This is a genomic window from Streptomyces sp. DSM 116793 (assembly GCF_057320905.1).
The window spans coordinates 5927477-6041448 of sequence record NZ_CM170494.1 but is presented as its reverse complement, the minus strand read 5'-3'; the positions used below and the strand labels follow the sequence as shown (position 1 = coordinate 6041448).

The window sequence follows — 113972 nt, the reverse complement described above, 5'->3', positions numbered from 1 at the left end:
TGTTCACCATGGGTCAGTCAACCCTCACTCGCCCGGCCTGTATCAGTAACCCGTTGCAGTCGCTGCCGACGCAAGTCGGCAGCGACTCTCTCCTCGTATCGCGGAATCTGTGATTCCGAGGGAAATCGGGATTCCGCGGGTCCACGCACCGCTCGTGTGATATGGAGTTCCAAAGACACCGGACCAGAGGTGCACCGCCTGCCGCCACCATGCTTCAGCCGACGGAAGGAGGGGTTCTCTCTGCGGGATACGCCCCGGCCGCATACGGCTGGGGGCGGGCTGGACAGCAGGTGAGCGGCACTGCAAGCTGCTCGATATGATAATCATGAACCCCATGCCGGTGGTGGCGTGCGCCCGTGCCGCCGCCGCGCGGTGGCCGCTTGCGGCCGGTGCCGACGTCGCCTTATCCGGACGCTCCGCACACCGTCTTGTGGCCGCACCACTCGGCGTACGAGCCGAGGCCGCCGATCCGGCGGTCACCTCCTGGGTGGTTGACGTCGACCGCGGCGAGTTCCCCGGCAGGCCCGCATGACCGGTACCACGACGATGGCAGGGCACAGGCCGGCCCTGGCACTGGGGGCGCTGGCCGGGGCGCTCGCACTGGACGTGAGCGGTCTCGGGGTGCTGAACGCCGCCCTGCCGTCCATCAGAGAACGTTTCGGCCTGGACGAGGCCACGCTCCAGTGGACGATGACCGCCTACGCCGTGACGTTCGCCGGCTGCCTGCTGGTGGGTGGACGTCTGGCCGATGTGTGGGGCCGGCGCCGGGTGTTCGCATACGGTGTCGCCCTGTTCACGGCGTCCGCGGCGGTCGGGGCGCTGGCACCGGACACCGCGGTGCTGCTCGGTGCGCGCGCGGCCCAGGGCATCGGCGCGGCGCTGTCGGGTCCGGCCGCACTGGCCCTGCTGACCGAGGTGTTCTCGGCAGGTCCGGCGCGTGACCGGGCCCTCAGTGTGTACGCGGCGATCGGCGGCGTCAGCTTCAGCGGCGGGGTGCTGCTGGGCGGCGTACTGACCCAGTTCCTCGGCTGGCGGTCGGTGCTGTGGTTCTCGGTGGTGCTGGGCGCGGCCGTGCTGGCCGCGACGCGCGCCGGGCTGCCCCGTGGTACCGGGCGCGGCGGCCGACTGGATCTGCCCGGTGCGGTGTCGGGCACGCTCGGCCTCACCCTGCTGGTCGTCGGCGTGAGCAGCAGCGGCGCGTGGGCCTGGGGCGCGCTCTGCACCGCCGCGGCCTGCCTGGTCCTCTTCGTCGTGCGCGAACACCGCACCGAGGATCCGATGCTTCCTCTCGGCCTCTTCCGGATCGCATCGGTACGGGTGGCGAGCCTGGCGGCCTTCCTCCAGTTCACGGGCTCGGTCGGGCTGCTGTTCTTCGCGCCGCTGTATCTGCAGGGGATGCTGGGCTACTCCCCGGCCGAGTCCGGTATCGCGCTGGTACCGATGTCGTTGGCCGTGTTCCTCACCGCCAACTTCGCCACCGGACGCCTGCTGACCAAGTACGCCCCGAGAACGCTGATGACCGTCGGGCTCATCCTGATCGGCGGGGGAACGGCGCTGTGGCTGGCGACACCGCACCACGGCAGCTATGTGCAGCATGTGCTGCCAGGACTGGTCCTCAGCGGCATCGGCCAAGGGCTGAACTTCCCCTCGATGACGTCCGCCGGGCTCACCGACGTGTCACCGGACCAACACGCGGTCGCCGGCGCGGTGAACGTCGTGGCCCAGCAGATCGGCGCCAGCGCCGGAGTGGCGGTCATGGTCCTGGTCTCGACGACCGTCGACGACCAGCTCGCCGGCTACCACCTCGCCTACCTGGCAGCCGCCATCGCCTGTGTGCTCGGCGCGGCGGCCATCGCCATGAGGACGAGAGGCCGGCAGGCGACGCCGTAGCCGGCGAGGCGGGGCGTCGTGACGTCCGCGGCCTGAAGACCCTCCCCATGGAGCAGGGCATCCGGCAGTCGGACATGCCTCCCCAGGCGACCTGGGGAGGCGGTCGGCGGCCTCCGCCGGCGGCATGTCCCCGGCCGGCCGGCAGGAAGCGTGGCCGACGGCCTTCCCCCTCCTGCCGGCGAAGGCCGTCAGAGTGGGTCGAGGCGGGGCTTGAGCAGGCAGAACTCGTTGCCTTCTGGATCGGCGAGGACGTGCCAGGACGCCTCCGCGGGCTGACCGATGTCGAGGAGTTCGGCCCCGGCGGCCAGAAGGCGTTCGAGCTCGGCGTCCTGATCGCGGTCGGTGGGGTTGACGTCGATGTGCAGCCGGAGATTCCCGTTCCTCGGCTCGTCGTCGCGGATGAGGAAGATCGTCGGCTGCGGGCCGCCGAACCCTTCGCGCGGACCTATCTCGATGCAGCCCTCCTCTTCGCGATCGAGCACCACGAAGTCCAGCACCTCGCACCAGAACCGCGCCAGCGCCTCGGGGTCACGGCACTTGAGCACGAGTTCACTGACACGGCATGCCATTGGCGAAACCTACTCTCAGCCTGGGAACTTCCGGGGTGGCCGCGCGGGTCCCACGGGCTCCCGCGCTGAGCACGCTGTCGCGACCGTACCGGGCGAGGCGAGTGGGGGCGAGGTGTTATTCCAGGCCCTCTCCTGGCCGGGCTTCGGCGGGGCACCGGGCGTCGGCGGCCCCCCTTCGGCGGGGCACGGGCGTCGGCATGACCTCGGGGGGCATTTCCTTCGTTAGGGCGGTTTTCCGCCCGCTTACTACCGCCGCCGGTCGTCCTCCGGACACTCATACGGGGTGGCGACGGCCGCCGAGGAGGGGGCGGTATGAGCGGCGGTACGGTTTTGTTCGCGGTACAGGAGCGTCCCAGGGACGAAGAGACGGGGGCCGAGCAACTGCTCAGGCTCCGTACGGCGATCGAGGCGGAGGGTTTCGCGGTCCGCTGGGCGGTCACCGGCGCCGACGCGCAGGCGGTGCTCCGCACCGAGGCGGGCCTGGCCGCAGCGCTGGTGGGATGGGACCTTCGGTCCGGGGGCGGAACGGACGGCGGACCGGGCGGCGGGCCGTCCTGCTGGCACCTGGAGCCCGATGCCGACTGGCACGGCTTCCCTGGGCTGAGCCCGGGCTACTGCATGCTCGACCCGATCAAGGTCACCCTGACCTGCCGGGGATCAGTGCCACCGGCGCCATGGCCGACCGGGGCATCCCGGCCCGGGTGCTGACGTCCTACCTGGGCACCAGGAACATCGTCGCGGAGAAGACGGACAGCTACACCGCGCTCCTGCTGTTCTCCATGGGCATCACCAAGGGCAAGTGGGGCACGTTGCTGGACGCCCTGATGGACTTCAAGGCCCGCTACGACGAGGATGCGCCGCTCGACCGCGTCCTGCCCGGTCTGGTCGCCGAGTACCCGAAGCGCTACACCGGCCGGAAGCTGCGCGGACTGCGCCAGGAGATGCACGACCACCTGCGTGCCGCCGGCCTGGTCGACCTGCTGGACACGCCTTCCGGAAGCTGCCGGAACCGATCACTCCACCCCAGCTCTGCTACCAGCGGCTGATCCGTGGCGGCACCGAGCGAGTCCGGATCGCCGAGGCGGCGGGACGGGTGGCGGCCGCGATGGTCACCGTCACCCCGCCCGGCATCCCGGTGTTGATGCCCGGCGAGAGCGTCGGCACCGCGGACGGCCCACTGCTGCGCTATCTCACCGCGCTGGAATCCTTCGACCGACGCTTCCCCGGCTTCCGCAGCGAAACCCACGGGGTGACCGTCGACCCCGAGACCGGCGGCTACCTGATCGAGTGCCTGCGTCCGGGACGGGAGGCGGCTTGAGCGGCCGACGGACCGGCCACGGTCCGGGGCGTCCGGCACCACCGGGCACGAAAGGCGCCCTTTTTGTACGCGAGTTGACCGCTGTACCGTCCGCCTATGGTGAAACGAACGCGCTTCACGACCTGGAGACCGCTCGCGAAGGCGGCGGCGACCACATCGCTCGCCGCCGCCCTGATCCTCACCCCCACCCTTGTCGCACCCGCACTCGCCGCACCCGGGGACGCCCCGCCGCGCACCGGCTTCGAGCGCACCGACGGCGCCGAATGGACCGGTCAGAGCGACGAACAGAAGTTCCTCGCCGAGGTGGACGCGGGGAGCGACAAGGTGTCCGTCACCCGCATCGGCACCACCAAGCAGGGCCGGCCACTGCACCTGGTGCGTGTGGGCGCCCGCAACGCCACGACCACGGTGCTGCTGATCTGCAGTCAGCACGGCGACGAGCCCGCCGGGCGCGAGGCCTGCCTCACCACCCTCCGTGACCTCGCCTACGGTCAGAACCCGGCCACCGAGAGCCTGCTGCGCCACACCACCGTCCTCTTCGTACCCACCGCCAACCCCGACGGCCGGGCCGCCGACACCCGGGGCAACGGCGACGGCATCGACATCAACCGCGACCACCTGGCCCTGCGGACCGCCGAGGCCCGTGCCATGGCGGCGGTGATCCGCGACCGCAGGCCGGACGTCGTCTACGACCTCCACGAGTACGGCGCCACCCCGCCGTACTACGACAAGGACCTGTTCGACCTGTGGCCGCGCAACCTCAACACCGACCCCACGGTGCACGACATGGCCCGGTCGCTCTCCGAGGCCTACGTCCGGCCCACCGTCCGCCAGGACTCCTACTCCATCGGCACCTATGGCATCTGGACCGATCCGGAGACCGGGGAGCCGATCCGGCAGACCGCCGGTGACGGGCAGGAACGCATCCTGCGCAATATGACCGGCGTCAAGAACGCGGCCGGACTGCTCATAGAGAGCCGCGTCGACGCCCTGTCCCAGGCGGAGCAGGACGACCCCTCGCTCAACCACCGGCGCCGGGTCGGCTCCCACCTCTCGGCGCTGCGCGGCCTGTTCGCCTTCACCGGGGCACAGGGGGCCGCTCTGAGCAGGGCGGTCACCGCCGCCCGGGTGGCCGGATACCGCGACAGCGGCCCCGTCTACCTGTCCGGCGCGGACAACGACCCCGCCGAGGAGGACCAGGTCCTTCAGGAGCCGCCCTGCGGTTACCGTCTGACCGGGGAGCAGTACGCCGATCTCAGGGACGAGTTGGCGCTGCACGGGCTGCGCACGGTGCGTGACGGGGACGGCGGGGTCCTCGTACCGCTGCGTCAGCCGCTGCGGGCCCTGGTGCCGCTCCTGCTCGACGCGCGGGCGCCGTACCACGTCGCCGAGGCGGAGCCCGACACCGACTGCTGAACAGGCGAAAGGTGCCACGTGCACGGCGACGGCGGAGGGGAGCGGCCGGACGTCCGAGCCGTCCGGCCACTCCCCCTCCGCGCCCGCCGCGCGCGCATCCCGCCGGCGGCCCGTCGTGCGGCCGCCTCAGTGCGGCCGCCTCAGTGCGGCCGCCTCAGTGCGGCCGCGTCAGCGCCCCGCCTCAGCTCCCCCGCCTCCAGCAAGAGCTGAGGGAGCGGGGCTGCGCCCTCCGCGGCGGTACGGCCGCGGCGGCGCGTCGCGTCATACCGGCTGTGCACCGGCTTGCAGTTGCTGGACGGCATGGACCAGGGGCGCGAGCACGGGCTCGGTGGCAGCCTCTTCGAGGGCCTTGCGCAGGGCGGTGTTGTGGGTGGGGCGGGCCTCCTCCAGCAGGCGAAGACCGTCGTCGGTGACGTCGGTGTAGATGCCGCGGCGGTCGGTGGGGCACAGGTAGCGCGAGAGCAGCCCGCGGTCCTCCAGCCGGGTCACCAGCCGTGTGGTGGCGCTCTGGCTGAGGACGACGGAGTCGGCGACCTGCCGCATCTGCAGATGCCCGCCCTCTCCGTCGTGCTGACGGCTCAGCACGTCCAGCAGCGAGTACTCACGTGCGCTCAACCGGTGTGCGGCCTGAAGCGCACGTCCGACTCTGTTCTCGATGCGGCCGTGCAGCAGCGACAGCGCCGACCAACTGTGCGCCAGTGCGGTCATCGCCGGGTCGGTGGCGGTCATGTTCAGCTCCCCAAGTCTGGCCGTACGAGCGGAGGCGCCGGCAGGAGACCTGCCACCCCATCACGGGTCCCACCATACCCGCGTTTGCAATTAGCCAGCATGTGCAATTATTGTCGGCGCACGTAAAGCGCTCACGCAATTTGATCTTGCAGGCAAAGGACTCTTGTCATGCCGCTCGCGCTGCTGGCCCTGGCCATCGGGGCCTTCGGAATCGGCACAACGGAATTCGTGATCATGGGGCTGCTGCCCCAGGTCGGTGCGGACCTCGACGTGTCCGTGCCGACGGCCGGCTACCTGGTCACCGGCTACGCCCTCGGTGTCATGATCGGTGCACCGATCATGACCGTCCTCGGCACCAGGATCTCCCGCAAGAACATGCTCATGCTGCTCATGGGCCTGTTCATCCTCGGCAACCTCATCTCCGCCGTCGCCCCGGTCTTCGGCGTCATGCTGATCGGCCGGGTGGTGGCCTCGCTGGCGCACGGCTCCTTCTTCGGCATCGGCTCCGTCGTCGCCGCCGAACTGGTGGCGCCGGAGAAGGCGGCCGGCGCCATCTCCATGATGTTCACCGGCCTGACCGTGGCCAACGTCGTGGGCGTGCCCCTGGGCACGTTCGTGGGCCAGAGCGCCGGCTGGCGCGTGACCTTCCTGATCGTCGCCGCCCTCGGCGTACTCGGCCTGGCCGGCGTCGCCAAGCTCGTACCCGACATCCCCAAGCCGGCGGGAGTACGACTGCGGCACGAGGTCACCGCCTTCAAGAACGGGCAGGTCATTCTGGCCATGGCCATGACCGTCCTCGGCTTCGGCGGCGTGTTCGCCGCCATCACCTACATCGCGCCGATGATGACCGAGGTCAGTGGCTTCGCGGACTCCTCCGTCACCTGGCTGATGGTGGTTTTCGGGCTGGGCATGGTGGCAGGCAACCTCATCGGCGGCCGTTTCGCGGACCGCAAGCTCATGCCCATGCTCTACACGGCCCTGGGCGGCCTGGCGCTGGTCCTTCTGCTGTTCACCTTCCTGGCCGCCGGCAAGGCCGCGTCCGTCGCGGCCGTCTTCCTCATCGGGGCTCTCGGCTTCGCCACCGTCCCACCTCTTCAGAAGCGCGTCCTGGACCACGCCCACGGCGCGCCCACACTGGCCTCGGCTGCCAACATCGGCGCCTTCAACCTGGGCAACGCCCTGGCCGCCTGGCTCGGTGGTCTGGTGATCTCCGCCGGCCTCGGCTACACCGCGCCCAACGCGGTCGGAGCCGTCCTGGCCGGCGCCGCTCTGGTGCTGGCCGTCATCTCACACCGGCTCGAACTGCGGCCCTCCCGCACGACCCCGGCTTCCGCACCGACGAACCTCGGCTCCTCAGCGGCAGGACCCGTCCGTCCCTGAGCCCCGTACCTGCGCCGCACCGACCGCTGCCCACCGTTACCCCGACTGACAAGGGAGTTTTCCCATGAGCACCCCGACCGTGGCCCCGCTGACCGCAACCGACGCGGAGACCCTCGTCCTCGCCGCCCGCCGCGCGGCCGACGCGGCGGACGTCCCCGTCAGCATCACCGTCCTCGACGCCGGCGGAAACCTCCTGGCCTTCCGCCGCGACGAGCGCGCCGTGCTCATCTCCGGTGAAACCAGCACGGCCAAGGCCTACACCGCCCTGCAGTTGAACGCGCCGACGGCCGACCTGGTCGACCTGGTCAAGCCGGACGGCCCCTTCCACTCCCTGCCCACCGCGCTGAACAAGCCCCTGCTGTTCATCGCCGGCGGCGTGCCGATCCACCGCGACGGACAGCTCATCGGCGCCCTCGGCCTCGGCGGCGGCGCCCCCGAGCAGGACCACGCCTTCGCCCAGACCGCCCTCCAGGCTCTCTGACCCATCTCGTCAACCGACCCGGGGGTGGGTCGTCACCGGCGGGCCACCTCCTGCCCCTTCTCGTATCAGGGCAACACCAAGGAAAGGATCCTTGATGACTTCCGTGCCGAACGTGACACTCAACAACGGCGTGACCATGCCGCAGTTGGGCTTCGGCGTCTTCCAGGTCTCCGACGAGGAGACCACCGCCGCGGTCACCAGCGCCCTGGAAGCCGGCTACCGCAGCATCGACACCGCCGCGATCTACGGCAACGAGCGCGGTGTCGGCAGGGCCGTCGCCGCCTCAGGCCTCCCCCGCGAAGAGCTGTTCGTCACGACCAAGCTGTGGAACGAGGAGCAGGGCCACGACCGGACCGTGGCCGCGTTCGACGCCTCGCTGGACAAGCTCGGCCTCGACCACGTCGACCTCTACCTCATCCACTGGCCCACCCCGGCCCGCGACCTGTACGTGGAGACCTACAAGGCGCTGGAGAAGATCCTCGCCGACGGGCGGGCCCGCGCCATCGGCGTCTCCAACTTCCAGATCCCCCACCTGCAGCGGCTCCTGAAGAACACCGGCATCACGCCCGCGGTCAACCAGGTGGAACTGCACCCCGGCCTCCAGCAGACCGCGCTGCGCGCCTTCCACGCCGAGCACGGTATCGCCACCGAAGCCTGGAGCCCCCTGGCCCAGGGGGCGGTCCTCGGGGACGAGGCGATCGTGAGGATCGCCGAGGCGTACGGCAAGACCCCGGCGCAGGTCGTACTGCGCTGGCACCTTCAGAGCGGCACCATCGTGATCCCCAAGTCCGTCACCCCCGAGCGCATCCGGCAGAACCTCGACGTCTTCGGCTTCGACCTCACCGACGCCGACATGGCCGCCCTCGCGGGCCTCGACCGGAACCTGCGCACCGGCCCGGACCCCGACACCCTCAACTGACCCGAAGGCTCCTGGAGTGCCCATCCGTTCCCCGGCGGACGGCGCTCCCGGCGCCGGCACCGCCGCAGCAGCTCCACAGCCTCGATGAGGGGAACGCATCATGCAGATCGATCTCTCCGGCCGCACCGCTCTGGTCACCGGCTCCACCCAGGGCATCGGCCTTGCCATCGCCACCGGCCTCGCCAGCGCCGGAGCCCGCGTCGTCGTCAACGGCCGCGGCGAGGAGCGCGTCGCGGACGCCGTCCGCACCGTGCGCACCGACTCCGGCAGCGACGACGTTTCCGGCGCCGTGGGCGACCTTTCGACTCAGCAGGGCACCGACGCCGTACTGGAGGCCGCGCCCACGGTCGACATCCTCGTCAACAACCTCGGCATCTTCGGGTCGGCCCCTGCGCTGGAGATAACCGACGCCGAGTGGCGCCGCTACTTCGAGGTCAACGTCCTCTCCGCCGTCCGGCTCATCCGCGCCTACCTGCCTGGCATGAAGGAACGGGGCTGGGGGCGCGTCCTCAACCTCGCCAGCGACTCGGCCGTGGTCATCCCCGCCGAAATGATCCACTACGGCATGACGAAGACCTCGCTGCTCGCCGTCAGCCGAGGGTTCGCCAAGGACGCCGCCGGTACCGGCGTCACCGTCAACTCCGTCATCGCCGGACCGACCCACACCGGCGGTGTCGAAGGATTCGTCCGCGAACTCGTCGGCGACGAGCTGCCCTGGGACGAGGCGCAGCACGAGTTCATGGTCAAGTACCGCCCCCAGTCCCTGCTGCAGCGCCTCATCGAGCCCGAGGAGATCGCCAACCTGGTCGTCTACCTCGCCTCGCCCCACGCCTCCGCCACCACCGGCGGCGCCGTGCGCGTGGACGGCGGCTACGTCGACTCCATCCTGCCCTGATCACGCCGCGGACCACGGCGCCCCCGCCCTGGAGGTGGCGATCACACCCCTCCAGGCCACCGTCGGGCCAACACCGCACGGGTGCCGGACGAAGCTCGGCTCGGCGCGGCTGTGGGTCGGTGTCCGTGTCGGTGTCGGCACCGGCACCGGCACCGGCACCGCGTACAGGGGGCCATAGCCCGCGAGCTGCGCGGGACTTCCCGGGAGGGCGCGCTCGACGGGGCCGGGCCAGGCGGCACCCGCCCGCTTCCGCCCGGCGCCCCACCGCAGCGCGCGGGGCGCGCGCAACCGGCGAGGTCGAGCAGCTCCATGATCAGGTAGTGGTGGACTGCGCCCCGGTGCACGGCGCGGCCCAAGGCCGATCCTGGCTGGTCGGCGGCGCGTCGCGAGCGACTGCGGCCACCGCGTCGAGCCGGCCTGCGCTGCCGTCGAGCGGTGGGGGGAGTCCGCCGACGGCGGCGAAGCCCAGGGGACCTTGTTCGGCGGACGAAGGCGGGGGTGCGCGGGCGTTCCACGGCATGCACACCCCAGCTCGGCTACGTGTTGGTCCTGGGCAGGCCGGGCGGGTTGGTCTCGGACTTGGTCACGGCCTCGTCGGACAAGCCCCAGCGTTTCAGCACCCTCGCGTAGGTGCCGTTCTCGATGATGTGGTTGAGGGCGTCGGCGAGCGGTTTGACCAGGCCGCTGTCCCTCTTGGTGGCGGCCGCGATGAGGCCCTGGAGGGTGGCGCCGGCGCCGGAGTAGGTGCCGACGACCTCGGTCTTGCCGGTGGTGGCCGCGTGGTAGGCGGCGGTCGGGTTGGGGGCTAGGTAGAGGTCGATGCGGCCGGACTGGAGAGCGAGGTAGGTGTCGCTGTCGTTCTGGTAGTACTTGATGTCCACCGGCTTGCGGCCGTCCTTCTCGTTCTCCTTGCTCCACTCGACCAGCAGCTTCTCCTGGTTGGTGCCGCTGCCCACGGCGACCGTCCTGCCCGCCACGTCCTCGGGCCCGTCCACCTTCAGGCCGCTGCCCTTCTTGGCCTCGAAGCCCAGGTTGTCCTCGCGGTAGGTGGCGAAGTCGTACTTCTCCTTGCGCTCCTCGGTGACGGTGATGTTGCTGAATCCGACGTCGTACTTGGCGCTGTCGAGGCCGACGAAGATGTTCTCCCAGGAGACGGTGTTGATGTGCGGCTTGAGGCCGAGGACGTCGGCGACCAGGGAAGCGATGTCGGGCTCGACGCCGATGACGGTCTTGTTGTCGGTGGCGTAGAAGGTCAGGGGGCCGCGGAACCGGACGAGTCGACGATCTCCAGGGCGCCTCTCTTGCGGATCTTCTCAGGGACCTCGGCGGCTAGGGAGTCGACCTTGCCGGTGGTGATGCGTTCCTGGTCCGGGCTGATATTGATCTTCGTCTTGCTGCCCGACGCGGCCGCGACCTCGGTCGTGCCGCCGTCGTCGGGGCTGCTGCACGCGGCGAGGACGAGGGCGGCGGTGAGTCCCAGCGCGGCGGCGGTCGTACGGCGGGCAATCGAGGTGGACACAGTCGGGCTCCCTGCTTTGGGAAAGGGGATGGGGGTGGTCAGAGGACCTTGGACAGGAAGGCGCGGGTGCGCTCGTGCCGCGGGGCGTCGAGTAGGGCCGCGGGCGGCCCCTGCTCCACGACGACACCGCCGTCCATGAACACCACGGTGTCGGCGACCTCGCGGGCGAAGCCGATCTCATGGGTCACGACGATCATGGTGGTTCCGGTGCCTGCCAAGTCCTTGATGACATCGAGGACTTCGCCGACCAGCTCCGGGTCCAGTGCCGAGGTGGGTTCGTCGAAGAGCAGCACCTTCGGTTCGAGGGCGAGTCCGCGGGCGATGGCCACGCGCTGCTGCTGGCCGCCGGAGAGCTGCCGTGGGTAGGCGTCGGCCTTGTCGGCGAGACCGACCCGCTCGAGGAGCCGGCGGGCGGTGTGCTCCGCTTCCCTGCGCGGGCGGCGCAGCGCGGAGACCGGTGCCTCGACGAGGTTCTCCAGAACGGTCAGATGCGGGAAGAGATTGAAGTTCTGGAAGACGAACCCGATGTGGGTGCGCTGCTTCAGGACGTCCTTCTCCTTCAGTTCATGCAGCTTGCCGCCGGAGCGGCGGTAGCCGATGAGTTCGCCGTCGATGCTGATCCAGCCGCGGTTGACCTTCTCCAGGTGGTTGATGGTGCGCAGCAGCGTGGACTTGCCGGAGCCGGACGGGCCGAGGATCACGGTGACCTCGCCGGCGCGGACCTGGAGGTCGACGCCGCGCAGTACCTCCAGCGGGCCGAAGCTCTTGTGGACGCCGCGGACGTCCACCATCACGCCGTCGACCGTCGGCTTCGCGTCCCTGACGGCCACCGTCACGTCACTCATCGGCTGCCTCCCAAGGGCTTCAGGGGCGCGACGGGCTGGTCGCGCCGGGCCGCCGCCGCGCGCAGGTCGCGTACGTAGCGGCGGGCACGCTGGAGCGGGGTGGACGGCGGGGTGCGGTTGGCGCCGCGGGCGTAGCGGCGCTCCACGTAGTACTGGGCGATCGACAGCAGGGAGGTGAGGACCACGTACCAGGCGGTGGCGACCAGCAGGAGCGGGATCACCCGGCCGTTGCGGCCGTAGACCACCTGCACCTGGTAGAACAGCTCGCCGATGGACATCACGTAGACGACCGAGGTGCCCTTCAGCAGGCCGATGACCTCGTTGCCGGCCGTGGGCAGGATGGCGCGCATGGCCTGCGGCAGCACGATCCGGCGGATCTGCCGCAGCCGGGGGATGCCCAGCGCCGCGGCGGCCTCCAGCTGCCCGTGGTCGACGGCGATGACACCACCGCGGACGATCTCGGCGGCGTAGGCGGCCTGGTGCAGCGTCAGCCCGATGATGGCCGCGCCGATGGTGCCGATCAGACTGTTGCTGTCGACGGACCAGAACACCGGCCCGAAGGGGATGCCGACGCCCACCTCCTCGTACAACGCACTCAGGTTGAACCAGAACACCAGCTGGACGATCATCGGGATGGACCGGAAGATCCAGATGTAGGTCCAGGCGACGGACTGCAGCACCGGGCTGTGCGACAGCCGCATGAAGGCCAGAACGGTCCCCAGGAGGAAGCCCAGCACCGTGGCGCAGGCGGTGAGTTGGAGGGTCACCGACACCGCCTGGACGATCGTCTCGGAGAAGACGTAGTCCCGGAAGACGTGCCACTCCCAGACGGGGTTGGTGGCCAGCCCGTGCACGAACTGGGCGACCAGCACGATCACGGCGGCGGCCGCCGCCCAGCGGGCGTAGTGGCGGGCGGGTACGACCTTGAGCGAGGCCGGGTCGTCCGGGGCGGGCGGGGCTTTAGGGCCGGTGGCCGGGGTGGCCGCGCCGGGCGGCGCGGTGTCGGTGGTGGATGCCATCGTGATGTTCCTGCTCAACTCTTAGGCGTGCGCGGGCGGGTTGATCCGCGAGGTCTCGATCGCGGAGGCGGAGGTGCCCCACTTCTTGAGGATCCGGGCGTAGGTGCCGTCTTCGATCAGCTCGTTGACGGCGGCTTGGAAGGCCTTGGTGAGCGGGGAGCCCTTCTTGAAGGCGAAGCCGACGTCGAGGCGGTGGAACTCGCCCAGGAAGGTGGTCCGGGAGGCAGGCTGGGCCGCCTGGGAGCGCAGGCCGTTGATGGTCGACATGATCACGTCGATGCGGCCCTGCTGGAGCGCGGTGAGGGTCGCGGCGTTCTCCGAGTAGACGTTCACGTCGTACGGCTTCCTGCCCGCCCTGGCGCACACGCCCCGCTGCGCGGTGAGGGTCGCCTCGAAGGTGGTGCCGGCGCCGGTGCCGATGGTCAGCCCGCACAGCTGGGTGAGGTCGGTGACCTTCGACCTGAGAGCTGCGTTGCCCTTCTTCACCGCGAAGCCCTGGCCGTCGTTGACATAGGTGACGAAGTCGATGGTCTTCAGGCGCTCGCTGGTGACGCCGAAGTTGCCGGTGCCGAAGTCGTACTTGCCGCTGCCCAGGGCGGGCAGGATCGCCTCGAAGGAGGCGTCCTGGCGCTCCAGCTTCACGCCCAGCACCCTGGCCACCGCGTCGGCGAGGTCGATGTCCTGGCCTGCGGGCGCCTTGTCCGCGCCGTTGGGGTAGTACGCCCCTGGCGGGGACCCGATCGCGCTGCCGACCCGCAGCGTGCCCGCCTTGCGGACGTCGGCAGGCAGCAGGGCGGCGACCGGGTCCACCTTGCGTAAGGCGCCGACCGGGTCGTCGGTCGGCGCGGGAGAGGCCTGATCACCCGCCGGTGCTGTGCCGTCGGTGTCGCCGGAGCCGCAGGCGGTCAGTGCCAGGAGCGGCAGCAGCGCGAGGGCGGCGGCGAGACGCAGGCGGGCTCTGGTGCCGGGAACGTTCACGGGTCGGAGGCCTTTCGGGTGCGCGACGCGACGTTGAGGTGTTTCTCGAACGGCAGCGGGCCGATGGTTTCCGGGTCGGCCTCCGTGTCGAACAGCGCTGTGTAGCCGGTGGCCAGGTACAGGCCGCGGGCTTCGGGCTGGCGTGGCCCGGTGGTCAGGTAGATGCGCCGGTAGCCGCGTGCGGCCGCCTCGCGCTCCAGCTCGGCGACGACACGGCGGGCGAGGCCGCGTCGGCGGTGGGCGGAGTGCGTCCAGATCCGCTTCAGCTCGGCGGTGTCCGCGTCGTACCGGCGGAAGGCGCCGCCCGCGACCGGCTCGCCTTTCTCCAGGAGCAGCAGCAGGACGCCGCCGTGCGGCGCGGTGAACTCCTCGTCGGGGTAGCGGGCCATCTCGGCGTGGGCGTCACGGCCGTAGCGTGCGGAGTACTCGTCGCCGAGTTCCCGCAGGAGCGGCTCCACCCGAGGATCGGAGACCGGAACTTCAATGACGGTCGACTCAGCAGCTGAGGACGGTGGGTGGGCGACAGCGGTCATCCGCTCACCGCCGCGAGGTTCTGTGTGCCGCGGCCCGCGCGCTCGGCGTCGCGCTTGGCGACCTCCTCGCGGACGATCGGGATCATGTACCGGCCGAAGTCGATGGCGTCACCCAGCAGGTCGTATCCGCGTGCGGAGAGGATGTCGACACCGAGGTCGTAGTAGTCGAGCAGCGCCTGGGCGACCGTCTCCGGGGTGCCGACCAGGGCGTTCGAGTTGCCCGCGCCACCGGTCGCGGCGGCGGTCGGGGTCCACAGGGCGCGGTCGTAGCGCTCCTTCTCCTCGGCGATGGCGACCAGCCGCTGCGAACCGGTGTTCTCTGGCTGCGCGTGGCCGTTATGGCGCCTGGTGATCGCCTCACCCCGCTCCTTGCGGGCCCTGATCGCGCCGACCGTGCGGTGGGCCTTCTCCCAGGCCAGCTCCTCGGTCGGGGCGATGATCGGGCGGAAGGCGACCTGGATGCGGGGCATGTCGGTGCGGCCCGCGGCCTTCGCGGCGGCCTTGACGTTCTCGATCTGCTCGGCGGTCTTCGCCAGGGGCTCGCCCCACAGGCAGTAGATGTCGGCCTCGGCGCCCCCCGCGGCGTACGCGGCAGGGGACGAGCCGCCGAACGAGACGTTCGGGCGGGGCTGTTGGACGGGGAAGACGTCGCTGACGAAGTCGTGGAAGCGGTAGTGCTCGCCGTCGTGGTCGAAGGGCTCGTGGGTGGTCCAGATCTTCTTGACGATCCGGATGTACTCACGGGTGCGGGCGTAGCGCTCGTCCTTGGTGAGGGTGTCGCCCTCGCGGCCCTGCTCGTGGTCGTTGCCGCCGGTGATGAAGTGCACGGTCAGCCGGCCCTCGCTGATCCGGTCGAGGGTGGCGAAGGTCTTCGCGGCGAACGTCGGGTACGACACGTTGGGCCGGTGGGCGAGCAGGATCTGCAGGCGGTCCAGCCTGCTCGCGATGTACGCGGCGGCTGGAGCGGGGTCCGGGGATCCGGAGCCGTAGGCGAACAGCACCCTGTCCCAGCCGTGGTCCTCGTGCGCCCGGGCGAGCCGGAGCGTGTACTCCTTGTCGAACGCGGCGCCGGAGCGCGGGGTGGTTTCGGAGCCGTCGTTGGTGGCGGCGATGCCGAGGAACTCCACGGGCATGGTATGGCCTCTCTGGGGTTGCTGCGGCACGCAGGCACGGCGGAGATTGCCCTGCGTGCGGGCATATGCGAAACAGGCCGTCAGGCAGACAGGTCGGTGCGGTCGTGATGACGTCGAGCGTCGGGAGAAGCAGAGCTGCGGCAGCGCGCGTGAGGAGAACTCGGCCCGCGACGGGGTCACCGAGGGAGGGAAGGGCCGGTCAGAAGGCCCGCTGCCGAGTCAGGCGCAACACGCGGCGGACCACACCCGACCGAAGTCGATGTGATCGCGCGAGACCAAGCGCTGCTGGGCATTCATACGGTCAATTGAGCAGGACATCGTGCTCTCCGTCAAGCGGCGCCCGGATGCCGGACCGCCTCAACCGGCCTTTCGCGACGCGCTGTTGACATATCAACGCGGTGGGCACATACGATCGAAGGCGGATCGGCTCCGCGATGCGCGGCAGCCCCTCCGGCCGCGTTGAGGGACGCGGCGAGTGTGACGACGCCGAGCCCCGGTCCGCACCGTACGCAGCGCCTGTGCCGTTGCGCTCCCTACGCGTGCCACCGGGTGGTCACCCACGCCCGCGACCTCCCCCGGAGAGCCTCTCGATGGTCACGTCTTCCGAAGTCACGCCGACCCCTGCCACGAAGCCCCCGAAGCGGGCGGGCGCCCCCGGCCCCGACATGCCGCGGATCGTGCCGCGCCGGCACGCCGGCCGGTGGCTGACCGCTGCTGTCGCGCTGCTGCTCCTGGCGATGGTGCTCAACTCCGTCGTCCGCAACGAGGCTTTCCAGTGGCGCGTGGTGGGCCGGTACTTCGCCACCGCCGCCGTGCTCGACGGGCTGCTGCTGTCCCTGTGGCTGACCGCTGTGGTGATGGTGCTCGGCTTCCTGCTCGGCACCGTACTCGCCGTGCTGCGGCTCTCCGCCAACCCGATCCTGCGGACACTGAGTTGGGGCTACGTGTGGATCTTCCGGTCCACACCGCTGCTGGTGCAGCTGCTGTTCTGGTTCAACATCGGGGCCCTGTACCCGACGCTCGGCCTCGGCATCCCCTTCGGTCCCCGGTTCCTGACCGTCAAGACGGTCAACCTGTTCGGCCCCACCCTCACCGCCGTCATCGGCCTGACCCTGCACGAGACCGCCTACGCCGCCGAGGTGGTCCGCGGCGGTATCCTCTCCCTGGACCCCGGGCAGCTCGAGGCCGCCCAGGCACTCGGGCTGAGCAGACGCCGCACCCTGCGCCGGATCGTCGTCCCGCAGGCGATGCGCTCCATCGTGCCGACCGCCGGGAACATGCTCATCGGCACCCTCAAGGGCACCAGTATCGTGAGCGTGCTGGCGGTGCACGACCTGCTGTACTCGGTGCAGCTGATCTACAACCAGACGTACCAGGTCATCCCGCTGCTGATGGTCGCCACCCTCTGGTACATCGCCGTCACCACCGTGCTCGGCGCAGCCCAGTTCTACGTCGAGCGGTACTACGCACGCGGCAACTCCCGCGCCGTGCCGCCCACTCCACTGCGACGGCTGCGCGGCCACCTGGCCGCCGTACGCCACCGGCTGAGCGCGGCGACCGCTGCCGACGCCCGCCCGGCGATCGGCGGTGACCGGTGAGCACGCCCCTTCCACTCGAGCGACATCGAATCCGAGGAGATCGGCCCGTCCGGATCACCACCGCGCGGTGCGATCACGTCGCATCAGCCGTGGCGGACCCGGACGGGGGCCCGACGGCAGCGGCCGCCGTGGACCCGGTGGCCCGGTACCGTGTGCCGGGATGGTCGGGCAGCAGGCGGGCGTGGCCCGCGCCGAACAGCCGCTCCCGCAGAGTCTCGCCGTCCTCGTAGGACTCGCGGAACCGGCCGCGGCGCCGCAGTTCGGGCACGACCAGCTCGATGAAGTCCCGCGCGGTGCCCGGGGTGAGGAACTGCCGGAGGTTGATGCCGTCGATGCCGCCCCGGTCCAGCCAGTCCTCGATCGCGTCGGCGACGACGGCGGGGGTGCCCGCGACGTGGAACGCGCCGCGGTTTAAGCCTCCGATGCGCGCGATGATGTCGCCGACCGTCTGCTCGGGCTTGTACTGGCGGATGAGCCGCTGGTAGCCGGGGTCCTTGCGGGCGATGATGTCGCCGACGCGGGTCTCGGGAGCATACCGGGTCCAGTCGAGCCCCGCCCCGGAGTGCGCGAGGTGCCCCGCCACGCTGCGCAGCCTGGTGAACTGCTCCACCTTGCGTGCGACGTCGTCGTCGGTCCTGCCGACGATCACGGCGGCGCCGGCCATGAACTTGATGTGGTTCGGGTCGCGCCCGGCCGCCTTGGCCTCGGCGCGGTACCCCTCGATGTAGGACCGGGTGTCGTCGAGCGAGCCGCCGCCCACGAACACCGCCTCCGCGTGCCGCCCGCCGAACGCACGTCCCGCCGGGGAACTGCCCGCCTGGTAGATCACCGGGGTGCGCTGCCGTGACGGCTGGGACAGGTGCGGGCCTGCGACCTGGTAGTACCGGCCGACGTGGTTGGTGTAGCGGACCTTGGCGGGGTCGGTGTAGACGCGGTTGCCGGTGTCCTGGATCACCGCGTCGTCGTCCCAGGAGCCCTCCCAGAGCTTGTAGAGGACCTCCAGGTACTCGTCGGCGATCTCGTAGCGGCGGTCGTGGTCGATCTCGTCGCCGAGCCCGAAGTTGCGGGCCGCGTTGGGCAGGTAGGAGGTGACCACGTTCCAGGCGACCCGGCCCTTGGTGAGATGGTCGAGGGTGCTCATCCGGCGTGCGAACGCGAAGGGGGGTTCGTAGGTGGTGGAGAAGGTGGCGGCGAAACCGAGGTTCCGCGTCACCGCGGCCATCGCCGGGATGACCAGCAGCGGGTCGTTGTTGGGGATCTGCACGGCCTCGGTCAGCGCGGTCTCGGGTCCGCCGCGGAACCCGTCATAGGTGCCGATGACGTCGGCGAGGAAGACGGCGTCGAAGGTGCCGTTCTCCAGCAGCTGCGCCAGTTCCAGCCAGAACTCGATGTCGTTGAACCGGTGCCGGTTGTTCTCCGGGTGCACCCACAGGCCGTGTGAGATGTGCCCCACGCAGTTCATCTCGAAGAGGTTGACGTGGAGTTTCTTCTTCTCTGTCATATCAGTCTCCCGTCAGGGTGAGCCGGGGCACGGCCCTGTGCAGCGTCTGGGTGTAGCGGTGGCGGGGGCGCTCGAAGATCTCCTCGACGTCGCCGGACTCCACGACCCTTCCGCCCTTCATCACCAGCACCCGGTCACTGAGGTGGTGCACCACTGCGAGGTCGTGCGAGATGAAGAGGTAGCCGAGGCCGAGTTCACGTTGCAGGCCGGTGAGCAGGTCGAGGATCCGGGCCTGCACGGAGACGTCGAGTGCCGACACCGGCTCGTCGCAGACGACGATCTCCGGCTCGGGCGCGAGCGCCCGTGCGATGGCGACGCGCTGCCGCTGCCCGCCGGAGAGCTCCAGGGGCCTGCGGCGCAGGACGCCCGTGTCGAGGTGTACCAGGTCGAGCAGTTCCGCAAGGCGTGCCGCGCGCCGGGGCCCCCGCGGCACACCGCTGACCAGCAGCGCCTCGGTCAGGACACGTTCCACGGTGTAGCGCGGGTCGAACGACGCCAGCGGATCCTGGTGGACGACCTGCATGTGCCGGCGCTCGGCACGCTGCTCCGGCCGGGACAGGCTCGTCCAGTCCCGGCCGGCGAGGCGCACCACTCCCTGCTCGGCACGCTCCAGGCCGAGCACGATCCGGGCGGTGGTGGTCTTGCCCGACCCCGACTCGCCGACGATGCCGAGGGTCTCCCCGGCGGCGAGGGTGAAGGAGACATCGTCCACGGCCTTGCGGAGGACGCCGTCACGGTCCTGGAACGACTTGTGCAGCCCCTTCGCCTCGATCAGCACGGTGCCGGGCGCGGGGCGGTCGCGCCCGTGTGCGTGGCCGGACGGGACGGTGCGCGGCGGGGCGCTGCTCAGCCGGGTGGAACGGGACGCGGCCGAGGGCACCGCCGCCAGCAGTTCGCGCGTGTAGGGGTGCGCGGGCCGGCTCAGGACTCGCCGGGTCGGGCCCTGCTCGACGATGCGGCCGGCGCGCATCACCGCGACGCGGTCGGCGAGCCGGGCCACCACGGACAGGTCGTGGCTGATCACCAGGAGCGCGCGGTCGGCGGTCCTGATCTCCCGGAGCAGATCGACGACCTGGGCGGCGACGGTGGCGTCCAGCGCCGTCGTCGGCTCGTCGGCGATGATCAGTTCGGGGTCGCAGGCGAGGGCGGACGCGATCAGCGCCCGCTGTCTGAGGCCCCCGGAGAGCTCGTGCGGGTACTGGCTCGCACGGAACGCGGGCTCCGGGACGCCGACCGAGGTGAGCAGCGCCAGCACCTTCTCCTCGCGCTGCCGCCTCGTCAGGGGCGCGTGCAGCCTGAGGGGCTCGGAGATCTCCCGGCCCACCGGCCGCAGCGAGTCCAGCGAGGAGAGCGCGTCCTGCATGACGAAGCCGATGTGCGCGCCCCGCACCCGCCGCCAGGTCCGTTCGCTGAAGCGGGCCGTGTCCTGGCCGTCGAACCGCAGCCCTCGGTACTCCAGGACGGCGCCTGCACCGGTCAGCCCGACAAGGGTGCGCGCGGTGACGCTCTTGCCGGAGCCGGACTCGCCGACCAGCGCGAGGCATTCGCCGCGGGCCACTGTGAACGTCACGTCGTCGACCACCGGTGCGGCTCGGCGCGAGCCGAACCGCACCGTGAGACCGTCGACCTCGATCAGCGGAGCGGCCGGCTCCCGGGCCCCCGGATCGGCGGTCCGCGCCGTCCCCGCGGCCGGGTCCGGTGCGGGTGTCGTGGCGGTCACAGGGCCGTCCTCCCCTCACTGCGGCGCCTCAGCTGCCGTCCCGTCACCGTCACCGCGAGCACGGTCAGCGTGATCAGCGCCCCCGGCAGCGCGACCAGCTGCCAGTCGTTCGAGAGGAACGGGATCGCGGACGAGAGCATGCTGCCCCACTCCGGCGCGGGCGGTTCCGCACCGAGGCCGAGGAAGCTCAGCGACGCGCCGACGCCGATGGCCCGCCCGACGCCGATGGTGGCGAGCACCAGCAGCGGCCCCACGGCGTTGGGAAGCACGTGCCGCCGGATCACGGCAGCCCGGCTCACGCCGAGGGCGACGGCGGCCTCCACATAGTCCGAGCGGCGCACCACATGGGCCTGGGCGCGTACCATCCGCGCGTAGTACGGGACGGTGGACACCCCGACCGCGAACAGGGCGTCCACCGTGCCGGCGCCGAGGATGGCGATCACGACCAGCGCAAGCAGCAGTTCCGGGATGGCGAGCACGACGTCGATCAACCGCATCACCAGGGTGTCGGCGAAGCGGGTGCCGAGACCGGCGAGCAGACCGAGCGCGGTGCCGCCGACGACGCCGATCGCGGTGGCCCCCAGGCCCATGGTGAGGGAGGCACGGGTGCCGTGTACCAGGCGGGCGAGAAGGTCACGGCCGGCCTGGTCGGTGCCGAGCGGGTGGGCGGCGGACGCGAACGGCGCGAGGAATGCCGGGTCGCCGTCGGCCGCGAGCGGGTCCTGCCCGGTGAGGGCGCGCGGGGCGACGGCGGCGACCACCAGCAGCACCAGGAAGACGCCGGCCAGCGCGGTGCCCGGGCGTGGCTGGTGGGCGCGCAGCCAGGCGCGGCGCCCGGCGGGGTGGTCGGTGCGGTGCTCGGCGGGGCTCCCGGGGGTCGGATTCGCCTCGGTCATGGGGTCACCACCCGGGGATCGATGAGGGTGTACAGCAGGTCCACCACGAGATTGACGACGACGTAGACCAGAGCGGCGAAGATGATCAAGCCGACGACCATCGGAATGTCCTTGTTCGTGGTGGCGGTGAGCATGAGCTGGCCGAGGCCCTGGCGGTTGAAGAGCGTCTCGGTGACCACGGCGCCGCCGAGCATCCAGCCGATCACCGTGCCTGCCATGGTCACCACCGGGATGAGGGCGTGGCGCAGGGCGTGCCGGAACCGGACGCCCGCATCCCGCATGCCGCGGGCCCGCGCGGTGAGGACGAAGGGCTGCTCCAGCACGTCGTCGAGCTCCGATCTGAGCACCTGCGACAACACCGCGGTGACCGGCAGGGCGAGGGTGAACACCGGCAGCACCAGCGAGCGGAAGCCGTCCTGCCCCGACACCGGGAACCAGCCGAGCCCGGTCGAGAAGACCAGCAGCAGCAACAGACCGATCACGAACGTGGGCATCGAGGCGAGGACGAGTTCCGTTCCCGAGGTGCCCCCGGTGAGCCACCGGCGGCGCTTCGCGGTGAGGACACCGACGGTTACCGAGAGCACCAGGGCGAACGCCACCGATCCGACGGCGAGCTGCACCGTGGCGCCGAGCTGGTCACCGATGGCGCGGGCCACCGGCAGCCGCTGCTGGTAGGACTCGCCGAGGTCGCCGTGGAGCAGCCTGCCCAGGTAGTCCAGGTACTGCCGCCAGAGCGGCAGGTCGAGTCCGTAGTCGTGGCGCACCTGCTCCAGCACGGCCTGCGTCGGGTCGGCGCCCTGCCCCGACACCGTCGACAGTGCGGCGTCGCCGGCCGTGCCGTGCAGGATGAAGAAGGAGGCCGTGGCGGCTCCCCACAGCACGCCGGCACCGCTGAGCGCCCGCCAGCCGACCCGGCGGGCGACGAGTGCCGCCTTCACCGGGACAGCCAGGCGTAGGTGAGCAGCGGGGTGCCGTGCGAGCTGTTCACCACGACGTTGTGGAGCTTCTTGCTGAAGGCCCACAGCACGGTGTTCTGGTAGACCGGCAGCCCGGGCACGTCCTCGACGAGGCGCTTCTGCGCCGTGGCGTAGAGGGTCCTCAGCCTGGAAGTGTCGGTGGTCCGGCGGGCCCGTTCGAGAACCTTGTCGAGGACCGGGTCCTTCAGCCGGGACAGGTTCTGCCCCAGGTGCTTCTCATCGGGTATCTGACTGGAGGCGTACTTGATGTACAGCACGTCCGGTGTGTTGGTGTGCCACACGCCGGAGAGCAGATCGTAGTCGCCGGCGTAGCGGCGGGTGGTGACCTGGGTCTGCGGCTGGAGCTGGATGTCGAGCCTCACGCCGATCTTCTTGAGCTGCGCCTGGAGCAGGTCGTACACGGGGCTGACGGTCGTCGCGTTCGACACCGGGAGCTCCAGGTCGAGTTCCCTGCCGTCCTTCGTCCGGTAGCCGGCCGAGTTCCGGTTCCGCCAGCCCGCCCTGTCCAGCAGGGCGCCCGCGTCGTCGGGGTCATGGCCGGGGAGCTTCGCGGTGGGGTCGTAGAACGCGGTGACCGAGTCCAGGTAGCCGCGTGCCACGGGCCGCTGTCCGAACTGCGACGTCCGCACGATCGCCGCGGTGCCCACCCCTTCGACGAGCGCCTTGCGGACCCGGACGTCGTTGAGGGGTGCCTTGGACGTGTTGAAGTCGAGGGTGAACGGCCATCCGATGCGGTTGACGTCCTGATAGACGAAGCCCGGGTTCGAGCGCAGCGCCTCGCCGTTCTGGGCCGGGACGTAGCCGGAGATCTGATACTGCCCGTCGACCAGTGAGTTGTACCGCACCGGGTCCTGGCCGATCCAGGAGACGTGCACACCGTGCAGGTGCGGCGGTCCGCTCTGCCCGAGCGCCGGCGGCCCCCAGTCGTAGTCGTCGCGGCGTACGTAGGCGGCGCCGACGTTGGGTGTGTACGTGGCGAGTGCGAAGGGGCCCGTGCCGACCGGGTGGCGGCAGAGCTGCGCCGGTGTGTCCGTCTTGATCGCCTTCGGCGACTCCATACCCAGCCAGCCCTGCGCCAGGACGTTCAGGAACGGGCTGTAAGGGGTCTTGAGGTGGACCTGCAGCGTGTGGTCGTCGATGACGGTGCTGTGGTCGTACGGGGCGATGTAGGGGCCGGCGAGCGGGGACCGCGTCGAGGGCGCGAGCATGTGCGCGAAGTTGACCTGCACGGCGCGTGCGTCGAAGGGAGTGCCGTCGGCGAACGTCACGCCCTTCCTGAGCGTGAAGCGGTAGGTCCTGCCGTCCGCCGAGATCTTCCAGGACGTGGCGAGCCACGGGCTCGGGGCGCCGTTCTTGTCCAGGTAGGTGAGGTTGTCGAACTGGAGATGGCCCAGGATCTGCTCGGTGTCCGAGGAGATGGCGTGCGGGTCGAGGCAGAGCGGGTCGGCCGACATGGACAGCTTGAGGGTGCCGCCGTCGACGGGGGTGCCTCCGCCGCTCAGCACCTGGCCGAGACGGGCGGTGTCCCCGGCCTTCTCGGACGCCGGCTGTGCCCCGGAGGGGGCGGACGTGCTGCACCCGGCGAGCAAGGCCGCGGACGCGGCCAGGATGGCGACCGTTCTCGCCGTTCTTCCGGACTGGTGTGAGCGCACAGGTTCTCCTCGGACCGAAGAGTCGCGGGTACGGGGGCGCGGTGGAGTACGAGCGCGGTGAGGGGGAGCGCTGCGGGGGAGGGACACACGGCGGCGATGGGCACGGCGGAGGGGCGTTCGCGTGGTCCACGGCACGCGCCGACCTCCCCGCGGACCGGCGTTGGGAGCTGTCCGGCTTGCGCGGGATCAGAAGCCCCCTGACGCCATGACCGTAGACGCCGGTGCGCGGTGGCCGAAAGTGCGCTCGGGAACTCGCCATGATTCCGCAATACCCCGGCAACACCGCGAACCAGGGGCCGGGTGTTGTCGTCGAACTCCCGGTTTAGCCGCTTCGACGGATTACGGGGATTGCGGGGCTTCCGCGGATTCCGGAGATTCCCCGGCGGATTCCACGGCATCCCGGGCCGGCGTGGATCCGTCCGGCGACACGGCCCAGTCGGTATGGCCGCCCGCGCGCGTATAGGCCTCGGCGCTTTCCATGAACATCGAGTGAAGCGCACGCGCGGCCATCGGCACGGAACCGGAGAGCGGGCGCTGGATCACCATGAACACCGCCGTCTCGGCGACGTCGAGCGGGCGATACGTGATCAGCCCGCTGCGCTCCAGCGGATCCCCGCGGACGCTGAAGTCGGGGAGCACCGTGGCCCCGAGGCCCTCCGCGACCATCAGCTTGCCCATTTCCGCGCCGTCGGTCGAGTACGAGAACCGGGGGCCGCGCCCTTCGAGGAGCCGGTGCACGTAGCGGTGCATGACGTAGCCGGCGCGCATCACGATGAGCGGTTCGCTAAGCAGGTCCCCGACGGAGATCCGGGTCTTGGCCGCCAGCCGGCTGTCGGAGCGCACGCAGGCCACCGGTCGGCCGCGCAGCAGTTCGGTGGTGTGGAACCCGGGCGGTTTGTCGTCGCCCTGGAGGTAGTTGACGAGACCCAGGTCGAGGCCGCCTTCGAGCAGCTCGCGGTGGATGTCGGCCTGCTGGGCGCCGACCACCTCCACCTGGGTTTCGGCGTGGGCGGCACGGAAGGCACGGATGGTGGGCACCAGCAGCGGGACGGTCGCGGCGTTGACCGTGCCGAGGCGGATCATCCGGCTGGTGTGGTGCTGGTCGTCGGCCGCGCGGCGCAGCTTGTCGACCGCTTCCAGGACACCCACGATGTGCGGCAGCAGCTCGCGGCCCTCTGCGCTGATCCGCGCGCCGGAGCGCCTGCGGTCCAGGATGGTCACGCCCAGCTCGCGCTCGAGATTGCGGACCGTCTCACTCAGGGCCGGCTGGGACAGATGCAGGGCCTCCGCGGCACGGCGAAGCGAACCCAGCCGGGTCACGGCCTCAATGTATTCGAGCTGTTCGATCCGCATGGCGACCATGTTCTCCCGGCCCGCTGACAGGGAAACCCTATCACCACGTTGAAGAACCCTCATATGCCGGGCAGTGGGTTGCAGGTACGCTTCTGGGCAGTGGTGGAACGACAGCGGTGAATCGGGCGACGATTCCCTTCCGTACGAGAGGTGGTGCGTGGCGATGCGGGATCTGTGGGAGCTGACCTGCCGGCGTCACGTGGATCTCGTACGTGTTTCCAGTGCGCTGTGTCGCCGCGCGGGCTGAAAAGCCGGACAGCGAGTCGGCTGCCCAAGCCGCCCATCCGGGAGTCGGCATTTCGGGACACCGGCACCTGAGAATTCGTGCCACTGTCGTCAATGCCGTCTGCTCCGGCACACATACGACACCGTAAAGACGGGACTGGTCGGCAATGCGGTGCGCCCCCGTACGGCGGCGCACCGGCTTCGCGGAACGGCGACTGTCACCGTCGGCCCCGATTCCCGTGCAACGCCTGCGGGAATGCCCCGTGGCCCCGGTTCCGAAGGCGCCCCGTACCACCCCGTACCCGCCCCTTCGAGGTGATCACGCATGGCCACCATTCTCTCCGTCTCCGGCAGTCCGTCCCCCACCTCACGCACCGCCCGACTGCTGAGGCATCTGGACGGAAGGCTCAGCGCCCAGGGCCACAGGGTGGTCCCGTTCGACGTCCGAGCCCTGCCCGCCGCCGCCCTCCTCGAAGCCGATCTCGGCCACCCCGAACTGGCCGCGGCCCTGCGGCTGTTCGAGGAGGCCGACGGTGTGGTCGTCGGCACCCCGGTGTACAAGGCCGCCTACTCCGGGCTGCTCAAGTCCCTGCTCGACGTACTTCCCCAGTACGCACTGGCCGGCAAGACCGTGCTCCCCCTGGCCACCGGAGGCACCACCGCCCATGTGCTGGCCATCGACTACGCGCTGCGCCCGGTGCTCTCCTCGATGGGCGCCGCGCACATCGTGCAGGGCTGGTTCGTCCTCGACCGGCACATCACCGTGCTGGACGGTGGAGCGGTGGAACTCGAACCGGACACGGCGGCGAACCTCCACGAGATCGTCGATCAGTTCTCCCGCACCCTGCTCCCCGTACCCCTCCACCAGGACCCACACGTGTCAGCCGCCGCCTGAGCCGCCGCCCCGTGACCGCCCACCCACGCACCCGCCCCGGGAGGCCCTGTGACCGCACCCACCAGCCCCGAAACCCCGCCTGCGCCCGCGCCGCCAACGCGCTCTTCGAGGTCAGCGGCACACGCTCGGCCCTGGACAGCCTCAATCTGCACCGCCACTGGCGTGACGCCCGCACGCACACCCCGCACGACCCGTCCCGCTGGAAGATCCAGCACATCGGCCGGTATGTGCTGAACGGGACGCACCCACCACGCCACGGCCTGCTGTGAGCGGCCACGCCCCGCGCCCGCCGCACGGGCGTGCCACGCCCACCCCGTCCCCGAGCACCGGGTGCCGCCCCGGTCGGAGTGTCTGGAGAGTTCCTTGAGTCTCACCTTCCACTGGTTCCTGCCGACCTACGGCGACAGCCGGCACGTCGTCGGCGGCGGGCACGGGTTGCCCGCCGGTGCCGCCGGTGGGCAACGCCCCGCCGACCTCGGCTACCTCACCCAGATCGCGCGTGCCGCCGAGCAGCTCGGCTTCGTCGGCGCGCTCACCCCGACGGGGGCGTGGTGCGAGGACGCCTGGCTGACCACGGCCATCCTGGCCCGCGAGTCGGAGCGGCTGAAGTTCCTGGTCGCCTTCCGCCCCGGCCTCCTCTCGCCGACGCTCGCCGCCCAGATGGCCGCCACCTTCCAGCGGCACACCCAAGGCAGACTGCTGCTCAACGTGGTGACGGGCGGCGAGAGCCACGAACAGCGCGCTTACGGCGACTTCCTCGACAAACAGGCCCGCTACGAACGCACCGGGGAGTTCCTGTCGATCGTGCGCGATCTGTGGCAGGGCGGACGGGTCTCCCTGGCGGGCAAGCACCTGAAGGTGGCGGACGCGGAGCTCGCCCGTGTCCCCGACCCGGTGCCGCCCGTCTACTTCGGCGGCTCGTCTCCCGCGGCGGGAGGGGTCGCCGCGAAGTACAGCGATGTGTATCTGACCTGGGGCGAGCCGCCGGACCAGGTCGCCGAGAAGATCGCCTGGATCCGGGCGCTGGCCGCCGAGGAGGGCCGCACCCTGCGGTTCGGCATCCGGCTCCACGTGATCGCCCGGGACACCGCCGACCAGGCGTGGGCCGAGGCGCAGCGGCTGCTGGACGGATTCTCGCCGGACGCGATCGCTGCCGTGCAGGCGGGGCTCGCACGCAGCGAGTCCGAGGGGCAGCGCCGGATGCTGGCCCTGCACGGCGGCAGCCGCGACGGCCTGGAGGTGGCGCCGAACCTCTGGGCCGGCATCGGCCTGGTGCGCGGCGGCGCGGGCACCGCACTGGTGGGCAGCCACCGCGAGGTCGCCGACCGCATCATCGAGTACCACCGGCTCGGCATCGACGAGTTCATCATGTCCGGCCACCCGCACGTGGAGGAGGCCTACTGGTTCGGCGAGGGCGTGCTGCCGCTGCTGGCCGAGGCGGGTCTGTGGACCCACCCGGCGGCCACCACCCCGCCGACGGCCACCGCGGTGCCGTTCGCCGCGGAGGTCCGCTGACGAGGGGCGCCGCGCGGGCCGCCGGCATCCGCATGGTGAGATCACACCTCGTATCCTTGACTCGGCGCAGGGGCTGCTGGTGAGCTGAATTGCATGAAGGCCGGATCAGCGCTTACGCGACGTCGTCACATCGACTACGGTCGTGTCGCCAGTGCCTTCTGCTGTCCTGCCTGCCTCTGAGGCTTCTTTCTTGCCCTGGCGCCCCAGGTGACGGCCCCCCTCCGCACCTCGCATTGCGCCGATCACCGCAGGTAACAGGCAGGCCCCGACCCATCGTGCTCTTCTCCACCGGTCCGGGTCCGCATGGTTACTGCGGCACACCCACCCTGTCCCGCATGTCGCGCTCCGTTCCTGCCTGAGGCACACCAGGCGCACCTTCGCATGCCGGGCCGGCTGGCCGCACCGTCGTATCACCCCCGCGACCGAACGAGACCCCATGGCAACCATTCTGTCCCTGTCCGGCAGCCCCTCCGCCACTTCCCGCACTGCGAGCCTGCTGCGCCATCTCGATGCGCGCCTCGTCCAGCGTGGACACACCGTTCTCCCCCTCGACATACGTTCCCTGCCCGCCGAGGCCCTGATGCGCGCGGACACCTCGGACCCCGAGATCGCGGAAGTGGGCGAGTTGGTGGGCCGCGCGGACGGAGTGATCATCGGGACCCCGATCTACAAGGCCGCGTACTCGGGCCTGCTCAAGGCGCTGCTGGACCTTCTGCCGCAGTCCGCACTCGCGGGCAAGACCGTGCTGCCCCTGGCCACCGGCGGAACCCCGACGCACGTCCTGGCGATCGACTACGCACTGCGGCCCGTCCTCAGCTCGATGGGCGCGCACCACATCGTCCAGGGGTGGTTCGTACTGGACCGCCACATCACGGTACGGGGTGACGACGTCAGCGTGGAGCCCGACACGGAGGACGCGCTGTACAAGGTCGTGGACCAGTTCTCGGCAGTCCTCCGAAGGCAGTCACTCCTCACCCCGGTGAGCTGAGGCAACGGCGTTCCCTGTTGCCCTGGATCGTATAAATGATTTTTTATCTGGGACCTGCCGAACGCCTCCCCCGTCCCCTCTCCCCTGGAGCAACCGTGTCCGTACGCGACCGCACGTCCCTTGCCGTGCCCGCCCAGCCGCAGGACTTCCCCGACAGTCCACTCAGCCGCGCCTTCCGGCAGCCCCTGATGCTCGGTGTCTTCCTGCCGCTGCAGACCGGAGGTTGGTCGCAGTCGACCCTCCCCCGCGGGACGGACTGGACCTTCGACTACAACCTCGAACTCACCAGGCGTGCCGAGGAGTTGGGCTTCGACATCGCCTTCGGTCTGTCCCAGTGGCTGCCCAAGGGCGGCTTCGGCGGTGCGAGCCGGTACCGGGAGAACTTCCTCGACCCCTTCGTGTCCGCCGTGGCGCTGGCCTCGGCGACCCGCTCGATCCTCCTGCTCGGCACGGTCCACGTCCTCTACGGACCCTGGCACCCGCTGCACCTGGCCAAGTTCCTGGCCACGGCCGACCACATATCCGGCGGCCGGTTCGGCGCCAATATCGTGACCGGGTACGCGGACACGGAGCCCGCGATGTTCGGGATGACACGCCCGGAACACGACCGCAGGTATGCGATGGCCGACGAGTTCGTCGCGATCGCGAAGGACCTGTGGGCGGGCGAGGACAACCTGACGTTCCAGGGCGAGCAGTGGTCACTGCAGGACGCCTATGTCTCCCCGCGCCCGGCGTTCGGCCGCCCCATCCTGGTGTCCGCCAGCGGCTCGCCCGCCGGCTTCGACTACGCGGGAAACCACTCCGACATCGTCTTCGTCTCCAGCCCCGCCGGTGAAGACTTCGAGGAAGCCGTCAAGGCCCTGCCGGCGCACGTGCGGCAGGTCAAGGAGGCGGCACGCGCTCAGGGCCGCGAGGTGAAGGTCATCATCAACCCCACCATCGTCTCCCGCTCGACACACGCCGAGGCGCACGACTACTACCAGGCCATCCGCGACCACGCGGATCTCGCCTCGATCCGCGCGTTCGAGGCACGGCACGCGAAGGGCGACAGCCGTTCCTGGCTGGAGCACTCCGCGCGGGGACGGGCGGTGGGCGGACACCTCCACGTCGTCGGCTCTCCCGAGGACGTCGCCGACCAGTTGGCCCGGCTGCACGCCACAGGCATCGACGGGGTGCAGATCACCTTCTACGACTACCTCCCCGACCTGGAGCAGTTCGGGCAGGCGGTCCTACCGCTGCTGGAGGCGGCGGGGCTGCGCGAGCCCCTCACCCGCGGCGCCCTGGAGGTGACGCCGGGATGACATCGACCCTTGCCGTCAGCTGTGCCGGCGAACGGCGCGTCCCCGCACGCGGATGGCTTGTCCTGGCCATCACCATGGTCTTCTGGGTGGCCGACGGCTATGACACGTTCGTCCTCATCATCACGGGCAAGCCCGCCCTTCTCGATCTGCTGCCCGCCAGCGAGCAGGCGGCCGTCCCCCGCTACATGGGATACCTCCTCGCCATCACGCTGGCCGGCTGGGCCACGGGCGGGGTGCTCGGAGGCATGGCGGGCGACCGTCTCGGCAGGCGCAGAACCATGGTGTTCGGCGTCGCGCTCTACAGCGTCGCCACCGTCCTCGCGGCGGCGACGAGCGATTGGTGGCTGCTCGGCCTGTCCCGCTTCTTCACCGGTGTGGGCATCGGTGCCGAGTGGGGGGTCGGCACCTCCCTGCTGCAGGAGACCTGGCCCGAACGGTGGCGGACCAGGGGCGCAGGGCTCCTCCAGGCGGGCTTCTCGCTGGGGGGACTGCTGGTGTCCGCGCTGTGGGTGCTGATCGGCTCGACGTGGAACCTCTCGTGGCGCTGGATGTACCTGTTCGGTGTGGTCCCACTGATCCTTGTCGCTCTGCTGCACCGGAAGATCCCGGAATCGGCACGGTGGACGGCGAGCGGCGCCGACCGCGCGCGGCGTGCGAGTCTCGTGTCGGGCCGGACCGGTCGTCGCTTCCTGGCCGCGCTGGGTGTCTCCGTCGCCATCACCGTGGGCTGGTGGGCGGTCTCCTCCTACCAGCCGACCTTCGTCGGCGGGCTCGTCGAGGATCCCCGGCGTACGGCCTGGTACACCGGGTGGGCGGGAGCGCTGTACAACGTGGGTGAGATCGTCGGCTGCGTCGCCTTCGGCTTCCTGTCCGACGTGTGGGGCCGCAGGGGCACGACGACGGTGTACTTCGCCGGCTCCGTCATCGTCGTGCCTGTCGTCTTCCTGGGACTCGACGGAGCCGGCACGGTGACGCTGGCCCAGCTCGCGGCGGGGTTCTTCACCGGCGGCCTGTACAGCTGGTACGCGGTGCACACCCCTGAGCTGTTCCCGACCAGGGTCCGCGCCACCGCCATCAGCGCGGTGTTCTCCGGCGCACGCTACCTCGCGATGATCGCTTCGATCGTCTCGGGATCGCTCGCCTCCGCACTCGGCGGGTTCGACCGGGCAGCGGTGATCTTCACCCCCGTCTACCTGCTCGGCATCGCGGCGGTGCTGTGCCTGCCCGAGACCCGCGGCAAGGGACTTCCGGCATGAGCCCCGCCCCCTGACACGCCACCCTCCATCCGCAGCACCGAAAGGCGTCGAGAAATGACCCGACCCGCACCGGAGTTCCTCTGGTACTACGTGACCCACGACGGCCCCTACCCCTGGGAGCCGGAGGGACGCCGCGACATCAGGCTGCCCGACATCACGGCACTCGCCTCGGCGCTCGACCGCCTTCCCTACAGCGGGGCCCTGCTGTCCACCACCGGTCACAACGTCTGGACGACCGGCATCGCGGCAGCCACCGTCACCCGCGACTTCCGCCCGCTCCTGGCACTGAGGCCCGGGTTCACATCGGTGACGGAACTCGCCAACATGGCGATCAGCTTCGACGACATGTTCGACGGGCGGCTGCTGATCAACGTCATCAACTCCGAGACCCCGGTCTGGCGCCAGCACGGCATCAGGCTGGAGAACGACGAGCGCTACGACCTGCACGCCGAGTACTGGGAGGTCTTCAACCGGCTCGTCGCCGGCGAGACCGTCACCTACCACGGCAGGTACGTGGACGTCGAGAACGCGGTCGGCAACCCGTGGGTGGCCGCACGCCGCGACCACATCCCCCTCTGGTTCTCCGGATCGTCCCCCAAGGCGCTCGACGTGGCGGGCCGTTTCGCCGACGCCTACCTCACCTTCGCGGAACCAATCGACCAACTGGAGCAGAAGATCACCGCGGTGCGGGACCGCGCAACCGAGCACGGCAGGGCGCCGCGCATCGGACTGCGCGCCTCACTGATCACGGGAGAGAGCGACGCCGACGCGTGGCGCAAGGCGAACAAGCTGCTCTCTGTGACCAGCCGCAGCACGCTGGAACGCAAGCTGGGACTGATCGCGAAGGGCGGCAACGGAGGGGGTACGTCCGTGACCCAGTCCCGCATCTTCGCGCACATCCCCGAGTCCGCGCTCTCCGCCATCCGCGCGGGCGCCATGCCCGACGCCAGGGAGCTCAGCCACGACGAGAACCTGTGGCCGGGCATCTCCCTCCTCCAGCAGGGCCCCCCGATGGCGCTGGTGGGCGGGTACGACAGCATCGCGCGCCGCCTCAAGGAGTACCGCGCCTCGGGTGTCGACATCTTCATCCTCGACTCCATGCCGCTGCTCGAAGGCGCGTACGACGTCGCGGAGAACATCATCCCCGCCCTTCAGGACCTCTGAGACGCACCCGGCACAGGCCCGACGGGCCAGCCGTCCCGACAACACATGGAGACAGAACATGACGTACGACGACAGCGTCACCGTCACGACGACGCGGACGACAGGCCGGTTCCTGGCCGAGGCCCGGGAGCAGTTCCTGGTCACCGACTCCACGGGCGGGCGCGGCGGTCGGGGACAGGCGTGGCTCGCCGGGGAACTGCTCCTCGCCTCCCTCGGCACGTGTGCGGTGAGCAGCATCACCCACTTCGCCCGCGAGGACGGGGCGAGCCTCGACGACGTGGAAGCCTCGGTCGGCTACATCCGTGACGACACCGACCCCACCCGGTACGAGGAGGTCGCCCTCACCGTCACCACATGGGGTGTCACCCAGCAGGCCGCCGAGCATCTGACCCGGCTCTACACGGAGAACTGCCCTGTCTACGGCACCATCTCCCGCGGGGGCAAAGTCACCCTCCAGGTCACTGCCCTCCCATCGGATCCCGGGCGCCGCGGCCCCGGGGTGACGCAGGGCAGGGCCCGTTAGGCTTTGGTCATGAGTCTCGGCCCGGCGCACGTCCCCACCAAGAGCGAGGTCGCGTATCAGGCGCTGCTGCGCGCGATCAGGACGGGTGAGTTGGCGCCGGGCCAGCGTGTCGTCCTCGCAACGCTCGCGGACCAGTTGCAGATGAGCCAGACTCCGGTGCGGGACGCCCTGGCCCTGCTGGCCGACCAGGGGCTCGTCATCCGTCGCCCCAACCACACCACCGTCATCGGCGGCCGGCACCGAGAGCGCTCGTCCGAGGTGGCGATGCTGCGGGCCATGCTCGAACCGGAGGCGGCCATGCTGGCCGCCATGCGGCACGCCCCCTCTGAGATCGCGGCGATGGCAGCGGCGTGCGACGCGATGGACACGGCCCTGGCGACCGACGGACCCTCCGGCACCGGAGACCTGAACACGCAGTTCCACCTCGCGGTCGCGAAGGCAAGCGGGTCGCCACTCCTCGCGGACTTCGTCGCCCGGGTGTGGAAGCAGATCCCCCTGGAAGGCCTGACGGCTTCGGGGCGCATGGCCCAGGCCGCCGAGGAGCACCGGGCGATCCTGAGCGCCGTCGACAAGGGAGATCATGCCGCTGCGCGCCGGCTGATGGCAGACCACGTGGGCCACGCCGCGGCGGCGACCGAGATCTACCTGAGCCAACTCGCCGACGCCCCGGGCCTCGCACCTCCCCAGTAAGCCAGTGCGGCTCCCTGGCCCTCACACCACCACGGGAGCCCCAAGGGTGTCACCCCTTCGCGTGGCGCCCAGGGAAACCCGCCATGCGCACGCGCCCGACGAACCCGCGGCCCGCACACACGCGACCGCAACCCCGGCCGGGGGACCTCCACCCACCAACATCACCATGTGCTCCATCCCCTACGGCGGGCAGCACCGCCAGCCGACCGGTGACGGAGTCCCCTGAGCCCGCTGAACAGTACGAACGCTGGTTCCGGTGCTGACAGCCTCGCGCAGAACCGATGTCCGCCCCTCGGGGGGTCGGCTGCCGACTCCGCCGACGCCGTCGGCTATGGTGAAGGCATGTTCTGCTGCGCTCCCATGACTACAACCGCCGCTTAGCGGCGGTACCGCGGTTACCGTAACCGCGGCCCTTGCCTGCCCCCGCATGGGGCAGTGCCAGGACGGTACCGCCGGATCAGTGTCCTGCCGGCAGTCACTCGTATTCCTGTGATGCCGGGTCATCCTGCCTGATCAGGGAAGTCATGTCTCAGTCGCAGCGTTTCGATGCACAGCACCCGCATGCAGCCGGACCCAGCACTGCGCAGCACCCGCGTGCCGCCACCCTGCTCCTGATGGTCGGGCTCCCCGGGGCTGGGAAAACCACCCGTGCCAAAGAGCTCGCCGCAACCCACCGGGCGCTGCGGCTCACCCCAGATCACTGGATGATCCCGCTGTTCGGCGATTCGATGGCCGGCGGCAAACGCTGGGTGCTCGAAGGGCGGCTCATCTCGGTCGCCCTACAGGCGCTGCGGCTGGGGACCAGCGTGGTACTCGACTACGGGCTCTGGAGCCGCGATGAACGGTCGGCACTGCGCTGGCTCGCCCGGTCGGTCGGGGCGTCATGCCAGGTGGTCTACCTGCCCGTGGACAAGGACGTCCAGCTCGCCCGCATCGCGCACCGCCAGGAAACAACACCGCATCAGACGTTCCCGATGAGCGAGGCCGACCTGGATGCCTGGCGGGAGCGGTTCCAGGCGCCTGACGCCGCCGAACTCGACGGCGGCGAGATCCCCACCCCACCGGCGGGCTGGCCGAGCTGGCCGGAGTGGGCGGCAGGCAAATGGCCCTCGTGCACCGGCAGCTAGCCAGGGCGCGTTCCGGAACGTGATCAATGGGTTGTGCGGGTGAGATCTTTGATCCAGATCATCCTTCGCCTGTGCTCCGGCCGCAGGCCAAGCCGACATTGGAAAATCCGCTGCTTCGGTCAAAGCGGCGGTGACGGTGCCGCGGTAGGCGTTTCTGCACTTGTCGTAGCGGGTTGTCGCGGCTCTGGCGGCAGTATGGCGAGCATGGATCCGCGCGGTGCTTGTGGTGAACCGCGCAACACAACCCGTACGCGACGATGGGGTGAACACGATGCCGCTTGAGGGCGAGTACGAGCCGAGTCCGGCGCAGTGGGTGCGCGAACAGGTCGAGCTGTACGAGAGTTCGGGCGGCACGCGAGGGGCGACGCTCTGGGACACGGGCCTGCCCGTTGTCATTCTCACGACGCGCGGCGCGAAGAGCGGCAAGATCCGCAAGATCCCGCTGATGCGCGTGGAGCACGAAGGGCGGTACGCGGCCGTGGCCTCGAAGGGCGGCTTCCCGCGTCACCCGGTCTGGTACTTCAACGTCAAGTCCGACCCGCACGTGGAGCTCCAGGACGGCTGTGGGGATCCGGTCGGCGAGGCCGGTGACGGTCTTGCGGGTGATCGCGAGGTGTTCGAGGTGTGTCTCGGCCTCCCGAAGCCGGTCCTGGAGGCCGTCGGTCTGCGTGCGGAGGTCGTCGGCCTGGCCCGGGAGGCCTCTTCCTGGATGTCCAGTGCCGGAAGGAGAGGCTGGATGGCTCCAGGCCGCGCACCACGTGGGGCCATGTCCCACCTGCCCCGGGCCACCCGCGCTCCGGCCGTGCGAGGGCCGGCCGCGCCCATGACGAGGCAGCGCGGCCGGCCCTCGCAGGTGCCCGGTCAGCCCGTGGCCAGTGCCTCGGTCGGGGTGAGCCGGGCGGCGCGCACCGACGGGTAGACGCCGGCGATCACGCCTATCGCCAGCGCACCACCGATGCCCTCGGCGACGGAGTCGGGTGGGATGACGCAGGGCCAGCCCTGGTAGGTGGCCCAGGCGTACACGCCGAGCACGCCGAAGGCCGCGCCGGCGAGGCCGCCGAACCCGGAGAGGATCACCGCTTCGGTGAGGAACTGTTTCCTGATATGGCCTCGGTTGGCGCCGAGGGCCCTGCGCAGGCCTATCTCGCGTCGCCGCTCCAGCACTGAGATGATCATGGTGTTGGCGACGCCGATCCCCCCGACGAGCAGCGCGACTGCCGCGAGCCCGAGGAAGAGGCTGGAGAACGTCTGCTCGGTGGCGCGTTTGGCCGCCAGCGCGTCCGAGGGCCGGCTGACCTGGATCAGCCCCGGGAGCTGCGGGTACAGCGTGGCGGGCAGCACGGCCCGCACGTCCTCCAGTGCGTCCTCACGTGCCTTCAGGTAGACGACGGTCGGGTTCCCGTCGAACCGCAGGTAGGTGGTCGCGGCGGGCCAGCCGACCATGACCGACTGTTCCAGGTCGGGGGTGAGCGGCATCGGATTGAGGATGCCGATCACGGTGAACCTGCGGTGGTCGATCCAGACCTGTGGGGGCTCCTGACCGGGCACGAGTTGCCGGAAGCCGAGCCATGAGGCGGCCTGGTGGCCGAGGACCACGGTCGGGAGACGGTCGGTGGCAGGGGTGAGGAACCGCCCGGAGTGCACCGAGCCGTTGACTGCCGACAGCAGCCCGTCGCGCGCGGCGAGCACGCTGATGCCGACGCTGTCGTCAGGGTCGGATCGGTCCGTGCGCTGCACGCTCTGGTGGGTGTTGGCGACCGCGGAAGCGTCGGTGACCGGACCGATCCGCCGTGCCATCGCGTCGGCTGACAAAGGCAGTTGCACCGGCGGGTCCTGGTTTCCCTGCGGCTGGGCCTGAAGCATGTTGGTGCCCAGCGCTGTCAGCTGGTCGAGCAGCGCCTGCCGGCTGGACGCGGGAATGCCGGTGACCACCAGCATCGTGGCGATGCCGATCGAGATGCCGAGGGCTGACAGAGCGGCTCGCAGGGTCCGTGTGCGCAACCCCACGAGGCCCAGCCGGAGGATGTCGCCCGGTGTCAGTCGTACCGGCCGCACCCAGGCACCGGGGGCTGTGCCGCGTCCGGAGGGGCCCCGGGGGGTGCGCCGCCGGGAGGACCGGCTCACACTGCCACCCCCTCGCGCGAGTCGCGGACGATCCGGCCGTCGCGCAGTTCGACCCGGCGCGGTAGCCGGGCTGCGATGTCGCGGTCGTGTGTGATCAGTGCGATGGTCGTCCCCTCGTCGTTGAGCCGGCGCAGCAGGTCGAGGACCGCCGCGCCGTTGGTGCTGTCCAGGGCGCCGGTCGGCTCGTCAGCCAGCACCAGGGCGGGCGAGTTGACGAGGGCGCGCGCGATCGCCACGCGCTGCCGCTCCCCACCGGACAGCTGCTGCGGCACGTGTGCCACCCGGTGTGCCATGCCGACCCGGGCGAGGGCCTCGCGTGCCAGCGGCAGCCGCTGACGGCGCGGCACACCGGCGTAGAGCAGGCCGGTGGCGACGTTCTCGGCGGCGCTGAGCCCGTCGGTGAGATGGAACTGCTGGAAGACGAAGCCCAGCCAGCGTCCGCGCAGCACCGACAGCCGCCGATCGGACAGGCTCGCCACGTCCTGGCCGCCGATCTCCACCGTGCCGCGGGACGGCAGGTCGAGTGTGCCCATCAGGTGCAGCAGGGTCGACTTCCCGGAGCCGGACGGGCCGAGGATGGCGAGGAGTTCGCCCTCCTCGATGGTGAGCGAGACATCGTCGAGTGCGGTGACACCGCCCGGATAGGTCTTGGTCGCCCCGCGCACCCGCAGGACCGGCACGGTGGCCGGTTCGGACGTCGTCATGAGGCGGTCTCCACCCGCATCCCCGCGGTCACCCCGGTGCCGCTCACCTCGACCCGGCCACCCGCGAACAGTCCGGTCTTCACCGCGACCAGCGTGCCGTCGGCGCGTTGCAGCGCATAGCCGCCCTGGCGCACGGCCACCAGGGCGGTCACCGGCACCGCCAGCACACCGTGCCGGGTGCGCGTGGTGAACCGCACCTGCACGGGAGCCGAGTCCAGTGCGGAGAGCGCAGCCACGTGCGCCGGCTTCACCGACACGTTCTGCGTCGGTGGGCCGCCCTGCCCGTTCTGGTCGCCCTGCCCCGAGCCGGGGCCGCCGGCGGCCACCGTCGTACTGATGGCGGTCACCGTGCCCGGCACGGTGGCGTCGTCGGGCAGCGTGATGGTCACCTTGGCGCCTTTGCCGATGCCCGCGTTGTCACCGGCCTCGACGGGCACGGTGACGGTCTTCGCCGTCGAGGTCACGGACATCAGCGTCTCGGCCACCGGGTCGCCCAGCTTGGCCTGGACCGAGCCGATCCGGACCGATCCCGGCAGCACCACGATCTGGCCGGCACCCAGCCGGCCGGTCGCCTGCATTCCGATGTGCTTCTGCCAGCGCTTGACGGCGGCGGCGAGCGTGGAGGTGTAGGAAGCGCCCGTTCCGTCCGGATCCGGCGGCTGGATGCCGATGTCGTAGCCCAGCGCCCGCAGGTTGTCGGCGACGACCGTCACGTCCCGGCCGCGCAGCGGCTCCTTGTCACCCTTCGGGGCCTCAAGGGTGCGGAACAGCGGTGTCGCGCCGTAGAAGAGGACGACCGGCTGATCGTCGGCGCGGTAGACCACGGAGCCTCGGCTCAGGGTCTTCCCGGCACCGGCCAGGGCCGTGACGACCCCGGTGCCGTGCCCGGTGACCGGGGTGGACGCGCCGAAACCGAGGGTGCCCGGCAAGGTCCGGCTGTCCGCGAGGTCGGTGCGGGTCACCGTGGCATACCCGACCTTGGGGGCTGCGGTGGGCACGCCCGGGGGCTTGTGGGCGTGCGAGTAGAGCGCGACGGCCCCGGCGACGAGGCCGCCGGTGACCAGGAGCCCGGCGGCCTGGAGGGCGAACCGCCGGCCGCGGCCACCCCGGGGCCCCGGTGCGTGTCTGTTGCGGGGCACCGGCTACTTCCCCTTCTTGCCGCCGAACGCCGCGAGTTGGCAGGCGTCCTCGATCTCCCCCAGGTTGGCGGGCGGCTGCTTGGCGTTGCTGTCGAAGGTCCAGCTGAGCCCGTGAGGATCGACACTGGTGTCCTGGGTGAGGTGGACCATGATCCCGTGGCTGCGCAGACAGGCGATCTCGGCGAGTTTGTCGTCGCGGTAGTGCGGATTGAGGGACGGATTGAGTTCCGGCGGCAGAAGGGGCAGCTTGTTCTCACAGGCGGCGCTCGCCGCGGGCGGTACCGGGTCGGCAACCTGCTTCGGCGCCCCCGCCACGCCGCTTCGGGACGTCGTCCAGTGCGCGCCGTGTGCGACGAGGCACTCGTCCCACGCGTGGATCAGCGCCTGGCGCCGCTGCGGGGTGTCGTCCAGCCGCTCCTGGGGACGGCCGTCGCCGTCCGCCGAACCGTCGGAACCGCTCCTCGCATCCGTGCCGGTTCCGCCTGTCGCGGGCGTGGCTTTGCCGGACGCGGACGAGGAGGCGGGCGCCGACGACGGCAGCGAGGCGACGTCAGGTGCCGTCTTCGCGTCGCCCGCCCCGCCGCACGCGGCCAGCGCGAGGAGACAGGCCCCGGCCGGAACCACCGCGCGGAGCACGCGTACGAGGGCGGACGGGGACGCCGCACGGCGTCCACCGGAGGCGAGCGGCGGCTCGGCGAGGGAGGTCAGGGGCGCCCGGAGTGCGAACCGTGACGGCGCCGGAGGAGAGGAATCGTGCGTCATGCCACCGGACGCTAGGCAGCCGGTGTCAGGAAGCTGTCAGGAAGCGATAGCCGTCCCGTGGTCCCGCGGCCGAGGAACCCGCCGGCCGGGGGAGGCCCATCCGTGGTGTTCCTACACTCGTCGCCATGTGCGCACATGTCCTGGTCGCGGAGGACGACCCGAAGCAGGCCGAGCTCGTCCGCCGCTACCTGGAGAACGAAGGTCACCGGGTGACCGTCGTGCACGACGGCCGGACCGCGCTGGAACAGTCCCGGCACCTGCGGCCCGACCTGCTGGTGCTCGACGTGATGATGCCCCGTGTCGACGGCCTGGACGTGTGCCGTGTGGTGCGGGCGGACCCAGCGCTGTCCGCGCTGCCCGTGCTCATGCTCACCGCCCGCTCCACCGAGGACGACCTGCTGCTCGGGCTGGACCTGGGCGCCGACGACTACATCACCAAGCCGTACAGCCCGCGGGAGTTGATGGCCCGGGTCCGCACCCTCCTGCGCAGGACGGGCACCGCCACGGCACCGCCGCCCGACCCGGTGCTGCGCGTCGGCGGGCTGTGCGTGGACCCGGTGCGGCACGAGGTGACCATCGACGGCCGCCCGGTGCCGTGCACGCCGGGCGAGTTCGGCCTGCTCGCACTGCTGGCGGCCGAACCGGACCGGGTGTTCGCCCGCGCGCAGATCATCGAGCACCTGCACGGCGTCGATCACTACTTCACCCTCCGGACGGTCGACGTCCACGTCATGAACCTGCGCCGCAAGATCGAACCCGAGCCCAACCGGCCGCGCCTGCTGGTGACGGTGTACGGCGTCGGCTACAAGCTGGTCTCCCGCGGGGCGGTGCGCGATGAGGCGTGACGTCCCGCTGCGGCGCAGCCTGCTGCTGAAGCTGCTCGCGCTGTCCGCCCTGGTCTCGGCCTGCTCGATCGCGGCGACAGCCTGGCTGACCGCACACGTCACGACCGTCGCCATCCGCCAGGCGCAGGGCCAGACGCTGGCCGACGACGCGCACATCTATGACGCACTCCTCGGCTACGCCGCCACACACCACGACTGGCGGGGCGCCACGGCGACCCTGCGTGGGCTGGCCCGCAGCACCGGCCACCGCATCACGCTCACCGACCCGAGCCGCCACACGCTGGTGGACTCCGGCGCCGGGGGGACCCACGCCCCGCTGCCCGCGCAGGCGTCCGCGACGGTCAACCCGCTCTCCGTGGACGGCACGCTGGCCGCTCGCACCGGCACGGCCGACGGCATGCACACCGGTGGAGAACCGGCTACCAGCGTGGCTGCGCCGCCCGCACCCTGCTCCCCCAGCGGCCGCTGCCTGCCGGACCCGCGGCCGCCCTCGTCGGCTGCCGCCGCGCCCGGCGCGGACCGGGTGGTGCCGGCCGCGCCCAGCACCATCGACTCCCGCGCCGTCGGGCCGTTCCTGCTGCCCGCCGCCGAGCGGGCCGACCTGCGGAGCGTGGCGCAGCGCATCGCCGCATGCCTGCACGATCAACTGAACGTGAACGTGCGAGTCGACACCACGCCGTCGGGCCGACCCGTGCTCAGTCCCACGCAGAGCGGGCTCTATCTGCCGACCACGTGCCCGACCACGGCCCTGGACCACCCCACGCACACCGAGGCCCGTGCCCTGGCCAAGCTCGGCGGTCTCGTCAACGCCTGCCTGAACCGGCGCGACGCACCGCCCGTCCGGCTGAACCTGGACTACAGCTGGACGCAGAGCGCCCGGCACACCGCGGAGGGCGACCACCTGGTGGCCGACTGCATCGACAGCGCCCGCAGCGAGCAACTCGCGCCCTACATCGCGCCGCCCGCTCTGCTGTTCGTCAGCAGCCCACAGCGGGCGCCCGTCGCCTTCCTCGACCTGTCACCGGGCAATTTGCTGCGGATCGCCGAGGTGACCGGCCTCGTCATGTTGGTCACGCTCACCGTCACCGCGCTCGCCGGCACGCGCATGGTCCGCCCGCTGCGGGCGCTGACCGGCGCGGCCCGGCGGATGACCGACGGCGATCTGGCCGCCCGGGTCAAGGTCGCGGCGAACGACGAGATCGGCGAGGTCGCCGCCGCGTTCAACATCATGGCGGAGCGCCGCGAGCAGTCCGAGGGGCTGCGCAAGGCGATGGTCAGCGACGTCGCGCACGAACTGCGCACACCACTGAGCAACATCCGCGGCTGGTTGGAGGCCGCCGAGGACGGCCTGGCCGTGCCCGACGGCGCGTTCCTGACGTCGCTGCTGGACGAGGCGGTGCTGCTGCAGCACGTCATCGACGACCTCCGGGACCTGTCGGCAGCCGACGCGGGCGAGCTGCGGCTGCACCCGCGTCCGGTGGACCTGGCCGAGTTGCTCGGGCAGGTCGCCACCGCGCACCGGAGCACGGCGGAGGCGGCGGGAGTGACCCTGCTCACCGCAGTCGACGACCGGCCGCCCGTGACGGCCGACCCCGTGCGACTGCGGCAGGCCGTCGGCAACCTCGTGTCCAACGCCGTCCGGCACACCCCCGCGGGCGGCAGCGTGACCGTCACCGGGCGGGTCGGCGACGGCCACGCGGTGATCGAGGTCGCCGACACCGGTAGCGGGATCAGCGCCGAGGACCTGCCACGGATCTTCGACCGGTTCTGGCGCGTGGAGAAGTCCCGCAACCGGCAGACCGGAGGCAGCGGACTGGGGCTCTCCATCGTCCGCAAGCTCGCCGAAGCCCACGGAGGGACGATCACGGCGACCAGCACACCGGGCGAGGGATCGGTGTTCACCCTCACCGTCCCGGCACAGTCGTGACCCGCGGGGGCCCGTCGCGCGGCTCCACCCCCGCGTACCACATCGGGCAGCCCGGCAGCACCGTCGTCGGCGGGCTGTCCGCTCGGTGCCGGAACTGTGACTGGCCGCCCGCCCGCTGCACGAGAGGTCGACGAAGTCGCCGCATGCTTGCGGCGGGGCCCGAGGTGCCTCTGCCTTTTTATCGCTCACCGATTCCCCATCGACGAGGCTCCGGAAGCGTTTCATGCAGCGGCATATCGTGTGTCCGGCTCCATGGGGTCGTGATTGAGCCCACTGGTGCACGTTGACGACGGCAGATCCCGAACTCTGGAGGGCAGGTAATATGACCGCCGAACAATTGCCTCAAACCGACTACGTGCCGCTTTTGCGAACCGACTTCACTGACGACGAGGCCTGGCAGGCGTTGGTAAACGAGATCGTCGACGAGTGGGTGACAGTGCTGGCCGACCCCGGTCACCGGGGCCTGTCCGTTCCGGAGCTGTTGGGGCTGGTCCCGGACGGCAGCCGCTATCCGGCGCTCCTCGTTGCCGACGATGTGACGTTTTCCTCCGCCGAGCGTTCGCTGCTGCTGATCGACGTCAACGAGGATCCTGGACGGGTGTTCCGGGTGGTGCCCGACGCAGTGCAGTCCGCCATCGGCAACCTGTCCATCCAGAACCAGACCTTCGACGACTATCTCGCTTCCCTGGACGACACGGGCACTTACCGGATTCCCGACAGGCACCGCCAGGCACGGGCCGCACTGCGGGGCTTCAATCAGCCGGGAACGGAGACCTATTGATCTGAGTCGGAGATTCGTCGGCAGTAGGCGGCCACTTTGTCGTGGATCTCGTCGGCGGTCTTCGTCCAGACGAACGGGCGTGGATGCTCCTTCCAGTCGGCGAGCCGGTTTCGGATGTCGCGTTCGAGGGCCTGGACGGAGCGGTGGACGCCGCGCTCGGCTTCTCTTGTGTCAGCTCGGCGAACCACCTCTCCACCAGGGTCAGCCAGGACGCGCTCGTCGGCGTGCCAGCACTCGAAGGCTCGGCAGAAATCGAACAGTTCATGACTTCACGCAGCACGGGCCCCTGCCGAGACTTCAGCAGGGGCCCACGGTATGGACGGTTACGGAGGGCCGGGACCCGTCCTCGATGAGTGGTATGCCGCCGACATCAGCTACCGTCTGCGCCCGGTCCGACGGCCCGGCCTCACTTCAAGTGCCGTGTGAAGAACTGGGCCGCGGCGTCCCCCGCGAACTGCGGGACGCCGGTGTGACCGCCCATATTGGCGTGCAGAGACTTCTCCTTGGAACCGAAGGCGTCGAACAGGTCCAGGGCCGCCTGCCGGTCGTTGCCTTCATCGTCCCACTGCAGCAGGACATACAGCGGAATAGTGACCTGCCGGGCCTCGTCGAACATGACGCGAGGCACAAGACTCCCCGCGAACAGACCGGCGGCCACGATGCGCGGCTCGACCACCGCCAGCCGGATACCGATAGAGATCACTCCCCCCGCGTACCCGACCGGACCGCCGATCTCCGGCAGCGACAGGAAGGCGTCCAGCGCGGCCTGCCACTCCGGGACCGCCTTGTCGACCAGCGGGAGGATGAGGGCGTCGACAGTCTCGTCGCTGACCGGCTCGCCGGCCTGCATCGCCCGGCGCAGGTCGGCGCGGGCCTGGTCGAGGGCGGGACAACTGGGCCGGTCGCCGCTTCCGGGGAGCTCGATGGTGGCCGTGGCGATTCCCTCCGCCGCGGAGTGCCGGGCCCGGGCCACCAGTCGCGGGTACATCGTGCGCAACCCGAGCGTGGGGTGGCCGAGCAGGATCAGCGGCACTGGTGCGGAAGCGGTTGCGGCTTCGGGCGTCCACAGGATGCCGGGAATCTCACCGAGGGTGAATTCGCGTTCGAGGACGCCGTCGTCGCGGCGTTGCTCGGAAGTGACATGCATGGTCGTGCCTTTCGGGAGTGCACGGAACGGCGCTCCCGGGCGACCTGTCTATCGCCCGACCGTGACCCCGGAGGGGAGCACCCATGTCAATACTGTGTTCACGGGTACCACCTCCTCGCTCTCTCGCACGGCCTCCGGAAATGTAGCAGTGGTCGACCCTCGTCCGCCCAACGGTGCGGCCACGCGCGCAGCAGCGGCTCGGCGCCGGCCAGCACCGTGTACGGAGCCCGGGCGGGCATCGGGTCGCGGTCGAACCGCCGGTGGCTGCGGCGGGCCAGCGCGATGTCGACGGCCGCCCGGCTGTCGAGCACGCCGGCCAGAGGCGCGGCACGGACGGGCAGGTCGGCGACCCGAGCGGCATGGGTGGCCTCGGCGGCGCGGAACGGCGCCTGCGGGCGGCCCCCGCCGTGGCGGTGCCACAGGCCGGCCTCGGCCGGGGCCGGGGCGAGCAGCCCGGGCCGAGCATCGCGTCGACCAGCTCCCTCGGAAAGCCGCGCTCCTCCAGATCGGTGGGGATCAGCGGGGTGAGAGCGGCGGCCAGGCGGGCGGCCTCCGCCCGGGTCCGCACGGTCCCGCCCCCGAATGGGCCGAGCAGGACCTGCGGCACACGCTGCACGGTGGTCTCGGTCATCGCTGGAGCACTCCCATCGCCAGAACGGGCATGGCGTCGGCGTCCAGGCCGGTGGCCTCGGCCAGAAGCGGGTGGCGCTGGCTGGCGGGGTGCTGCAGGGTGGGCGCGTGGCATCTCGTTATTCGCAGTGGCGGTCGGCAGCGCTGCTGAGACGTTGGGTGGCATGCGTGTGGGTCCGGGAGAACGTGGAGGGCCCTGCCCACAGCCAGCTCATCGTCCCGGATGGTTGCATCGATCTGATCTGGCGGGAGGGGCAGGTCGAGATCGTGGGCCCGGACCGCGGCCCGCGCAGTGTGCCGGTACGTGGCGGCGCGGGCATCGCCGGGGTGCGGTTCCGGCCCGGAAGCGCGGGACTGCTGCTGGGGCGTGTCCCCGCCCAGGAGGTCTGCGACCTGCAGCTACCGCTGGAGGAGCTCTTCCCCGTCCTGGCCCGGCCGCTGACGGAGCGGTTGGCCCGGGCGGGCAACCCGCGCGCGGCCGCCGCGGTCCTGGTTGCCTTCGCAGCGTCGCTGCTGCAGGGCTACGCGCCGGATCCTTTGGTGGAGCGCGCGGTGGCGCGGCTTGGCCGTCCCGCGCCGGTCTCACTGCCGGTTCTGGCAGCCGAGCTGGGGCTGTCGCAGCGGCACCTGCGCCGCCGGGTGACCGACGCGGTGGGGTACGGACCCAAAACCCTGCACGGAGTGCTGCGCTTCCAACGGGCGCTGACCTGGGCCCGATCCCGATCAGGGGGAGTCGGGCTCGCCGAGATCGCACTGCGCGCCGGCTACGCCGACCAGGCACACTTCACCCGCGAGGTGCGCCGCCTGGCGGGCTCACCGCCGACGCTCCTCCTCGGACAGAGCCGGACGTCTCAGTCGGATTCCTGGTCATAGGCGCGCAGAGTGAGCAGGGCGGCGAGCGTGACGCCGGGGCGGGCCTCCGCCTCGGTGGTGGCGGACCATTTCGCCCAGCGGATCGGCCACCCGCCGTCCTCCTGCTGCTGGGAGGCCAAGTGCTCCAAACTGCGGGTCATCTCTGTGTCGGTGAACCACGCGCGGGCCAGGCTGCCCGGGGAGGGGGCGAAGTCGTGCGGCAGGTGGTACTCGCCGGTGGCGTAGCCCGGCGCGAGGTTGGCCTGCTCGGGGTGGGCGGGATCGAGGAGCACGATGCGCTGCTCGCGGACCAGTTCGCCCAGGCGCTCGGCCTGCTGGCGCGCCCACGACCGGTCCGGTGCAGCGTCGAGGAAGGCGATGGCGGCCTCGGCCTCGTAGGGATGGGTCTGCTGCAGGTCCTCGATGGCGTGGCGGCAGAAGTCGGTGGCCGCTTTCAGCCAGGGGTGGTCGATCCCGCCTCGCAGCAGCGGGCCCGCGATCTGCCCGGTCGCCAGCAGCTCGCCGGTCGGCTCGTCGGCGATCGGGAGCCAGGGCGGTCGCGGGTAGGGGCGCAGGGTGGGCAGCACTGCCGGCACGCCGCCGTCCGAAGCGGTGACCTGGGCCAGCCAGTCGCAAAGCCGCCGGGCTCGGGCACCGTGCAGGGAGGCGGTCTCCTCCAGCACCCACAGAGCAGCGGGCACGGAGATGGGTTGAGCTGCTGGCCCGCGCACGTCAGGTTCGAGGCCGAAGGCGTACCCGCCGTCCGCGGTGCCGTAGGCGTCCAAAGCCGCGAGGACGCCCGCCGGGTCGGCCGCTTCGCCGAAGAGGAAGGCGAACCGTCGCTGTTCCAGTACTCGACCCGAGGTCCACAAGAAGCGGCCGGCCCGTTCGAGCATGCCGTCGTTCACCCATGTCATGGGGTCAACGGTAGGCGAGGGCTCCGCTGGCGGTCTTGAACGAAACGGCCACGCTGGACCGCGTGCTCGGTCTCGACGCCGGGGGTGTACCACAGGCCGATGGCGACGGCCTCGGCCTGGCAGCGGCGCCACCGGCGATCCGCCTGCTCCAGGCCAGAGCGCAGAACCGCTTGTCGCTGCGGGACCGCCCATCTCCTCCCACCAGGCCGGTCAGGGTGGCGGCGTGCTGCCGCAGCCACACCTCGGCGGCCACCACCAGGTGCAGGGCGCCCTGGGCGGTCGGCTGCCCGGCCGCGGCCCGGGCCAGTGCGTCGGCGACCGGCTGCTCGGTGACCAGCCCGAGTGCCGCCAACTGCGACGACGGCCCCAGCAGGTTCTTGAGGACCGGCGCGTTGTCGCGCAGGCCCGGGTTCTTGAGGACCGGCGCGTTGTCGCGCAAGCCCGCGTACGTGAGGGCGTTGAACCCGCCCTTCGTCGTACGGGCCAGCACGAAGCCGGGCAGCACCCGGCTGCCGGTGAACGCCGCGTCCAGCAGCGGCTTGTAGGCGCCGGGGGCGCCGCGCTCGTCGGCGGGAACGGCGAAGCAGGCCCGGATCACCTCGTTGTCCAGGAACGGGGCGGCCAGCTCGATGCCGTGCCCGGCGAGCGCGAGCGCCCGCCACCCGGCGCTGTCCGCGCCGACCCGCGCCAGGTCCTGCCGGTCGGACCACTCGGCCAGCCGGGACGGCGCGTCGGTGAGCGCGCCGGCAGCCTCGCCCAGGGCGGAGGCGAGCATCAGCCGGGCGCCGTGGGTCATCCAGTCCGCCGAGGCCAGCAGCGGCGTCCAGGCGAGCGGGCGCTGGGCGTAGGGAATCCAGTCCCGCTCGGGCCCGCGCAATTCGGCGGCCGTCTGCCGCCAGGCCCCGGCCAGGTCGATCCGGGAGGCCGGGAGGGCACGGGCAGCGCGGCGAGCGAGGACGCGGCGGTCGACCACCACGTGCCGGCCGCATCGCTCCGGTAGTACACCGGGTGCTGCCCGGCGAATCCCCGATCACCGCCAGGGTCTCGCCGCTGCGGGCGACGACGAGGTACGAGCCGGGTCAGCGCCCGCCAGCCCTTCGCCCGTACGACCGGCAGCGCATACCGGAGCTGGGCGTCGTCGGCGCCGCACTCGCCGATCACCGTCAGGCGGTGTCGTCGTCTTCGGCGATACCGGTATGTGCCGTGGTTAGCGCGAGGGGAATGGAGCTAGGTACTGGTCCCAGTCATCCGCCGCCTGGTGCAGGCCGCTGGGGGTGGCCTTGATCTCGATGACGTATGTGTCCAAGCGCTCATCGCCTTCCCGCCAGGGTGGCGCTGCTTCGTGTGCGAGATGGACGCGCACCATGTCACAGCTGGTGTGGCTGAAGGACAGACAGGGCTCCAGGAAGTGGAGGTCCGGCTGGGTGCTGTGGGGTGCTGCTCCGGCGACGGCGCGCAGCCATGGTGGGATCGTGCGTGCTTCCTCGACGAGGAGGCACGGGTCGGCGAAGGACCAGTTGCCGTCGGGCGTGGCCACTTCACCGCCGATGACCAGCCAGTTGTCGTCGAAGTGGTCGCCGCTGGCTGTGGGGAACTCGTATCGCAGCGGACGCAGCTTGATGCGATGTGCATCGTCAGCGAGTAGCACCGCTATCACGCACCTTTCACGCACCTTTGGTTGGACGTCGGTCAGCCTGCGGTGAAGGTGAATGCCTGGTCGGAGGTGCCGGTGCATGCGGTCTGGATGGCTTCGGCGCCGTCTGTGATCGGGGGGAGGAATCCCACGCACAGGTTGCTGTGGACCGGCCGGAGGCGGAAGCCGCCGTGGGAGGGTTCCAGGCGGAAGGCCTGGCTGGCGTCGCCTGTGCAGTCTCTGGGGGCGATGAGGGTGCCGGGTGAGGGTGAGGCGTCGTCGACGGCCAGGCAGCCGAGGCCCTTGTCCGGGTCGGGGTCGTACCACTGGATGCGGTAGGTCTGCCCGCTCACCTTTTCCATGGAAACACGGGGCATGGGGGCGTTGGCGCAGGAGGTCTGGACGGCGATGGGGCGGTCGGTGCGGCCGTTGCGTTCGCGGCCCTCGGTCAGGCACCGGGAGGGGGCGGAGACGGGGTGGATGTGGGTCGGTCCGGCGGCCGGCGGCCGGGTCGAGGCGTTCTTGGGCGTGGGGGTGGTGCTGGGGGTGGTCTGCTGGTGTCCGGCCGGGGAGTCCGGGGCCTCGTCGGTCGCCGAACGGCTGCTGCTGGGGGAGGCGCCGGGCTGCTTGGACGGTGTGCTGGGTGGGATGGCTTTGGGTGGAGTGTTACTGGGCGAGGCGCCGTGGGACGGGCTGTCCGCGCGGTCGTCGGAGTCGTCGCCGAATGGCCACAGGGCCAGGGCGAGTACTGCGAAGACGATGCTGGCGATGGTCGCCACCCGTGGTACCTGCCGGCGCCAGTTCCAGGGGGGGTGGGGGGCTGGCGGTGTCGTCGTCGGGGCCGGGGCCCGATCCGGCGGCCGGGCCGGCGGCCGGGTCTTCTTGGTCGTCGGCGGCTTCGTTGCGGCCCTGCGGTGCCTGCTGTGGTGTGTCGTCGTCCTCCATGGCAGCGGTATGCGGGGCGCTCGGGAGGGCGATTGTGGGTGCCCGGTCGGCGGATATGGCCAGGCGTCGGCGGGCGTCGACCCAGGCGGACACCGTGGCGTCGTTACCGCCGCAGGCCCCGTACGTAGGCGACCAGGAGCTCCTCGCGAGGCAGCTCGTCACGGCTGAGGGCGGCAGAAAGCGTCGCGCGCGGCAGGACGTCGCCGGCGGTGGAGGCGTTGCGTTCCAGTTGCCGGTAGCTCAGGTCCGCCCAGTGACGTAACCGGCGCATCAGTTCCACGAACTCCGCCGGATTGTGTGCCGCTGCCGGATCGGGCCCCTGCCCCATGACCGCCCCCTTGTCTGGTGAGTACCAGGGGAGCTTAAGGGCAGCTGATCCCTGGATCAGGGCCGTTTTCCAGCGTTGTCCGGCGGAGTGGGGTATCGGGGTGCCGGGGACCGCCTGGGGGCACGTCATGTGCAACCATCCTTTCAGGGGGTTCATGGGTGTATGTGGCGGTAGGCGACGACAACCCCGGGGGGTGGGAGGGGGGCGGTGGTGACCACGGTGCCGGGCCGCGGGGCATGGATGACCTGTCCCCCACCGATGTACAGGGCGACGTGGCCGCCGCCGTAGGCGAGGACGAGGTCACCGGGCACCAGGCGGGAGCGAGTGGTGGCGGTGCCGGCGTGGATCTGGTCCCACGTGGTGCGCGGCAGCTTCACCCCGGCCGCCTGCCAGGCGCGCAGCACCAGGCCGGAGCAGTCGAAGCCGCGCGGTCCGGTGCCGCCCCAGACGTAGGGCTTGCCGAGCTGCGCCTTGGCATAGGCGATGACGGCGTTCGGGGCCCTGGTGGTGGGCTTGGCACTCGGCCGCTCGCCGGCCTTCACGCTCGGCGTGTGCGAAGTCGTCTTCGGGGTGGTCTTCGGCTGCCGTGTAGAGCTGGGAGAGTCCGCCGTGGCGGGCACGCGCAGCGTGTGCCCGGCGTAGATCAGCGTCGAGGACCCCAGGTCGTTGAGGCGCTGCAGGTCCTTCACGGTGGTGCCGTGCGTGCGGGCCAGCTCCCAGAGCGTGTCACCGGGCCGCAGAGCGACCCTCTTGGTGCTCGCGGGCTGGGCTTCCACCGTGCCCGGCTTGGTGGACTCCGCAGGCCTCGCAGGGGTCGCCGGCTGGGCGGGCGTCGCCGGCTTCGCCGGCGCGGGCTCGGATCCGGAAGGGTGCTGCGGCTGGAGCGTGACCGCTGGACGGTCCGGCGACGACGATGCCGGGCCGTGCACGCCCAGCAGCGCTCCCGCCAGCAGCGAGAGCACGAACGCCACGACCAGTCCCGCAACGGCCCACAGCCACGTCCCGCTGCGGGAGTCGTCCCGCGCGCTGAAGGGCCTGGGTCTGCGGTGAGCCGCCGGCACGTGCCGACGTGTCTGCTTCCTCTTCTGCTCCGCCATCTGCCGCGGCGCCTGGAGCAGGGTCTGCTGTGCCATCTCAACCTCCCTTGACGGGCCGGGATTTCGCGGCCTGCAAGGAGGCTGTTTCGCCTCGTCGGTGTCTCGCTAGATCTTCAGGCGTTCGGGACAGTCCAGGACGCTCCGCGCTGCGCCACGCCCCGGTGAGAGAACGGCGTCCCGCCCTCGGACACCGCCTGTGACCAGCACAGACAAGGCGGGACTGTCCAGGCCGCCGTAACCCGTTGCCGGGCCGCCAGCCGCTGGGCAACGCTCTTTCCACCGCCCCGCACCGCCGGGTGGCGCCCCCGTCGAAGGCGCCGCCGGCCGTGCGCCGGGCCCGCCCTGCCGCTCACCGGTGTCGACGACCGCAGGCAGACGCGAACCCCAGCCGAGGACGACCCACACGGTCCCGCCCGGCTGCCCACGACCCACTCACTCATCTCCCGCACAGGAGGAAACAACATGCGCATGACCCGTACCCGGCGGACCCGCACCCTGGTGGTCGCGGCCCTCGCCGGCAACGTGCTCGCCGGCGGCATCACCGCCGGCGCCATCAACCCCTTCCACGACGGGGCCCGCACCGCCCAGTCGGCCGACACGGTCACCAACGCGTCGGCAGCCCAAGACGCCCCCAGCTGTGTGATCGACCGGGAAATACGCAACGTCAGGTTCGTCAAGACACTCAAGGCGTGGCCCAACAAGCCCGGGTACGTGATCGCCGGATGGGGACCCGGACAGATGAGGATCGACTACAAGGTGGAGACCGCCAACAAGGTCAGCGCCACGCTCGGCGTGCCTATAGCGAAGATCAACGCCGCGGTCGGCTTCGACGTCACCCAGACCATCGGCAAGACCTTCTCGTACACGGCCAATCTGGCGAAGCACGCGCACTACCAGCTGCGCGCGGGCGAGGTCTACAAGCAGTACCAGTTCGACGTCTACGAGAAGCGCGGCCGTTACCACTTCATCAACCCGACCGCTGCCTTCTGCGCCCCGGATCCCAAGCCCTGGGTGAAGGCGGGCACCGCCACCGCAACCAAGTTCTGGACGACCGACCACCGGCTGACCAAGGGCCGACTCGCTGACTGGTCAGACGAGAAAGGGCCGCTCCGCGCCCCGGAGCGGCCCTTACCGGTACGTCACCGAGCACCGCCAAGTCACCGCGCACGCCATCCGAGGCATGATCAACGACGTCCTTACCGGCGCAGGCCTCACCGGTCCGGACGGCGAGCCGCTCCGGCTCCAGCCGCACGACTTTCGCAGGATGTTCGTCACGGACGTGGTCTCCAACGGGCTTCCGCCCCACATCGCCCAGGTCATCTGCGGACACCGCGACATCAACACCACCATGGGATACAAGGCGATCTATCCGCAGGAAGCCGTGGAAGCGCACCGGGCCTTCATCACCCGGCGCCGGGCGAGCCGCCCCAGCGAGGAATACCGTACCCCCACCGACGAGGAATGGGAGGAGTTCCTCGGCCACTTCGAACGCCGCAAGGTCTCGATCGGAACCTGCGGACGGGCCTTCGGCACACACCCTGCATCCACGAACACGCCTGCGTCCGCTGTTCCATGCTGCGGCCCGACCCGGTCCAAAGACCCCGCCTCGTCGAGATCATCGACAACCTCAATGCACGCATCGCGGAAGCCGAACGCGAGGGCTGGCTCGGCGAAGTCGAAGGGCTTCAGGTCAGCCTCGCCGGCGCGGAAGCCAAACTCCCCCAGATCGACCAGCCAACTACCGTCTCCCTCGGCATGCCCGACCTCAGCCGCATCACCGGACGCACCGTCACCATTTCTCGCACCCGGCCCGGAGAGCCCTCAGCAAGTTAGTTCAGAGAATCCGAGACCCTGATCACCTGGGCCGCCATCACCCTCATGACCAGACGCCTTGCCCGGAAAGGGGCCACCCCCAGCTGGCCGAGGAAACCGGCACTGGCCGACGTAGGCGCGCTGCCCGTCCATGGACCAGGCCGGGCTCCAGGCCAAGCCGGCCATCGCTGACCGTGTGCTCTGCCCGCTTGTCACCCCGAAGCTCGCCGTCATGGCTGACCAACGCCACCCGGCACCCGTGCGCATCGTCTGAACCCCGGCCAGATCACACCATCTGTCGCAACAGCCACCTGCCCATGCGGGTCACTGCGCCGTGAAGGCGTATAGGGGCACCGGGACAGTCGTAATCAGCCAGCAGCCCCTGCCGTGTACGTAGTACATGTGACACTCCCTCCGGCTGCGGCCGTGAGCAACAGCATCTACAACTAATGACTGGGCCCGTGTCGGCCCCAAGGCGAGCAACCGAAGCCATTCCTGCTGATAAAGCAAGTAATTTGACGTATGACGCTTCTATCGGCTCTAGGGCAGAGTGAGATACATCCTCCGAGGAAATAGGGATGACCTCTTGGGCGCAACCACCCTTGTTGCCCGCCCAGGAGAACATCGGGAGGAACATGCCCCACAATCGGCTGATCGTTCCTTAGTGCCCGAAAGTGCCCCGTCCTTCCGAAAGAGACCACGGCGGCGTATCGGGTATCCCCCCGACGCTTTGCTGTCGTTCGCTATCCGCCCCTCACTGCATCCCCTAGTTTCGCGCGCCCCTGACGATGTCGCTTCTGCATTGAGATCGATGCCTGAGCGACGCAAAGAGGGCCACGCGACATTAGCGGGCGTGAGGCTGAGTAGCCATGGACCGAACACTGTCCCTAATGCCTCTGACCTCTGACCTCTGACCTCTGACCGGAAGAGACCAAGGTAATGAAACTGATGAGGATTCGTACTCTCCTGCACGCTGGCGCTGCTGTAGCAGTGCTGATGGGTGGAGCAATCGCCACGACTGGTAGTGCCAGTGCACAGACTGCGGGTGTGGGCGATAGCTTCGAAGCGCTCAATACAAGCAATGGCCGGGCTTGCGACATTGAGCCTGGGGACTCCGATGGCGATGGCAGGGCTGACTACGCCATTGTCCAGGGCGAGCGAGCGCCTGAGATAAGGGAGGACTGCGACGAACTCCTCGATGAGACTGACGCCGTTCTCGAGAACGACCCCAACGAGTTTGTCCGCGCCAACATTACGGTCGTGGACGAAAACACCAACGCGACCACGACTTTCACGAGCATGACGCCATCGGGGAGTTTCTGGATCGGACGGCTCAAGGACGAGCTCTAAGCTCGATCTTGCATGAGGTCCCGTCACCAAGATGACGGGCTGGGAGCTCCCTATGCGGGTAGATCACCCCCGCATAGGGAGCGTCTAGAGTTGGAAAGCCAGAAAGCTCGCTGATGCCGACCACTTATCCTCATGGCCACGGCAGACCGGAACCTGCATGGTGCCTGTCGATGGTGGCAAGGTGGCCGTTCCGGTTCCAGTCGCTCGTAGGCCCGTGCCCGCCCGGCAGTTTCGGTGGCCACCACGGACTGGGAGTGGCCACCGTCCAGGACTCGGACGCCACGCCAGCGTAGAACCCAAGGCTCCTCAGATGCGGGGATTACCGGTGAGCTCGCGTATTCAACTGTCGCCAGTTCCTCGTGGAGCCAGCCTGCTGGTGACTGTGCGTGATTTCGTGGGCGTATCGGCTCCAGGTTCCACATGCCTCGGTGACTAGGAGACTGGCGGCCTCGGGGTGATAGTGAGGCCATGCACGGACGGCCCCTCTATGGGAAGCCTCTCGCCTGGGAAGAGGAGTTCAATTAAGGGAACGGTCCGCCGCCAGCATGGGCCGAAGGTCACGATCGCCGAGAACAGCCCCATGCCAGCGATAACAGCCCCGGCCGCAGTCCCCACAGCTTCGTAGAGGGTCGTGCAGGACAAGGTTCGAGAGCAGTACTTTCCTCCGTCGCATTCATCGATGACGTGCCTCTGTTCACCCTTCTTCCCCATGTTGGCGATCCGGTATCCGTATCGCACCTATCCACCAGTAAATCCATCCTCTTCCACCTTTTCCTGAATTCCCCCTGAGTTCGGTGCCGTACCGAGTCGGGGACCTTCTTGCCGCCGAGGAGTCCGGCGCGGACGAGGTGGTAGGTGTCTCCGGCGTGGAGGCGGGAGCAGGCGGGGCAGACGCTGGCCGTCGGTCGCGGCAGCGGATCAGGAGGCGTTCCCCGGGTTCGTTGCGGGTGTCCGCAAGTGGGTCAGGATCTCGCGGTTGTGTCGTCCATGGTGGTGGAGCCGGAAAGGTAGACGGGGTGGGAGCAGGCGCCGGTAGCGGTGATCTGTTCCAACAGGCGGGGGAACGTGGCGGCCAGGATGACGTCGGCGTCCAGCGGCTCCACAGCGGGCCCGGACGGCCTTCCGTGCGGCAGTCGCAGGCGAAAGCCACTCCGCCTGAAGCGGTAAGGCCGGTGTGGTGGAGGCGACTGGAGCCGCCTGCATCACACCGGCCCTACGTACCGGGAGGTTTCCGTCATTCGTCGATCAGGGACCTCACGTCTCTCAGAGCGTATTCACCGTAGTCGAACGCCGTCGCCAACTCCGGCAGCAGGGCGTACTGCTCGCTGGTGATCGTGAAATAGTTCGATGACGGTGACGCGCTCGGCAACGCACACAGCAGGAGCCGGAAGGCGAGGTAGGCCGGTGTGCCGGAGGGGAGACCTCCGACGCACCGGCCGTCAGGTGGGCGCTGGTGTGCGTCAGCCAGTTGGTGACTCGGCTTCCACGAGCGCAGTCACCAGGCCGTTCGCCAGTGCGAGTATGTTCTCCCGGAAAAATCCGAACTTGTCGTAGAAGTCCTGCTCTGAGAGAAACAAGCTGTGCACAGAGAGCAGCGCGGCATGGAGGATATGCAGTTCGTCGACCGAGTACACGTTCTCCTCGGCGTCGCCGAGACGCTCGCGCAACCTCTCCAGCCGTGCCGGATCGGCACCGGCCCAGATACGCACCGACGCCTGTCCCTCTCGCCGGCTCGCGATCCACAACAGTGCCGCTTTCAGCAGGTCGCTCTGGGCACCGACGAATCTCAGCACGAAGGCGTCGTCACTGTGCCGGCGCACAGACGGTCTCCCTCTCACCGTTCAGCTCCCGTCGGCCGGGTTGTCAAGCACATACCTGCCTTCCTGCACGCCCTTCTCGAAGGCGTCCTGGCTGACCTGGTAGGCGTGTACGTCCACTGTCGTTTCCACCACCAGTACCTCACGGGCGCGATCGTAGGCGATCCGGGAGCCCGTCCTAGTAGTGCTTGGTCAGGTCGGTATCGGTTGTGGCATGTCGCGGTGACAGGTGGGGCAGGCGCCGGTCCAGACCGCGAGGAGTAGCTGCAGTTCGCGGGCGATCTTGTAGAGGCTCAGGCCGGCGCCGTCCCTTTTGGGGACCGGGTGATGCGCTGGAGGGTGCGGAAGGCGTGCGCGACGGAGACGAGGGTGACGTGGTGGTGCCAGCCTCTCCAGGTGCGGCCCTCGAAGTGGGTCGGGCCCAGGACCTGCCTCATCTCGCGGTAGTCGTGCTCGATGCGCCAGCGCAGTTTCGCGGTGCGCGCGAGGGTGGCCAGCGGGGTGTCGGCGGGCAGGTTGGACAGCCAGAACTGCACGGGTTCGGGCTCGGTGGCGGGCCATTCGGCCAGCAGCCAGCGCACGGGCAGTTCGGGTCCGTCGGTGTTCTTGCGGATCTCGCGTCCGGCGGGCCTGATGCGCAGGGCCACGAACCGCGAGTACATCCGCTTCAAGCCGCTGCGGCCACTGCCCGGGCGGGAGCCTTCCCGCCACTGCACCGGCTTCGCGGCCCGCTTGCCGGCCTCGATGACCAGCTTCTTCACGGCCTGGGCCGGCTCGGGGTAAACGGGCTGCGGCCAAGGCCCGCGACCGCCGTAGGGCGGGATGTGGGACCTGGCTTCCTCCGGCTGTGCAGTGGTCGTGGTGGAGATGCCCACCACATAGTCAAGGCCGCGTTCCTCCAGCCCGAGGCGGAAGGCTGCGGCATCGCCGTAGCCGCCGTCGGCGACGACGAGCGGGACCTCGATGCCCCACGACCTCGTCTCGTCGATCATGTCCAGGGCAAGCTGCCACTTCTCGACATGGCCGACCTCTTCGGGGAGGCCGCACTTCGCGCGGCGGGCCACCTTGGCCGGATCGGCCTTCGGCGAGGCGGGGTCCCAGCTCTCGGGCAGGAACAGGCGCCAGTCGACGGCCGCCGACGCTGCGTCGGAGGCCAGATGCAGCAACACCCCGGCCTGGCAGTTGGTGACCTTGCCCGCAGCGCCGGTGTACTGCCGGGCCACGCAGGCCGAGGCGTCCCCGTCCTTGAGGAAGCCGGTGTCATCGATGATCAGAGCCGTCGGTTTGATCACCTGCTGCATCCGCCAGGCGAGGCGGGCCCGCACATGCGCCGCCTCCCACGGGCTGGTGGTGATGAAGTGGGCCAGAGCCTGCCGGTTGCCGTCCTCACCCAGCCGGGCGGCCATCGGCTCCACCGACTTACGCCGCCCGTCCAGCAGCAGCCCCCGCAGACAGACCTCGCCCCACCGGCGCTGATCCACCCGCGCGAACGGCTCGAACATCTCCGCCGCGAAGTCCTCCAGATCACACCGGACCGCAGCCAACTCCCCATCCAGCACACCCGATCAACGACACACTCGATCAAACGGACACGCCACCGGCGAATGCACCTGACCAAGCACTACTAGAAGTCGCGTCATGGCACGTCCGTCCCCCTACCCTGCTGAGCTTCGTAGCCACAGGTGCGCACCGCACGCTCACAACCGGCAGGCGCACCCTCCTCGCCACCTAGATCCGCGCTGCACTCGCCGTGGAGCCCCCGCGGTTCAGCGGCCACCCAATCCGCGTCTTACGTGCCCGCCTAGGCAGCCGCGTGGTCGCCGTGGGTGCGGCGTGGCGGGCACGGCGGAACGCCGGGCGTGAGCCCGGTGTGGCTGGCCCCGTACGGAGTCTCGATGCGGTCGGGGTCTCGTCGGCCCACCGGCGGCCGGCCGATGCGGGGCGCGGGCACGCCGTCGTGGGCGCCAGTGGTGCCCATGGCCGACGGCGTCCGGCTGAGTGGCATGCCGGGTGCCTCAGAGGGCGCCGAGGCGGACCTGCTGGACCTGCATGGACGGGGGAAGCAGGTCGGCCCCCGAGACGGCCACCCCCTCCGGCAGCCGGATCACCCGCAGCGACAACATCCTGGCGAGCTGGCGGATCTCGATGTGCGGGAGAGACGTCTCAATGGTGAGCGAGCCGAGCCGGGGGAAGCGGCTCAGCCAGCCCCAGTTCTCGCCCATGTCCGCCTCGACCCAGAGGTGGGTCAGGGACTCCTTGTGGCACCACTGGACGAACTCGTCGGCCGTCAGCTCCCCCGCGACCTTGATGCGCGCCCGGCCTCCGAAGCTGTGCAGCAGTTGTAGCTCGCGGATGTTCGAGACCGGGAAGTAGAGCTCCTGCTCGTCCAGGTACGCGATGACTTCCTTCCCGTAGGTGTCCGTGTCGAAGCGGTTCCAGGCCCGCGCGAGCTCGGAGCGAACCCGCAGGTCCGGATGACTCCGGTACCGGGTGAGCACGGGGATCGCGGCGTCGGTCGCTATGCGAGCCGCGGTGAGCACCGTGAAGTATCCCTCGTCCGCGGCCAGCTGCGCGCCGGTCGGGTCCGCCTCGTCCGCGTCGGCTCCGTCCGCGTCGTTCTGTGCCATGTCGGACCGGGCTGTGCCCGTCCGGGGCTCGGGGGGCGGCCCGTCCGCTCGGTCCTCCGGCATCCCCTGGCCGACGGGTGCCTTCCGCGGGCCCGGCAGCAGGTCGAGCACCACCGGTCCCACGTCGATCAGGGCCCGCGCCTGGTCGGCGGTGCGGGGCGGAATCAGGGCGGCGGTGCGCCGCTGCACCTCCAGCCGCACCTCGGGGTCCAACTCGGTGGCATGCTCCAGGCACGCCGCCGCCAGCAAGCGCAGGCGGTTCATGTCGTGCCGGGACACGTCCTCGCGCCTGGTGAGACCGGTGAGCAGCCGACTGCGTTCCATCGGCCGGGCATGGGCGACGGCCATCCTGATGACGTCTTCCCACTGGTCCAGGTGGGCGTTGGCGACGAGGAAGTCGAAGTCGAGCCCCTCCACCGCCGCCTTCGCCCCCAGGTAGTCCTGGAACGTCCGGTGGATGAAGTCCATCGTTCCGGGGCTCGGCTCGCGCAACAGGCCGCTACGCACCAGGATGTGCCGGTAGATCTCTTCCGGGGTGCCCTGCTCGGCGACCTGCGGCATGGCGGGAAGGGCCTGCCGCAGTATCTCCATCGCATCGGCGCGGTCCATCTCGGAGCGACCGTTGCGGATCATCCAGTAGGCCAGCTTCTGGACCAGCTGGATGTGGTGGGCCTCGCTGATGTGGATCGTGCCATTCTTGTAGACGCCCCGCTCCCGGTCCCGGCGGAACAGCAGCATGGAGAGCGCCGCGTCGTAGATCTCCTTGCGGCCCTCGGGAAGGTATCCGTGCCGGTCCTGATGGAGCGCACAGAGCAGGGCGCACATCAGAGGGTTGGTGGCCAGCCTGCCCAGGTCGTGCCGAGTGCGGACGGCCCGGATCAGCTCATGGGCGTACTGGTCACTGATGCCCGCCGCATCGTGCCAGCGGATGACGAACTCGGCGACATTGTCCCTCGTCATGGGCGCGAGGTCGAGTTCCGCGAAGTCGTCGGCAATCAGCCAGTGCTCCCGAACGGCCGACGGCCTGGAGGTCACGAGCCAGCGGTTCTTCGGATACATGCCGATGAGCTCGCGGAGCCAGCAGCGGACAGCGTCGCGGTCCGTCTCCGGGATCTCGTCGATGCCGTCGACCAGCAGCAGCCCCCGGCCCGAGCGCAGCACCCTGTCGAACCAGCCCAGCGGCTGGAGGCCCGCGATCGGGCAGTCGACAGCGGAGAGAAAGCCGTCCGGTGTGGGCAGCGCGGCGCCGCCCCTGGTGAGCGTGCGCAGCGGAAGCACGAACGGCACGAGCCCGTACAGGTAGAGCAAGCGCTCGTCGAGGTGCCTCTGGGCGGTGGAGACCGCCAGCCACTGCACCAGGGTCGTTTTCCCCGATCCGGCCACGCCCCTCAGCAGCACCCGGCCGCGCCCGGAGAGCACCTGGTCCGCCGGCAACAGCGCGGGCACCGCTCCCACGGCACCGGCCTCGCCCACCGCATCCAGGCTGAGGTAGGCCGCGTTCAGCCGCCAGGTCTCCCGCGCCCCCGACAGATCCAGGCCGAAGATACTCAGCCGGCCGTGCTTGGCCGCGATGTACTCGGCGTACCGGTCTTCGAAGGGGCCGTCGGCCGGAGAGGGCTCGCGGGCGATCAACGCGTCGATCTTGGCCGCCAGCACCTCCAGGTTCCTGCTCTGCTCGACCAGCGTGCGCGGCACAAAGGTGGAGCGCTGGGTGAAGAAGTTCAGGATGTGGAGGCAGGCGGTGTTCATTACGCTCGCGTGCAGCTCCACCGCGTCGCTGGACAGACCCAGCGTGGCGGTCGGATTCTCGTGCCTGAGGTGACGGGACAGCTCCAGGTGACCGAGTTGCACGGCCTGGACGTCGTTCATGGTGAGCGTGCCCATGGAGCGCAGGGAGTCCGCAACGGCATTGGCGACAGCACGCTTCTCGAAGGACGGCAGCAGGTCGTCGACGCCGGTCGACTGCGCGGCCCGGCGTACCAGTTCCTCCGAGATCTTGTGCAGGTCCGCGTCATCGAGGGTCCGCTTCTCACCGCGGAAGGACACCAGCTTGGAGATGCGCACGGGACGATCGACGAGGCCGGCACCGTCGCCGTCCCGGATGAAAAGCTTCTTGATGAGCGGGCTCACCACGCTCGATGCGAGGCGCGCACCTATGGCGGCGGTTTCCACGTGCGTTCTCCGAGTCACGGGCCACGGTCGGTGCCCTGGGCCAAGGACGCGGCAGGGCTGGAACGAGCAGCCGTCGTCTGCTCAACGGCGCCATACTAAAAGCAAGTTCGCGGCCGCCGGGCAACTTCGGGACATTCTCGGGATAGGGCGGATCGGGGGGAACAAGTAAATAGGGAATGCCTGTGGTGCACGGAGCGAGTCACACGGCCGCCGGCGCACGGCGCGGCCCGGCGTGCTCCACCCTTCCGCGGGAATCCGCACCTGCCCCGGCAGAGCGAACCGATACCTGCCATGGAATTGAGCCCCCTCGCCGGGAGCAACCACTGGAAGTCTGTGGTCACCAGCTCGCTCCCGGCCTAACAGTGACGAGCCGCGATCGCCCCTCATCCCGCGCCGCTACCGCTCCCGGCAGTCGGTTGCGACGTCTCCGTTGCAACCCCTGCCCGTCATCCATCGGAAGTGACACCACCGGCGCCCCACCCGGCCTGACGCCGACGACGGCCCTGCAACAGCCGTTCACAACGGAGCCGCAACCCCACCCACGCCCAACTAGCTGATGGGCCCGTCAATACCATCCAGCACCGATCCAGCAGGGGTGCGGATTACCAGGGATGACGACAGATGACGAGACGTCAGGATATCCAGCACGGATCCAGCAACGGATACGGCGACGGGGCCGACCCCGAAGGGAACCGACCCCGCCTGACCTGCGCGTTTGCTAAATCGCTACGCCGATGCTGCGGCGCCCGCTAAACGTTGAAGCGGAACTCCACCACGTCCCCGTCCTGCATGACGTACTCCTTGCCCTCCATGCGGGCCTTGCCCGCCGCGCGGGAGTCGGCGACGGAGCCGGCCTCGATCAGGTCGTCGTAGGAGATGACCTCGGCCTTGATGAAGCCCTTCTGGAAGTCGGTGTGGATGACGCCGGCGGCCTCGGGGGCGGTGGCGCCTTTCTTGATGGTCCAGGCGCGGGCCTCCTTGGGGCCCGCGGTCAGGTACGTCTGCAGGCCCAGCGTGTCGAAGCCGACGCGGGCCAGGGTCGCCAGGCCCGGCTCCTCCTGGCCGACGGACTGCAGGAGCTCCAGCGCCTCGTCCGCGTCCAGCTCGGCGAGGTCCGCCTCCAGCTTGGCGTCCAGGAAGATCGCCTCGGCGGGGGCGACCAGGGCGCGCTGCTCCTCCTTGAAGGCCTCGTCGGCCAGCTCGTCCTCGTCGACGTTGAAGACGTAGAGGAACGGCTTGGTGGTGAGCAGGTGGAGGTCGTGCAGCGGCTCCGCGGCCTCGGTGCCCTGGGCGATGCCGGCCGCGAAGAGGGTGCGGCCGCCGTCCAGGATGTCCTTCGCGGACTCCACCGCCTTCAGCTTCGGCTGGAGGTCCTTCTTGACCCGCGCCTCCTTCTGCAGCCGCGGCAGCACCTTCTCGATGGTCTGCAGGTCGGCGAGGATCAGCTCGGTGTTGATCGTCTCGATATCACTCTTGGGCGAGATCTTGCCGTCCACATGGACGACGTTCTCATCCTTGAACGCGCGGATGACCTGGCAGATCGCGTCCGACTCCCGGATGTTCGCCAGGAACTTGTTGCCGAGGCCCTCGCCCTCGCTGGCGCCCCGCACGATCCCCGCGATGTCGACGAAGTTCACGGTGGCCGGAAGGACCCGCTGGGAGGAGAACATCTCGGCCAGCTTCTCGAGCCGCGGGTCGGGCACGCCCACCACGCCGACGTTGGGCTCGATCGTGGCGAACGGGTAGTTGGCCGCGAGCACGTCGTTCTTGGTCAGGGCGTTGAACAGGGTCGACTTGCCGACATTGGGCAGACCGACGATTCCGATCGTGAGCGACACGTTGCGACTTCCCGGATGTCTGGGCTGGGCTTGGCTGGCTGAGCTGGGTCAGCGGGTGGAGCGTGGCGGGTGCGGGTTGGGGATGCGGGTGCGGGTTGCGGGCGGATCGGGCCCGGGATGGTGCGGGCCGATCCACCAGTCTACGGCGTTCCGCGAGCGCTCTGTCCGGCGGCGGTGTCGTACCCGGGCGCGCCCCGGCCGCGCCCCGGCCGCGCCTCCGCCGCGCCCGGCTGCGGCCCGCGGCGGAGACTTCCCGGCGTCGTTCCTTGCTACGTCCTCGCTCCCTGCTACGTCCTCGTTCCCTGCTGGTCCTCTTTTCCAGCCACGTCCTCGTTCCCTGCCACGTCCTCGTTCCCTGCGACGGCGTCGCGGGCTCCGCGGGCGCCCGTCCGACCCGCGGCGTATCGAACGGCCGGTGAAGCTCGGCCAAAGTGCGTGTCCAAAGACCTGCTCGGCACATGATCGGACCTAGGTTGGTGCATGTGGACCACCCCAGGACGCGTCCCCCACAGTCACGACCGCGCCGGACCACGCCACTGCCGCCGCAAGGCGGGCCGCGCGGCTCTGCGGTGCGCCCCGCCCCGGACCGCTCGCGCCGCCCCGCCCCGCCGCCCTCCCGTACCGTCGCGTTCGGCCTGGCGCGCGCCGGTGCGCTGCTGCTCCGCTCCGTGCCCCGTCTGGTGCGGGCCGTCCCTCGCCTGGTACGCGCGCTGCGGCACGCCCCCAATCCCCGGCTGACCGGACTCGGCAGCGGCCTGTTCTGCGCCGGGACGATGTTCCTGCTCGCCTGTCTGGATCTGGTGCTCCTGGGCGGGTCACCGGTGGTCTACGGAGTGTTGTTCCTGCCGGTCAGTGCCCTGACGGCGCTCTGGGTGCGCCGCGCCGACCTGCTGACCGCGCCGGTCGCCGTGCCCATCGGCTTCGCACTCGGGGCGCTGCCGATCTCCGGCGGCGCGGACGACGGCGTCGGCGGCCGGCTGATGGGGCTGTTCACGGCGCTGGCGATGTACGCGGTCTGGCTGTACGGGGGCACCCTGATCGCGAGCGTGATCACGACCGTCCGCAAGGTCCGGCTGATGCGGCTCGCGAGCCGGCGGGCCGAGGACCGGCGGCGCAGGGCGGCGGCAGCGGGCTCCGCGGCGCCCGGCGAGCGGCGCGGGACGACGCCGCGTACGGCCGGCGGGCGGGTCACCGGGAGCCGTGGGGGCGGTGGCGGCAGCGGTAGCGGCGGTACTGGCGGGGCCCGCGGTGTCGGCGACGCGGGCGGGGTCCGTGGTGCCGGCGGCACCGGGAGTGCGCGGGGTACCGGCGGTGCGAGCGGTACCGGCGATGTGAGCCGTGCCGGAGGCACGGGCGAACGGATGCCCAAGGGCCAACGGGGGCCCAAGAGCCGGCTGCGCCCGCCGCGGCCGGGCGAGGGGCCGCCCCGGCCCCGGCGAAGGCCCGCCTGAGCGGCGGAGCGGGCCGGGGGCCGGGGGCCGGGGGCCGGGGGCCCGGAGGCCCGGAGGCCGCCGACCGTCGCGCACGCCCCGGGGCGACGGCCGCCGGGCACGTGGCGCACGGGGTGCCTCGGGCGACGGCCCGGGGACGGCGGTCCCGCGCACCCAACCGTCGAGGGCACGAGGGGGCCGTCACCGCCTAAGGGTCGGCGGCCCCGAACGCACATCGCCGCGCACGCCGAAGCACATCGCCGCGCACGCCGGAGCGCCAACCCGTGAGCCGGCGCCCTTATGCCTCCTTCGCCGCATGCATGGCCGCCCCCACGATCCCCGCGTTGTTCTGCAGGCGTGCCGGGACCAGTTCGGCCTTGATGCCCTTGATGAGCGGCAGGAACTTGTGCGCCTTGCGGCTGACGCCGCCACCGATGATGAAGAGCGACGGGGAGAACAGCATCTCGACGTGGGCCAGGTACTTCTGCACCCGCTTCGCCCACTGCTCCCAGCTCATGTCGTGGTCGTCCTTGACCTTCGTCGACGCGTGCTTCTCGGCGTCGTGCCCGTGCAGTTCCAGGTGGCCGAGTTCCGTGTTCGGCACGAGACGGCCGTCGATGAAGAGCGCGCTGCCGATGCCGGTGCCGAAGGTGAGGACGAAGACGGTGCCGCCGCGGCCACGGCCCGCGCCGAACTGCATCTCGGCGACGCCCGCCGCGTCCGCGTCGTTGATCACGGTGACGGGGTGGCCGCCCATGCGCTCGCTGATCATGGCGCGGGCGTCCACGTCGATCCAGGACTTGTCCACATTGGCGGCCGTCCGCACCGTCGCGCCCTCGGTGACCACACCGGGGAACGTGATGCCGACCGGGCCCTGCCAGTTGAAGTGGTCCACCACCTCGGCGACCCCGTCGGCCACCTTGTCCGGCGTCGCCGGATGCGGCGTCAGCACCTTGTAGCGCTCGTCCGCGAGGTCGCCGCGGCCCAGGTCCACAGGGGCGCCTTTGATGCCGGTTCCGCCGATGTCCACACCGAAGATCTGCATATTCCCACGGTACGGCGACCACGGCCCGGCACGCGCGCGTAATCGCACGTAGGCGGTGGTCCCCAGGGGCGACCCCGCGCCCTTCTGCGGCGCCTCCACGGCTTACGGGCGCCCGGGAAGGGCGCGGGGAACCGCGCGACCGGCCCATGACGATGGCCGTCTGCCGGCCACCTGGCCCAGGGGGCTCCACCGGCCCCGGGGGGCTGCTGCCGGGTCCGGTGGGGGTGCCTCCACGCCCTCGAAGCGTGGGGGGCCGGTGGGGGTTGCGCGCGCCCACGCGAGGGAGCCGCATACCGATCCGGCCCCGCGCCCCTTTCGGAGCAGGCCCGCCGGCCAGCGGGCCCCTTCCGATCCACCCGCAGCCCCGTCCGGAGCAGCCCCGCGTCCCTTCCGGGGCGCGCAGTCCGGCCGCAGACGCCCCACGTGCCCCGGACTCCTACGGGCCGAGGACTGCATGGAAGGACTGCCCAGGGGGGACTGCCTGAACTGCCTGGACTGCCTGGATTACCTGGACCGCCTGGACTGCCTAGGAGGACGTGCCCTCAGCGCCGCCGGAAGCCGGCGTCGCGGCCGTCCGGGCCCCCGTGGCGAGGGCCGCGGCCTCGGCGCGCAGATCGCGGCGGAGCTCCTTGGGGAGGGAGAACGTGATCGATTCCTCGGCGGCCTTGACGATCTCCACGTCCTCGTAGCCCCGGGCCGCCAGCCACTCCAGCACGCCCTCGACGAGCACCTCGGGCACGGAGGCGCCGGAGGTGACGCCGACCGTGCCGACGCCCTCCAGCCAGGCCTCGTCGATCTCCTCGGCGAAGTCCACCAGGTGCGCGTCGCGTGCGCCGGCGAGCTTGGCGACCTCCACGAGCCGCTTGGAGTTGGAGGAGTTCCGCGAGCCGACCACGATGACCAGGTCGGCCTCGGCGCCCATCCGCTTGACGGCCATCTGGCGGTTCTGGGTGGCGTAGCAGATGTCGTCGCTGGGCGGCGAGACGAGCTGCGGGAAGCGCTCCTTGAGGGCGTCGACCGTCTCCATCGTCTCGTCCACGGAGAGCGTGGTCTGGGAGAGCCAGACGACCCTGGAGGGGTCGCGGACCTCCACGTTGGCGACGTCCTCGGGACCGTCGACCAGGGTGATGTGGTCGGGGGCCTCGCCGGAGGTGCCGATGACCTCCTCGTGGCCCTCGTGACCGATCAGGAGGATGTCGAAGTCCTCCTTCGCGTACCGCACGGCCTCCTTGTGCACCTTGGTGACCAGCGGGCAGGTCGCGTCGATGGTGGCGAGCCTGCGCTCGGCGGCCTCCTCATGGACGACCGGCGCCACACCGTGCGCGGAGAACATCACGATCGACCCCTCGGGCACCTCCGCCGTCCGCTCGACGAAGATCGCGCCCTTTCTCTCCAGGGTCTGCACGACGTGCTTGTTGTGGACGATCTCGTGGCGGACGTAGATCGGGGCCCCGTACTGCTCCAGGGCCTTCTCGACGGCGATCACGGCACGGTCCACGCCCGCGCAGTAGCCACGGGGGGCGGCGAGCAGGACGCGGCGGGCTGACGAAGCGGTCATGGCCACCATCGTAAGGGCGGGCCCCCGCCCTCACGGGTCCCCGGGGGGTGCGTCGCCCCCGGTGCGCCCCTCCGGGGCGCCCCGGCAGGGCGCCCCGGCAGGGGGCCGCGCCCCCGGCTCGGCTCGGCCCGGTGGCCCCGTGCCCCGGTGGCCCGACGGCCCGGCCACGACAGGGGCGCCCCTGGGGCCGGTGGTGAACAGACGGCCATCGCTGTGGCTGGTCGCGCAGCTCCCCTCTCTCTTCCTCTTCCCGAGCACCCCGGCACAAGGCCACCCCGGAAGGAGCATCTCCGAGACAGTGCGCGCCCCCGAAGGCGTCGGGAACCACGCGAGCCACCAGGCACCCATCCGCAGCCCCGGCACGACGCGAGCCACCAGGCACCCACCCGCAGCCCGGCGCGACCGGAAACCGCTCCCTCGGAAGGGTGATGGCCCAGGGCGGATCGCACAGTCCCCGCGCGCCCTGTGGAGGGCACACCCCCGACGTCCGGCGGCCCGGCACAGTCCGTACGGCGGGGACTGTCAGCCCCTGCCGATACGCTCGGGCGCATGGCTGTGAACACGTCCGCGGACGCCCCCCTGCCCGTCGGCCAGGTGTCGCGGCTCATCGGCGGGTGGATCGACCGGCTGGGCGCCATCTGGGTGGAGGGGCAGATCACCCAGCTCTCCCGGCGGCCCGGCGCGGGCGTCGTCTTCATGACCCTGCGTGACCCGTCGTACGACGTCTCCGTCAGCGTCACCTGCTACCGGACGGTGTTCGACGCGATCGCCGACGTCGTCTGCGAGGGCGCCCGCGTCGTCGTACACGCCAAGCCGGAGTGGTACGCGCCGCGCGGCCAGCTCTCCCTGCGGGCCACGGAGATACGGCCCGTGGGCGTGGGCGAGTTGCTGGCGCGTCTGGAGATGCTGAAGAAGTCGTTGGCGCGCGAGGGCCTCTTCGCGCCCGAGCGCAAGAAGCCGCTGCCCTTCCTGCCGCAGCTCATCGGCCTGGTCTGCGGCCGCGCCTCGGCCGCAGAGCGCGACGTCCTGGAGAACGCCCGGCACCGCTGGCCCGCCGTCCGCTTCGAGGTGCGCAACGTCGCCGTGCAGGGGGTGCACGCGGTGCCGCAGGTGGTGCAGGCCGTCAAGGAGCTGGACGCGCTTGACGAGGTCGACGTGATCATCGTCGCGCGGGGCGGCGGCAGCGTGGAGGACCTGCTGCCGTTCTCCGACGAGCAGCTCGTCAGAGCGGTCGCCGCGTGCCGTACGCCGGTGGTCTCGGCGATCGGCCACGAGCCCGACAACCCCCTGCTCGACCACGTCGCCGACCTGCGCGCCTCCACGCCCACGGACGCCGCGAAGAAGGTGGTGCCGGACGTGGGCGAGGAGTACGAGCGGGTGCGCTGGCTGTGCGACCGCGCCCGGCGCTGTGTGACGGCCCTGCTGGAGCGCGAGGAACGCGGCCTGGCCCATGCGCTCGCCCGGCCCTCGATGCAGCATCCGCACCGCATGGTGGACGAGCGCGAGCAGCAGGTCGACGCGCTGACCGACCGCGTCCGCCGCACCCTCGGCCACCTGCTGGACCGCGCGGACTCCGAGCTGATGCACACCCACGCGCGCGTGGTCGCCCTCTCCCCCGCCGCGACCCTCAGGCGCGGCTACGCGGTGCTCCAGAAGGCCGACGGCCACGTGGTGCGGACGCCCGGCGAGGTGGCGCGGGACGAGGAGTTGCGCGCCCGGGTGGCCGCGGGCGAGTTCTCCGTCCGGGTGACGGCTGTGCCGGCCAGCTCCTCTGACGACGCGCACGACGCGGACGACGCGCACGACGGCGGTGCCGGCGTCCCGGACGCGTCCGATCCCCCGTCGCCGCACGCGCCGCATTCCGACGTCACTCCCGACTCTTAGGGTGGGCCCCATGACCAGCAGCACGGAAGCCGGCTCGGACGAAGCCGCCCTCGGTTACGAACAGGCGCGGGATGAGCTGATCGAGGTCGTCCGCCGCCTGGAGACGGGCGGCACCACCTTGGAGGAGTCGCTCGCCCTCTGGGAGCGCGGCGAGGAGCTCGCCAAGGTGTGCCGCCAGTGGCTGGCCGGCGCCCGCGCCCGGCTCGACGCGGCGCTCGCCGAGGGCGAGGAGCCGGACGTCACCCGGACGGAGGTCCGGGAGCCGGACGCCACCGGCACGGACGCCACCGGCCCAGACGCCTAGGCACGCCTGGGGCGCGCCCCAGGGACACATGAGCGCCCCGGCAGCGGCAGGGCGGGCTGTGACCTTGGGGCACCTCTGGGGAGGTGCCCCAAGCCGTTGGGACAGTGGGGGGAGCCCTCAAGGCAGCAGGGAAGGCTCCTCCGCCGCACGGGCGCGCGGACGCGCGCGCCATCGGTAGGCGATCGGCAGTCGGCGCTCGGCGGCCAGCGGTCAGCGGCCAGCGACCAGCAGTCAGCAGTCAGCAGTCAGCGACCAGCAGTCAGCGGCCAGGGAATCCCGACCCCGCGCATGCCGGAGATCCGGTCGGCCGCGCCCGCGGCAGAGGCAGCCCCGCGCGGCCGGTACCGAGAGCAGTCCCCTCAAGCCGACCTCTCGTCTCGGCTGATCGCGCAGTTCCCCGCCCCCCTGACAGGGCTGACAGGCCGTTCCCCCACCGTGAGCCCGCTCACAAGCCCGACTTTAATTGAAATGTCAACTTCACCCTCGTAGACTCGCAGTCGATCACCACCCCACCGAGCAACCAGAGGCCCGCACGATGACCCTCCCCCTCGACCCCGCCGCCCAGGACCTGCTGTTCCGTGAGGCGCGCACCGCACGGACCTTCACCGCGGAGCCGGTGAGCGACGAGCAGGTCAGGGCGATATACGACCTGGTGAAGTACGGCCCGACGGCCTTCAACCAGTCGCCCCTGCGCATCACGCTGATCCGCAGCAAGGAGGCCCGCGAGCGGCTGCTGCCGCACCTCGCCGAGGGCAACCGCCCGAAGAGCGCCCAGGCCCCGCTGGTCGCCATCCTCTCCGCGGACAACGAGTTCCACGACGAGCTGCCCCAGCTCCAGCCGCACAACCCGGCGCTCAAGGACGCGTTCGCCGAACGCACGGTCCGGGAGCAGAACGCCGGCCTCAACGCCGCGCTCCAGGCCGCCTACTTCCTCATCGGCGTCCGTGCCGCCGGGCTCGCCGCGGGCCCGATGACCGGGTTCGACCCCGCGGGCGTCCAGAAGGAGTTCCTTGACGAGGACCACACCCCGCTGATGATCGTCAACATCGGCAGGCCCGGCGAGGGCGCCTTTCAGGAGCGGCTTCCGCGGCTCGACTACGAGCAGGTCGTCACCGTCCTCTGATCCCGGACGACGACTGCGGACGATCGCCGTCCGGCCCCGGTGGCGCTTCCGACCCCTGGTGGCGCTTCCGACCCCCGGTGGCGTCCCCGGCCCCCGGTGACCTCTCCGGCTCGCCCGGCCGGTGGACCGGCCGCATGACGTCTTTGGCCTCGCCCGTCCGGGCTCGGACGGACGGGACCGGGGCCCGGCCCACCGGCGGGGCGGGCCGGCCCCTCAGGACGTCCTCAACGCCTCCGCCATCTTCGTGAGCTGCGCGAACGACGCCGTGCCCGTGACGACGGTCGTGGCGGACTTGTCCCGGTGGACCAGGGCGTCGTAGTGGTCGCCCTGGTAGCGCTGCCAGACGCGGTCCCCTATGCGCTGCGTCGCCGCGGTCTTCCTGGCCCCCTGGCTGGCACCGGAGATGAACGGCCCCGGCTCCTGGGTGGACTGCTCGACGGCGACGTACTGTCCGGCCGGGTCCTGGAAGCCCAGGTGCCAGGAGTTGTACATGTCGCCCTGGAAGCGCACGGACGTGGCCATCCACGACCTGGGCAGGCCCTTGGGCGCCGCGACCGGATAGGGCGCCGCACGGCGCGCCGTCAGCAGCTCGACGCTGTAGTCGACGCGCCTGACGGGGCTCTTCGAGTCGTCGTGCGGGACGAAGACGTATATGACACCTGCGACGAGGGCGACGACGCCCAGCGACAGCAGCATGTCCCGCACCTTCTGCTTGCCTTGCCTGCCTGCCACGCCCCCATCGTCGCAGGCGCCCGCACGCGCCTTGCGACCGCCCCGCCGGGCAGCGACACACGGACCGGGGCACCCCGCCGGGACACCCGGTCGGTTGTGACCACGCCCACACCCTCCGTATGCGCTCATGCGTGGTCGGCCCTGCTCATTGTGCTGGGACAACGGTTATTGTCGGAGACAACCCTCGTCCGGCCCCGGCCGTATCAGGAAGGTGCGTTTCGATGACCGAGCACCATCTCCCCTCCGAACTCGAGGTCTCACCGGAGGCCCCCGACCGCAACCTGGCCCTGGAACTCGTCCGTGTCACCGAGGCCGCCGCCATGGCCGCGGGCCGCTGGGTGGGCCGGGGCGAGAAGAACGGCGCGGACGGCGCCGCCGTCCGGGCCATGCGCACCCTTGTCTCCACCGTCTCGATGAACGGCGTGGTCGTCATCGGCGAGGGGGAGAAGGACGAGGCGCCGATGCTCTTCAACGGAGAGCGGGTGGGCGACGGCACCGGCGCGGAGTGCGACATCGCCGTGGACCCGATCGACGGCACCACCCTCACGGCGAAGGGCATGCCGAACGCGATCGCGGTGCTGGCGGCCGCCGACCGGGGCACCATGTTCGACCCGTCCGCCGTCTTCTACATGGACAAGCTGGCCACCGGGCCGGAAGCCGCGGACTACGTGGACATCGACGCCCCGGTGGCCGTGAACATCCGTCGCGTGGCCAAGGCGAAACGGTCCTCCCCGGAGGACGTCACCGTCGTCATCCTGGACCGGCCGCGGCACGAGGGGCTGATCAAGGAGGTCCGGGAGACCGGGGCGCGCATCAAGCTGATCTCCGACGGCGATGTCGCGGGCTCCATCCTCGCCGTGCGCGAGGAGAGCAGCGTGGACCTGCTGCTGGGCATCGGAGGCACCCCGGAGGGCATCATCTCCGCCTGCGCCATCAAGTGCCTGGGCGGCACCATCCAGGGCAAGCTATGGCCCAAAGATGACGAGGAGCGGCAGCGCGCCATCGACGCGGGGCACGATCTCGACCGCGTGCTGGACACCGACGACCTGGTCTCCGGCGACAACGTCTTCTTCGTCGCGACCGGCATCACCGACGGCGAACTGCTGCGCGGGGTGCGCTACCGCGCCGAGACGGCGATGACCTCGTCGCTGGTCATGCGGTCGAAGTCCGGCACCATCCGGCAGATCGACTCCACCCACCGGCTGGCGAAGCTGCGGGCGTACAGCACCATCGACTTCGACCGTGCGAAGTAGGTCCTGGGGACGTGGCCCCGGGGGAGGCCGGGGGCGTGGGCCCGGGGGAAGTAGGCCCCGGGCGCTCCGGATGAAGCGGGCCCGGCGCAGCGCAGATCCCCACGCGCATCCCCACGCACAGCGAGCCCCGGCCGGCCGCCGGGGCTCACGAGGCCGGGCACCAGGGCCCTTCGGGCTGCCGGGCCCCCCGGGAGACCGGGCGGCCCGGTGCTACCCCGCCGCCGCTATGGGGCCGGCCGCATGGGCCTTCTTGAGCTCCAGGTCGCGCCTGCGGCGCCGGGCGAGCACCACACGCCGCTCCGCCGCCGTCAGCCCGCCCCACACCCCGTACGGCTCCGGCTGGAGCAGGGCGTGCTCGCGGCACTCCACCATGACCGGGCAGCGGGCACAGACCCGTTTCGCGGCCTCCTCACGGGAGAGCCTGGCCGCGGTGGGCTCCTTCGACGGGGCGAAGAAGAGGCCGGCCTCGTCGCGCCGGCATACCGCCTCCGTGTGCCAGGGGGCGTCCTGATCCCGTTCTCCCGCGGGCACCCGCCGGGTGGGGACGGCAGCGATCTGCAGGGACTGACGCGGCGGTTGCAGCACGGTCTACTCCTGACGACGGCTTCGCTGGGGGCCCCTCCCACGTCCTTGAGGCAGTGGGGGAGAGCGACGATGCAGCAAGGCCTACCCGCTGTGCGCGCGCCTAAGCACTGAGTTCCTATGCACGCGTGTTCTCAGCCAGCCGGAAACCGGTCATGAGCAGGGCTTCGGGCGCGCCGGGTCAGTGATCCAGATACTTGCGGAGCTTGTGCTGGAGATCGCGTACCAGACGGCCGCGCTTGGGCTTCGCCTCGATGTTGCCGAGCACCGCCATCCCGTCCACGAAGACCACCGGGGCGTCGGGGTCCGTGGAGTCGAGGGTGTCGACCTCGAAGTTGCCGAGGACGCCGCCGCCGGTGCCGCGCAGCGAGATGTTCTCCGGGACGCGGATCTCGACGTTGCCGAAGACCGAGACGGCCTTGATGACCACCTGGGGGTACTCGAATATCGCCTCACTGAGGTCGATCTCGACATTGCCGAAGATCGCGTACGCGTGCGTCCTGCGGCCGACGCGCCAACGGCCCCTGCGGGACGAGCTGCTGAGCACGGCGACGAGGTTGTCGTCCGCGACCGGCGGTATCGCGCCGGCTGTGGGGCGGGACGGGGCGGAGGCGGGGGCCTGGGGCGGGCGCCGCTCATAGGCACCGGCACCGCCCTGCGGGAGGTCCGCCACGAGGGGCTCCAGGTCGCCGACGGTCTTGGCGCGGTAGACACCCTCGACGCGCTCGGCGTGCTCATCGGCCGTGAGGCGGCCCTCGGCGAGCGCCTCGCGCAGGATGTCGGCCACGCGGTCGCGGTCGGCGTCGGACGCGCGGAGCCCCACGGAGGGCTGGGCCTGCGCCGTCCGTGCGGCGGTCTCCGGGTGCTGAGGGCGCTTTTCGAGGTCCACGGAGGCAGCCTACCGAAACGCGATAGATCGCGACTACCCCCTGTGGACAAGTCGGTCCGTGCGGACAAGTCCGCCCGCCGCACTCGGCGCCCGCGTCGCACCCGATGCACCCGACGCACCCGACGCGCCCCTCCGCCCCCGCCCCCGTCCCCGTCCCCCTCACCGGGCGCCCGTCGCGCCTGCCGCACGGGCCCGTCACCCCGGTCGCACCCGACAGCGGTCCAGGCCGGGGGCCGCGGCCGGGCCCCGGCACGCCGTCCCGGCACACCCGCGCACCCGCGCGCCCGCACCACCAGCACCACGCCAGCACCACCCGCGCGCCCGCACCACCAGCACCACGCCAGCACCACCCGCACCACCCGCGCCTGACCGCCTCCGCGCCGCCCCTGAACCGCCCCTGAACCGCCTCTGCACCGCCTCTGCACCGCCGTGACGCGCACCACGCACAGCGGGCGGACGCGCCGGGATTACGCTTGTTGCGCGCTGCCGGCGGGGTGGTGTCGTGTCTGTCGAGTGAGGAATGGGCGCAATGCCAGAGTTTCAGTACTCCGATCTGCTTCCTACCGGGGAGGACACCACCCCGTACCGGCTGGTGACCGCCGAGGGCGTCAGCACCTTCGAGGCCGGGGGACGGACCTTCCTGAAGGTCGAACCGGAGGCACTGCGCGCGCTCGCCGAAGAGGCCGTCCATGACATCCAGCACTACCTGCGCCCCGCCCACCTGGCGCAGCTCCGCCGCATCGTCGACGACCCCGAGGCCTCCGCGAACGACAAGTTCGTGGCGCTCGACCTCCTGAAGAACGCGAACATCGCCGCCGCCGGCGTGCTGCCGATGTGTCAGGACACCGGCACCGCCATCGTCATGGGCAAGCGCGGACAGCACGTGCTCACCGAGGGCGAGGACGAGAAGGCCCTCTCACGGGGCATCTACGACGCCTACACCAAGCTCAATCTGCGGTACTCCCAGATGGCCCCGCTGACCATGTGGGAGGAGAAGAACACCGGCTCCAACCTCCCCGCCCAGATCGAGCTGTACGCGACCGACGGCGGCGCCTACAAGTTCCTCTTCATGGCGAAGGGCGGCGGCAGCGCCAACAAGTCGTTCCTGTACCAGGAGACGAAGGCGGTCCTGAACGAGACCGCCATGATGAAGTTCCTGGAGGAGAAGATCCGCTCCCTGGGCACCGCCGCCTGCCCGCCCTACCACCTGGCGATCGTCGTCGGCGGCACCTCCGCCGAGTACGCCCTGAAGACCGCGAAGTACGCCTCCGCGCACTACCTGGACGAGCTGCCCGCCGAGGGCTCCGAGCTGGGCCACGGCTTCCGGGACAAGGACCTGGAGGAGAAGGTCTTCGAGCTGACGCAGAAGATCGGCATCGGGGCGCAGTTCGGCGGCAAGTACTTCTGCCACGACGTGCGCGTCGTGCGGCTCCCGCGGCACGGCGCGTCCTGCCCGGTCGCCATCGCGGTCTCCTGCTCGGCCGACCGCCAGGCCCTGGCGAAGATCACCGCGGAGGGCGTCTTCCTGGAGCAGCTGGAGACCGACCCGGCACGCTTCCTGCCGGAGACCACCGACGAGCATCTGGACGAGTCCGCGGACGTCGTCAGGATCGACCTCAACCGCCCCATGGACGAGATCCTCGCCGAGCTCACCAAGTACCCCGTCAAGACCCGCCTGTCGCTGACCGGCCCCCTGGTGGTGGCCCGCGACATCGCCCACGCCAAGATCAAGGAGCGCCTGGACGCCGGCGAGGACATGCCGCAGTACCTCAAGGACCACCCCGTGTACTACGCGGGCCCCGCGAAGACCCCCGAGGGCTACGCGTCGGGCTCCTTCGGGCCGACGACCGCCGGGCGCATGGACTCCTACGTGGCGCAGTTCCAGGCGGCCGGCGGCTCCAAGGTGATGCTCGCCAAGGGCAACCGCTCCGGCCAGGTCACCGCCGCCTGCAAGGAGCACGGCGGCTTCTACCTCGGCTCCATCGGCGGCCCCGCCGCACGCCTCGCCCAGGACTGCATCAAGAAGGTCGAGGTCGTCGAGTACGAGGAGCTCGGCATGGAGGCCGTCTGGAAGATCGAGGTCGAGGACTTCCCGGCGTTCATCGTGGTCGACGACAAGGGCAACGACTTCTTCGCCGACCCCGCCCCCAGCCCCACCTTCACCACCATCCCGGTCCGCGGCCCCGGCCAGGGCTGACCACGGCGACCGGCCCCTCGCACACCCTCCCCGGTTCCTCCACCGGGGAGGGTGTTCCCTCGTTCGGCGTACGTCACCGGCCGGCGGGAACACGGGACGCGCGCCGGACGCTTAACGGAAGGGAGGTACGAACGATGGCAAGTGAGAAGGCGACCAACAGCGACTCCGGTCAGCCGGCGGAGTACCGCACGGAGCACGACTCCATGGGCGAGGTGCAGGTCCCCGCGCACGCGAAGTGGCGCGCCCAGACCCAGCGCGCGGTGCAGAACTTCCCGGTCTCCGGACAGCGCATCGAGCGCGCCCACATCGAGGCCCTGGCCCACATCAAGAGCGCAGCCGCCAAGGTCAACGCCCAGCTGGGCGTCATCGACGAGGACATGGCCCGCGCCATCCGGGAAGCCGCCGCCGAAGTGGCAGAGGGCCGCTGGGACGACCACTTCCCGGTCGACGTCTTCCAGACCGGCTCCGGCACCTCGAGCAACATGAACACCAACGAGGTCCTCGCCACCCTCGCCACCGAGCGCCTCGGCCGCCCCGTCCACCCGAACGACCACGTCAACGCCTCACAGAGTTCCAACGACGTCTTCCCGTCCAGCATCCACATCGCCGCCACCGCCGCCGTCACCCACGACCTCGTCCCCGCCCTGGAGCACCTGGCGGCCGCCCTGGAGCGCAAGGCGGACGAGTTCAAGGAGGTCGTGAAGTCCGGCCGCACCCACCTCATGGACGCCACCCCCGTCACCCTCGGGCAGGAGTTCGGCGGCTACGCGGCACAGATCAGGCACGGCGTGGAGCGGCTGCGCGCCTCCCTCCCCCGCCTCGCGGAACTCCCCCTGGGCGGCACCGCGGTCGGCACCGGCATCAACACCCCGCCCGGCTTCGCCGCCGCCGTCATCACCGAGGTCGCCCGGCAGACGGACCTGCCGCTGACGGAGGCCCGGGACCACTTCGAGGCCCAGGGCGCCCGGGACGGGCTCGTGGAGACCTCCGGCCAGCTCAGGACGGTCGCCGTCTCCCTCACCAAGATCTCCAACGACCTCCGGTGGATGGCCTCGGGCCCCCGCACCGGCCTCGCCGAGATCAGCCTCCCCGACCTCCAGCCCGGCTCCTCGATCATGCCCGGCAAGGTCAATCCCGTGATCCCCGAAGCGGTCCTCCAGGTGGCCGCCCAGGTCACGGGGAACGACACCACCATCGCCACGGCCGGCGCCGCGGGGAACTTCGAGCTGAACGTCATGCTCCCCGTGATCGCCAAGAACCTCCTGGAGTCCATCCGGCTGCTCGCCAACGTCACCCGCCTCCTCGCGGACCGCACCGTCGACGGCATCACGGCCCACACCGAGCGGGCCCGCGAGTACGCCGAGTCGTCCCCGTCCGTGGTGACACCGTTGAACAAGTACATCGGCTACGAGGAAGCCGCCAAGGTCGCCAAGAAGGCCCTCGCCGAGCGGAAGACCATACGCGAGGCCGTCCTCGAATCCGGCTACGTGGAACGGGGCCTCCTGACCCGGGAACAGCTCGACGAAGCGCTGGACGTCCTGCGGATGACCCACCCCTAGCGTCCGTCTCCCGGATACCCCGGACGCCCCAGGGCAGCCCCGGGCAGAAGCGGCGGGGGCATGGTACGGAGAGCGCGCGGTACCGCGCGCGGCTCTGCCGCAACCGGCCGCACACGGCCGGACGGGCACCGCGCGCGGCCCTCCTCACCAGGTGACCCGCCCCGAGGCGGTGTCAGAGGGCGCCACTAATATCTGTCCATGGCAGAGGAATCAGCGCACGGCACGGTCAACGGCTCCCCACCCCCGCCCACGGCCACCCCCGGCGCCGAAACCCCGGCCACCGGCCCCACCACCACTGCCGGGACGCCCACACGCCGCTGGCCCCGCGGCAGCCACATCCTGTGGCGCTACCGGGAGAACGGCGGCTCCCACCTGCACATCTGCCGCCCCGTCACCGTCGTCCAGGACACCGCGGACCTGCTCGCCGTCTGGGTGGCCCCCGGCACACCCTGCGTCAAACCCGTCCTCGCCGACGGCACACCCATCCACGCCGAGCCGCTGACCTCCCGTTACACCAAGCCGCGGACAGTGATCCGCGACCACTGGACCGGCACCGGCCTGCTCAAACTCGCCCGGCCCGGCCGTCCCTGGTCGGTCTGGCTGTTCTGGGAACCCGGCTGGCGCTTCAAGAACTGGTACGTCAACCTCGAAGAACCCCTGACCCGCTGGTCCGGCGGCGTGGACTCCGAAGACCACTTCCTCGACATCAGCGTCCACCCCGACCGCAGCTGGCGGTGGCTCGACGAGGACGAGTTCGCGCAGGCCCAGAGCGCCGGGCTGATGGACCCGGCCAAGGCGAGATCGGTACGGCAGGCCGGCTGGGCCGCCGTCGAGGCGATCACCGCGTGGGACCCGCCGTTCTCCGAGAGCTGGCCCGACTGGCGTCCCGACCCGCAGTGGACGATCCCGTCGCTCCCGGACGACTGGGACCGCACCCCCACACCCCGGTCCCCACATCAGTCGCCATGAGACCCTTGATGTGCCCCCGTGGTTCAAACGTAGGATCGTCCCCCGCAAGGGTGCACAGCGGCAACTTCTCCTGTTTGCACCAGGCCTGACACGACGTCATCGAGGAGCGGCAGTAAACGTGAACGGTAGCGAGGCTTGCCTGGCCTACGGGGTCGCGGTGGCGGACCGTACCGACCAGGTGACGGCCTTCGACGCCATCGGGGCGCGCTACGAGCAAGCCTTTCCGAACAGGGAAGGCCAGATCGCGGCGGGCGCCCGGCTGGCGGCCGGGCTGCCTCCCGGCTCCCGCGTTCTCGATGTCGGCGTCGGCACCGGCCGGCCCACCGCACGCCAGCTCGTGGACGCGGGACACTCGGTCGTCGGCATCGATTTATCGACGGTGATGCTGGGGCTGGCCAGAAAGAACGTGCCGGAAGCCGAGCTGCTCCACCGCGACCTGCTCGCCCTGACTCCCGGGGGGCGCCGGGGTCTTGGCCTCTTCGACGGCCTGACCTGCTTCTTCACCATGCTGATGCTGTCCCGCAGCGAGATCCACCAGGCACTGCGGCTGTTCCACAGAATGCTGCGGCCCGGTGGCCTGTTTGCCCTCGCCATGGTGGAGGCCGACCTGGACGACGCCGAGATTCCGTTCCTGGGCCACATAATCCGGGTATCGGGATTCCTGCGGGACGAATTGCGCCAGGTCGTGCACGATGCGGGTTTCGAGATCGCCGGGGAGGCCGCGTTCGCGTACAGCCCGGCGAGTACCGACGCACCACCCGAGCACCAGCTGTTCCTCAACTGCCGACGCGCCTGATCCACGCGTGACGCACCCTGGTGACGCATGGACGGCGCGCGCGGCGCGCAGCCCCGGACGGACGGATTCGACACGCGTGACGGAGCACACCACCTCCCACGAGGACCGACAGCCCAGCGCTGTCCGGCCACCCGACCCCGCGGACCCACGCGGGGCGCTGCTGCGTACCCCGGAGGCACCCGAGCCCGCAGCCGCCCTCGCGGCCCACGGCCGGCCGGGCGATCCCGCGCACACCGGCGCCATACCCCCCGGCGCCCAGGACAGAGCCGCCGGCGGCCGCCAGGACCAGGCCACCGGCCGGCACGACAGAGCCGGCGCGACCGGCGCACCCGGCACCGGCGGCAGCAGTGAGCACGCCCAGCCGACCACGGACCAGTCGTCCCCGGACCAGCCGGATGCCCACCGGCCGCGCCCCGCGCACCCCGGAGCCATGACCCCCACGCCCGCCCAGCACCCCGTCTCAGCGGAATCCCTCCCGGCCGGACCCGGCATCCCCGGACCCGGCGCAGGGGGCGCGTCCATCGCGAGCGTGCCCGCGCAGATCCCCTCGCACGCCGCGGGGCAGGCCGCACTCCAGCGGGACGGCGACCGGCTCCGGTTCGTGGGCGCCGCGACCCGCCGTATCGCGCGCGGCATGGACCTCGACGAGATCGTGATGGGCCTGTGCCGGGCCACCGTGCCCACGTTCGCCGACGCGATCCTGGTCTACCTGCGCGACCCGCTGCCCGTCGGCGACGAGCGGCCCACGGGGCCCGTGGTGCTCCGGCTGCGCCGCACCGACCGCCTGCGGATGATCGAGGACGGCACCGAGGAGCAGGAGAGCGAGGGCAGCCCGCTGTCCCCCGCCCTCCAGCCCCAGCTGGTGCCCACCCAGCCGGACCTGGCGGCCACCACCGAGCTGTGCGAGGTGGAGCCCGGCGGCGCGCTCGCCGAGGTGCTGCGCGGCGTGCGCCCGGTCTTCGCCGACTCCCCCGCGGCCCTCGCCGCGCTGCCCGAGCTCCTCGGCTCCCGGTCCGTGCCGGGCGGCCGGCGCGCGATACTCGCCCCGCTCCGGGGCCGGCGCCGGGTGATCGGCGCGGCGATCTTCCTGCGCGGGCCCGAGCGTCCCGCCTTCGAGAGCGAGGACCTGCTGGTCGCGGCGCAGCTCGCCACGCACAGCGCGCTCGGTATCGACAAGGCCGTGCTGTACGGCCGCGAGGCGTACATCGCCGACGAGTTGCAGCGGACCATGCTCCCCGAGACGCTGCCGCGGCCCACCGGCGTCAGGCTCGCCTCCCGCTACCTGCCCGCCGCCGAGACGGCCCGGGTCGGCGGCGACTGGTACGACGCCATCCCGCTGCCCGGCAGCCGGGTCGCCCTCGTCGTCGGCGACGTCATGGGGCACTCGATGACCTCCGCGGCGATCATGGGCCAGCTGCGCACCACCGCCCAGACCCTGGCCGGCCTCGACCTGCCGCCCCAGGAGGTGCTGCACCACCTGGACGAGCAGGCCCAGCGGCTGGGCTCCGACCGCATGGCCACCTGCCTGTACGCCGTCTACGACCCCGTCTCGCACCGCATCACCATCGCCAACGCCGGCCATCCGCCGCCCGTGCTGCTGCACCTCGGCGGCCGGGCCGAGGTGCTGCGGGTGCCGCCGGGTGCGCCGATCGGCGTCGGCGGCGTCGACTTCGAGGCCGTCGAGCTGGACGCGCCCGCGGGCGCCACGCTCCTGCTGTACACCGACGGGCTGGTGGAGTCCCGGCTGCGGGACGTGTGGACGGGCATCGAGCAGCTGCGGGAGCGGCTCGCCGCCACCGCCCGGCTGACCGGTCCCGACCATCCGCCGCCGCTCGAGGCGCTCTGCGAGGAGATCCTCGACATGCTCGGCCCCGGCGACCGCGACGACGACATCGCCCTGCTCGCCGCCCGCTTCGACGGGATCGCGCCCAGCGACGTGGCCTACTGGTTCCTGGAGCCGGAGGACGCGACGCCCGGCCGGGCCCGTCGGCTGGTGCGCAGCGCGCTGGCCCGCTGGGACCTGGACGACCTCACCGACGCCGTGGAGCTGCTGGTCAGCGAGGTCGTCACCAACGCCGTCCGGTACGCGTCCCGGCCGGTGACCCTGCGGCTGCTGCGCACCGATGTGCTGCGCTGCGAGGTCGGCGACGATGTGCCGCAGTTGCCGCGGCTGCGGCAGGCCCGCGCCACCGATGAGGGCGGGCGCGGGCTGTACCTCGTCAACAAGCTGGCGCGGCGGTGGGGGGCGACGCGGCTCAGCACCGGCAAGGTTGTGTGGTTCGAGGTGCCGCGGACGGGACCCACGGGCCCCGGGTGAGCCGAGTGTCCGGGTGAGCCGGGTGTCCGGGTGAGCCGGGTGTCCGGGTGAGCCGGGTGTCCCGGTGGCCCGGAGGCGCGGTGACCCGGAGGCGCGGGGGCGGCCAGTTGTGCGCCCCCGCCCGGGCTGTTGGGCCCGTGAGCGTCGGCCGGTGGGCCGTGACGTCGGGAGCTGCCCCTTACGGCCGGTGGCCATGTGACGGCTCGTCGTGGCTTGTCGCGCAGTTCCCCGCGCCCCTTCAAGACGGGGCTGCGCCCCGAAACACGGCGGCACGAACTGCCCCCTGCCGAGCATGACTACCTAACAGCCCGCCGTGGCCCCTCGCGCAGTCCCCCGCGCCGCTTCGAGGCGCGGGGGTGCGCCTTCTGTGTCGGTCAGTCCTGGCGCCAAGACACGGTCGGCCGTTCGGATGTGTGTGCGTGAATCTTGTTCATGTGTGGAAACAGCCGCGAGCCGATCTTCGGGCGATCGTGCGCCCTGGACGGGGCCTGGCCCCCGTATGTCACCAGGTGAATCGCGGTCGCCGATGGGTCCGGCGCGCGCTCCGGCGGTCGGGGCACCGTAAATGACGGAGTCCGGGCGGTGTTCCGTCACAGGAATCTGGGTCATTGATATGGACACGCCAGAAGTGGCGGCCGTACCGTGGCGATTGGACCGGACCAAACCGGACCGGCGTTGCCCTCCCCTGACTCGCCTCCACCAGGAGCGAGCGAGAAGCAGAGGAAGTGAGACATGCCGAACACGTACCGAGTGGTCGCCGGGCTCTCGGCGGCCTGCGGATTACTGCTGGCCCTGCCCACCGCCGCGCAGGCCGAGGTGGAGCCGGGCGGCTGGACCTCCGAGTCGCCCTCCTTCACCGTCCAGGAGCGCGGATGCGGCCAGGTCGACAACCTGACGTTCACGCTGACCTGTTCCACCGCGAGCGGTGACCAGCGCGCCGAGCGCCGGTACGCCACGTACACCGGCGGCACCCACCAGTTCGAGGGGTACTTCAAGGTCACCAGCATGGGCGGCACCCGGATCAGCCTCAAGCAGACCTTCAACGACACCGAGGGCGACGAGGGGCCGTTCTTCATGCTGGCCGTCGAGCGCGGTGGCCGGCTCTACTCCGTGGAGGGCGGGGACACGCTGTCGACCGCTGGCACCGTCGGCGCGACGGTGCGCGTCAACACCGTGCATGAGGTGGGCAGGGAACACCGGACCTACATCAACGGATCGCTGAAGCACACGGACGCCAGCCCCGGCGACAGCTTCTACGACAAGTTCGGCGCGTACCGCACCGGCAGTGGCAACGGACCGGCCACGGTGGTGTGGAGCAACGTGAAGTTCTGGCGGAAATGACCGGCGTGATCCGCGCCCTGGCGGCGGCGGTCCTCGTCGCCGCCGGTGTGGCCGCCTGTTCGTCCACCGCTCCGGCACAGCACGCCACCGCGCCCCACCCGGCCCCGGCCGGCGGCGGCACCAGGCTCACCGCCTCGCTGGTCTCGCCGGTCGACGCCGTGCTGACGTTCAAGGGCGAGGAGCCCGGCGCCGCGGGCCGCATCGTGGAGTTCGCGACGGACCCGAAGGGGCCCTGGACGATCCTCGACTACCTGCCGCCGAGCCGGACCACGTACAAGCACCCCGACCTCATGCCGCACACGCCCTTCTACTACCGGGTGCGCCCGTACTACGGCCCCGCGTCCCGGCCGGTCGAGGTCGACCTGCCGAAGGGCGGCTTCTCCGCGAAGGACCAGAAGACGGACCACGAGTGGGCGCCTCCCCGGACGCTCCGGGGCGGACCGGTGGCGACCGCCTCCATCAGGTCGGCGTCCTCCGCGCGCACCGCCGCTCCGGCCGGCCTGGAGGCGACGGTCATGCACGCCAACGGCATCAGGTTCACCTGGACGGACCATGCCGAGGACGAGGAGGGCTACCTGCTGGAGGACAGGCCGCGCGGCCGGCGCGACTTCCGGCCCGTCGCCGTCCTCGACCGCGACATCAACTCCTTCGGCCTGATCACCCTGCCCGACGAGAAGCGGGCCGCCTACCGGGTCCGCGCCTTCTACTACGGAGAGCGGTCCAACGTCGTGCGCCTGCGGACCGGCGCTGCGCCCGGCGACGGCCCGGACGACGGCCGGTAGCGCTCAGCCGGCGCCCAGCCTGTCCAGTCCCTGGCTGCCCGGGAAGGGGCTGACGCTGGGCGGCGGCGAGGTGCCGGGTGCGCTCGGCGGCGGGCTGCTGGGCGGCGGCGCCGACGAGGTGGGCGGCGCGCTGTCCGTGGGCGGGGGCGGCGCCGAGGGGGTGTCCGACGGCGGCGCCGAGGGGGTGTCCGACGGGCTCTGGCCGGTCGCGCTGCTGGACGGGTCCGGGGGCGGCGCGATGCCGTCGCCCAGGTCGGTGACCAGGTCGAACTTGCTGGGCGCGCCCATGGCCTTGAAGGTGTAGGCGGCCCAGATACGGGCCGGGAAGCTGGCGCCGTCGACGCGCGGCAGCCCGCCCGCGCCCGCCATGGAGACGTGCTGGCCCTGCCGGATCAGCTTGCCGTCGCTGTCCTTGTGGGTCGTGGCCGCCTCGCCGAACAGGCCGACGGAGGTCACCATCTTCGGTGTGTAGCCGGTGAACCACGCGGACTTGTTCTCGTCGGACGTACCGGTCTTGCCGGCCACGGCCTGCTCGGGGTTGCGCACCGCGGAGCCCGTGCCGTCGTTGACCACGCCGGTCAGCACGGAGGTGACGGCGTCCGCCGCCTGGCGGCTGATGGCCTGGCCGCCGATGGCCTCGGGGAGGTCGATCGGGGCGCCCTGGTGACTGGCGGACTTCACGATCTGCGGGGTCACCTTGCGGCCGTGGTTGTCCAGGGTGGCGTAGATGCCGGCCATCTCCATAGGGCTCGCGCTCATCGAGCCGAGGGTCTGCGCCGGCACCACCGGCAGGCCCTTGACGTCCATGCCGAGATCGCCCGCGGTCTTCATCACCTCGTCCATGCCGACGTCGATGCCCATCTGTGCGAAGACCGCGTTGACGGACTTGTTCATGGCCTTCTGCACGGTGATCGGGCCGTAGGACACGCCGTCCTCGTTCGGCGGCGCGAAGGGGATGTCGCTGCCCCTGACGGGGCGGCGGCTGGTGCCGTCGTAGATGGTGTCCGCCGTGATGGGACGGCCGTCCTGGGTCCTGGCGTGCCGGTCGAAGGCCGCGGCGAGGATCACCGGCTTGAAGGTGGAGGCCGGCTGGTAGTCCCTGCGGGTGGCGTTCGACGTCCAGTGCTCGGTCAGGCCACGGCCGCCGTACAGCGCCACCACGTGGCCGTTGCGCGGGTCGACCGAGACGGCGCCGGCCTGTACGTCGCCGTCGACCCTGCGGGTCTTCGGGTGGAGCTGGTCGTTCAGCTTGGTCTGGACGGCGTCCTCGAGCTGCTGCTCCTTCTTCCTGTCGACGGTGAGCGTGATCGTCCAGCCGCCCGCCTCGAACTCGGCGTCGGTGAGGTGCTCGTCCCGCATCACCTCGGCCTTGGCGGCCTGCACGAGGTAGCCCTCCTGGCCCTTCAGCCCGGCCGCCGGCCTGGGCGTGTGCGGCACGGGGAACTTCATGGCCCGCCGCGCCCCGGCGTCCAGCCAGTGCTCCTCGACCATGTTGTCCAGGACGTAGTTCCAGCGCTGCTTGGCCAGCCGCTTGCCCGTGTCCGAGGCGATCGCCCAGTCGTACTCGTTCGGGGCCTGGAGCAGCGCCGCGAGGTAGGCGCCCTGGGCGACGGTGAGGTTCTTGGCGTCCGTGCCGTAGTACGCCTGCGCGGCGGCCTGGATGCCGTAGGCGCCACGGCCGTAGTAGCTGGTGTTGATGTAGCCGGCGAGGATGTCGTCCTTGGACCTCTGGCGGTCCACCTTGAGCGAGATGACCAGTTCCTTGAGCTTCCGGCTGACGGTCTGCTCCTGGCTCAGGTAGTAGTTCTTGACGTACTGCTGGGTGATCGTCGAGCCGCCCTGCTTGCCCTTGCCGGTCAGGGTGTTGAACAGGCCGCGGGCGGTGCCCCTGAGGTCGATGCCCTGGTCCTTGTAGAACGTCTTGTTCTCGGCGGCGACGAACGTCCGCTGCACGCCCTTGGGCACCTCGGAGAGGTCGACGATCTCGCGGTTGACCTTGCCGGTGCGGGCCAGGACGGTGCCGTCGCTGTACTTGTAGACGTTGCTCTGGAGCTTGGCCTGGGCGTTGCCCTGGGGGACGTCGACGGTCATGTACAGCACGATGAAGGCACCCATGCCGAGCAGGCACACCGCGAAGAACGCGCCCAGGAGCTTCTTCCAGGTGAACAAGCGGCGTATCCCTCCCGCCCCACGCTCCGCCGAGCGCCTGGGCGCTGCACGGCGTGCGCCTCCGCGCTGCCGCGCTCGTCTCGCTTCCGCTCGTCCCATGGGTGCGTTGGCTCCGCTTCGTTTCGCTCTGTCCGTCGGTCGGGCGCCGGGTCGGCTCTGCAAACTAGCACCACGCGTCGGGACAAACACCTGCCGATCCGGTCTTTCCGGACGTGACAATCAGCACCTGTCCCGACGGGAACCCGCAACGGTCTCCACCGGAATCGACGAGTGAGGGGTGCCGAAGGTTGCCGGCCACGGTTATTGTGATAACACTTTGCTAGCGTGCGGTAAGCGCGCGTGAGCGGTGGCACACGCGGTCGCGCATGCGGCGGCGCATGCCCCGGCACCGAGGGAACTGGGGGTTCTCATGTCTGCATCCGGCAGTGGATCCGGCACGTCCGGCGGGGGTTCTGCGGGCGGCGCCTCGTCCGGTGGGGGTTCGGTCGGCGGTACCGCGCACGGCGGGGCCCCGGAGGGCGGCGCGGTTCCGGAAGGCGTGCCCGAGATGCCCCGGCCGCGGGTGCGGGAGTTCGCGGCGCACAGCATCGGCGGCGGGCTCGCCCTGCTGTTCGGCCTGGTGGGACTGCTGGCGGGCGCGGCCCTGATCGCGCTCGGCGCCGCGGCCGCCGCGGGCGGCGGGCGGGCGGCGCTGATCATCCTCGGCATCGTCGTGATCCTCGGCTCCGTCCTCGCCATGAACGGACTGAACATGGTGGCGCCGGGCGAGGCCCGGGTCGTCCAGCTCTTCGGGCGCTACCGCGGCACCATCCGCAAGGACGGCCTGCGCTGGGTGAACCCGCTCACCTCACGCACCAGGATCTCCACCCGGGTCCGCAACCACGAGACCCCGGTCCTCAAGGTCAACGACGCCTACGGCAACCCGATCGAGCTGGCCGCGGTGGTCGTCTGGCGGGTGGAGGACACCGCACAGGCCACGTTCGAGGTCGACGACTTCCAGGAGTTCGTCTCCACCCAGACCGAGGCCGCCGTGCGGCACATCGCCATCGAGTACCCCTACGACGCCCATGACGAGGCCGGCCTGTCGCTGCGCGGCAACGCGGAGGAGATCACGCACAAGCTCGCCATGGAGCTGCACGCGCGCATCGAGGCCGCCGGGGTGCAGATCATCGAGTCCCGCTTCACCCACCTCGCCTACGCGCCGGAGATCGCCTCGGCCATGCTGCAGCGCCAGCAGGCCGGCGCGGTGGTCGCGGCCCGCCGGCAGATCGTGGACGGCGCGGTCGGCATGGTGGAGGCCGCGATCAGCCGGATCACCGAGCAGGACATCGTCGAGCTGGACCAAGAGCGCAAGGCGGCGATGGTGTCGAACCTGATGGTCGTGCTCTGCGGCGACCGCGCCGCCCAGCCGGTGCTGAACACGGGCACGCTCTACCAGTGAGCCCGGCGGACGACGAGGGGGCGGCGGCCGGACACCCGGACGCCGCGGGCAGGGACTCCGTTCCCGGCACGGACACGGGCGCGTTCCCGAGCGGAAGCGCCTGCACGGGCACGGACGGGAGGGCAGACGCGGGCGGAGGCGCGGGCACGGGCGAAGACGCGGGCACGGGCGGAGGCGCCGGCGCGGGCGGAGGCACCGGCGCGGACCCCGAAGCGGGCGCGGACCCCGGCGGAAGCGCCGGCGCCGGGGCACCCGTGCCCGACGGCCGCCGGCAGGCGCGGAAGCAAGTACTGCTGCGCCTGGACCCGCTGGTCTACGAGGCACTGGCCCGCTGGGCCGGCGAGGAGCTGCGCAGCACCAACGCCCAGATCGAGTTCCTGCTGCGCCGGGCGCTCGCCGAGGCGGGACGGCTGCCCCGCGGCGCACGCCCCATCCCCCGGCGGGGCCGGCCACGGCAGTCGGACCCGGGCCCGCAGGACACCTGACCGCGGACCCGCACCCAGGCCCAGCCGCCTCCGTGCCCCGCGCCTCCCGCTCCACCGGCCACCCGAACCGAACCCCGCCACCGCGCCAACCCACACCACCGGCCGCCCACAGCCGCCGCACCCTCACACCCCCAGGCCACACGCACCCCCGGACCGCACCCCGCACCGACCGCACCCCGCACCCCGTACCCCGGGCCGCCCGGGGGCCGGGCATTCGCTCCCGCACGCCCCGCGCACCCCCACGACCGCTATACACGCGGCGTATACGTCATGTGTATAGTGGCGTCATGTCCATTGGTCACACTCTTCTTGGTCTGCTGGAGTCCGGGCCCCGGCACGGTTACGACCTGAAGCGCGCCTTCGACGAGAAGTTCGGGCACGACCGCCCCCTGCACTACGGGCAGGTCTACTCGACCATGTCCCGGCTGCTGAAGAACGGGCTCGTCGAGGTCGACGGGGTCGAGGCGGGCGGCGGTCCCGAGCGGAAGCGCTACGCGATCACCGAGGCCGGCATCACCGACGTCGAGCGCTGGCTCGCGACACCCGAGAAACCGGAGCCGTATCTCCAGTCCACCCTCTACACCAAGGTCGTCCTCGCCCTCCTCACCAGACGGGACGCGGCCGACATCCTCGACACCCAGCGCTCGGAACACCTGCGCATGATGCGCGCCCTCACCGAGCGCAAGCGCAAGGGCGACCTGGCGGACCAGCTCATCTGTGACCACGCCCTGTTCCACCTGGAGGCGGATCTGCGCTGGCTGGAGCTGACCGCCGCCCGTCTCGACAAGCTCGCCCAAGAGGTGCACTCATGACCGTCCCCGAGGGCTCCCTGCTCTCCGCCACCGACCTCCGCAAGTCCTACGGCCCCACCACCGCCCTGGACGGCGCCGAGTTCTCCATCCACCCGGGCGAGATCGTCGCCGTGATGGGCCCGTCGGGCTCCGGCAAGTCCACCCTGCTGCACTGCCTGGCCGGGATCGTCACCCCCGACTCGGGCAGCATCGTCTACAACGGCCGTGAGCTGTCCACGATGAGCGACACGGCACGCAGCGCGCTGCGCCGCACCGACTTCGGCTTCGTCTTCCAGTTCGGCCAGCTCGTGCCCGAGCTCACCTGCCTGGAGAACGTCGCCCTCCCCCTCCGGCTGAACGGCGCCGGCCGCAAGGAGGCGGAGCACACGGCCCAGGCCTGGATGCGGCGCCTGGAGGTCGACGACGTCGCCCGGCAGCGCCCCGGCGAGGTCTCCGGCGGCCAGGGCCAGCGGGTGGCGGTCGCCCGCTCGCTGGTCACGGGACCGCGGGTGCTCTTCGCCGACGAGCCGACGGGCGCGCTCGACTCGCTCAACGGCGAGCGGGTGATGGAGCTGCTGACCGAGGCGGCCAGGTCCGCAGGCGCGGCCGTGGTGCTCGTCACCCACGAGGCGCGGGTCGCCGCCTACTCGGACCGCGAGGTCGTGGTGCGCGACGGCAAGTCCCGGGACATGGAGCGGGTCGCATGAGCGCGCCCCCGCCCCGTTCCCGCACCCCTCAGGCCGCCGGTCCCGCCGGCGCGCCGGGCATGCCGGCCCCCGCCGGCGGCGCGGCCGGGCGGGGCGCCGGGCGGTCCTGGACGCGGGACTTCGCCCTGGGAGTGCGGTTCGCCGTCACGGGCGGCCGGGAGAGCTGGATGCGCACCCTGCTCACCGCCATCGGCGTGGGCCTCGGCGTGGCGCTGCTGCTGATCACGACGGCGTTCCCCAGCGCCTGGCAGCAGCGGCAGGAGCGCGAGCGCAGCCGTTTCGACACGTCGTTCAGTGCGAACGTCCTCCCGAAGGCCGACGACACCCTGCTGCTGGGCAACACGGACACCATCTACCACAGCCAGAACATCAGCGGGCGGCTGCTCCAGCCGGAGGGGCCGAAGGCGCCGCTACCGCCGGGGGTGGCGGCCTTCCCGCGGCCGGGTGACATGGTGGTCTCGCCGGCGCTCAAGAAGCTGCTGGCGTCCGACGATGGCGCGCTGCTCCGCGAGCGGCTGCCGTACCGGATCACCGGCACCATCGCCGACCGGGGCCTCATCGGCCCCAGTGAGCTCGCATACTACGCCGGCACGCGCGCCCTCCACCTCGACGCCGACCAGTGGCAGGTGAAGCGGATCAACCACTTCGGGCACGAGGGCCGCACCGAGAAGCTGGATCCGGTGCTCATGCTCCTGGTGCTGATGGTCTTCATCGTGCTGCTGATGCCGGTCGGCGTCTTCATCGCCACGGCCGTGCGCTTCGGAGGCGAGCGGCGCGACCGGAGGCTGGCGGCGTTGCGCCTGGTCGGCGCCGACGGCCGGATGACCCGCCGGATAGCGGCGGGCGAGGCGCTGGCCGGGGCCGCGCTGGGGCTGGGCCTCGGAGCGGTGTTCTTCCTGATCCTGCGCCAGCTGGCCGGCCGGATCACCCTCTTCGACGAGAGCGTCTTCCCGTCGGATCTCAACCCGTCGCCCGGCCTCACCCTGCTGGTGGCCCTCGCGGTGCCGGCGGCCGCGATCGCGGTGACCCTCTTCGCGCTGCGCAACGTGGTGATCGAGCCGCTCGGCGTCGTCCGTACCACCCGGCCGCCGCGGCGGCGCCTGTGGTGGCGGCTGCTGCTGCCGTTGTGCGGTCTCGCCCTGCTCTACCCGATGATCGGCCAGGGCAAGGACAACGGCACGTTCAACGAGGGGATGGTCATCGGCGGCACCGTCCTGCTGCTCGTCGGTGTCACGGCCCTGCTGCCCTGGGTGGTGGAGGCCGTGGTGAGCAGGCTCGGCAGGGGTGCGGTCTCCTGGCAGCTCGCCGTGCGCAGGCTCCAGTTGAGCAGCGGCACCGCGGCCCGGATGGTCAACGGCATCGGCGTCGCGGTGGCCGGGGCGATCGCGCTCCAGATGCTGTTCGCGGGCGTGCAGGGCGACTACACCCGCCAGACGGGCAACGACGTGTCCCGCGCCCAGATGACGGTCACCCTGCCGGACACCGTCCCGGTGGCGGCCACCGAGCGCGCCCTGCGGGCGACCCAAGGGGTGCGGCACATCACGCCGGTGGCCGAGGGAACCATGGCCGGCAAGGCCGAGCACCCCGACTCCTACGTCCACCTGAGCGTGGGGGACTGCTCCGCGCTCCGCGAGCTGGCCCAGGTGTCCACCTGCCACGACGGCGACGTCTTCGTCGTCACCGGCGCCCCGTACGACGCCGGCACCCAGAAGGGCGCCAAGCCAGGGCGGACGCTCTACGTGGACCCGTCGGACTCCGGCTCGAAGGGGAAGGAGGTCCCGTGGCGGCTGCCGGCGCACCTGAAGGCGGTCGCGAGCCGTGAGGACCCGACCGGGGCCGAGATGGGCGGTGTCCTGGCCACCCCGTCGGCGCTGCCGCACGCCGCGGCGTCCACCCTCGTCAACAAGGCCTACGTACGGCTCGACCCGTCCGACCCCGACGCACGGGACAGGGTGCGCAACGTCGCGGCGAAGGCCGATCCGCTGACCGACGTCTTCGTGCTCGCCGCCAGTGAGCGGTCCGGCCGCTTCGACTCGATCCGTACCGGTCTGTTCATCGGCGCCACCTGCGTTCTGCTGCTGATCGGCGCCAGCCTGCTGGTGACCCAGCTCGAGCAGTTGCGGGAGCGGAAGAAGCTGCTGTCGGTGCTGGTGGCCTTCGGCACCCGGCGCCGCACCCTCAGCCTCTCGGTCCTCTGGCAGACCGCCGTCCCGATCGCCCTGGGCCTGCTGCTGGCCTCCCTGGTGGGCCTGACGCTGGGCGCGGTCCTGCTGAAGATGGTGGACGCCACGATCACCGTGGACTGGGTGAGCGTGGGCTCCATGACCGGCATCGGCGCGGCCGTCGTGCTCGCCGTGACGCTCCTGAGCCTGCCTCCGCTGCTGCGGATGATGCGGCCGGAGGGACTCCGTACGGAGTAGCAGGAGGTCCGGGGTGCCCGGCCGCCGCGCCGGGCCCTCCGGTGTCCGGCCGCCCCACCGTCCGGCGCCCCGCTCACCACCGCCACCGTCCGGCGGCCCGACCCCCACCGGGCCGCCGGACGGTTCCCGTCTGCGCGGTCCCGGGGGTGCGTCCTGCTCCGGCGGGCGTTCGGCCTGCCGCGGCGCCGGGGCTGCTGCGGCCGTTCCGCCGCCCGGGGGCCGGGGGTCACTGCGGCCGTTCCGGTGGCCGCGGGGCCGGGGGCTACTCCGGCCGTTCCGGTGACCGCGGGCCCGGGGCGGACCCGGGAGGCGGCGGTGTGCTCCCCGGCGCGGCGGGCGTGGTGGGCGCGCCGGACGGAACGGAGCTGTTCGCGGGCGGGGCCGCGGCGGCCGGGGGCGCCCCCGGTGCGGGTACGGCGGCGGACGAGTGCTGTGCGGCGGCGTGCCGGACCGCGATCTCCTGGGCGTAGGCCCGCAGGTAGCCGACCACCGTGTTGATCACGGCGACCAGGGGTACCGCCACCACCGCACCGCCGATCCCGGCGATCAGGCCGCCCGCGCTCACCGACAGCACCACGGCCAGCGGGTGCACCCGCACCGCGCGGCCCAGGATGAACGGCTGGAGGATGTGCCCCTCGATCTGCTGCACGGCCAGCACCACGACGAGCACCATCACGGCCGTGAACACACCCTGCGTCACCAGCGCCACGACGACCGCCAGCGCTCCGGAGATCACCGCACCGACCAGCGGGATGAACGCGAAGAGGAAGATGAAGACGGCGAGCGGCACCGCCATCGGCACCCCGAGGAAGAAGATGCCGAGGCCGATGAAGATGGCGTCGATGAGGGCGACGATCACCGTGCCGCGCACGTACGCGGTCAGGGTCCGCCAGGCCTGCGGCCCCGCCCCCGCGATGCCGCCCCGCGCCTGCGCCGGGACGAGCCCCAGCGTCCACTTCCAGATGCGCCGCCCGTCGTAGAGCAGGAACAGCGTGGAGAACACCGTCAGCAGGATGCCGGTGAGCGCCTCGACGATCACGGTGACGCCCTCGAGTCCGGCGGAGGTGATCGCCTCGGTGTTGGCACCGATGGCGTCCCGCAGGCTCTTGGCGATGTCGTTGATCTGGTCCTCGGTGACATGGAAGGGGCTGTTGAGCAGCCAGCGGCGCAGCTCGTCGATGCCGTCCTGGACCTGCGCGGACAGGTTGTCCAGGTTCTCCATGACCTGCCAGACGACGAACCAGCCGACCAGGCCGATGATGACGAAGCCGGAGATGGCGGTGAGGGCGGTGGCGAGCCCGCGCGGCAGGCCGACCCGCCGCAGCCGGGCGACGGTGGGCTGCAGCAGCGCGGTGATCAGCAGTGCGGCGACGAACGCCAGCACCACCAGCTGGATGGCGCTGATGACCCGGAACAGCACCCAGACCGTGCCCGCCAGGACGAGTAGCCGCCAGCCCGCCTCCGCGGCGACCCGCACGCCCCAGGGCACCGCCGCCTTGGGATCGGGGCGTGGCGGGACCGCGGGGGCGTAGGCGGGAGGCGGGGGGATGGTGGCGGGGGGCGGCTCGGCGTCCCGTGCCGGCAGGCCGTGGCCCGCGGCCTGCTCGGCGGCGGCGCGCGCCTCGTTCAATCGCTCACCCATCTGGGTGAGTCCCTTACCGAGCCTGCCGACCCATCCACCCATGCGCGACATGTCCCCGTCCCTTCCCCCCGTGCTCTTCCTCCAGTTCCCTCTGCCCGCGCCTCAGTCCCCGAAGTCGCCGGTCCCGGGGGCCTGCTGGAAGAGACCGTACATGGCGAAGACCCCGCACCGTAGGACGGTGCGGGGTCTTCGGAGGTTGAGCGTGCCGGGTCCGCGGCGGGTGGGCGCGCCCTGCGCGGCCGGGGCGGGCGGCTCAGTACCAGCGGTTGGCAGCCCAGAAGGACCAGGCGGAGCACGGGCTGCCGTAGCGCCCGTTCATGTAGCTCAGGCCCCACTTGATCTGGGTGGCGGGGTTGGTCTGCCAGTCGGCGCCGGCGGACGACATCTTGGAGCCGGGCAGTGCCTGGAAGAGGCCATAAGCGCCGGAGGAGGCGTTGACGGCGTGGTAGTTCCAGCCGGACTCGTGGCTCACGATGTTGCTGAAGCACTGGAACTGGTCGGCGGGGACCAGCTGCCGCGCGATGGCCTGCACCTGCGCGATGCTGTACGAGGCCTGGGTGGGGAAGCTGGAGGCGTCGCGGGCGGCGGAGCGGCTGGCGGCCTGCTCCTTCTCCGCCCTCGCCTTGTCCTCCGCCGCCTTCTGCTTGGCCACGGCGGTCTCTGCCGCCGCCTTGCGGGCGGCTTCCTCTGCGGACTTCTTGGCTGCGAAGTCGGCGGCGTCGGCCTGTGCGGACGCCTGCTGGGCCAGGGAGGAGACCTGGACCCGGGCCTGCTGGCCCGCGGGAATGTCGGCGAGGAGTGTCGCGTCGCCTGCCATCGCCTCGGTCTCGTTCGAGGGATGCTGGGTGCTGCCCGAGGCAACGCCCACGACGGCTCCGACAGTGGTGACCGCAGTGGCGGATGCCACCGCGAATCCCCGGACCGAAATCCGGCTCACACGTTTTCCTTCCAGCATCGCCCGCTTAGGTGACCCTCGCGGACGCAATCGTGCCCCTGGCACTGGCCTCCCCACTGCGGGTCACGGGAGGCACGGGCCCGGTGGGCAACTTCCGTGACGGAAGCGCCGCGTGGTGCTCGGGCGGCATACGACGGTCTCTATGTAGTTCTGTGATCCACTACGGTCGGCGGGACAGAGGTCCGTCGACGGTACGCAAGTGTCGTATGCGGGGCCTGACAGGAACCAGACTCTGCCGCAGCGGGACGCGGCAAGGCAATTCCGCGTTGCGTGTGAAAGCTCACACCTTGTTTGCCTCTTAAGAGTTCCGGAAAACTCCGCGCACACAAGCGCCGCCCGGCTAAGCTCTACTGCTTTGCCGGGCGGCGTACATGTGGGCGTTACCGGCGGACACCCGCCTCTGACCAGCGGAAACCAGTCTCCGACCGGCGAGAATATCCCGTTACGGCACTACCTGATCCTTCTGACAGGGACCGCCTGATCTTCTCCGTCCACGTCAGATGTGTCCCTCTTCCAGCATTTCCGTCACCAGTGCGGCGATCTGCGAACGCTCCGAACGGGTGAGGGTCACATGCGCGAAGAGCGGGTGCCCCTTGAGCTTCTCCACCACCGCGACGACGCCGTCGTACCGGCCGACGCGGAGGTTGTCCCGCTGGGCGACGTCGTGGGTGAGGACGACCCGGGAGCCCGCGCCGATCCGGGAGAGGACCGTCAGCAGGACGTTCCGCTCCAGGGACTGGGCCTCGTCGACGATGACGAAGGCGTCGTGCAGGGAGCGGCCGCGGATGTGGGTGAGCGGGAGCACCTCCAGCATGCCGCGGGCGGTGACCTCCTCGATGACCTCGCGGCTGGTGACCGCCGAGAGGGTGTCGAAGACGGCCTGCGCCCAGGGGTTCATCTTCTCGGCCTCGGTGCCGGGCAGATAGCCCAGTTCCTGCCCGCCCACCGCGTACAGCGGCCGGAAGACCATCACCTTCTCGTGCTGCCTGCGCTCCAGGACGGCCTCCAGACCGGCGCAGAGCGCCAGCGCGGACTTGCCGGTGCCGGCCCTGCCGCCCATGGAGACGATGCCCACGTCCGGGTCGAGCAGCAGGTCGAGCGCGATGCGCTGCTCGGCGCTGCGGCCCTTGATCCCGAACGCCTCACGGTCCCCGCGCACCAGCTTGACCTGGCCCTCGGGGGTGACACGGCCCAGCGCCTTGCCGCGCTCCGACTGGATGGTCAGGCCGGTGTGCACGGGCAGGTCGGCCGCCTCGGGCACGTACAGCGTCTCCTCCTCGAAGAGAAGGTCCACCTGCTCGGCGGAGAGGGTGAGTTCGGACATTCCGGTCCAGCCGGAGTCCGTGATGGCCAGTTCCGCGCGGTACTCCTCCGCGAGCAGCCCCACCGACGAGGCCTTGATGCGCAGCGGGAGGTCCTTCGAGACGACCGTGACGTCATACCCCTCGGCCTGCAGATTGCGGGCGACGGCGAGGATGCGCGAGTCGTTGTCCCCCAGTCTGTAGCCGGCCGGGAGGACGCCCGGGTCGGAGTGGTTGAGCTCGACGCGCAGCGTTCCGCCGAGGTCCCCGATCGGCAGCGGGGCGTCCAGGCGGCCGTACCGGACCCGGCAGTCGTCCAGCAGGCGCAGCGCCTGGCGGGCGAAGTAGCCGAGTTCCGGGTGGTGCCGCTTGGCCTCCAGCTCCGTCACCACCACGACGGGGAGCACTACCTCGTGCTCGTCGAAGCGGGACAGCGCATTGGGGTCTGCCAGCAGCACGCTGGTGTCGAGAACGTAGGTGCGCCGGTCGGGCGTGCGGCGCTTTGTGCTGGTCACCACGGAAGGACGTACCCCCTCGGAAGAGGTCGGGGAGCGACGGCGTCGCGGAGCTTCCCACGGGGGACATGGCTTCCCCGGGGGACGGGAGAGAACCGGCTCAGGCCGCGGCGCACGGGCCTGGCTCGGCCCTCGGTGTCGTCCGCGTAGTCCGTACGGTGGGTACGGTCCATCTGGTGCAACGGGCCTCCCGGACGGGCGGCCCCACGCCGCCCGCTGAGGTGCGCCACCACGGACGGGCACCGGCCGGTGCCCTGGGGTGTCGACCTGGAAGACATATTCCCTCGAACAGGCGCAGGCATGCCATGGCATATGACGACGCCCGGGTGACATGCCTGTGACCGTCCTGTGCCGACGCAGCCGCGGCACCGCCCGGCGTGGTGTCCGGGCTCCGCGTCAACTCCCCGCGGTCAGCGGGGTGTCAGCCGCCATAGCGGCGGTGGCGCGCCGCGTAGTCACGGAGCGCGCGCAAGAAGTCGATCTTGCGGAACGCCGGCCAGAAGACCTCACAGAAGTAGTACTCCGAATGAGCCGACTGCCACAGCATGAAACCGGACAGCCGCTGCTCGCCGCTGGTGCGGATGACGAGGTCGGGGTCGGGCTGGCCGCGGGTGTACAGGTGCTCCGCGATGACGTCGATGTCGACGAGGTCGGCCAGTTCCTCGAAGCTGGTGCCCTTCTGGGCGTGGTCGAGCAGCAGGGAGCGGACGGCGTCGGCGATCTCCTGGCGGCCGCCGTACCCGACGGCGACGTTGACGAGTATGCCCTTATTGCCCACTGTGGCCTGTTCTGCCTCTTTCAGCACCCTTTGGGTCTGGCCGGGCAGCAGGTCCATGGTGCCGACGTGGTGGACCCGCCAGCGGCCGTCCTCGGCGAGGCCGCGCACCGCGTCCTCGATGATGCCGAGCAGCGGGACCAGCTCCTCCTGGGGGCGGTCCAGGTTGTCCGTGGACAGCATCCAGAGGGTGACCACCTCGACGTCCGTCTCGGCGCACCAGCCGAGGAACTCGCTGATCTTGTCGGCACCGGCGCGGTGGCCCTGCGCGGTGGTGCCGCCGGCCGCCTTGGCCCAGCGGCGGTTCCCGTCGAGGATGACGCCGATGTGCCCCGGCATCTGCTCGTGGTCCAGGCGGCCTTCCACCCGGCGTGCGTAGAGTCCGTACACCAGGTCGCGCAGGTTCACCGTCGTCAGCCCCTCCATGCAGATAACAGCCCCGAGGCCGAAAGCCTACCGCTGCGGGCGACGCGCCCGGGCCCGGGTGGGGGCGGCGGGGGCGGGGACGGCGCCCCCGGGCGGCGAGGTCGCGGGCGGTGCCGGGCCGCGGGACCACTGACGTAGTTTCGTATCCATGAACGACTCTTCCCTCTACCGCGCCTCCGCGCAGCGCTACGACTCGATGGAGTACCGGCGCTCCGGCCGCAGCGGCCTGAAGCTGCCCGCCGTGTCGCTCGGGCTGTGGCACAACTTCGGCGACGACCGGTCGCTCGCCACCCAGCGGGCTATCCTGCGCCGCGCCTTCGACCTGGGCGTCACCCACTTCGACCTGGCCAACAACTACGGTCCGCCGCCCGGCTCCGCCGAGCTGAACTTCGGCAAGCTGTTCCGGCAGGACTTCGCGCGGTACCGCGACGAGCTGGTGGTGTCGACCAAGGCGGGCTACCTGATGCACCCCGGACCGTACGGGGAGTGGGGCTCGCGCAAGTACCTGCTGTCGTCCCTGGACGCCTCGCTGCGGCGGATGGGCCTGGAGTACGTCGACATCTTCTACTCGCACCGCTTCGACCCGGACACCCCGCTCGAGGAGACCATGGGGGCGCTGGCGTCGGCCGTGCAGCAGGGCAAGGCGCTGTACGTGGGCATCTCCTCGTACACCAGCGAGCAGACGCGTGAGGCGGCGCGGCTGCTGAACGAGATGGGGGTGCGGCCGCTGATCCACCAGCCGTCGTACTCGATGATCAACCGCTGGACGGAGGACGACCGGCTGCTGGACGCCCTGGAGGAGACGGGCATGGGCTGCATCTCCTTCGCGCCGCTCGCACAGGGCCTGCTCACGGACAAGTACCTGTCCGGCATCCCGGAGGGTTCGCGCGCCACGCAGGGCAAGTCGCTCGACCCGAACCTGCTCTCCGAGGAGGTGGTGGCCCGGCTGCGCGGGCTCAACGAGATCGCGGAGCGCCGCGGCCAGAGCCTGGCGCAGCTCGCGCTGACGTGGGTGCTGCGGGACGAGCGGATGACGTCGGCGCTGATCGGCGCGTCGAGCGTGCGGCAGCTGGAAGAGAACGTGGCGGCTCTCGGGGCGGCGCCGCTCACGGCGGAGGAGATCGCCGAGATCGACAAGTTCGCGGTGTCCACGCCGGGGACGAACATCTGGGCGGGCCGACGCTAGTCCGCTCCCGCGGGGGGTGGCCTGACGGCCAACCTCGCCCCGGCCTGCCCGGCTGCCCGGCTGCCTGCCTGCGTGGCCTGCGTGGCCTACCCGGCCCTCCCGGCCTACCCGGCCCTCCCGGCCTGCTCGGCCTGCTCGCCCTCCCGGCCCGGTACCGGCCGGTGGCCCGGCAGCGACGGAGGCTGCCCCCTGGGGCGGTGGCGATCCGACGGTCGCGTGGTGGCTCGTCGCGCGGTTCCCCGCGCCCCTTGGGCAGGCCGGGGGCCGGGCCCTTGCGTGGGGGCATAAAACGGGCCGGTCCGTGGGGGGAGACGGACCGGCCCGAGGGGGGGTCTCCACCATAACCCTTCGTAAGCCATCGCGGGTGCACCGGCATGCCACAACTACTCTCCGAAGTCGCCCGGCGACGCCTCCGGGGGCGGGCCGGGGCGGCGGGCGCGCCGTCTGCCTAGAGCGCGCCGACCAGCAGGCCCAGGAACGCGCCGCCCAGCATGAAGGGGCCGAGCGGGATGCCGGCCTTCCGGTCGGCCCTGCGGAGGACCATCAGGCCGACGCCGTAGCAGAACCCCAGGACGAGGCCGGCCATGAAGCCGATGAACAGCACGGTCCAGCCGTACCAGCCGAGCGCGGCGCCGACGGCGAGCGCCAGTTTGGCGTCCCCGAGGCCCATGCCCTTGGGGTACACGACGCACAGCACGAAGTAGCCGGCACCGAGGACGAGGGCCCCGAGCAGCGCCCCCGGCCATGAGCCCCGGTGGCCGGGCAGCAGCGCCGCCACCCCCAGCAGCGCCGCGAACCCCGCGGCGAGCGGCAGCGTCAGGACGTCCGGCAACCGGTGCACGGCATGGTCGACGAGGGCCAGCAGGACGGCGACGGGCGCGGCCAGCAACCACACCGCCAGCTCAGGACGCGCACCGGTGGCGGCCAGCGCCAGGCAGATGAGGGCGGTCACGGCGGCGACGGGGTAGGCGCGGGGGCCGTAGCGGGGGTGGCGGCGGCCGTCGACCGCGGCACCGCCCACGGCGTCGGCGTCGGCTTCGGCTTCGGCTTCGGCTTCGGCCGCAGGGTCCACCCCGGTGGGCGCCACGGTGGGCGCCCCGGGTGTGGGCGCGCCGGACACGATGCCGTCGGCCGAGTCGTGCACGGCGGCGGGGCGCGCACCCCCGCCCACGTCGGAGACCGTGCCCGGGGCCGCGTCGGCCACCGAGCCCCCGGCGACGTCCGCCGCCGTCCCGTCCGCTACGCGGGACACCGTTCCGTCCACCGAGCCGGCCGCCCGGGCCTCCGCCCCCGCCGCCCCGCGTGTGCAGCGGGCCCGGCCCAGCCAGCCGCCGAGCGGGCCCGTGAACGGGTGGCCGGCGGGGCAGGCGGTGCGCCAGGGCTCGTCAGGTTGTACGGAGAGCCGGTAGGCGGCCCGGGGGATCAGCAGTCCGGATCCGGCGCCCCAGACGGCGGCGGCGACGAGGAGAAGTACGTCCACGGTCGGACGATACGGGCGCCGCACCCCCGGCGGCATGGGCCCGTGGGCCCATGCGGGACCCAGTGCCGTGCGGATACGGTCACGGACACGGTCCCGGGCGGCCGCGCCCGCGGACGGCGAAGGGCCCGCGGGGAGCCCCGGGCAGGCCGGTGGGAGGGGACCGGGCGCAGGTGCCGGGCGGCCAGGCGGCGCGTATGCCGGATGGCCGCGGGCCGAGAGGGAAGGGAGGTGCCGGCGATGGGGCGCTGGCGCAACGGGCGGGGGACACTGATCGTCGGGGCCGCGGAGCCGGGGACCGGTGCCGGGCACGGAGCCGAGCCGGGGGCGACCCCGGGGGACGAGCGGTCAACGGCTGCCGCACCGGGTGCGGCCCCGGAGGCCGAGCGGTCCACGGCTGCCGAACCGGGTGCCGCCTGGGGGACCGGGCCGGAGGCGGCTGCCGAACCGGGTGCGCGGACCCCGGTGTCCGTACCGCTGGAGATCGCCGCGTCCTACCGTGCGCGGACCCACGGGCTGCTCGGGCGGGACGGCATCGAGGGGGCGATCCTGCTCTCCCCGGCCAACAATGTGCACACCTTCCGGATGCGGTTCCCCATCGACGTCGCCTACCTGGACCGGAAGCTGCGGGTCGTCGCCGTCCACACCATGCGGCCCAACCGCCTCGGCACCATCCGCCTGCGCGCCCGCCACGTCCTGGAGGCAGAGGCCGGCGCCATGGCGCGCTGGGGGATCCGGCGGGGCGTCCAGGTGACGGTGCGGCAGCAGGGCGGGACGGGAACGGGAACGGGAACGAAGCCTGGCTCGGGGGCGGATACGGAGGGGGCCGCGGGGCGGTGACGGGGGCCGCCCCCGTGGGGCCGCCCCGTCGGCCGCGGGGCCGCTCCAGGCCACGGAGCAGCCCTCCGCCACACGCCAGGCCTCTGGCACAGGCCAGGCCTCTGCCGTAGCTCAGGCCCGGCGTCGTGCCGGCGGTCAGGCCCGGCCGGTCGTCAGGGGCACGTCGTCGAGCCGGAACAGCATCCTGGAGGCGTCCTCCGCCTCGACCCGGACGGGGCGCCCCCAGCGCGCGCTGAGGGCGCGCCCGATGTCGTACAGCCGCCTCCGCTCCTCGGTGGTGTACGCGGGCCACCTCGCCCACCCCTGCTCGGCGACGGTGGTGCCGATCTCGACCAGGAAGGCGGCGCGGCAGCGCTGCTCCTCCTCCGGGGTCAGCGGGGTGGGACCGTCCTGGCCGGGCACCTCGCGGACGTTGTAGAGGTCACGGATCACGATCGCGGGCCTTCCGTTCGGATTCGGGCTGTCGTACCGGTCTTGCGAGCCGGCCCGACGTCCGGCTGGGAAGCCGGCTCGGGAGTCCGGGACCGGGTCAGGCGCCGGTGCGGCGACTGCTCGACGGCGACGCAACCGTAGCCGGTGAGACGGGCCGACCCCTCGGTGGGGGCCGGCCCGTTTCCGCGGGACCGAAGACCGTGGAGCCGGAGGCTAGGACTCCGAGTCCCCGGAGCGCGGGAACGAGATCTCGACGCGGCGGTTCTTCTTCCGGCCCGCCTCGTTGTCGTTCGTGGCGATCGGGTACTTCTCGCCGTAGCCGCGGACCTCGAAGGTGATGTCCGGGTTGTTGAGGTCCTTCGACAGGACGTCCTGGACGGCGTTGGCGCGCTGCTTGGAGAGGACGTCGCCGTGGGCCGCGGAGCCGAGGTTGTCGGTGAAGCCGAAGATCCGGATCTGGGTGGCGTTCTGTTTCCTGATCTCCTCGGCGACGTCGGCGATGCGGGCGTTCGCCGCGCTGCTCAGCTTGGCGCTGTCCTTGGAAAAGAGGACCTCGGCCTGGAGCGCGAACTTGATGCTGGAGTTGGTGTCCTCGCGACGCTCCTCACCGCCCATGTCCTCGACGACCGACTTGATGTCGAGCACCTTCGGGTCGGCGAGTGTGGCGCCCTGGGGGAGCTTGAGGTCCGGGTCGTTGCCGTCGACCTTGACGGGCGGCGGCGCGGACTCGGACGGGTAGGGGCTGTCGGCCAGGGCCTCCTGCGCGGTGGCGAGCCCCAGCGCGAGCACCCCTGCCACCACCGTGACGGCCGTACGGACACCGGCCCGGTGCGTACGGGTGTGTGCGGCACTCATCAGGAGATCTCAATCGTCGCGTTCGGGAAACCGGGGAACTGGAGGTCGACGGAGGTGGTCGACTGCGGCGGCGCCGGGAACTGCGCGAAGAACACCAGGCTCTTGCCCGCCTCGATGCTCGACGCGTAGTCGGTCGTGGTGAGCGGGCGGTTGTCGGTGTCCCGCAGGACGTAGTAGCGCTTCTTGCCCTTGGAGTCCACGAGCGTCATACCGGCGAGGGACGGCCCGGTCGCCTTGACGTCCGTCTCCTGGCCGCTCCACTGCACCGGGGTGGTGAACGACGTCCCGCTGGTGTTCTTGAACTGGCCGTTCACCGTCAGGAAGCCACCGCTGTCCCGCTTGGCCTCCTGGATCACCATGTCGATCCCGCTGTCGCCGTGCACGGTCGCGATGGGCTCGCTCGCACCCGGGTCGGTGTTCCCGCCGCCGCTCCCCTTGTCCTGATCGCCGCCCTGGCTACTCGACGACGTGGACGGACTGTCCTTTCCGTCGTCGCCACCGCAGGCCGTCGCGGTGAGGGCGAGGGCCGCCGCCATCAGCGTGGCCGCCCCCGCCCGGCGCAGGTGCCTCACGTGCCGCATACTCATCGATGGTTTTCCTTTGCACTCGGGTCGCGGTCAGTCTTCGGCCAGTCGGACGGTGAAGAGGTCCGCCATGTCCGGAAGAAGATCCAGGTGGTCCGGCTCGATCTGCCACTCTCTGTCGTCGCACGCGATTTTCCCCGGTGACGGCTTCTCGTCGCCCTTGTCATCGCCGGACACGTCGCCGTTATTTTGTGGCAGCGGCGAGGGCGATGCCCCGTCGTCGTCGGGATTGGGCTCGAACCTGCACCTCGGCTCCACCACCGCGGTGGCGCTCGATTCCGCGCGCCTGTTCTCGATACCGGGGATGAGGCTCTTGCCCATCGCTTTCTTCGATGTGACATTCACATGGAATCCCCAGCGCCCGTCGGACAGCTGAACGCACTGGACGTCACCGGCGTCGTTCAGCCCCGCGAAGCGGACCGCCTGCGCGCAGCCGTCGTACCTCCCGATGCGGTCGCCGTTCAGGACGTCCTGGAGCCAGCTGCCGTCGAGGACGTTCGCCAGGAAGAGGGTGGAGAACCGGTCCCGGGACTCCTGGGCCGCGGCGAGCGCCGCCGCGTCGGCCGCCGACTGCGTGCCGCTGCGTGCCGCGTCCGCCTTGCCGAACGCGAAGAAGAGGAGCGCAAGAAAGAGCAGGCCGACCACCGCTGTGACATACAGCGGTGCGGCCTGCCCCTTGTCCTGCCCGATGGCGTCCCGGCGGATCAGCCGCCGCCGTTGAGGATCTTGTTGACCGTGTCCTTGAACTTGTTGGCGATCGTGTCGCCCATCTTCGTGTTCAGCAGCGCGATGACGATCGCCGCCACGAGGATGATGATGCCGACGTACTCGATCGCTCCCTGGCCCCTGTCCGCACGGCGCCGCAGCCGGTCGGCCGTCGTGTTCGCCCAGTGGCCCACGTACACCTGGGTCGCGGTGGCGGCCTTCAGCATGGTCTTGGTCATGGTGATCCCCTCCGTTCTCGGCCGGCCCCCAACCGGCCGACACTGCGTACGTCTCCGCGCCGCCCCGCGCGCTTCCGGCTTCCTCCCGGCCGGACTCGCTGGCGACGATGGAAAGGTACGCCGGAGAGGATGTCTCCGGCATGGGTCCCGGGGCCCAACCGCGGGCCCAAACCGGCGGCCGCCGCTGCTGCCGGACCTCGCCGGCCCCGCCGGCCGCGCCGCGCCGCGCCGTACGTCCGTGCTCACGCCCTCGCCCGAGCCCGCGCTCAGCCATGGCGCACCCCGCCCCCCGGCGCGGTGCCCAGCCAGCGTGCGATGGCCTCGCTGCGGCTGCCGGCGTGCAGCTTGGCGAAGATCCGGTTGATGTGGTTCTTGACGGTCTTCTCGCTGATGAAGCAGGTGGCGGCGATCTGCTGGTTCGTCATGCCCGACGCGATCAGGTCCATGACTTCCACCTCCCGCTGACTCAGCCCCGCCCCGATGCCGCGAGGTGCCGCTCCGGCACCGGCCGATACTGACGACTGTGCCATGCCCGCTTGCGAAAGCGAAGACTCTCGACCGTACTGTTGCGAAGCTGTCACATGGCCAGGACCATTGATTCCAGGTGGAGTTGACGGCAGCCGCAGGTCGGCGCCCGACGTAACGTGTGCAGGTGCAGATACTTGCGGGGGCTGCTGTTCAGGGTGGGCCGGTGCCTGGAACGCGGTGCCGAGGCCGTCCGGCAGCGGGGTCGGCCCGCCCGCGGGCGGGCCGACCCCGCGCATGGCGTCGAGCAGCGCCCTGGACGCCGTGGCCGACAGCGGGGCCCGGCCCTCCTTCATGTCCCGGACGGCCGCCACCAGTTGGTCCGCGGTGAACTCGCCGTGCACCAGGTAGCCCCCCGCGCCGAGCCGCAGCGACTCGTGCACGATCTCGGACTCGCGGCTGTACGTCATCATCAGCACCGGCGCGATGCGCACCAGGTGCGGCAGCGCGGAGATGCCGTCCACCCCCGGCATGCGGACGTCGAGCAGGATGACGTCGGGGCGGTGCCGCCGGGCCTGCTCGTACGCCTGCCGGCCGTCGGAGGCCTCCGCGACGACCTCTATGTCGTCGCGGCCGGAGAGCAGCACGGTGAGCCCGGCCCGCACCACCGGGTTGTCGTCCGCGACCACGACCCGCAGCGGGGGCGCCGCGGACGGTTCGGGGAGAGCGGGGAAGCCACCCGAGGACGACGACGGGCCCGAGGGCCGCGACGGCCCCGGCGTTCCCGGCGCCCCCGGCAGGGCGGTGACGCGGGCGGGGGTGTGCTCCGAGCGGGCCATCGACTGTCCGGAGGTGTGCTGGGACGCCTCGTGGCTCGGGGTGTGCTCCTGGCCCGTGGGGCGCTGCCCGGCGGATCCGGCTGCGGGCGGCGTGAGCCCGTTGGGCATCAGCCCGGTGGGGAGGGCTCCGGTGGGGCGGGGCCCGGTGGGCTGGGGCCCGGTGGGCGGCTGCCCCGGGAGCGGGTGCTCCAGGGGCTGATGGTTCGTGGGCGGGTGTCCTGTCGGTCGGCGCCCCGACGGCGCCGTGGTGTCGTCCGGCATTGTTCGCGGCCTCCTCTCAGGGGGTGGGGGGTGGGGTGGGGCGGGACGTGTGCGGTGGTGCGGCGGCGGGCGGCTCCTGCGGCGCGGGGGCGCCCGGCAGCGCGCCGTCCGCCCGTCCGGCGGCGGGCGGGGCCGGCTGCCGTACGACGAGCGGGATGGTGGACGGGTCCGGGTCCGGGTCGTCCGCGGCGAGCGGGAATCCGGGCGCGGCGGGAAGCGCGGGCGGTACCGCGGGAAGCGCACGCGGCGGCGAGGAGACGGACGGTGCGGCAGGAAGCGCGGGCCGCGGAGACGGCGGAGCCGAAGCCGCACCCGGAACCGGGGCCCCACCCGAACCCGGAGCCCCCACCACCGCACCCGGCAACGCCGCGAGCGGCAGGTCGACGCGGACCTCGGTGCCCGAGGTCCGGTGGCCCTTGCCGATCCGGATCCGCGCCCCGATCCCCGCCGCGCGCTCGACCATGCCGACCAGGCCGAAGTGGCCGGCGCGCTTGAGGCCGTCAAGGGTGGTGTCGGGCGGCAGGCCCCGGCCGTCGTCCTGGACGCTCATCCTCAGCTGGTTGCCGACGATGCCGGCCCGTACGTCGACATGGCCGGCCGCGGCGTGCCGGTGGGCGTTCTCCATGGCCTCGCCCGCGATGGTGAGGAGCTGGCGGGCGACCGCCGGGGGCACCGCGGGCAGCGGCGGACCCGGCAGCGGGCGGTACTCGGCCCGTACGCCGGAGCGGCGGGCGAAGCCGGCGGTGCGGGCCGTGAGTTCGGCGGCGAGGTCCACCCGGGCGTCGGCACCGGAGGCGCGGCGCAGGTCGGAGAGGAGCTCGCGGGACTCGGAGGCGGCGCGGCGCGCGGCGCGTGCGACCAGCTCGGCCTGGTGCCTGACCGTCGCCGGGTCCATCCGGTCGGCGGACGCCGCGAGGCCGTCGGCGGCGAGGGCGAGGCCGTGCAGGGTCTTGGCGACCGAGTCGTGCATCTCGCGGGCGAGCCGGGCGCGTTCGCCCTCCACCGCCTCGGCGACGGCGAGCCGGGCGCGGGTCTCGGTGAGAGCCTCGGACGCGGCGCCGAAGCGCAGCAGCAGCCCGCGCAGGGTGCCGCCGACGGCGCCCGCGAGCACGCAGAGCCCGATCAGCAGCAGGGCGGTGGTCTGGGCGTGGATGTCGTCGACCGCGTAGGCGGCGGCGAGCAGCAGGACCTGGAGGGCGGCGAAGATGCCCGCACCGCGCCAGCTGTAGACGAGGCCGGCGAGCAGCGGTGTGCAGATGGTGACGATGCCCAGGGGCGAGTTGGGCGAGGCGGTGAAGAGCAGCAGCGCGCCGAAGCACATGTCGGCGGCGAGCAGCGACGGGTGCCGCAGCAGGACGGGCCCGAACCGCTCCCAGTCGCGCATCAGCACGTAGGACACCATGAAGGTGACGAGCACCGCCGAGCCCACCAGCCAGGCGGCGAGGCCCGTCTCCGAGGAGGTCAGCGCGAAGGGCGCGGCGAGGGCGGTCATGGCCAGCCGGAAGCCGAAGAGCTGGCGGCAGAGCGCCTGGAGGGCGTTGACCTGGATGGGCAGGGACGGGACGTGGCCTTTGGTGCCGACCACGCCGACGACACCGACCACGCCACGGCCGGACGGCGCACCGGGCGCACCGGGCGCATGAGGTGCACCGGGCACACCCGGTCCGCCGGGTCCGCCGACTCCGTGGGCCACGCCGGCACCGGCGCCGGCCGGGCCCAGAGGGTCCCCGCCGCCGGTCAGAGCGGCCGGGGCGCGCAGGCGCTGCAGCATCTTCCCGTCACCTTCCCTCCCGTTGCTCCCTCGTCCGTCCACGGGCGGCGAACCGCCCCCGTGCCACGCCGTCCACGGGCGACGAGCCGCTCGCCCGAGCCCACCGTCCGTGGGCCCCGGCCCGTACCCGGGTGCCGGTGCCGCCCGGGCACCGGGCCGTCCGTGAATGCCACGCCCGTCCGGGCGGCGGCGGTTCCTCGTCCGTGTACGCAGTGTGCGTGTCGCCTTGACCCCGCGTCAGCCGATCTGCCGTATGGCCTCCCGTCAGCCGCCCAGCAGATCGTTGAAGTTGACGCCGGACCCGTAGTAGAAGCCGACCGCGATCAGGAGCATGGTTGCCGGAAGCATCACGCTCGTCACGATCAGCGTGGATTTGGGCACGGCCTTGGATGCCTTGCGGCGGGCGTTCTGCGCGTCGGTGCGGCGCATGTCGTTGGCGATCTGGATGAGTGTGTCGACGATCGGGGCGCCCAGCTCCTCGCCCTGCTGGAGCGCGGAGACGAACATAGAGACCTGCTCGGAGTCGTTGCGGCGGCGCAGCTGCTCGAAGGCGTCGCGGCGGCTGACGCCCATGTCCATCTGGCGCAGCGTGATGCGCAGCTCGTCCGACCAGGGGCCCTGGTACTTCTCGGAGACCCGCTCCAGGGCCTGCCGGAAGCCGAGGCCCGCGGAGACGACGACGGCGAGCACGTCCAGGAAGTCGGGCAGGGTGCGCTCGATGTCGTCGCGGCGGCGGCCGATGGCGATGCGTATCAGGGCCTCGGTCCAGAAGAACCCGTACACGGCGAAGATCAGTGCCAGGAAGATCTGGTTGTTCAGCAGCATCACCAGGCCCGCGACGAGGCCGAGGGTGGTGTAGACCGCGCGGCGGGCGGCGTACCGGTCGATGGTCATGCCGCCGGGGTTGCCGGCCATGTCCAGCTTGCGGCGGACCGCGTCGACGCGCTTGGGGCCCATCAGGCGGAGCACGGTCGGGGCGTACCGCATGCCCATCCGGTCCACGACGGAGCCGGTGACGCTGGTGCGCGAGCTGCCGACCTCCAGGGCCACGGCGAGGTCGTCGGGGAGCTTGGCGTCGGCGCGGTAGAGGCGTATGCCGGCGAAGACGCCGTACACCGCCAGGCCCATGACGAGGGCGAGCGCGAGTTCTTCCATGGCGAGTCCTTCGGTCTCCTGCTCTTCCTGTCTCCTCGGCGGACTGCTCCGCGTGGGCGGGCCGCTCTGCTTCGGTGGTCCGCTCCGTCTCGGCGGACCTCTCTGCTGCGGTCGTCCGCTCCGTCTCGGCGGACCTCTCGTCCGCCCCGCCTCACCGGGCCCCTCCGCCTCAGCGTGCCGCTGTCCCTGAGCCGACTGCCGCCGCCTCAGCGGCCCGCCGTTCCCGAGCCGGCTGCCCGCCTCGGCGGGCCTCCGTGCCCGGGCGGACCGCTCCGCCTCCCTCTCCCCCGCGGCCCGTCAGATCCGGATCCTCGTCAGTCGGTTGATCATGAAGAAGCCGAGGCCGTAGAGGACGGCCGCGATGACCACGACGATCTTGCCGACCGTGGAGCCCGTCATGGCGTCCAGGGCGCCGGCGCGCATGCTGTTGATGATGAGCAGGAAGCCGAGGCCCAGCACGGGCACGGCGACCGCGGTGACCTTCACCTGGGAGAGCAGCGTGGTGACCTCGCGGCGGGTCTCCTTGCGCTCCTCCAGGGTCTCGGTGAGGTTGCGCAGGCTGGAGACGATGGTGCCGCCGGCGCGGTTGGAGAGGATCAGGGTGGTCACGAGGACGGTCAGCTCGCGGGACGGCAGCCGCTCCGACAGCTCGTTCATGGCGTCGTCGAGCGAGTGGCCCACGGAGAGCTGGTCGGCCACCTTGCGCAGCTCCTCGCCGGCCGGGTCGTCCAGCTCCTCGGCTGCCATCGCGATGGCGGTGCGCAGGGCCAGGCCGGCCTGGGTGGCGTTGGCGAGGATGCGGGTGAGCTCCGGGAGCTGGCCGATGAAGGCCTGGGTGCGCTTGGTGCGCTGCCAGGTGAGGAAGGCGTTGGCGCACCAGATGCCGACCAGGACGGCTATGAGGCCGAAGAACGAGGTGAAGATCGTCTCGATGACGAAGTAGATCACCAGCAGCCCGGCCACGGCGTAGACGACGTACTCGCCGGGGGTGATGTCGAGGCCGGTCACAGCGATCTTGCGTTCGATGCCCCGGCCGAGGCGGGTGCCGCGCAGCCGCCGGTCGACCGCGGGGAACCGCCGCCTGCGGCCGCCGGCCATCGGTCCCTGGCCCGCGGCGGCGAGCCGCTCGACGAGGTCATCCCGCTGGGCCTTGCCGGCCGCGTAACTGTGCAGGCCGACGACGGCGAACACGCAGGCGAGCAGCGTGCTGCCGACCGTCAGGAGGGTGAGATCCATGGGGACGGGCTTTCTCCGTGGGCTTGGTCGGGCCGGGCGGCCGGGCGGGCCGCGGGGCCGGTGGGGTCCGGCGCGGGGCCGGTGGGGTCCGGCGCGCGGCCGGGCCCGGGGGGTCGGGGGCGGGCGTGCGCGGTCATACGGGCGAGTCCCTGATCGTGAGGTCGGCGTCGCTGTCTGCAACCCCGAACACCGGGGGCACCGGCTCGTTCTTCATGTAGAGCCGCTCGGCGACCCGCCGGGGCAGCGGGAAGTACTCGAACTTGCCGTGGATCCGGCCGTCCGCGCTCATCGGCTGGGCGGCGAACCGGCAGACGGTGGCGATCCGGTACTCCTCACGGCCGTGTGAGTGGACGAGCGCGATCTCGGTGAGCCGGCGTGCGCCGTCCGCGAACCGGGTGAGCTGGACGATCACCTCCACGGCGCTGTTGATCTGGTCCTTGATCGCCACGAACGGGATCTCGACCTCGGACATGGACGCCAGCGTCTGGAGCCGCATCAGGGCGTCCTCGGCGCTGTTGGCGTGCACGGTGGCGAGGGAGCCGTCGTGGCCGGTCGACATCGCCTGGAGCATGTCGAGGGTCTCGCCGCCGCGGACCTCGCCGACGATGATGCGGTCGGGGCGCATACGCAGGGAGTTGCGCACCAGGTCGCGGATGGTGATGCGGCCCTTGCCCTCCACGTTCGCGGGCCGGGCCTCCAGGGTGATCACATGGGTCTGCTGGAGCTGGAGCTCCGCGGAGTCCTCGATGGTGACGATGCGCTCGCCCTCGGGGATCACCGCGGACAGGGCGTTGAGCAGGGTGGTCTTGCCGGTGCCGGTGGCGCCGGAGACGATCACGTTGAACTTGGCCCGGATCAGCGCGGCCAGCAGCATGGTCATGTGCGTGTCGAGCGAGCCGAGCGCGATCATCTCCTGGAGCGTGAAGGCCCGTGGGAAGCGCCGGATCGTCAGGACGGGCCCGGTCAGCGAGAGCGGCGGGATGATCACGTTGACACGCTCGCCGGACGGCAGGCGGGCGTCCACCATCGGGTTGGCCTCGTCCACCCGGCGGTTGACGGTGGAGACAATGCGTTCGATGGTCTGCATCAGCTGCTCGGTGGAGCTGAACCGCATGGGGAGCTGTTCGAGACGGCCACCGCGCTCCACGAAGATCTGGTCCGGGCCGTTGACCATGATCTCGCTGATGGAGGCGTCCTCCAGCAGCGGCTCCAGGATGCCGAGGCCGAGCGCCTCGTCGACGACCCGGCGGATGAGGACGGCGCGCTCGTGCGTGGAGAGGACGGGCCCCTCCCGGCTGATGATGTGCCCGAGGACGCGCTCCAGGCGGATCCGGCGGTCCGCGGCGGCCAGCGCGGACATCTCCGCGAGGTCGATCTCCTCCAGGAGCTTGGCGCGGTAGACCCCCACGAGGTGGTTCTCGGACTGGTCGGGTGATCGCGCGCCCTGTGACTCGGGGCTGTTCAGCCGTGCCCTGAGACTCATCTGCGGTGCTCCTCGGGAAGCGTCGGAACGGGTGGTGCGTGCCGGGGTGGTCAGTCGCGCGGCATGGTGACGGAGCGCTGGGCGGTGCCGAAGTCATCGATGCCGGGGATGATGGACGGGATCTCGACGCGGGCGGTGTACCTGACGCTGTCGAAGCCGCCGCCGGACTGGCTGACGCGGGCGCTCAGCCAGTCGCTTACGGCCTCCCGGCCCGCGGCCTCCGGGTCGGCCGGGGTGTGCGGCACCTGGGAGGCGACCCGGGCGGCGGCCCGCGCGGCGGTGCCGGCCTGCTGGACGGCGTAGACGGCGAGCCCGAGCTGGATGCAGGCGACGCCCACCAGCAGCAGGATCGGCAGCAGGCCCACGTACTCGATGGCGACCTGGCCGCGGTCACGGCAGCCGCGGGCACGACGGCCGCGGGCACGGACGCGGCCGTGGCTCAGGCGGTCGCCGCCGCGGCGCGGGATCCGGTGCGGGGGCAGAGGGGACATCGTCAGCTCTCCCTCGCTGCGGCGGCGTTGCCCGGCACCGTGATCGGCAGGTCGACGAAGCCCGGGAAGAGCAGCGGCACCTTGAGGTCGGCGTGCGCCTTGACCAGGCCGCCGCCGGCGGTGCAGCCGATGCCGGCGCCGGACCGCCAGGCGGGCGACAGGTCCTGCTCACCCGCGGTGGCGCAGACGGCGTCACGGTCCCGCCACGGGTCGGCCTCGGCGCCGGCGTGCACGGCCCGGTCGGCGGCGTTGCCCGCCAGGACGAAGGTGTAGCCGATGAGCACGGCCTGCCACAGCACGATGAGCGTGGCCAGGATGATGGGGGTCATCGCGGTGAACTCCACCGCGACCTGGCCCCGGTCGTCCCGCAGCACCCCGCGCAGCCGCGCGGGTATCGCAGGTACCCTCATCGCCACTCCCCCCTCAGCCGTTCGTGGTCCTCGGCGCTCTCGCCGGATTCGTTCCCCCGGGGACGTCCCCGCCACCTCCCGCGGCCTTGCGCCGCAGCCCGAACGAGCCACGGCCGGCCTTGGACACACCGCCCTGTGGAGCCTGTATCAGACCGAGCTGTCCCGCCAGGGCCCACAGGGCCTGTTTCACGGTGGACTTGGCCTCCAGGTCCTGCAGCCGGCCCGCGTCGACGACGCTCTGGAGCTCCTTGAAGCCGGCCGGGACGACGACGGGCGCGACCTGGGTGCCGGTGATCTTCTGCACGAGCTGGGGCTGGATCTCGGTGTTCCGTATGTAGCGGTTGATGACCGTGATGGTCTCCTCGGCCTTGCGGACCTGGAGCCGGTGCCACATCCGCACCATCCGCTTGGCGGCCCGTACCGAGATCACGTCCGGGGTGGTCACCAGCAGCGCCGTGTCGGCCATCTCGATGGCGGCGGCGTTGGCGCCGCCGAGCTGGGTGCCGCAGTCGATGACCACGACCTCGTAGCGGGACCGCAGGGCGCTGACGATCTGCCGCACGGTGCGGTCCGCGACCTCCTCACCGCGCTCGCCCTCCGCGGGCGCGAGCAGCAGCGCCACGCCGGTGTCATGGACGAAGACGGCGTCCTGGAGCACCCGCGGCGAGATGTCCTGGACGGCGGAGAGGTCCACGATGGACCTGCGGAACTGCACGTCCAGGAAGGAGCCGACGTCGCCGGCCTGGAGGTCCATGTCGGCGAGCGCGACGGTGTGCCCGGAGGCGCGTGCCGCGAGCGCCAGCTGGACGGCGGTCGTGGTGGTGCCCACGCCGCCCTTGGCGCCCGAGACGGTGACGACGGTGCCGCCGGGCCCGGAGAACACGTCCGCGCCGCTGCCGAGGTGCCGCCGGACGCCCACGGACCACTGGGCGGCGGTCTGCACCCGGCTGGCCAGCTCCTCGTAGCTGATCGGCATCGCGACCAGGCCCCGGGCGCCGGAGTCCATGGCCGCCGAGAGCAGGCCCGCGGAGGCGTCCGAGGTGATGAGGATGACGCCGACCGCGGGGAACCGCAGCGCCACCTCGCGGATCAGCTCCAGCGCGGGCACGGGGCCGATCCGCTCGTGCACGAGCACCACCTCGGGGAGCTCCTCCAGCGACTCGGCGGCCAGCCGGGCGAGGGTGTCGAGCAGGGAGGTGGAGTCGCCGACAGGGGCCGCGGGGTCGGCGTCCGGGAGCTGGCTGAGCAGCGTCGTGACCGAGCGGGCCACGTCCGGATCGCCTGCCGCGGGGAGGATCCTTGTGGTCATCCGAACCTCACTGGTCCTCGTCGAGGGTGTAGGAGCGGTCGCCCGGCGGGATCGTCGTGTCGCTGCCCGGGGCCACCAGCGCGAGCCTGACGTGCTCGGCGAAGGACTCCGCGTAGGCCACGCGCTGGGCGTTGAGGGTGTTCAGGGCGAAGGTGATCGGAACGGCCTGGGTGGGCTCGCTCCGGCTGTCGTTGCTCTTTGGCTCCAGTGCGGTGATCTTTCCCACGTCGAGCACCCGGGCGTTCGGCACGATCACCCGGGACTGCGCCTTCTCCTTGTCGTTCTGCGCGGCGAAGGTGGCGTAGATGTTGACCGTGGAGCCGGGCGTGATCTTGCCGGCGACGCCGGTCTCGGCGTCGATCATGATGGCGATCTCCTGCTCGCCGGCCTTCAGTTCCGGCTGGTCCACCAGCATGTCGGACTGGAGCAGCGAGCCCTTGCGCAGGGTGGTCACCGCGATCTTCCCGTTGATCTGGGAGAGGTCCGTGACGGCGGTCTCGGAGAGCCAGCGCCTGGGCATGCTGACCTTCTTGAACGAGCCGCTGTCCAGCTTGGTGTAGGGGGCGATGTCCGAGGTGAGCTCATAGGCGGTGACCTCGGGGCCGACCTTCGAATTCACGTCGCTGATCACGGACACCACGCCGGCGAACGCGCCGAATGCGCACAGGACGGAGACGAGCAGGAGTATGACGCCACGGCGCTGACGTGAATTCATGAGCGAGACGACCTCGTTCGGTTTCCGGGGACTTGTATCGAGTTCTTGGTGTCTTCATCGGTGGCCGCGGGGCCGGGTGTCCCGCGCGGTCCGCGCGGTGCCGCGGAGCGCGGTGGGTACGGCGGGGACGGTGGCCGGGCGCCGGCGCCCCGCGGGCCCCCGGGGTCGGGTGCGGGCGGGCGCACGGCGGTCACGGGCCGGGTGTCCCTACGGAGGGGACCCGCTGGGCGTCCCCTCCGTAGGGACACCCGCCGCCCTGTTCTGGTTCTCACGGGCGAGCGGGGCGGCGCAGAAGCAGCAGCGGTCGCCGATCAGCTCCATGCCGCACCAGTGGCAACGCTCCCGCCGCACGGAGGAGACGAGCTGGTGGATGACGGAGATGTCGGTGAGGTGGGCGACGAACTCGATCAGTTTCTGCGTGCCCCACCAGCGGGCCGACTCGGCGGGCAGCGCGGCCTCGTGGACGCCGCGCACGCCCCAGGCGGGGGCGAGCGTGCCGGTGACCCAGTCGGACTGCAGCTGGCCCCTGGCGACGGTGAGGTGCGTGGCGTACTCGGGGCCGGCGAGCCCGGCCTCGGCGCCGACCCTGACCAGCTGCGGCTGCGGACCCGCGACCACCCCGAACTGGCTGCCGGGCACCCAGGACTTGGCGTGCGACTTCAGGCTGACGGGCACCCGG

General features: G+C 71.3%; 101 protein-coding genes and 6 pseudogenes (1 of these 107 cut by a window edge). 49 read left to right on the top strand and 58 right to left on the bottom strand.

Going from position 1 to position 113972, the window contains the following annotated elements; translation table 11 throughout:
- Window positions 1-325: 325 nt before the first annotated feature.
- On the top strand, window positions 326-532 hold the full coding sequence (locus ACSMXW_RS23835) for a hypothetical protein (protein WP_485799218.1): 207 nt from the start codon (window positions 326-328) through the stop codon (window positions 530-532).
- Window positions 529-1890 (top strand): MFS transporter, encoded by a 1362-nt coding sequence (locus ACSMXW_RS23830; protein ID WP_485799216.1) that lies wholly within the window; start codon window positions 529-531, stop codon window positions 1888-1890. The genes ACSMXW_RS23835 and ACSMXW_RS23830 overlap by 4 nt, the downstream gene beginning before the upstream one ends.
- 188 nt (window positions 1891-2078) lie before the next feature.
- On the opposite strand, the gene ACSMXW_RS23825 is transcribed toward ACSMXW_RS23830, so the two are convergent.
- Window positions 2079-2459 carry a VOC family protein gene (locus ACSMXW_RS23825; protein ID WP_485799214.1) on the bottom strand — a complete coding sequence of 127 codons (381 nt, stop codon included), beginning with the start codon at window positions 2457-2459 and terminating at the stop codon, window positions 2079-2081.
- A 312-nt stretch (window positions 2460-2771) separates the two neighbouring features.
- Between ACSMXW_RS23825 and ACSMXW_RS23820 the strand changes: the two are divergent.
- From ACSMXW_RS23820 to ACSMXW_RS23810, 3 genes and pseudogenes are all read left to right on the top strand, one after another.
- Window positions 2772-3505 (top strand): annotated as a pseudogene (locus ACSMXW_RS23820) (hypothetical protein).
- On the top strand, window positions 3460-3777 hold the full coding sequence (locus ACSMXW_RS23815; protein WP_485808258.1) for an Orn/Lys/Arg family decarboxylase: 318 nt from the start codon (window positions 3460-3462) through the stop codon (window positions 3775-3777). Before ACSMXW_RS23820 ends, ACSMXW_RS23815 begins: the two are co-directional and overlap by 46 nt.
- Before the next feature lie 96 nt (window positions 3778-3873).
- Entirely contained in the window at window positions 3874-5193 is a 1320-nt protein-coding gene (locus ACSMXW_RS23810; protein WP_485799212.1) for a M14 family metallopeptidase, read from the top strand.
- Between the two features lie 261 nt (window positions 5194-5454).
- Here ACSMXW_RS23810 and ACSMXW_RS23805 read toward each other — a convergent pair whose 3' ends face one another.
- Complete coding sequence (locus tag ACSMXW_RS23805) at window positions 5455-5922, bottom strand: MarR family winged helix-turn-helix transcriptional regulator (RefSeq protein ID WP_485799210.1); 468 nt, start codon at window positions 5920-5922, stop codon at window positions 5455-5457.
- Between the two features lie 168 nt (window positions 5923-6090).
- Between ACSMXW_RS23805 and ACSMXW_RS23800 the strand changes: the two genes are divergently transcribed.
- The 4 genes from ACSMXW_RS23800 to ACSMXW_RS23785 all read left to right on the top strand — a co-directional run bounded on the left by ACSMXW_RS23800 (window position 6091) and on the right by ACSMXW_RS23785 (window position 9597).
- Window positions 6091-7302 carry an MFS transporter gene (locus ACSMXW_RS23800; protein ID WP_485799209.1) on the top strand — a complete coding sequence of 404 codons (1212 nt, stop codon included), beginning with the start codon at window positions 6091-6093 and terminating at the stop codon, window positions 7300-7302.
- Between the two features lie 64 nt (window positions 7303-7366).
- Window positions 7367-7783: a GlcG/HbpS family heme-binding protein gene (locus ACSMXW_RS23795; protein ID WP_485799208.1), complete on the top strand. Its 417-nt coding sequence runs from the start codon at window positions 7367-7369 to the stop codon at window positions 7781-7783.
- Between the two features lie 94 nt (window positions 7784-7877).
- Window positions 7878-8702, top strand: coding sequence for an aldo/keto reductase (locus ACSMXW_RS23790; protein ID WP_485799207.1), 825 nt, complete (start codon window positions 7878-7880; stop codon window positions 8700-8702).
- A gap of 100 nt (window positions 8703-8802) precedes the next feature.
- On the top strand, window positions 8803-9597 hold the full coding sequence (locus ACSMXW_RS23785) for an SDR family NAD(P)-dependent oxidoreductase (protein ID WP_485799205.1): 795 nt from the start codon (window positions 8803-8805) through the stop codon (window positions 9595-9597).
- A gap of 536 nt (window positions 9598-10133) precedes the next feature.
- Here the strand turns inward: ACSMXW_RS23785 and ACSMXW_RS23780 are convergent.
- From ACSMXW_RS23780 to ACSMXW_RS23755, 6 genes and pseudogenes are all read right to left on the bottom strand, one after another.
- Window positions 10134-11116 (bottom strand): annotated as a pseudogene (locus tag ACSMXW_RS23780) (ABC transporter substrate-binding protein).
- A 38-nt stretch (window positions 11117-11154) separates the two neighbouring features.
- The gene (locus ACSMXW_RS23775) at window positions 11155-11961 is read right to left on the bottom strand and encodes an amino acid ABC transporter ATP-binding protein (RefSeq protein WP_485799203.1); all 807 of its coding nucleotides are present in this window, start codon (window positions 11959-11961) and stop codon (window positions 11155-11157) included.
- A complete protein-coding gene (locus tag ACSMXW_RS23770) occupies window positions 11958-12980 on the bottom strand; it encodes an amino acid ABC transporter permease (protein ID WP_485799201.1) in 1023 nt (340 codons plus the stop codon). Before ACSMXW_RS23770 ends, ACSMXW_RS23775 begins: the two co-directional genes overlap by 4 nt.
- A 21-nt stretch (window positions 12981-13001) precedes the next feature.
- Window positions 13002-13958, bottom strand: coding sequence for an ABC transporter substrate-binding protein (locus ACSMXW_RS23765; protein ID WP_485799199.1), 957 nt, complete (start codon window positions 13956-13958; stop codon window positions 13002-13004).
- Window positions 13955-14491 carry a GNAT family N-acetyltransferase gene (locus ACSMXW_RS23760; RefSeq protein ID WP_485799197.1) on the bottom strand — a complete coding sequence of 179 codons (537 nt, stop codon included), beginning with the start codon at window positions 14489-14491 and terminating at the stop codon, window positions 13955-13957. The genes ACSMXW_RS23765 and ACSMXW_RS23760 overlap by 4 nt, the downstream gene beginning before the upstream one ends.
- The gene (locus ACSMXW_RS23755; protein WP_485799195.1) at window positions 14488-15624 is read right to left on the bottom strand and encodes an LLM class flavin-dependent oxidoreductase; all 1137 of its coding nucleotides are present in this window, start codon (window positions 15622-15624) and stop codon (window positions 14488-14490) included. The genes ACSMXW_RS23760 and ACSMXW_RS23755 overlap by 4 nt, the downstream gene beginning before the upstream one ends.
- Window positions 15625-16214: 590 nt before the next feature.
- Here ACSMXW_RS23755 and ACSMXW_RS23750 point away from each other — a divergent pair.
- On the top strand, window positions 16215-17222 hold the full coding sequence (locus tag ACSMXW_RS23750) for an amino acid ABC transporter permease (RefSeq protein ID WP_485799193.1): 1008 nt from the start codon (window positions 16215-16217) through the stop codon (window positions 17220-17222).
- Between the two features lie 73 nt (window positions 17223-17295).
- On the opposite strand, the gene ACSMXW_RS23745 is transcribed toward ACSMXW_RS23750, so the two are convergent.
- From ACSMXW_RS23745 to ACSMXW_RS23720, 6 genes are all read right to left on the bottom strand, one after another.
- Window positions 17296-18723: an LLM class flavin-dependent oxidoreductase gene (locus ACSMXW_RS23745; RefSeq protein ID WP_485799191.1), complete on the bottom strand. Its 1428-nt coding sequence runs from the start codon at window positions 18721-18723 to the stop codon at window positions 17296-17298.
- Window position 18724: 1 nt separating this feature from the next.
- Window positions 18725-20443, bottom strand: a complete 1719-nt coding sequence (locus ACSMXW_RS23740) for a dipeptide ABC transporter ATP-binding protein (protein WP_485799189.1) — start codon at window positions 20441-20443, stop codon at window positions 18725-18727.
- Complete coding sequence (locus ACSMXW_RS23735) at window positions 20440-21339, bottom strand: ABC transporter permease (RefSeq protein ID WP_485799187.1); 900 nt, start codon at window positions 21337-21339, stop codon at window positions 20440-20442. Before ACSMXW_RS23735 ends, ACSMXW_RS23740 begins: the two co-directional genes overlap by 4 nt.
- Complete coding sequence (locus ACSMXW_RS23730) at window positions 21336-22277, bottom strand: ABC transporter permease (protein ID WP_485799185.1); 942 nt, start codon at window positions 22275-22277, stop codon at window positions 21336-21338. The genes ACSMXW_RS23735 and ACSMXW_RS23730 overlap by 4 nt, the downstream gene beginning before the upstream one ends.
- Window positions 22274-23968 carry an ABC transporter substrate-binding protein gene (locus tag ACSMXW_RS23725; RefSeq protein ID WP_485799184.1) on the bottom strand — a complete coding sequence of 565 codons (1695 nt, stop codon included), beginning with the start codon at window positions 23966-23968 and terminating at the stop codon, window positions 22274-22276. Before ACSMXW_RS23725 ends, ACSMXW_RS23730 begins: the two co-directional genes overlap by 4 nt.
- A gap of 339 nt (window positions 23969-24307) precedes the next feature.
- On the bottom strand, window positions 24308-25321 hold the full coding sequence (locus ACSMXW_RS23720) for a LysR family transcriptional regulator (protein WP_485799182.1): 1014 nt from the start codon (window positions 25319-25321) through the stop codon (window positions 24308-24310).
- 163 nt (window positions 25322-25484) lie between these two features.
- On the opposite strand from ACSMXW_RS23720, the gene ACSMXW_RS23715 reads away from it, so the two are divergent.
- From ACSMXW_RS23715 to ACSMXW_RS23655, 13 genes and pseudogenes are all read left to right on the top strand, one after another.
- Window positions 25485-25568, top strand: a complete 84-nt coding sequence (locus ACSMXW_RS23715; RefSeq protein ID WP_485808256.1) for a putative leader peptide — start codon at window positions 25485-25487, stop codon at window positions 25566-25568.
- Window positions 25569-25871: 303 nt separating this feature from the next.
- The gene (gene ssuE, locus ACSMXW_RS23710; protein ID WP_485799179.1) at window positions 25872-26441 is read left to right on the top strand and encodes an NADPH-dependent FMN reductase; all 570 of its coding nucleotides are present in this window, start codon (window positions 25872-25874) and stop codon (window positions 26439-26441) included.
- Between the two features lie 92 nt (window positions 26442-26533).
- Window positions 26534-26710: pseudogene (locus ACSMXW_RS23705) on the top strand (SfnB family sulfur acquisition oxidoreductase); the annotation flags it as partial.
- Between the two features lie 94 nt (window positions 26711-26804).
- Window positions 26805-27956: an LLM class flavin-dependent oxidoreductase gene (locus tag ACSMXW_RS23700; RefSeq protein WP_485799178.1), complete on the top strand. Its 1152-nt coding sequence runs from the start codon at window positions 26805-26807 to the stop codon at window positions 27954-27956.
- 93 nt (window positions 27957-28049) lie between these two features.
- Window positions 28050-28136 carry a putative leader peptide gene (locus ACSMXW_RS23695; protein ID WP_485808255.1) on the top strand — a complete coding sequence of 29 codons (87 nt, stop codon included), beginning with the start codon at window positions 28050-28052 and terminating at the stop codon, window positions 28134-28136.
- Between the two features lie 256 nt (window positions 28137-28392).
- Complete coding sequence (gene ssuE, locus ACSMXW_RS23690; RefSeq protein WP_485799176.1) at window positions 28393-28944, top strand: NADPH-dependent FMN reductase; 552 nt, start codon at window positions 28393-28395, stop codon at window positions 28942-28944.
- 95 nt (window positions 28945-29039) lie between these two features.
- Window positions 29040-30245, top strand: a complete 1206-nt coding sequence (locus ACSMXW_RS23685) for an LLM class flavin-dependent oxidoreductase (RefSeq protein ID WP_485799174.1) — start codon at window positions 29040-29042, stop codon at window positions 30243-30245.
- Entirely contained in the window at window positions 30242-31501 is a 1260-nt protein-coding gene (locus ACSMXW_RS23680) for an MFS transporter (RefSeq protein WP_485799172.1), read from the top strand. Before ACSMXW_RS23685 ends, ACSMXW_RS23680 begins: the two co-directional genes overlap by 4 nt.
- Window positions 31502-31555: 54 nt before the next feature.
- Window positions 31556-32665 (top strand): LLM class flavin-dependent oxidoreductase, encoded by a 1110-nt coding sequence (locus tag ACSMXW_RS23675; RefSeq protein WP_485799170.1) that lies wholly within the window; start codon window positions 31556-31558, stop codon window positions 32663-32665.
- A 58-nt stretch (window positions 32666-32723) separates the two neighbouring features.
- Window positions 32724-33188 (top strand): OsmC family protein, encoded by a 465-nt coding sequence (locus ACSMXW_RS23670; RefSeq protein ID WP_485799168.1) that lies wholly within the window; start codon window positions 32724-32726, stop codon window positions 33186-33188.
- A gap of 9 nt (window positions 33189-33197) precedes the next feature.
- On the top strand, window positions 33198-33878 hold the full coding sequence (locus tag ACSMXW_RS23665) for a GntR family transcriptional regulator (RefSeq protein ID WP_485799167.1): 681 nt from the start codon (window positions 33198-33200) through the stop codon (window positions 33876-33878).
- A 614-nt stretch (window positions 33879-34492) separates the two neighbouring features.
- Window positions 34493-35005, top strand: a complete 513-nt coding sequence (locus ACSMXW_RS23660) for a P-loop nucleotide/nucleoside kinase family protein (RefSeq protein WP_485808254.1) — start codon at window positions 34493-34495, stop codon at window positions 35003-35005.
- Window positions 35006-35276: 271 nt separating this feature from the next.
- Window positions 35277-35567, top strand: a pseudogene (locus tag ACSMXW_RS23655) (nitroreductase/quinone reductase family protein); the annotation flags it as partial.
- 299 nt (window positions 35568-35866) lie between these two features.
- Here ACSMXW_RS23655 and ACSMXW_RS23650 read toward each other — a convergent pair.
- The 4 genes from ACSMXW_RS23650 to ACSMXW_RS23635 all read right to left on the bottom strand — a co-directional run bounded on the left by ACSMXW_RS23650 (window position 35867) and on the right by ACSMXW_RS23635 (window position 39734).
- The gene (locus ACSMXW_RS23650; RefSeq protein WP_485799164.1) at window positions 35867-37060 is read right to left on the bottom strand and encodes an ABC transporter permease; all 1194 of its coding nucleotides are present in this window, start codon (window positions 37058-37060) and stop codon (window positions 35867-35869) included.
- Between the two features lie 65 nt (window positions 37061-37125).
- A complete protein-coding gene (locus ACSMXW_RS23645; RefSeq protein WP_485799162.1) occupies window positions 37126-37833 on the bottom strand; it encodes an ABC transporter ATP-binding protein in 708 nt (235 codons plus the stop codon).
- Window positions 37830-38972: a peptidoglycan-binding protein gene (locus tag ACSMXW_RS23640; protein ID WP_485799160.1), complete on the bottom strand. Its 1143-nt coding sequence runs from the start codon at window positions 38970-38972 to the stop codon at window positions 37830-37832. The genes ACSMXW_RS23645 and ACSMXW_RS23640 overlap by 4 nt, the downstream gene beginning before the upstream one ends.
- A gap of 3 nt (window positions 38973-38975) precedes the next feature.
- Window positions 38976-39734 (bottom strand): hypothetical protein, encoded by a 759-nt coding sequence (locus ACSMXW_RS23635; RefSeq protein ID WP_485799159.1) that lies wholly within the window; start codon window positions 39732-39734, stop codon window positions 38976-38978.
- 125 nt (window positions 39735-39859) lie between these two features.
- Here ACSMXW_RS23635 and ACSMXW_RS23630 point away from each other — a divergent pair, with 125 nt between their 5' ends.
- The 3 genes from ACSMXW_RS23630 to ACSMXW_RS23620 all read left to right on the top strand — a co-directional run bounded on the left by ACSMXW_RS23630 (window position 39860) and on the right by ACSMXW_RS23620 (window position 43287).
- Window positions 39860-40579, top strand: a complete 720-nt coding sequence (locus tag ACSMXW_RS23630) for a response regulator transcription factor (protein WP_485799157.1) — start codon at window positions 39860-39862, stop codon at window positions 40577-40579.
- Window positions 40569-42506, top strand: coding sequence for a sensor histidine kinase (locus ACSMXW_RS23625; protein ID WP_485799155.1), 1938 nt, complete (start codon window positions 40569-40571; stop codon window positions 42504-42506). The genes ACSMXW_RS23630 and ACSMXW_RS23625 overlap by 11 nt, the downstream gene beginning before the upstream one ends.
- A 322-nt stretch (window positions 42507-42828) precedes the next feature.
- Entirely contained in the window at window positions 42829-43287 is a 459-nt protein-coding gene (locus ACSMXW_RS23620; RefSeq protein ID WP_485799153.1) for a DUF6924 domain-containing protein, read from the top strand.
- Here ACSMXW_RS23620 and ACSMXW_RS23615 read toward each other — a convergent pair.
- Window positions 43281-43513 (bottom strand): annotated as a pseudogene (locus ACSMXW_RS23615) (IS630 family transposase); the annotation flags it as partial. The gene ACSMXW_RS23620 and the pseudogene ACSMXW_RS23615 sit on opposite strands and share 7 nt — an antisense overlap.
- Before the next feature lie 180 nt (window positions 43514-43693).
- Window positions 43694-44434, bottom strand: a complete 741-nt coding sequence (locus tag ACSMXW_RS23610) for an alpha/beta hydrolase (RefSeq protein WP_485799151.1) — start codon at window positions 44432-44434, stop codon at window positions 43694-43696.
- A gap of 738 nt (window positions 44435-45172) precedes the next feature.
- On the opposite strand from ACSMXW_RS23610, the gene ACSMXW_RS23605 reads away from it, so the two are divergent.
- Window positions 45173-45937: an AraC family transcriptional regulator gene (locus tag ACSMXW_RS23605; RefSeq protein WP_485799150.1), complete on the top strand. Its 765-nt coding sequence runs from the start codon at window positions 45173-45175 to the stop codon at window positions 45935-45937.
- On the opposite strand, the gene ACSMXW_RS23600 is transcribed toward ACSMXW_RS23605, so the two are convergent.
- The 6 genes from ACSMXW_RS23600 to ACSMXW_RS23575 all read right to left on the bottom strand — a co-directional run bounded on the left by ACSMXW_RS23600 (window position 45916) and on the right by ACSMXW_RS23575 (window position 50872).
- Window positions 45916-46833, bottom strand: a complete 918-nt coding sequence (locus ACSMXW_RS23600) for a hypothetical protein (protein WP_485799148.1) — start codon at window positions 46831-46833, stop codon at window positions 45916-45918. The two genes, ACSMXW_RS23605 and ACSMXW_RS23600, sit on opposite strands and share 22 nt — an antisense overlap.
- A gap of 4 nt (window positions 46834-46837) precedes the next feature.
- Window positions 46838-47809, bottom strand: a complete 972-nt coding sequence (locus ACSMXW_RS23595) for an asparagine synthase-related protein (protein ID WP_485799146.1) — start codon at window positions 47807-47809, stop codon at window positions 46838-46840.
- 231 nt (window positions 47810-48040) lie between these two features.
- Window positions 48041-48481, bottom strand: a complete 441-nt coding sequence (locus ACSMXW_RS23590; RefSeq protein WP_485799144.1) for a WapI family immunity protein — start codon at window positions 48479-48481, stop codon at window positions 48041-48043.
- 41 nt (window positions 48482-48522) lie between these two features.
- A complete protein-coding gene (locus tag ACSMXW_RS23585) occupies window positions 48523-49245 on the bottom strand; it encodes an RICIN domain-containing protein (protein ID WP_485799142.1) in 723 nt (240 codons plus the stop codon).
- 269 nt (window positions 49246-49514) lie between these two features.
- Complete coding sequence (locus ACSMXW_RS23580) at window positions 49515-49739, bottom strand: hypothetical protein (RefSeq protein ID WP_485799140.1); 225 nt, start codon at window positions 49737-49739, stop codon at window positions 49515-49517.
- 152 nt (window positions 49740-49891) lie between these two features.
- The gene (locus ACSMXW_RS23575; protein WP_485799138.1) at window positions 49892-50872 is read right to left on the bottom strand and encodes an NlpC/P60 family protein; all 981 of its coding nucleotides are present in this window, start codon (window positions 50870-50872) and stop codon (window positions 49892-49894) included.
- Window positions 50873-52016: 1144 nt separating this feature from the next.
- Here ACSMXW_RS23575 and ACSMXW_RS23570 point away from each other — a divergent pair.
- The 3 genes and pseudogenes from ACSMXW_RS23570 to ACSMXW_RS23560 all read left to right on the top strand — a co-directional run bounded on the left by ACSMXW_RS23570 (window position 52017) and on the right by ACSMXW_RS23560 (window position 53998).
- Window positions 52017-52691, top strand: a complete 675-nt coding sequence (locus tag ACSMXW_RS23570; protein WP_485799136.1) for a site-specific integrase — start codon at window positions 52017-52019, stop codon at window positions 52689-52691.
- Window positions 52673-52780 (top strand): annotated as a pseudogene (locus ACSMXW_RS23565) (IS5-like element IS4811 family transposase); the annotation flags it as partial. The gene ACSMXW_RS23570 and the pseudogene ACSMXW_RS23565, both read left to right, overlap by 19 nt.
- Before the next feature lie 816 nt (window positions 52781-53596).
- Window positions 53597-53998: a ubiquitin-like protein Pup gene (locus ACSMXW_RS23560; RefSeq protein ID WP_485799134.1), complete on the top strand. Its 402-nt coding sequence runs from the start codon at window positions 53597-53599 to the stop codon at window positions 53996-53998.
- Window positions 53999-54555: 557 nt separating this feature from the next.
- On the opposite strand, the gene ACSMXW_RS23555 is transcribed toward ACSMXW_RS23560, so the two are convergent.
- From ACSMXW_RS23555 to ychF, 6 genes are all read right to left on the bottom strand, one after another.
- Window positions 54556-54912: a replication initiator gene (locus ACSMXW_RS23555; protein ID WP_485808252.1), complete on the bottom strand. Its 357-nt coding sequence runs from the start codon at window positions 54910-54912 to the stop codon at window positions 54556-54558.
- Window positions 54913-54960: 48 nt separating this feature from the next.
- Window positions 54961-55101: a hypothetical protein gene (locus ACSMXW_RS23550; RefSeq protein ID WP_485799133.1), complete on the bottom strand. Its 141-nt coding sequence runs from the start codon at window positions 55099-55101 to the stop codon at window positions 54961-54963.
- Between the two features lie 357 nt (window positions 55102-55458).
- Window positions 55459-55791, bottom strand: coding sequence for a hypothetical protein (locus ACSMXW_RS23545; protein WP_485799131.1), 333 nt, complete (start codon window positions 55789-55791; stop codon window positions 55459-55461).
- 317 nt (window positions 55792-56108) lie between these two features.
- A complete protein-coding gene (locus ACSMXW_RS23540) occupies window positions 56109-57317 on the bottom strand; it encodes an IS701 family transposase (RefSeq protein ID WP_485808251.1) in 1209 nt (402 codons plus the stop codon).
- 513 nt (window positions 57318-57830) lie between these two features.
- Window positions 57831-60614, bottom strand: coding sequence for an NACHT domain-containing protein (locus ACSMXW_RS23535; protein ID WP_485799130.1), 2784 nt, complete (start codon window positions 60612-60614; stop codon window positions 57831-57833).
- A 749-nt stretch (window positions 60615-61363) separates the two neighbouring features.
- Window positions 61364-62452 (bottom strand): redox-regulated ATPase YchF, encoded by a 1089-nt coding sequence (ychF, locus tag ACSMXW_RS23530; RefSeq protein WP_485799129.1) that lies wholly within the window; start codon window positions 62450-62452, stop codon window positions 61364-61366.
- 569 nt (window positions 62453-63021) lie between these two features.
- Between ychF and ACSMXW_RS23525 the strand changes: the two genes are divergently transcribed.
- Entirely contained in the window at window positions 63022-63903 is an 882-nt protein-coding gene (locus ACSMXW_RS23525) for a DUF6542 domain-containing protein (protein ID WP_485799128.1), read from the top strand.
- 277 nt (window positions 63904-64180) lie between these two features.
- On the opposite strand, the gene ppgK is transcribed toward ACSMXW_RS23525, so the two are convergent.
- A complete protein-coding gene (ppgK, locus tag ACSMXW_RS23520; RefSeq protein ID WP_485799127.1) occupies window positions 64181-64927 on the bottom strand; it encodes a polyphosphate--glucose phosphotransferase in 747 nt (248 codons plus the stop codon).
- 526 nt (window positions 64928-65453) lie between these two features.
- Window positions 65454-66485, bottom strand: a complete 1032-nt coding sequence (locus ACSMXW_RS23515; protein ID WP_485799125.1) for a 4-hydroxy-3-methylbut-2-enyl diphosphate reductase — start codon at window positions 66483-66485, stop codon at window positions 65454-65456.
- 549 nt (window positions 66486-67034) lie between these two features.
- Here ACSMXW_RS23515 and xseA point away from each other — a divergent pair.
- The 3 genes from xseA to ACSMXW_RS23500 all read left to right on the top strand — a co-directional run bounded on the left by xseA (window position 67035) and on the right by ACSMXW_RS23500 (window position 69796).
- Window positions 67035-68369, top strand: a complete 1335-nt coding sequence (xseA, locus tag ACSMXW_RS23510) for an exodeoxyribonuclease VII large subunit (protein ID WP_485799123.1) — start codon at window positions 67035-67037, stop codon at window positions 68367-68369.
- 10 nt (window positions 68370-68379) lie between these two features.
- Window positions 68380-68673, top strand: a complete 294-nt coding sequence (locus ACSMXW_RS23505; RefSeq protein ID WP_485799121.1) for an exodeoxyribonuclease VII small subunit — start codon at window positions 68380-68382, stop codon at window positions 68671-68673.
- Window positions 68674-69208: 535 nt separating this feature from the next.
- Complete coding sequence (locus tag ACSMXW_RS23500; RefSeq protein WP_485799119.1) at window positions 69209-69796, top strand: malonic semialdehyde reductase; 588 nt, start codon at window positions 69209-69211, stop codon at window positions 69794-69796.
- A 213-nt stretch (window positions 69797-70009) separates the two neighbouring features.
- Here the strand turns inward: ACSMXW_RS23500 and ACSMXW_RS23495 are convergent, their stop codons facing one another.
- Window positions 70010-70528 (bottom strand): DUF4245 domain-containing protein, encoded by a 519-nt coding sequence (locus ACSMXW_RS23495; RefSeq protein WP_485799117.1) that lies wholly within the window; start codon window positions 70526-70528, stop codon window positions 70010-70012.
- A gap of 221 nt (window positions 70529-70749) precedes the next feature.
- Here ACSMXW_RS23495 and glpX point away from each other — a divergent pair, with 221 nt between their 5' ends.
- Entirely contained in the window at window positions 70750-71781 is a 1032-nt protein-coding gene (glpX, locus tag ACSMXW_RS23490; protein ID WP_485799115.1) for a class II fructose-bisphosphatase, read from the top strand.
- Window positions 71782-71991: 210 nt separating this feature from the next.
- Here the strand turns inward: glpX and ACSMXW_RS23485 are convergent, their stop codons facing one another.
- Together ACSMXW_RS23485 and ACSMXW_RS23480 are read right to left on the bottom strand one after the other, a co-directional pair.
- Window positions 71992-72366 (bottom strand): WhiB family transcriptional regulator, encoded by a 375-nt coding sequence (locus ACSMXW_RS23485; RefSeq protein ID WP_485799113.1) that lies wholly within the window; start codon window positions 72364-72366, stop codon window positions 71992-71994.
- Between the two features lie 178 nt (window positions 72367-72544).
- Window positions 72545-73252, bottom strand: a complete 708-nt coding sequence (locus ACSMXW_RS23480; protein WP_485799111.1) for a DUF1707 SHOCT-like domain-containing protein — start codon at window positions 73250-73252, stop codon at window positions 72545-72547.
- A gap of 529 nt (window positions 73253-73781) precedes the next feature.
- On the opposite strand from ACSMXW_RS23480, the gene ACSMXW_RS23475 reads away from it, so the two are divergent.
- The 7 genes from ACSMXW_RS23475 (at window position 73782) to ACSMXW_RS23445 (ending at window position 83213) form a co-directional block, all read left to right on the top strand.
- Entirely contained in the window at window positions 73782-75449 is a 1668-nt protein-coding gene (locus ACSMXW_RS23475; RefSeq protein ID WP_485799109.1) for a fumarate hydratase, read from the top strand.
- Between the two features lie 134 nt (window positions 75450-75583).
- On the top strand, window positions 75584-77008 hold the full coding sequence (locus ACSMXW_RS23470) for a class II fumarate hydratase (RefSeq protein ID WP_485799107.1): 1425 nt from the start codon (window positions 75584-75586) through the stop codon (window positions 77006-77008).
- A 198-nt stretch (window positions 77009-77206) separates the two neighbouring features.
- Window positions 77207-77977 carry a cytidylyl-2-hydroxypropylphosphonate hydrolase gene (gene fomD, locus ACSMXW_RS23465; protein ID WP_485799105.1) on the top strand — a complete coding sequence of 257 codons (771 nt, stop codon included), beginning with the start codon at window positions 77207-77209 and terminating at the stop codon, window positions 77975-77977.
- Between the two features lie 118 nt (window positions 77978-78095).
- Window positions 78096-78773 carry a class I SAM-dependent DNA methyltransferase gene (locus ACSMXW_RS23460; protein ID WP_485799102.1) on the top strand — a complete coding sequence of 226 codons (678 nt, stop codon included), beginning with the start codon at window positions 78096-78098 and terminating at the stop codon, window positions 78771-78773.
- A gap of 76 nt (window positions 78774-78849) precedes the next feature.
- Complete coding sequence (locus ACSMXW_RS23455; protein WP_485799100.1) at window positions 78850-81090, top strand: ATP-binding SpoIIE family protein phosphatase; 2241 nt, start codon at window positions 78850-78852, stop codon at window positions 81088-81090.
- Window positions 81091-81822: 732 nt separating this feature from the next.
- Window positions 81823-82431, top strand: coding sequence for a hypothetical protein (locus tag ACSMXW_RS23450; protein ID WP_485799098.1), 609 nt, complete (start codon window positions 81823-81825; stop codon window positions 82429-82431).
- Window positions 82428-83213, top strand: a complete 786-nt coding sequence (locus ACSMXW_RS23445; protein WP_485799097.1) for a fibronectin type III domain-containing protein — start codon at window positions 82428-82430, stop codon at window positions 83211-83213. The genes ACSMXW_RS23450 and ACSMXW_RS23445 overlap by 4 nt, the downstream gene beginning before the upstream one ends.
- Window positions 83214-83216: 3 nt before the next feature.
- On the opposite strand, the gene ACSMXW_RS23440 is transcribed toward ACSMXW_RS23445, so the two are convergent.
- Window positions 83217-85481, bottom strand: coding sequence for a transglycosylase domain-containing protein (locus ACSMXW_RS23440; protein WP_485799096.1), 2265 nt, complete (start codon window positions 85479-85481; stop codon window positions 83217-83219).
- A gap of 448 nt (window positions 85482-85929) precedes the next feature.
- On the opposite strand from ACSMXW_RS23440, the gene ACSMXW_RS23435 reads away from it, so the two are divergent.
- From ACSMXW_RS23435 to ACSMXW_RS23415, 5 genes are all read left to right on the top strand, one after another.
- Window positions 85930-86823, top strand: a complete 894-nt coding sequence (locus tag ACSMXW_RS23435) for an SPFH domain-containing protein (RefSeq protein WP_485808249.1) — start codon at window positions 85930-85932, stop codon at window positions 86821-86823.
- A gap of 254 nt (window positions 86824-87077) precedes the next feature.
- Window positions 87078-87308: a type II toxin-antitoxin system antitoxin gene (locus ACSMXW_RS23430; RefSeq protein WP_485808247.1), complete on the top strand. Its 231-nt coding sequence runs from the start codon at window positions 87078-87080 to the stop codon at window positions 87306-87308.
- A 287-nt stretch (window positions 87309-87595) separates the two neighbouring features.
- Complete coding sequence (locus ACSMXW_RS23425; protein ID WP_485799094.1) at window positions 87596-88120, top strand: PadR family transcriptional regulator; 525 nt, start codon at window positions 87596-87598, stop codon at window positions 88118-88120.
- Entirely contained in the window at window positions 88117-88806 is a 690-nt protein-coding gene (locus ACSMXW_RS23420; protein WP_485799092.1) for an ABC transporter ATP-binding protein, read from the top strand. The genes ACSMXW_RS23425 and ACSMXW_RS23420 overlap by 4 nt, the downstream gene beginning before the upstream one ends.
- Before the next feature lie 59 nt (window positions 88807-88865).
- The gene (locus ACSMXW_RS23415; protein ID WP_485808246.1) at window positions 88866-91226 is read left to right on the top strand and encodes an ABC transporter permease; all 2361 of its coding nucleotides are present in this window, start codon (window positions 88866-88868) and stop codon (window positions 91224-91226) included.
- Between the two features lie 262 nt (window positions 91227-91488).
- Here the strand turns inward: ACSMXW_RS23415 and ACSMXW_RS23410 are convergent, their stop codons facing one another.
- The 4 genes from ACSMXW_RS23410 to ACSMXW_RS23395 all read right to left on the bottom strand — a co-directional run bounded on the left by ACSMXW_RS23410 (window position 91489) and on the right by ACSMXW_RS23395 (window position 96822).
- Window positions 91489-92919 carry an AI-2E family transporter gene (locus ACSMXW_RS23410; RefSeq protein WP_485799090.1) on the bottom strand — a complete coding sequence of 477 codons (1431 nt, stop codon included), beginning with the start codon at window positions 92917-92919 and terminating at the stop codon, window positions 91489-91491.
- A 202-nt stretch (window positions 92920-93121) separates the two neighbouring features.
- Window positions 93122-93805 (bottom strand): aggregation-promoting factor C-terminal-like domain-containing protein, encoded by a 684-nt coding sequence (locus ACSMXW_RS23405; RefSeq protein WP_485799089.1) that lies wholly within the window; start codon window positions 93803-93805, stop codon window positions 93122-93124.
- A 514-nt stretch (window positions 93806-94319) separates the two neighbouring features.
- Window positions 94320-95642, bottom strand: coding sequence for an RNA 5'-3' helicase PhoH2 (gene phoH2, locus ACSMXW_RS23400; protein ID WP_485799087.1), 1323 nt, complete (start codon window positions 95640-95642; stop codon window positions 94320-94322).
- Between the two features lie 418 nt (window positions 95643-96060).
- Entirely contained in the window at window positions 96061-96822 is a 762-nt protein-coding gene (locus ACSMXW_RS23395) for an isoprenyl transferase (protein ID WP_485808245.1), read from the bottom strand.
- Window positions 96823-96988: 166 nt separating this feature from the next.
- On the opposite strand from ACSMXW_RS23395, the gene mgrA reads away from it, so the two are divergent.
- Window positions 96989-98026, top strand: a complete 1038-nt coding sequence (gene mgrA / locus ACSMXW_RS23390) for an L-glyceraldehyde 3-phosphate reductase (RefSeq protein WP_485799085.1) — start codon at window positions 96989-96991, stop codon at window positions 98024-98026.
- Between the two features lie 448 nt (window positions 98027-98474).
- Here the strand turns inward: mgrA and ACSMXW_RS23385 are convergent, their stop codons facing one another.
- On the bottom strand, window positions 98475-99506 hold the full coding sequence (locus ACSMXW_RS23385; RefSeq protein WP_485799083.1) for a prepilin peptidase: 1032 nt from the start codon (window positions 99504-99506) through the stop codon (window positions 98475-98477).
- Between the two features lie 462 nt (window positions 99507-99968).
- Here ACSMXW_RS23385 and ACSMXW_RS23380 point away from each other — a divergent pair, with 462 nt between their 5' ends.
- Window positions 99969-100343: a DUF192 domain-containing protein gene (locus ACSMXW_RS23380; RefSeq protein WP_485799080.1), complete on the top strand. Its 375-nt coding sequence runs from the start codon at window positions 99969-99971 to the stop codon at window positions 100341-100343.
- A 135-nt stretch (window positions 100344-100478) separates the two neighbouring features.
- On the opposite strand, the gene ACSMXW_RS23375 is transcribed toward ACSMXW_RS23380, so the two are convergent.
- The 15 genes from ACSMXW_RS23375 to ACSMXW_RS23305 form a co-directional block, all read right to left on the bottom strand.
- Window positions 100479-100775: a hypothetical protein gene (locus tag ACSMXW_RS23375; RefSeq protein ID WP_485799078.1), complete on the bottom strand. Its 297-nt coding sequence runs from the start codon at window positions 100773-100775 to the stop codon at window positions 100479-100481.
- Window positions 100776-100988: 213 nt separating this feature from the next.
- A complete protein-coding gene (locus tag ACSMXW_RS23370) occupies window positions 100989-101630 on the bottom strand; it encodes an OmpA family protein (protein WP_485799076.1) in 642 nt (213 codons plus the stop codon).
- The gene (locus tag ACSMXW_RS23365) at window positions 101630-102217 is read right to left on the bottom strand and encodes a hypothetical protein (protein WP_485799074.1); all 588 of its coding nucleotides are present in this window, start codon (window positions 102215-102217) and stop codon (window positions 101630-101632) included. Before ACSMXW_RS23365 ends, ACSMXW_RS23370 begins: the two co-directional genes overlap by 1 nt.
- Window positions 102218-102247: 30 nt before the next feature.
- Window positions 102248-102904: a pilus assembly protein TadG-related protein gene (locus ACSMXW_RS23360; protein ID WP_485808244.1), complete on the bottom strand. Its 657-nt coding sequence runs from the start codon at window positions 102902-102904 to the stop codon at window positions 102248-102250.
- A 14-nt stretch (window positions 102905-102918) separates the two neighbouring features.
- Complete coding sequence (locus ACSMXW_RS23355) at window positions 102919-103158, bottom strand: hypothetical protein (protein WP_485808243.1); 240 nt, start codon at window positions 103156-103158, stop codon at window positions 102919-102921.
- Window positions 103159-103424: 266 nt separating this feature from the next.
- Complete coding sequence (locus ACSMXW_RS23350; protein ID WP_485808242.1) at window positions 103425-104570, bottom strand: response regulator; 1146 nt, start codon at window positions 104568-104570, stop codon at window positions 103425-103427.
- Window positions 104571-104739: 169 nt separating this feature from the next.
- Complete coding sequence (locus ACSMXW_RS23345; protein WP_485799072.1) at window positions 104740-106494, bottom strand: histidine kinase; 1755 nt, start codon at window positions 106492-106494, stop codon at window positions 104740-104742.
- Between the two features lie 264 nt (window positions 106495-106758).
- Window positions 106759-107649 carry a DUF5936 domain-containing protein gene (locus tag ACSMXW_RS23340; protein ID WP_485799070.1) on the bottom strand — a complete coding sequence of 297 codons (891 nt, stop codon included), beginning with the start codon at window positions 107647-107649 and terminating at the stop codon, window positions 106759-106761.
- Between the two features lie 297 nt (window positions 107650-107946).
- Complete coding sequence (locus ACSMXW_RS23335; RefSeq protein ID WP_485799068.1) at window positions 107947-108885, bottom strand: type II secretion system F family protein; 939 nt, start codon at window positions 108883-108885, stop codon at window positions 107947-107949.
- A 133-nt stretch (window positions 108886-109018) separates the two neighbouring features.
- Complete coding sequence (locus ACSMXW_RS23330) at window positions 109019-110368, bottom strand: TadA family conjugal transfer-associated ATPase (RefSeq protein ID WP_485799066.1); 1350 nt, start codon at window positions 110366-110368, stop codon at window positions 109019-109021.
- 50 nt (window positions 110369-110418) lie between these two features.
- Window positions 110419-110859: a TadE family protein gene (locus tag ACSMXW_RS23325; RefSeq protein WP_485799064.1), complete on the bottom strand. Its 441-nt coding sequence runs from the start codon at window positions 110857-110859 to the stop codon at window positions 110419-110421.
- 2 nt (window positions 110860-110861) lie between these two features.
- The gene (locus tag ACSMXW_RS23320; protein ID WP_485799062.1) at window positions 110862-111269 is read right to left on the bottom strand and encodes a TadE/TadG family type IV pilus assembly protein; all 408 of its coding nucleotides are present in this window, start codon (window positions 111267-111269) and stop codon (window positions 110862-110864) included.
- A 13-nt stretch (window positions 111270-111282) separates the two neighbouring features.
- The gene (locus ACSMXW_RS23315) at window positions 111283-112578 is read right to left on the bottom strand and encodes a CpaE/TadZ family protein (protein WP_485799060.1); all 1296 of its coding nucleotides are present in this window, start codon (window positions 112576-112578) and stop codon (window positions 111283-111285) included.
- A 7-nt stretch (window positions 112579-112585) separates the two neighbouring features.
- On the bottom strand, window positions 112586-113293 hold the full coding sequence (gene cpaB / locus ACSMXW_RS23310; protein ID WP_485799058.1) for a Flp pilus assembly protein CpaB: 708 nt from the start codon (window positions 113291-113293) through the stop codon (window positions 112586-112588).
- A gap of 207 nt (window positions 113294-113500) precedes the next feature.
- Window positions 113501-113972, bottom strand: the 3' portion of a protein-coding gene (locus ACSMXW_RS23305) for a hypothetical protein (RefSeq protein WP_485799056.1). 389 nt of this gene lie beyond the right edge of the window; the window shows 472 of its 861 coding nt (coding positions 390-861); the start codon falls outside the window, past its right edge; it ends in the stop codon at window positions 113501-113503.

Coding starts and splice junctions, on each gene's coding strand:
- ACSMXW_RS23440 (WP_485799096.1), bottom strand. CDS start 85,481: ATGGGACGAGCGGAAGCGAGACGAGCGCGGCAGCGCGGAGGCGCACGC.
- ACSMXW_RS23610 (WP_485799151.1), bottom strand. CDS start 44,434: ATGCATGTCACTTCCGAGCAACGCCGCGACGACGGCGTCCTCGAACGC.
- ACSMXW_RS23625 (WP_485799155.1), top strand. CDS start 40,569: ATGAGGCGTGACGTCCCGCTGCGGCGCAGCCTGCTGCTGAAGCTGCTC.
- xseA (WP_485799123.1), top strand. CDS start 67,035: ATGGCTGTGAACACGTCCGCGGACGCCCCCCTGCCCGTCGGCCAGGTG.
- ACSMXW_RS23775 (WP_485799203.1), bottom strand. CDS start 11,961: ATGAGTGACGTGACGGTGGCCGTCAGGGACGCGAAGCCGACGGTCGAC.
- ACSMXW_RS23370 (WP_485799076.1), bottom strand. CDS start 101,630: ATGAGTGCCGCACACACCCGTACGCACCGGGCCGGTGTCCGTACGGCC.
- ACSMXW_RS23675 (WP_485799170.1), top strand. CDS start 31,556: ATGACCCGACCCGCACCGGAGTTCCTCTGGTACTACGTGACCCACGAC.
- ACSMXW_RS23680 (WP_485799172.1), top strand. CDS start 30,242: ATGACATCGACCCTTGCCGTCAGCTGTGCCGGCGAACGGCGCGTCCCC.
- ppgK (WP_485799127.1), bottom strand. CDS start 64,927: ATGCAGATCTTCGGTGTGGACATCGGCGGAACCGGCATCAAAGGCGCC.
- ACSMXW_RS23645 (WP_485799162.1), bottom strand. CDS start 37,833: ATGACGACGTCCGAACCGGCCACCGTGCCGGTCCTGCGGGTGCGCGGG.
- ACSMXW_RS23355 (WP_485808243.1), bottom strand. CDS start 103,158: ATGACCAAGACCATGCTGAAGGCCGCCACCGCGACCCAGGTGTACGTG.
- ACSMXW_RS23785 (WP_485799205.1), top strand. CDS start 8,803: ATGCAGATCGATCTCTCCGGCCGCACCGCTCTGGTCACCGGCTCCACC.
- ACSMXW_RS23470 (WP_485799107.1), top strand. CDS start 75,584: ATGGCAAGTGAGAAGGCGACCAACAGCGACTCCGGTCAGCCGGCGGAG.
- ACSMXW_RS23315 (WP_485799060.1), bottom strand. CDS start 112,578: ATGACCACAAGGATCCTCCCCGCGGCAGGCGATCCGGACGTGGCCCGC.
- ACSMXW_RS23475 (WP_485799109.1), top strand. CDS start 73,782: ATGCCAGAGTTTCAGTACTCCGATCTGCTTCCTACCGGGGAGGACACC.
- ACSMXW_RS23735 (WP_485799187.1), bottom strand. CDS start 21,339: ATGACCGAGGCGAATCCGACCCCCGGGAGCCCCGCCGAGCACCGCACC.
- ACSMXW_RS23660 (WP_485808254.1), top strand. CDS start 34,493: ATGGTCGGGCTCCCCGGGGCTGGGAAAACCACCCGTGCCAAAGAGCTC.
- ACSMXW_RS23715 (WP_485808256.1), top strand. CDS start 25,485: ATGCGGGATCTGTGGGAGCTGACCTGCCGGCGTCACGTGGATCTCGTA.
- ACSMXW_RS23755 (WP_485799195.1), bottom strand. CDS start 15,624: ATGCCCGTGGAGTTCCTCGGCATCGCCGCCACCAACGACGGCTCCGAA.
- ACSMXW_RS23750 (WP_485799193.1), top strand. CDS start 16,215: ATGGTCACGTCTTCCGAAGTCACGCCGACCCCTGCCACGAAGCCCCCG.
- ssuE (WP_485799176.1), top strand. CDS start 28,393: ATGGCAACCATTCTGTCCCTGTCCGGCAGCCCCTCCGCCACTTCCCGC.
- ACSMXW_RS23800 (WP_485799209.1), top strand. CDS start 6,091: ATGCCGCTCGCGCTGCTGGCCCTGGCCATCGGGGCCTTCGGAATCGGC.
- ACSMXW_RS23350 (WP_485808242.1), bottom strand. CDS start 104,570: ATGCCCAACGGGCTCACGCCGCCCGCAGCCGGATCCGCCGGGCAGCGC.
- ACSMXW_RS23415 (WP_485808246.1), top strand. CDS start 88,866: ATGCCGGCCCCCGCCGGCGGCGCGGCCGGGCGGGGCGCCGGGCGGTCC.
- ACSMXW_RS23335 (WP_485799068.1), bottom strand. CDS start 108,885: ATGGATCTCACCCTCCTGACGGTCGGCAGCACGCTGCTCGCCTGCGTG.
- ACSMXW_RS23670 (WP_485799168.1), top strand. CDS start 32,724: ATGACGTACGACGACAGCGTCACCGTCACGACGACGCGGACGACAGGC.
- ACSMXW_RS23325 (WP_485799064.1), bottom strand. CDS start 110,859: ATGTCCCCTCTGCCCCCGCACCGGATCCCGCGCCGCGGCGGCGACCGC.
- ACSMXW_RS23540 (WP_485808251.1), bottom strand. CDS start 57,317: ATGTTCGAGCCGTTCGCGCGGGTGGATCAGCGCCGGTGGGGCGAGGTC.
- ACSMXW_RS23435 (WP_485808249.1), top strand. CDS start 85,930: ATGCCCCGGCCGCGGGTGCGGGAGTTCGCGGCGCACAGCATCGGCGGC.
- ACSMXW_RS23425 (WP_485799094.1), top strand. CDS start 87,596: ATGTCCATTGGTCACACTCTTCTTGGTCTGCTGGAGTCCGGGCCCCGG.
- ACSMXW_RS23695 (WP_485808255.1), top strand. CDS start 28,050: ATGAAGGCCGGATCAGCGCTTACGCGACGTCGTCACATCGACTACGGT.
- ACSMXW_RS23835 (WP_485799218.1), top strand. CDS start 326: ATGAACCCCATGCCGGTGGTGGCGTGCGCCCGTGCCGCCGCCGCGCGG.
- ACSMXW_RS23665 (WP_485799167.1), top strand. CDS start 33,198: ATGAGTCTCGGCCCGGCGCACGTCCCCACCAAGAGCGAGGTCGCGTAT.
- ACSMXW_RS23500 (WP_485799119.1), top strand. CDS start 69,209: ATGACCCTCCCCCTCGACCCCGCCGCCCAGGACCTGCTGTTCCGTGAG.
- ACSMXW_RS23620 (WP_485799153.1), top strand. CDS start 42,829: ATGACCGCCGAACAATTGCCTCAAACCGACTACGTGCCGCTTTTGCGA.
- ACSMXW_RS23570 (WP_485799136.1), top strand. CDS start 52,017: ATGATCAACGACGTCCTTACCGGCGCAGGCCTCACCGGTCCGGACGGC.
- mgrA (WP_485799085.1), top strand. CDS start 96,989: ATGAACGACTCTTCCCTCTACCGCGCCTCCGCGCAGCGCTACGACTCG.
- ACSMXW_RS23825 (WP_485799214.1), bottom strand. CDS start 2,459: ATGGCATGCCGTGTCAGTGAACTCGTGCTCAAGTGCCGTGACCCCGAG.
- ACSMXW_RS23420 (WP_485799092.1), top strand. CDS start 88,117: ATGACCGTCCCCGAGGGCTCCCTGCTCTCCGCCACCGACCTCCGCAAG.
- ACSMXW_RS23320 (WP_485799062.1), bottom strand. CDS start 111,269: ATGAGGGTACCTGCGATACCCGCGCGGCTGCGCGGGGTGCTGCGGGAC.
- ACSMXW_RS23795 (WP_485799208.1), top strand. CDS start 7,367: ATGAGCACCCCGACCGTGGCCCCGCTGACCGCAACCGACGCGGAGACC.
- ACSMXW_RS23805 (WP_485799210.1), bottom strand. CDS start 5,922: ATGACCGCCACCGACCCGGCGATGACCGCACTGGCGCACAGTTGGTCG.
- glpX (WP_485799115.1), top strand. CDS start 70,750: ATGACCGAGCACCATCTCCCCTCCGAACTCGAGGTCTCACCGGAGGCC.
- ACSMXW_RS23340 (WP_485799070.1), bottom strand. CDS start 107,649: ATGGAAGAACTCGCGCTCGCCCTCGTCATGGGCCTGGCGGTGTACGGC.
- ACSMXW_RS23830 (WP_485799216.1), top strand. CDS start 529: ATGACCGGTACCACGACGATGGCAGGGCACAGGCCGGCCCTGGCACTG.
- ACSMXW_RS23450 (WP_485799098.1), top strand. CDS start 81,823: ATGCCGAACACGTACCGAGTGGTCGCCGGGCTCTCGGCGGCCTGCGGA.
- ACSMXW_RS23410 (WP_485799090.1), bottom strand. CDS start 92,919: ATGTCGCGCATGGGTGGATGGGTCGGCAGGCTCGGTAAGGGACTCACC.
- ssuE (WP_485799179.1), top strand. CDS start 25,872: ATGGCCACCATTCTCTCCGTCTCCGGCAGTCCGTCCCCCACCTCACGC.
- fomD (WP_485799105.1), top strand. CDS start 77,207: ATGGCAGAGGAATCAGCGCACGGCACGGTCAACGGCTCCCCACCCCCG.
- ACSMXW_RS23575 (WP_485799138.1), bottom strand. CDS start 50,872: ATGGCACAGCAGACCCTGCTCCAGGCGCCGCGGCAGATGGCGGAGCAG.
- ACSMXW_RS23505 (WP_485799121.1), top strand. CDS start 68,380: ATGACCAGCAGCACGGAAGCCGGCTCGGACGAAGCCGCCCTCGGTTAC.
- ACSMXW_RS23330 (WP_485799066.1), bottom strand. CDS start 110,368: ATGAGTCTCAGGGCACGGCTGAACAGCCCCGAGTCACAGGGCGCGCGA.
- ACSMXW_RS23770 (WP_485799201.1), bottom strand. CDS start 12,980: ATGGCATCCACCACCGACACCGCGCCGCCCGGCGCGGCCACCCCGGCC.
- ACSMXW_RS23760 (WP_485799197.1), bottom strand. CDS start 14,491: ATGACCGCTGTCGCCCACCCACCGTCCTCAGCTGCTGAGTCGACCGTC.
- ACSMXW_RS23365 (WP_485799074.1), bottom strand. CDS start 102,217: ATGAGTATGCGGCACGTGAGGCACCTGCGCCGGGCGGGGGCGGCCACG.
- ACSMXW_RS23720 (WP_485799182.1), bottom strand. CDS start 25,321: ATGCGGATCGAACAGCTCGAATACATTGAGGCCGTGACCCGGCTGGGT.
- ACSMXW_RS23630 (WP_485799157.1), top strand. CDS start 39,860: ATGTGCGCACATGTCCTGGTCGCGGAGGACGACCCGAAGCAGGCCGAG.
- ACSMXW_RS23345 (WP_485799072.1), bottom strand. CDS start 106,494: ATGCTGCAGCGCCTGCGCGCCCCGGCCGCTCTGACCGGCGGCGGGGAC.
- ACSMXW_RS23745 (WP_485799191.1), bottom strand. CDS start 18,723: ATGACAGAGAAGAAGAAACTCCACGTCAACCTCTTCGAGATGAACTGC.
- ACSMXW_RS23810 (WP_485799212.1), top strand. CDS start 3,874: ATGGTGAAACGAACGCGCTTCACGACCTGGAGACCGCTCGCGAAGGCG.
- ACSMXW_RS23600 (WP_485799148.1), bottom strand. CDS start 46,833: ATGACATGGGTGAACGACGGCATGCTCGAACGGGCCGGCCGCTTCTTG.
- cpaB (WP_485799058.1), bottom strand. CDS start 113,293: ATGAATTCACGTCAGCGCCGTGGCGTCATACTCCTGCTCGTCTCCGTC.
- ACSMXW_RS23790 (WP_485799207.1), top strand. CDS start 7,878: ATGACTTCCGTGCCGAACGTGACACTCAACAACGGCGTGACCATGCCG.
- ACSMXW_RS23560 (WP_485799134.1), top strand. CDS start 53,597: ATGAGGATTCGTACTCTCCTGCACGCTGGCGCTGCTGTAGCAGTGCTG.
- ACSMXW_RS23580 (WP_485799140.1), bottom strand. CDS start 49,739: ATGGGGCAGGGGCCCGATCCGGCAGCGGCACACAATCCGGCGGAGTTC.
- ACSMXW_RS23635 (WP_485799159.1), bottom strand. CDS start 39,734: ATGACGCACGATTCCTCTCCTCCGGCGCCGTCACGGTTCGCACTCCGG.
- ACSMXW_RS23445 (WP_485799097.1), top strand. CDS start 82,428: ATGACCGGCGTGATCCGCGCCCTGGCGGCGGCGGTCCTCGTCGCCGCC.
- ACSMXW_RS23515 (WP_485799125.1), bottom strand. CDS start 66,485: ATGACCGCTTCGTCAGCCCGCCGCGTCCTGCTCGCCGCCCCCCGTGGC.